Origin of the sequence: Pseudoalteromonas sp. MMG006, from assembly GCF_018101025.1 — a bacterium.
GTDB lineage: Bacteria > Pseudomonadota > Gammaproteobacteria > Enterobacterales > Alteromonadaceae > Pseudoalteromonas.
Window position 1 is genome coordinate 1 of record NZ_JAGJEJ010000015.1, and the last position, 105,996, is coordinate 105,996.

Here is a 105,996-nt window from a genome sequence, read left to right on the forward strand (position 1 = left end):
CGCATCAAGTCTGACGTCACACATTGTCCGATTTTTTGCTCAAAAGAAAAGGGCGCAAAAAAGTGTCCAACATGCTCCGCAGCTTATGCGGGCGCTATAAGCCAAGGAGAGATCATTGAAGCCTTCTATTTTTTTATTTTTTGTAAGTATTTTTCTGACTCATTTCACTGTCCTTGCCGAGTCAAAGGTTAGTTTTGCTACGATTGAAAATATGCAGCTTGAATATATTGATATAGGTACTGGAGATATTAATATCATTATTGAGTCAGGCGTAGGAATGGGGGTTAATTATTGGAAGCCACTATTAGCTAAATTAAAAATGCTTAAACAGCGAGTTATTATTTATTCTCGTGCTGGCAATGGCAGCTCAACAGCAACTGTTGATGTTTCTATTCAGAAATCTAATAAGCGCCTACATGCTCTACTAAAGCTATTAAATGTTGATAAAAATATTATATTAGTTGGGCACTCATATGGGGGTATTCATGTACGTGAATATGCTGCTTCTTATCGGGATCAAGTGATAGGTTTAGTGCTACTAGATCCAAGTCACGAGCAATTTTCGAAAAAGTTAATTCAGTTAAATAAAGCTTGGGCGGAAAGAGATGATAAAAAGCTAAATTCACTTTTGGCTCAAAGCCTAGAGTGGAAAGTTTTGCAAAAAATATATCAAAATGAGCAATTAAAAGATAAAGGCTCTATTACTAAAATACCCACTGTTATTGTTACCTCAAGTAAATTAGGAGAAAGCGATTGGTGGATTGGTCACAGTGAGCAAGGGAAAGAAATATGGAGAGAGCTCCACTCTTCATTAATACGGCACAACCCTAATTCAATTCATATTGTTTCAAATTCAACTGGTCACAATATACCTATTGATTCGCCTAGATTAGTTAATATAGCTATTGAGCAGACAGTTGATTTGGTTAATGGCTTATAACAAGCACTTGAAATCGAATTCAAAATTATGTCGCACTTTTTGCAAAGACCCGCAGAAAAAATTGCCATTAATTTTTCACCGTTTAAGTGGGCGTTCTATTTACAATGAGGTTTGATGCAGTTTTTCAATATTAGTCGCATAAATACAGATTTTGGTATATTTCGTGTGTCAGGTGATAGGTGTTTAAATAAACCCGAAATTGAAAGTTTAACTATCAAATCAATCGAAGTTATGGGAACTGATGGTTGGGTTGTATTAAATACAACTAGCGAAAGCAATTCTCAACTAATTAATAATTTACAAACATTATTATTGGCACATTTAAAGTTAAAAAACAGTATGGTGTAAACGTAAATATAACAAGAGTCTAAGGTTACGAGAGTCCGCTTATAGCACTCTCCAGCCACTTCGATAACATAAGACATTGATTATAATTGGCAAGGTATTTTACTGTGTCGGATGGCGCTTCGCTTATCCGACCTACACAAGCTAATAACTAGTTCTTCTCAAACCTTGGCACTTTTCGCTTATCGGCTTTGCTCATAGCCAACTCTTGTATCTCTTCTTGCTTAAGCTCGTCTGATTTATCTTCTAATGAATGCTGCTTAGCATTTTCAAACACCAGCTCGGTAAGCAGTGCAAAGTGGTCTGAGCCATATTTTGCAAGGCGCTTAATACGTTTTACTTTAAATCCTTGGCTGTGAAATAAATGATCGAGCGGCCAGCGCATAAAAAAGTAACTCGCATGAAAAGTATTATAAAAGCCGCGACCTTTTCGAGGGTCTAAAAAGCCACTTATTTGCATAAATAAACGCGTGCTACGCGACCATGCCACGTCGTTTAAATCACCGGCTACAATTGTTGGGCGAGTTGGGTTTTTAAGTGCTTTTGCCACCATTATTAGCTCTGAGTCGCGTGGGCGCGATGAGTCTTCTTCTGTTGGGCTTGGTGGTGCAGGGTGAATAAAGTGCCCTTGCATTTGCAGGCCTTCATCGTTTTCAAACAATATATGAATTGAAGGTATATCATCTTCAATTAACTCACATATTTGTGCATCAAGAATTTTAAATTTACTGTATAAGTGCATACCGTAGCGGTTGTCTTTTGGGCACTCTATAAAATACGGGTAGTGCTTTTTAAGTACCGATAACTTATTTTCCCACCAGCTATCGCTTTCAAGTGTTATTAATAAATCAGGCTGGTGCTTATTAACCAGTGAAATAAGTTGCTCGCTATTGTGGTTTGACATAAGCACATTAGCAGACATTATTCTTACACTGTGATCTTCGCTTACTGATGCCGTTTTAACTTCTTTTTTGGCAAGCCAAGTGTAAGGAAAAATCCATTTACCTTGCAGTGCCATAATGACGATTGACGTTAAAGCCGTCAGCAAATATCCAGTGTAGCTACTTTGCCATAATAAAAAGAACGATACTAAAGCAACAAAGCTAGCGATATAAAAAACTTGTAAACGAACAAAGTCACAGCTACGAACTAAATAATGCTGACTGTATGACATAGGCAACAAAGTCACGAGTAAAAAAAAGCCAATAATTAAAGTCAGCGCTACAAACATAATAATATCCTTTTAAAGTTAACTTAACGGCTTAAAATAGAGAGTATTTCTCGAGTATCTCGCACCATATGAATAATGGTATGGTCAACTTCTATACGCACTGTACCATTATCTTTAGAGCGTTCAATCACTCTTCCTCGCTTGTATATATCACGATCTAAATAATCGCCACGATAATAACGTTTACTTAAGCCCGGTGGAGTCCAGCCTGCACGTATTAACTTTTTTTCCTCTTTTTTAGAAAGGTGATTATCGTCATAGTGCTTATTTGAATAATGCTTATTATGGCCGTGTTTATAACCATGCTTTTCTTTATGTGGTTTTGCATCAGCATTGATTGAAAATAAAGCAAATGCGATCAAAGCGGTATAAATAGGTGCTTTCATACAAAATCTCTCGTGTAGTTAATAACTAAAGATTAGCAAACACGGCTGAACATTGTATGAAACAACGATTTTAAAACTAGCGATGCTTATATTGCGTTTTACAATGGCTGCGCATTATTGACGGATCGCGAAGTTTTAAATGCTTTGTTGTGCGCCCTGCATGGCGTTTACGCCATACTTTAAAACTTCCCTTTGAAATGTTTTCGCGCATAAATACCACCAGCTGCGGGTATTTAAGCCCATACAACTGCTCTATTGCCTCGTATGGTGTTCTATCTTCCCACGCCATTTCAATAATGCGCGATTGCTGCTCTGCGTTAAACATGTGGCTCTCACAAATTTATTTTATACGCGATATAAAAATACATAGATCAACACAATTAAAGGCAATTAATCTGTATAATAAGCGTTCAGGTTCTATACTTATAAAAAATTTTGGATTTGTGTTTATGCGCGCTGTATTGATGTTTTTAGCTTTAACTTTTTCTCAGCTATTATTGGCAGCGCCTAATAAAACGCTTCGCTGTGCAACCACGCACTACCCTCCTTTTACAATATACGATGAGCAAACCAATACCTTTTCTGGCCTTGATATAGAGTACTTAAGGTTTATTGAGCGTAAATTAAATTTAAACATTGATGTGGTGCATTTACCGTGGGCACGCATTAAAAAAGAAATGACACTCGGGTATTACGATTGCTACTTTTCGTTGGCAAATAACAAAGAGCGCTCTCAATATTTAGACTTTACCAGTGAGCCAGTGCATATCACTCAATTTGGTTTATTTGGTAAAACCAAGGAGCAGTTAAACACAACGGATTTATCAGATGCCCGTATAGCTATGTTAAGAGGGGTTGCTTTGCCAAACGTGCTTGCTGCACATTACAACATTGATGATAGTAATTTAATGCGCTCGATCTCAACTAAAGCTACTTTTGAACTACTTGAAAAAAACCGTGTTGATTACGCCATAACTAATTATCAAGCGGGGTTATGGTATTCAAAAAGCCATAAAAACATAACAGCAAGGCAATTAAATGAGTTTACGCTTCCTGTTTATATAGCCTTTAAACACGGCGTAATAGATACCAAGTTGGTTGATGAACAAATAACACGTTTTAAAAATCAAAAATAATAACCACGATTATATTTACGAGATATTCAATGTTTACGAAACTACCAGAATGGGTTGAATATGGCGCGTTTGCGCTCGCTTTTATTGCTGGCGTTGTAAATGCGGTAGGATTGTTAGGATTTGAGCATCAGGCCATTTCTCACCTTTCAGGCAGTGTTACTTTACTTGGTATAAAACTAATGAGCAGTACCTCTGCTGCGTTACTACTTATAAGTATAATTGTAAGCTTTATGCTGGGCTCGGCGCTTTCTGGCTTTTTACTCACTGGTGGCTCGTTAAAGCTTGGACGCCATTACGACACCTTATTATTTATTGAAGGCCTTTTACTGCTCTTAAGTGCTTATTTGCTCGACCAGTCTTATGTTTATGGCATTACACTTGCCAGCGCCGCGTGTGGTTTACAAAATGCATTAGCCACTAATTATAGCGGCGCCGTAGTGCGTACTACTCACTTAACCGGAATTTTTACCGACCTTGGCCTAATGATAGGTAAAGCACTTAAAGGCGAAACCTTTGATACCCGAAAAGGTGTAATGTTTTTACTTATTATTATTGGTTTTTTACTTGGCGGTATTACTGGGTTTATTTTATTTGAGTATTACTCACTACGCGCTTTGGTAGTGCCTGCACTGGCGTGCTTTGTATTATCGATAACGTATAGGGTTTACAGAGTTCGCACACTTTAACGCAATCGGTTTAAAAATTGTTTAAAACACCTTACCATGGCGTTAATAAAGCGTTACTTACCTTAAAGGAATGTATGAAACCTTATTTTTTGCCACTGCTATTGCCACTAAGCCATATTGCAATTGCTGATACTCAAAACAATGATGCTATAGAAACCATAACAACCACCGCATCGCGTACAGAAGCATTTGCCACCCCTCTTCCTCTTACTATTAGCACCTTATCTGAGGCGCAATTAAACAGTATTGCGCTAACTCATGTTGAAGAATCATTACAGCGTATTGCTGGCGCAAATGTTCAACGTGGTAACGGGCAAGAGTATTTACCTGCACTTCGCTCGCCTGTACTCTCGGGCGCGGCAGCCTGTGGTGGCATACTCACCCTTGAAGATGGCATACCACTTCGCGCTGCGGGCTTTTGTAATATAAACGAGCTATTTGAAGCACATAGCGAAATGGCAAAGCGTATTGAAGTATTAAAAGGTCCGGGCTCTGCCCTTTATGGCTCTAACGCCGTGCATGGTGTTATTAATGTAATAACGCCAGACACCACCCAAGGCGGCGGACTTGTTGGGCTTGATTATGGCTCATACGGTTATGCTCGTTATAAATTACGCGCAGGGAAAAACTATGGCAACAGTGGGATTGGCATTAACGCAAGTGTGACTGACGACACAGGTTACCGTGATGATGAAAGCGTTAAACAGCAAAAGGTAAATATTCGCCACCGCTTTGAAAACGATAACCTGTTACTTACCTCCGGCCTTACATACACAAATTTAGATCAGCAAACAGCGGGCTTTATTACAGGTTTTGAAAGCTATAAAAACGAAGATATAGCGCAGCAAAACTTTGACCCCGATGCATTTAGAAAAGCCCGCTCATTTAGAGCATGGAGCAATGCCCAGTGGCAATTAAAAAACGGCAATGTGCTTTCTATTACGCCTTATGTGCGCGACCAAAGCATGGACTTTTTTAAGCATTTTTTACCCGGCACCCCACTTGAAACCAACAGCCAAACAGGCTTTGGTGTGCAATCTCTTTATCAGCACAATTTGCAAAGTAATATAAAAGTAAACCTAGGGCTTGATGGCGAATATACCCGCAGCGATTTTACACAAAGCCAAAACGAGCCAACTCAGGGCTCTGCATTTTTAGTTGCCACAGTACCGCAAGGCAAACACTACGATTACGACGTAAACGCAACGCTTTATGCGCCATTTGCATCTATTGATTGGCAATTAAACAAGTGGTTTATTAGCGCAGGCCTAAGATATGAGCATATGCAGTACGATTACACTAATAATATGCTTACTGGCCGTACAAAAGACGACGGCAGTGAATGTAGTTTTGGCGGTTGCCGCTATAGCCGCCCAGCAAGTGGTAAAAATAGTTTTAGCAATACATCGCCTAAGCTAGGTGTAAGCTATAAGGTCAATAACAACAATACCGTATATGCTAATTTTTCGCGTGGCTATAGAGCGCCCCAAGCGGCTGAGCTATATCAATTACAACGCGAACAAACCACCGCTAATTTAAACCCAGAAATAGCTAATAATGCCGAGCTTGGTTTAAAGGGATATTACAGCGATGTGAGTTATGCATTGGCTGTGTATGCCATGAGCAAGCACAACACTATTTATCGCGATAGCGACTTTTTTAACGTTAATAATGGCAGCTCTCGCCATCGTGGTATTGAGCTTGAATTAGATTACGCATTAAGTAAAACACTTAACTTACAATTTGCAGGTACACATGCAAAGCATACCTATACTAATAACCAGTTAGTGAGTGGCTTAAATATTAACGGCAACGAGGTAGATACTGCGCCGCGCAACATTGCTAATCTTGATTTAAATTGGCAAGCCTTTAATAACCTAGCGCTTGCACTGCAATGGCATAGCGTAAGTAGTTACTATACCGACCCAGAAAACCTTCATAGCTACGACGGACATGACATTTTAAGCTTACGTGCAAAGTGGCAAGTTACCAATAAGCTAGAAGTGCTTGCACGTATAATTAACCTTACCGACGAAGCTTACGCAGAGCGTGCTGATTACACTAGTTTTACTGGCGACAGGTACTTTCCTGGCAAGCCACGTAGCGCTATGCTTTCAGCCACGTATACTTGGTAAAACACATTTAGCTTAATTTAAATCGCCCATGTATTTAGTGGGCGATTTTCCCATTACCTTTTTAAACATAGTTATAAACGCACTCACCGATTCATACCCTAATAACTCCGATACTTGCTGTACGCTTTGCCCATCTGATAGTGCCTGCAATGCTGTAATTATATGTAGCTGCGTTCGCCACTTACCAAAGGTCATGCCGGTTTGCTTTTTTATAAGTCGTGCCAACGTACGTTCGGTTAATGCAAATTGCACTGCCCATTGCGCAAGGGTTTTGCGGTTATTAGGTTGCTCTATTAACTCCCGGCTCATGGTTTGTATTACCACATGCTTAGAAAGCGCAAAATCAAGCGGCTGGGTTGGCATTTCTATTAATAAATCAAACAATACTTGGGCTAAACGCGCGGTTTTATCACCTTCGCTATAAGCTTGGCTTTCGCTTGCAAGCTTAAGCATTAAACTTTTAACAAGGGGAGTTATAGCCAAAGTACAGGTGTGCGTGGGCATGCCTTTTTGGTTGGCATTAATAAATACAAAGCATAAATTGGCGTTATCTGATGCGCGATTACTGTGGCTCGTATTAGCTGGCACCCAAATAGCGCTGTGGGTTGGCACCATCCACATTTTATTTGCCGCTTCACAGGTTACATAGCCATCAAGCGCTAATATTAATTGCCCCTTTGGGTGAGTATGTAAAGGGTATTCTTTACTGCCTTGTGCGGTATCAACTTTGGCAATTATGGGCTGTACCATGTGCTCGTAGTTTTGTAGGTATCCCCACCCTTTAGGTTCAAACATAGTTTTGTCTGTTTTTAGCAATTTAATGTCAGTATAGCTAAATTATAATAGTGCTGATTTATTTATACTAGCGCCCATAATTAGCTAACTTATTTTAATAATGACACACACACCTCAAAGCAATACCGGCACGTCGCGCTTTTCGAGCATACTACTGGTAATAGGTATTTTACTTATTGCCGCCAATTTACGTGCACCTTTTACAGGTGTTGCGCCAGTGCTTGATCAAATAATTGCGCACTTTAGCTTAACCGCTTCGCAAGCAGGCTTTATCACCACGTTACCGCTAATTGCCTTTGCGATTATATCGCCCATGGCAGCAAGCCTAGCTAAACGCCAAGGGCTTGAGCGCACTTTGTTTTTTGCTGTATTTTTAATACTAATGGGTATTGCTGGGCGGGTGTTTAATTCGTCAATAATGTTGTTTGTTGGCACAGCCATTATTGGTGCGGGTATTGCTATAGCTAACGTTTTATTACCGAGTTTAATAAAACGCGACTTTGCCGCAAAAGTCGCCGTTATGACCTCTGCTTATGTACTTACTATGGGCGTTACATCGGGTGGGTTTTCAGCGTTAGTTTACCCGCTTAGCCAATATGAAGGGTTGGGCTGGCAGTTTGCTTTAGGCGCAAGTGCCCTTATTACAATCACCACTTTAATTGTATGGATGGCGCAATTAAATAAACACACAAAACCTACGCAAACAGCGCATACATCAACACTGACTAAAAGCATTTGGCGTTATGCACTTGCATGGCAAATTACACTATTGTTAGGTTTAAATTCTTTTTTAAACTACATCATCATTACGTGGTTGCCGGGCATTTTAACCGAAGCAGGGCAAAGCGCCACACAAGCAGGCGCCTATCATGGGGCCTTTCAAATTGCGACCGCCATACCTGGGCTTGTGCTTATACCGTTACTTGCCAAACTCAAAGATCAAAGCGCGCTTAGCTTTATACTTGCATCACTTAGTGCAACATGTGCGCTTGGTTTGTTGTATATGCCAGGTTTTGCATTGATATGGACACTACTACTTGGTTTTAGCTCGGGGGCGTGTTTTATTTTAGGGCTGTCGTTTATTAGCCTACGTACTGATAACTCCACGCAAGCGGCATCACTTTCGGGTATGTCACAAAGTATTGGTTATTTGCTAGCAGCTGTTGGCCCTATGGTTGCGGGAGCATTGCATACAGCAACGGGGAGCTGGAGTGCGCCACTATGGCTGTGCGCTATTGCGGGCGTGTTATGTGCTATATGTGGATGGTTTAGCGGTAAAAATACTACGCTTAATAACAGTTAACTTATTAACGGCTATAACTAACTTACTAGCTGCTGTAACCATGAAAACAAGCCCGTTGCTGGCTTTTTTGCAGGAGTATGTTTTTTCTTATAGCGCTTATTAGTTGCTTCGCGCTGTTCACGGCGCTCTTGTGCTAAATTAGCTTTTGCAGCAAAACGCAAGCGCTGCTCTTGAGTAAGCTCATCATTAAAACTAATGGCTGTTTTTTTAACTGCACGGCTGCTTTTAGGTGAACTACACATATTATTCTCCAAATGACTGACTTATAAGTAGACAGTCATTTGGTTAAATAAATTTCAAATCACTTACTAAAAAAGTAATACTGATAACCCCAACTAACTAGTTTTGTGGGGTTGTATCAAACGCAGGTACTTCGTGTAAGTCGCTCAACCAGCTCAATGTTGATTTAGCCCAAATTTGTGCTGAAGGTTTAAAAGCATCTCTTTGATCTACCGCACCAATACGTAATCCGTATACACGGTCTTCTTTTGCTTCATTTGTAGCATAAAGTGTTGTACCGCACGTTCCACAAAAACCTTGCGCACGCTTATTACCACTTTGCGCTGTTTTCACAAACTCTTTAGGCTCACCTTGGGTGAATACTACAGAATTTGGCTCTGCAATTATAACGGCTCTGAATGGGCCGCTCGACATACGTTGGCAATCGCTACAATGGCAAACAAGTGCGTTGTTATTTTGAGATTTTGCTTGGTATTTAATTTCACCACAGTAACAGCTTCCCGTAATTTCCATTATTTAAATCCTTAATGCTTATGAAGATTGAATCGAGATATAAGACCGGCAATATCGATTCATTATTTTTAATAATATAAAAAAACTGCTCACCGGTTCATTTGTATATTTGGTTAGGTTTTTTAATTTTTGAGAGTGATTTTCAATGTTGAACAAGTGCTACAAACATGATCCGATGTTTTAAATAAAACAGCAATACCACGTTAAGCTAATGGCGTAACGTGGTGCGTTTAAGCTATCTTTTATGTGCGTTTAAATAATCAACGGCTAATAAGCTGAGTGCTTTAGTGCCTACTTTAAACGATGATTCGTCGGCATAAAAATAAGGTGAATGATTGCTAGCCACTGTATTTAAGTCTTGCTCACTTGGTGTGCCGCCTAAAAATACGAATACACTCGGCACTTCTAAAGCGTAAAACGAAAAGTCTTCTGCGCCAGTTATTTTTCCCATTTCAACTACGTTACTGTTACCTGCTGCTTTTTTAAGGCTAGGTAACATTTGCGCAGTAAGCTGTGGGTTATTAATCGTTACAGGGTAACCCTCGTGAATATGTACCTCTGCTGTAGCACCTGACGATTTGGCAATGTGTGTGGCTGTGGTTTTTATTTTTTCAAATATTTGTGCACGATTATCCATATCAAAATTACGAATCGTGCCTACCATTTCAACTTCTTCAGGAATAATATTATTACGTACCCCACCCGCTATCTTACCAAACGAAACAATAGCAGGCTCTTTGGTAATATTGATTTGGCGGCTCACAATATGATTAACGCCTGTTACTATTTGTGCAGCTGCTGCAATTGGGTCAACGCCAGTCCACGGTGCAGAGCCGTGTGCCTGCTTGCCATGCACAGTTATTTCAAATCGATCCGCACTGGCCATTGCAGGGCCACTTCTATAACCAATTTTACCGCTGTGCAAACTAGATGTTATGTGTAATCCAAAAGCAGCCTCTGGTTTGTATTGTTTAAATATGCCTTCTTTAAGCATTAGCTCAGCGCCACCTTCTTCCCCCACTGGTGCGCCTTCTTCTGCAGGCTGAAATACAAACATAATATTACCGTGTAGCTCATCTTTCATGTTTGCAAGCACTTGTGCAGCGCCCATAAGCATGGCCACGTGCGTGTCGTGCCCACAAGCATGCATTATGCCTACATCTACACCACGGTAATTAGTGGTTTTAGTTGATTTAAATGGCACGTCGGCTTTTTCAGTAACGGGCAGCGCGTCCATATCTGCGCGTAGCATTACTGTTGGACCTGACTTTGCACCTTTTAATAACCCCACAACACCTGTATAAGCAATCCCCGTTTGTACTTCCATACCCAGCGACTTTAAGTGCTTAGCCACAATACCTGCTGTGCGGGTTTCGCGATTTCCAAGCTCAGGGTTTTGATGAAAATCACGTCGCCAATCAATAACCTGTTGCTCTACCTTTTTCACTTGCTGATCAATGTTTGCATTGGCATTAAACGCACTAAGGGCAGCAAAGCCCAGCGCTACTGAAATTAGTGATTTTTTCATCCTGTTTGTCCTTATTATATTTATTGGTTTTATAATATTGATGAGCACGAGCTCTTATGTATTATTGAAAACACAATTAGTTCGCTCTATAACCACTATTACTGAAGGCTCTACAATAATCAATCCCATTTAAGCTAGATGCCCAACTATGGAGGGCAACTTCACTTTTCACTGGTTTTACTATTTTTAGTTTGAATATTTATCGCTAATTAAATCTACCATTTTTGTTTTTATTGATTTAAAAATGACATTGAATAGTCAACCAACGCACGTAAAGTGAGTTTTAATAAGCACGGTGGTGAATAGAAGAAGTTAACAAGTAATAGGCTTGGTACATAATTGCTATTCAAACTATAAAATAAAAATAGCAATGTAGAACCTCCCCTTATGTTGGGGGTAATTATTTAAATGCGTTAGCATTTTTTATGCTGTCAAAATCATTAAAGCGCACGTTGTGTTGTGCCATTACTTTAAGTATTTTCTCACTTAACATTTGACGTAAATAAAACGGCTGATTTGGCACAAAGTGATGAATGGTATGCGTTTTACCAAAATTAAAACAAAACAAGTGAAACGGCATAAATAAACGACTCGTTAGTACATGTGTTTGCTCTAGCATATTATTAACGCCGCCATAGTAATGCATGCTTGAGGTAACAAAATTAAGCGAGCTTGAGCGAATAATATTAGGCGCAATAAGTACGACCATTAAAAATTCAAACACATTCATTATACTTAATAACCAGGAAGGTGAATTTAGCGAAAGAGGTATAAATAAATCAACAATATGAAACACAATAACGCTGTATAAAATAGCAAAATACGCAGTCGCTATCGGAAACCCCGCATTAAAAACACGCAAAAAACTAAAGCCATTAATTTCTTTTCTAAAACGTTTAGTAGAAATAACTAACCCTAATAACCCATCTACAATAACTAGCGCACGTAAAAATGGATTTTTAATACCGTTCCCCACCAAGCGTTCTTCTAGGTCTTGTTGTGTGCCTGAGGTTTTGTGATGGTGTAAATGCATTTTACGTCGGTACCATGGGCTAATAGTATTTGGCCGCATTAACCATACTGTTAGCATCATAATATTATGCATAAACGGCTGGTTACTAAAGTATTGTTTATGTATAAGGTCGTGTTCTAACTCATGGGAAATAGACGCAGCTATAGCCGCAAGCACTATACACACCCAAGCAGGTATTATAGCCAAATAATATAAAACCCCAACGCCAATTAATGCACTAAGCGACAGCAATAAAATGATCAACCCTAAGGTATTTTGATGGGCAAGTAATGGATACTTTTGACGAAGTGATGCTTCCTCTGCCTTGATAGCTTTTACAATCGCTTGAATATTTTGCTTGGCAGTTAATTGGGTCATATATAATGTCTTAAAAAACCTAGTTGCGCAAATAATACCTGAATTAAGCGCAACATCGGAATAAAGTGGGAATAAAACTATGATGTATTGATCTATTACCAATAGCTCAATTATTTATTAGCATCCCAGTTCTTTGGGTTTTAGTTTGTAAGTGCAGCTATATTGCAGCAGCAACCACACCTAGAAACTAAATATTAGGGCTTGCTACCAATTTAAAAGCCATGCTGTACAAAAGTTTTAGCTTTCGCTTTGTATGCCTGAAATTGCTGGGCGCTTTAATTGTGTATTTAGAGGTAAGTAACATGCTATTGCCCCAAGAGTTACTACAAATATTAAGGTAGTAAGGAATAATACTAACTGAGTTAACGTAGGAACTGTATTAGCTATATTTTGTAATTGCTGTTGCAGTAAAAATAAAATACCAACACTTAATAAAACCCCTATTAAAATACCAGCGCCACTTTGCTTAAATACTAACAAAAATAAATCTAACGGTTTAGCGCCTATACACAAACGAATGCCAATTTCTGCACGTCGTAACTGCACTGAGTAACGCATAATACTCACCAAGCCAATGCTAGTTAATACTATTGTCGCAACAATTAACGCTATAGTCGTAGCTGATACAACGTATTGTCGAAATAATGCGGTATCACGCTGAGAATTTAGCGACTCAAGTTTATGCACCGAAATGCCCGCATCTATTTTTTGCAATAACGTATTAAGCGTTTGTTTTTTTAATTGTTGATTATTTTTAAGCTCTATAATAAATGAGCGATACCCTTCACGTGTCAAAAAGGCTTTAGGCTCTTTTAGTGCTTTACCAGGAATTGGCATCGCCTTAACAATACCTATAATTGTTAAATCGTTTTCACGACCAGATGTAATATCGAAACTTAAGCGCATTCCTAACGCATTACCATTACTTGATAACTGCTTGGCAAGTACATCATTGATAACTATTACATTAGCGTCACTTTTAACATCTTCAGCTGTAAAACTACGCCCTTGCAGAATAGGTTGTTTAAGTACTGAAAAATAATGCTCATCAACGGCTTTACCAAACGGTAGCACTTGTTTATTGTGCGTAACTTCAATGAGTGACCAAGTAATTAAATTATCATTGATCGGTGAGGATGAGCGGCTAATCTGAGCGACTTCTGGCAATAAAGCTATTTCATTAGCTGCTTGATTTAGTACTTGGTTTGCTTTTTCTCTGTTTGCTGATAAATAATTAGCTAAGTTAATTTCAACACTGGTTAGTTGCTTAATAGGCAGTGTGAAAGCTTCTTTTATATTGGCATTATTAACGTTAAAGATTAAAAGGTTAATAAATAATAAAGTACATGTAATTGCAACCTGAAATGCCACCAAACTTTGCCAAACACGCTTACTTACCTGTACAGTTTTGCCTTTTCCTGCTGACTTTAAGCCACCGATTAGTTCACGATAATTAATAATACGCGTACACAAATAGGCAAATAGAGTGCTCAGTATTAAACAGCTCAATACCGCAATAAGTACTGAGGCCATATTAACCGACAACTCGCTTGCTCGAGGTAATATGGCCTGCGCTAAATGACTCAACTCAGCCAAAATAACAGCTGATAGAGTAAGACCTATAAAGCTTGCACTTCCTATTAATAATACAATTTCAAGCCAAAATTGTTTAAACAAAATAAACCGTGTTGCGCCTACGGCAGCACTTAGTGCTAAGGTATGCTTACGCGCAGCTGTACGAACTATAAATACATTGCTAATGTTTACACACGCAATAATAACCAAACCTAGCACAGCTAAAATAAGCCAATAAATATTTTTCGGCGTTTCTTTTAATATTACATTTTGCAGTGGATTAAGCTCAAGCTGAATATGCCAACCGGCAAAAAATGCCTCTGTTATAATATGTTGCTGCCACACGTTATCAACATACTGAGATAGCTTTTTACTTGCTTGAACTCGATTTATATTACTTGGTAATTTAGCAACAAAATGGCTGTTTGAATAACGGTTCCACCAAAAAGGTTTGGCTTCTTCAGATGTTAGATTGTAATCCCAAGGCAGCCATATAGCCGTTTCTTGGCCTGTTTTGATAAGGGCTGGAGCTTTAAAATTGGCAGCAGCTACACCAATAATTTTAAATTGTTTCCCCCCTACACCCAGCTTTTGGCCAATAATATCTTCTTTAGCAGCAAAATCATTTATCCATGTTTGATAGCTGATCACTGCCACAGGATTAAAACTATCTAGCTTCTCTGTTTGGCTAAAACCACGCCCTAAATGTAACTTAATAGCAAATAAATCAAACCACTGCGGTGTTACAAATGATGTATTTACGATGGGCAAGCCAGCCACATCATCGAGGCGTTGTTGTGCGTAATACACCAAAGCGACTTGTTCAAATACGTTATGGTTTTTATATAAATCAATTAGCGCAGGGTAATTAAATGCACGTGTATTAAGCGACCCTGTTGAGTCTATTTGCGCATACTCAGCTTTAACTAACCGTGCTTGTTCAGGATAAGGCAGTGGCTTTATCAGCATAATATACGCAAGCGTAAGTACAGTAATTAACGCAGCCAAAACAATGCTCAAGGTTGCGACAACACTTACACTATAAATTTTATGTTGTTTAATATTGAGTAATGCATTTTTAAAATTGTAAGTCATTACTTCACTCCTTTGAGTAACTGATTAATCACGGTTTTTGTTTTAAATATTTTCATCTTATTCTCGCTGATAAAGAGCTACTTAAGCATTTAATGGCTCTTTTACCGCTATTTCACCAAGTAATTCACCATCAAGGAGTTTTAGCTGACGACTTGCCATATCGGCATAGCGAGGATCATGAGTTACCATGCAAATAGTTGTTCCCGCATTATTTAAATCAGTCAATATTTGCATTACTTGGTCACCCGATTTTGAGTCAAGATTACCTGTTGGCTCATCCACCAGCAAAATTGTAGGCTCTGCTACCAAAGCACGTGCTATGGCAACACGTTGTTGCTGACCACCTGAAAGTTGGCTTGGTTTATGGCTCATTCGATGTCCAAGCCCTACCTTTTCAAGACACGCTTTTACTTTTTCAGCAATCTCATGCTTGTTTGGTTTAGAGTGATGATAGCGAAGTGGCAATGCCACATTATCAAATACACTTAGTTCATCAATTAGGTTAAATGACTGAAAAATAAAACCTATTTTAGCGTTTCTAATGTCAGCAGCTTGATTTAGTTTAAGCTTAGAAACATTCACACCATCAATAAAATATTCACCACTCGTTGGCATATCAAGTAAACCTAGGATTGATAATAATGTTGATTTACCGCACCCTGATGGCCCAGATATAGACAAATATTCACCACTGTAAACTTTTAATTCAATACTGCGAAGCGCATAAGTTTGCAGCTCATCAGTTTCAAAAACTTTACTAAGTGCTTTCATTTCTAGCACGACACTTTTAAGAGCTTTATTTATTTGCTCTGCCATTGCATTCATCCTTAATTTATGTGAATTGTTTGGTTGGTTTGAGTAAGGTTGGCTAAATCTGAAATTATTAACTGCTGATCAGCAGCTACACCACCTAACACTTCAATATAACGTCCAGCTAAACGACCAAATTTCACTTTAACTAAACTAGCATCACCTGATATTGGGTTAAGCTGATATAGCGCAACTTCGGTATAGGGTTTAACGTTTGCCGGGCGCTCTATGAAGGTAACATTAGTGAGCTTTGCCACAATAATATTTGCATCAACACTTAGTTGCGGCCTCACGTTTTCGGGTAATATTTTAGGCAAAGCAAGCTCTACTTCTACCGTATTATTAACTATTACAGGGCTTATACGCGTAACACGCGCATCAACTATACCTCGGCGTGTATCTACTCGTGCAACTTGGCCTAAACGAATATCATCAACCTGATTTTGTGGAACTTGGATCAAAGCAATTAAGTTATCAACCGAGCCTATTAATGCAATTTCTTGCCCTGCGTTCACACTTTGCCCAAGCTCCACAGGTAAGCGCTGTAACACACCATTTATCCCCGCTTTTATCGACAAATTAGTAAGCTTTGTTTGTGACATAACAACAATCCCTTGCTGCTGTTTTATTTGCTCCAACTGAATACTTTGCGCCTCTTTATGCACTTCTTTTAATTGCTCTGCACGCTGCTTTGCAATAGCTAATTGCTGGCTAAGTTGTTGCTCATCAAGCACACTACGCTGGTAATTTAAGGTTGATACAATCCCTTGCTTAACAAGGGCTTCTTCTGCTTTTAATTTTAGTTTGGCATTTTCATACGCAGCATAACTTTGTGCCACATGGGAGCGCTCATTTAACAGCTCTCGCGTATTATTAAGCTTTGTTTGGCGCAAGTTCGCATTCAATTTATTAAGCTCTTGCTCAGCACTTTGTAACTGTTGATCGAGTTCAGGGTTTGCAAGTTGCACAATTACAGAGTCGCTACTGACAATAGCGCCAGGCTTTAATAAAATAGCTTTAACTGTCGCTGCTGTTTTAGCGGTAAGTAACTGCTGCTGTGCCGATTTTAATTCTCCATAACCCGTCACTGTAATGTCTAGCGCGCCTTGCTTTAGCGTTGCAACAATAATATTACTACGCGAAACGGATACTCCAGCTTGGTTACTTTGTTGATAAATAACCCCAATTATTACAATAACAGCTGCGGCTAAAATTAATTTTTGCCAAACAGCTAAAGCTTTTGTATTTGTTGTTTTTGCTATATCCATATTTCACTGCTTAATGCTTTGTATATGTAAGGTATAGCGAAACACGTGCCAACATTAAAAACTAAATAAATACATGAGATTAACGACAATATTACTTACTTTACTTAGCAAATAGCAGCAATAACGGACTCCTCAGTACCAATTTGAAACTCATAGCCCTAATTTTCAAAGTTATACTTTTATTAACCTCTTTGGCAGTGCCGAAATCGAACCAACACAGTCCGATTTCGGACTAATGCATGAGTATTTAGCCCTATTTAGTTATTAACATCTTGAAATTCAACAGATAAAATCACTGGCATAGAAATCGCTTTACGCTACAATAATTTAGCTTATCCCTTTTACTTGGAAGTTTATGCCTGCCACTATTTTGATCATCGAAGATAGCCCCGAAATTCGTCTAAGCGCGCGATTTATTTTAGAAGATAGTGGTTATCTGGTGCTTGAATGCAGCGATCCTTTTGAGGCACAAGCATTGCTTGAAACAGACCAGGCTGTGAATCTAATTTTGCTCGATATGAATTTCTCGCGCGATACAACGTCTGGTAATGAAGGAATGGCTTTTTTGCAGTATGTACAAAAAAAACAATTAGCGATTCCTGTTATAGCAATGACTGCCTGGTCAAGCGTTGACTTAGCTGTACGTGCAATGCAACAAGGGGCATGCGACTTTATTGAAAAACCTTGGCAAAATCAGCGGCTATTAAAGTTACTTCAGCAACAGCTAACACTTAATGATCTCACTAAGAAAAATAAAAAGTTACAGCAGCAATTAAACGATCATCCCTCGCAGCCTTTTATTTATAACTCAACAGCAATGCAACAACTGATTGAGCAACTAGAAAAAGTAGCCAAAACTGATGCTAATATATTACTAACCGGAGAAAATGGCACAGGTAAAAGTCAGTTAGCCCAATGGATACATCAACAATCAGCTCGTAAAACTCAGCCTTTTATTGCAGTAAATATGGGCGCAATTGTAGAGTCGTTATTTGAAAGTGAAATGTTTGGGCATAAAAAAGGGGCGTTTACAGATGCTAAAAGTGAACGTATTGGTCGCTTTGAACTAGCTGAGAATGGTAGTTTATTTCTAGATGAAATTGCAAATATTCCGCTCCCTCAACAAGCTAAATTACTGCGAGTGCTTGAAAATCAAGAATATGAAATGGTGGGTGCAAGTTACACTAAAAAAGCTAATGTTAGGCTGATAAGTGCTACCAATGGGGATTTTAGTAAACTCATCGCTAGTAGCGCATTTAGAGAAGATTTATATTATCGATTAAATACGCTTGAATTTGTTATTCCGCCATTGCGAGAACGTGTAGAGGATATAATCCCGCTATGTGAGCACTTTATAAGTCATCACGCCAAAAAGTATAACCATAATTTAATAAAGCTTACTGATTGTGCCAAACTTGCATTATTACACTACTCTTGGCCAGGCAACGTACGCGAGTTAAGCCACGTTATTGAACGCGCAGTTTTATTAGCAACAACAGATACCTTAAGTGCAAGTCACCTTAACCTAAATAATAACCAAGCTAATAATACGCTACCATTAATGACCCTAGAAAGTGCTGAACGACAGCTCATTGATTTAGCACTAAAACAAACTCAAGACCACATTCCTAACGCTGCGAAGTTATTAGGTCTGGGTAAATCATCTATGTACCGTCGTCTTGAAAAGTACGGCATTACGGTATGAAAGCACGCTGGCTTTTTAGCTCTTCATTAGAGCGTAGTTTAATAAGCTTTGCTGCACTAAGCGGTTGTTTATCTGCAATTGGTTGCTATTTTATTAGCCAATACTTTACCTTGTCGACAGCAAGTTCAGTCACAATTGCAGTGCTATTTTTAGTTATTTATTTTAAGTTGTTTATGAGTACTTATAACAAAGTTATAAGTAGCTTTAATCGTAACCATGCCCACCTAGATGCTATTTTGAATGAGGACTACAGCCAACTCGTTAAACCGAGCTACCAAGGCGGAAGCATCAACCGATTGCAGCAAAGCTTAATTACTTTAAGTGAAGAATTATTTAAAAAGAAATCACGTTATGATCAGCATGTATTTTTGGTATATCAGCTAATTGAGCACTTTAATGTACCAATAATGGTGCTCGATCAAAGCAATAAGCTGAGCTATGCCAACAACGCATATAGCGAATTTAAAAATACACCATGGCAAACTCTGCGCTACTCAAGCGCAGAGGCATTAGGGCTTATAAAGCATGATGCTCATTGGCAACTCAGCGATGCGATTACTGCGCAGCAATGGCAGATACGCCACAGTGAATTTATAGAGCAAGGCAGTTGCCATCAACTTATTGTAATGATTAATATCACCTCTGCTCTTCGCGAAAACCAACTACAAGCATGGCAGCAAATAATTCGCGTACTCGGCCACGAAATTCGTAATTCGCTTACTCCGGTAATTGGTATGGCCGAAAACCTCGCGGTAAAACTTACCGAGCCACGTCAGGCACAAGCGTTAAACGTAATAAGTGAGCGTTGTAATCACCTAAATGAGTTTGTAACCCGCTACGGTGATATAAATAAAGCCCTTTCACTCAACATTGTTACGATAGACAGTCAGGCTTTTTTTAATCAAGTATGCGCTATTTACCCTGATGTTGAGTTTACTCGTAGCATTAACTGCCCAACTTTTAATGCCGATCGTACATTTTTACATCAAGTAATTATTAACCTGATAAAAAATGCCATAGAAGCCAGTTCCTGCCCAGTTAAAATAGCATTGAAAATTGACACTCAAAACACGGTGAACTGCATTACTATTTCTGACAACGGACATGGCCTTGCAAACCCGGATAATATATTTGTGCCGTTTTACACCACTAAACAACAAGGCCAGGGCATTGGTCTCAGCTTTTGTCGTAACGTAATTGAGCAACACAATGGCAGTTTGAGTTTAGTAAATAGAGGTGACATCAAAGGCGCTGTAGCTACAATTTTACTGCCAATATAGTAGGTTTAAGCAACTATGATATTTCGTTTCGGTTCACTCTCACCCAGCAGGTAAACTATAGCTAATATTAGCGCCACTTCAGTGGTGCTCGAGTCCGCCCCACAAATTTTATTACGAATACTTAATTCATCCCTGAAGCAGTATCCATCGTTCATCCATGAACTCACTTCGAGTAACTGCGAAACTTCGTTTCGGTTCACTCTCACCCAGCAGGTGGGCTGTAACTGATATTAGCGCCACTTCAGTGGGCTCGAGTAAGCCTTCATAAATTTTATTACGAATACTTAATTCATCCCTGAAGCAGTATCCATCGTTCATCCATGAACTCACTTCGAGTAACTGCGAAACTTCGTTTCGGTTCACTCTCACCCAGCAGGCGGACTATAACTGATATTAGCGCCACTTGAGTGGCGCTCGAGTCCACCCCACTCAAATTTTAGGCATAAAAAAACCCCAACCAATCTGGTTAGGGTTATAAAAAGTGGTACCAGCGGGCGGACTCGAACCGCCACTCCTTTCGGAAGGGGATTTTGAATCCCCCATGTCTACCAATTTCATCACGCTGGCATCATTTTTCTTTAACCTTCTAAACAAGAGAAGATAAAGAAAAACCACTTTAGAGCTAAGGATTATTTATGTGCCTTCGTCTCTATGCAAAGCATTATACAAACAATAGGGGTAGCAGCAAGCACTTTATGACATTAGCATGATCAACCGCTTAACATTTAGCCACCTATTAACATTTTCAAAAGTGATTGTTAGGTTAAATAGTATCGCTAAACTATAGCGCTTAGTATTTGTAAGCTTTTTTGCTAAACTAGCGCGCACATTAACAGTGAGAGTATATTTATGTCTGGTGAGTTTCCACGCGCTGGTTTTTGGCGCCGTTTTGCGTCTTTAGTTTATGATACGTTAGCCATAATTGCGTTTGCCATGTTAACCGTTGTACTTTATTTATTTGCTGTACAAGGGCTTATTAGCCTTGATGTTATTAGTTTAAATGGCGCTGAGGATGTATCGGCACTTATTCAGGACTCGCTGTTGCTATCAAGTATACGAAGCGCCCTTTTGGTTATTGTTGCATTAGTATTTTTTGGCTACTTTTGGACTAAAAGCGGTCAAACCATTGGTATGCGCGCATGGCGCTTGAAGGTGCAAACCTTAGAGGGCAATTTAATTAGTTGGCCGCAATCTTTTATTCGCAGCGTTAGTGCATTGCTTGGTTTAGGCAATTTTCTGGTATTAGTTGATTTTAAAAACAAAAAAGCACTGCAAGATTATGTATCTAAAACTGAAGTGATTGCACTTACAAAAGAAGAAAATAAACGCATTTATCGCGAGCTTGATTAATACTAACTTAGTCAATGTAGTAAAGGCTTAAAAACAAAAAGGGTGACCATTTCAATTGGTCACCCTTTTTTAATGCCTAGCAATAATACTACACCCGCTTATTCATAAGATATGTAGCAAAACTTATAAATATAACACTCGGTAGCACTGCGCCAATAATTGCTGGTATTTGGTAAACCATAACCACAGGGCCAAATATTTCATTCGTTAGATGAAATACAATACCTGTCACCACACCCATAATAATACGTGCGCCCATTGTTACCGTGCGCAGCGGGCCAAATATAAACGACAGCGCCACCAGCAGCATAACTGCCACAGATACTGGCTGCATTATTTTTCGCCATAACGCTAACTCGTAAGTACTTGTGTCTTGCTCGTTCTGCTTTAAGTAGCCAAGATATGACCAGAGGCCTGTGAACGAAAGCGACTCAGGTTTTACCGAAACCACGCCTAACTTTTCAGCAGTTAATTGCGACGGATAAAACTCTTCTTCTATTTGTTCACTGCTGATTTTCTCATCCGTAATATGTACTTTATTTACATCACGTAAAAGCCAACCCTCATTACGGCTTACGGCCTCTCGAGCTTTTGTTATTTGCGTTAAATCTAATGATTTATCAAAGTGGTACATATGCAAACCGTTTAACTTTCCGTTTTGGTCTACATCTTCAATATTAATAAAGTTGTTACCATCTTTTGCCCATACACCTTTTTGAGCATTAAATACATCGCCCCCGTGTATTGCCTGGTTACGCATTTCTTTGGCATGCAACTGCGCCTCTGGCGCGCCCCACTCGCCTAAAGCCATCATGCATACAGCCATAAATACTGCAGTTTTCATTACTGAGCCAATAATTTGTAAGCGCGACATACCCGCTGCTTGCATAACTACCAGCTCACTATTTGAGGCTAGTGCGCCTAACCCAGTCAAGCCGCCTATCAGCGCAGCCATAGGGAAAAATATAACCAAATCACCGGGGATAGTGTACAACGTGTAAAGCAGTGCAGTCATCAAGTCGTAACTACCGCGTCCTACCGATTTTAGCTGATCGATAAACTTAATTAACGTACTAATACCTACCAGCACGAGCAATGCAAAACCTGTAGTTTGTAATATGCTTCGCCCTAAATACCAATCAAGAGTTTTCATCATGCGCTTAACTCCCTTTTAGTAATAACAGCTTTAAGCCAAACACCTAACGGGCGTCCTTTAATAATTAGTAAACTACCAATAAAGAGTGCACTTAAATGTATCCACCAAAGACCTATAGAAGGTGGGATTTTACCATCTTCTACGGCAAATTTAGCAGCATTAAGTAAAATGAAATACCCTAAATATAAGCTAATTGCAGGTACTAATTTTGCAAATTTACCTTGGCGAGGATTAACCACACTCAATGGCACAGCCAGTAAAGTAAGTAATGGAATAGAAAGCGGTATAGCAATACGCCATTGCCACTGAGCAATAGACTCAGAGGTGTTTAAAGCCAGTAATTGATTAGTGGGTACGGCTTCTAATTTACGGCGTTGGTGCTCTATTTCTTGTTCACGAATTTGCACACTGTAGCCGTCAAATTCGGTTAAATTAAGTGCAGGTGTTTTACCATCGGTTTCGTAGCGTTTACCATCTGTAAGCACAAGTTGTTGCTCGCCACTAATTGACTCTATAACGACACCTTGCTCGGCGTATACTAAGCGCGCTAGGTTGTCTTTTTCGCTGTCAGGCAGTTGTGCTACAAATACTTTATTTAACTCTTTGCCGCCCTTTTCAATATTATGAATAAACACAACGGCTTTTTCGTTACCGGTTTCTTGAAAACGCCCAGCTCTAAGCGCCGATAACCCGGCGTCGGCTTTAGCTTGTTCTTTTAATTGGTACTCTTGCTCGCTCGCCCACGGTGCAACATACATTGTTAATGCCGCGGCAAGTAAGGCTAAACCAACACTTGAAATTAGGGTTACTCGTACAACGTACCATTCACTCACACCACACGCTTTAAGAACGGTCATTTCGCTATCGGCGTAAATTCGGCTGTAGGCTAAAATAATGCCCAAAAATATACTTAGCGGTAAAATAAGCGAAGCTAATTGTGGAAGTTTGAGTGCAATCATAGAGAGCACTAGCTTAGCCGGAATGCTTCCCTCAGATGCGTCACCTAAAATGCCAACAAACTTTTGCGACACAAAAATGGTCATCAAAGTTAAGAATACGGCGACCTGCGATTTTAAAACCTCAGCGGTCAAATAACGGAAAATAAGCAATGCTCGCCCCTGTTAAACATGGAATTTCACTACAAAAGTGAGTGTTGAATAGTTAAATAGCTATTTTACCCAGTTAAAACTGGCAAATAGGCTATTATTATAAGCCATCAAAATTAATTATCCTACCTAAGTACAGGATATAATGTTGCATTAGTGGCCCTTAAGCATATAAAGTTCAATTACACAGTAAGAGTCTAGTAAAGTCAGTTAAAATTAAAACTATCTCTACACAAGTTACGTAATTAAGACTAGAAAATAATTTTTTAGCCCCAATTTATAACTTAAATGACTCAAAATCAGGAGTAACAATGGAATTTAACGTAAAAAGTGGTAGCCCAGAAAAACAACGCAGTGCATGTATTGTAGTTGGCGTTTACGAGCCACGTAGGTTATCCCCCATTGGTGAACAACTCGATAAAATCAGTGATGGTTACATCTCAAATTTACTTCGCCGTGGTGACCTAGAAGGCAAACCAGGGCAAGTTTTATTATTACATCATGTACCTAATGTATTAAGCGAGCGCGTACTGCTTGTTGGTTGTGGCAAAGAGCGTGAGCTTGACGATAAGCAATATAAGCAAATTATTTCTAAAACAATTAACACCTTAAACGAAACAGGCTCGATGGAAGCGGTTTGCTTTTTAACAGAGCAACACGTTAAAGGTCGCGATACCTACTGGAAAGTACGTCAAGCAGTAGAAACAACACAAGATTGTTTATATACGTTTAACCAACTAAAAAGTAAAAAAGTAGACCCGCGTCGCCCACTTCGTAAAATGGTATTCAATGTGCCTACTCGTCGCGAACTTACTATTGGCGAAAGCGCTATTGAGCACGGTTTAGCTATTGCAGCAGGCAGTAAGCTATGTAAAGACGTAGCAAACATGCCACCTAATATTTGTAACCCTGCGTATTTAGGCGAACAGGCCCAAGAGCTGGCAACCAACTTTGATAATATTACTGTTGATATTGTTGGTGAAGAAAAAATGGCAGAGCTTGGTATGAACTCATACTTAGCAGTTGGCCGTGGTAGTGATAACGAATCTGTTATGTCTATTATTAACTACAAAGGCGCAAGCGATGACCAAGCGCCAATTGTGTTAGTAGGTAAAGGTTTAACGTTTGACTCAGGCGGTATTTCAATTAAACCTGGCGAAGCCATGGATGAAATGAAATACGACATGGGCGGTGCTGCAGGTGTTATTGGCGCAATGCGCGCATTAGCACAAATGCAATTACCGATTAACGTAATTGGGGTTTTAGCAGGCTGTGAAAACATGCCTAGCTCTAATGCATATCGCCCGGGTGATATATTAACAACGATGTCGGGGCAAACTGTTGAAGTACTTAATACCGATGCTGAAGGCCGCTTAGTATTATGTGATGCACTTACATACGTTGAGCGCTTTGACCCTGATACAGTAATTGACGTAGCTACGCTAACAGGTGCGTGTATCGTAGCCCTTGGCGCACATGCTACAGGGTTACTATCAAATCATAACCCGCTGGCGCATGACTTATTAAAAGCTTCTGAGCAAAGTGGCGACCGTGCATGGCAGTTACCACTGTGGGATGACTATCAAGATCAACTAGATAGCCCATTTGCCGATTTTACAAACTTAGGCGGGCGCTCTGCAGGAACAATTACCGCTGCGTGTTTCTTATCTAAGTTTACTAAAAAGTATAATTGGGCGCATTTAGATGTAGCCGGTACTGCGTGGCGCAGTGGCGCTAAAAAAGGCGCAACTGGCCGCCCTGTTCCTATGCTTACTCAGTATTTATTAAACAGAGCCGGTATAAGTGAAGCCGCTCAAGATTAAACATACTCTTTAAAAAGCTACTTATAAGGCGCCATTTGGCGCCTTATTTATTTGTGTATTAATTGAAGCAAACCCGGTTATATGGCAAAATCTGCCTCTTAATTTATGTGTATCAAATTGGTATGCATTCAATGTCATGGGAAACCCCGATACAATGAACATGAACGCTAAATTTTTCGTTCTAAAGCAACAAGATGAGTCTAAAGCGAAGGCTGACGATCATTTTGCTTTGGCTGCACAAGTTGCGGCCGATCAGTATCGAAATGGACAGCGTGTATTTATTTGTGTAAACGATAACGAAACTGCCTGTGCCATTGATGAAATAATTTGGGCATTCGACCCAGATAGTTTTGTGCCACATAACCTACAAGGTGAAGGCCCAAAAGGCGGCGCACCTGTAGAAATTGGCATTACGCCACCTGTTGGCAACCGTAAAGTTTTAATTAACTTGGCTACCCAGTTACCGGATTATATTCGTCGATTTAACCAAGTTTTTGATTTTGTCCCCGTAGAGCCCGCTGCTAAACAAGCAGCCCGTGAGCGTTTTAAAAAGCTACGCCAACTCGGTGCCAATCTCACCACGCAAGATATAAATAGTTAGCCACTCAGGCAAACTAACCAACTAATTTAAGTACTTATTTAAGGTTCTGTGTAATGGATAAAACCTACAATCCGCAAGATATCGAACAGTCGTTATATCAAGACTGGGAACAAAAAGGCTACTTTAAGCCATCTGGCCAAGGTGTACCGTATTCAATTATGATCCCGCCGCCAAATGTTACTGGTAGCTTGCACATGGGCCACGCCTTCCAAGATACAATAATGGATACCCTAACGCGTTTTAAGCGTATGCAGGGTAACAACACATTATGGCAAGTAGGTACTGACCACGCGGGTATTGCAACGCAAATGTTGGTTGAGCGTAAACTACACGCTGAAGAAGGTAAAACTCGCCATGATTTAGGCCGTGAAGATTTTATTAATAAAATTTGGGAATGGAAAAACGAATCTGGCGGTACTATCACTAAACAGCTTCGCCGTCTTGGCGCATCGGTTGATTGGGACCGTGAACGTTTTACTATGGACGATGGCCTATCTGAAGCGGTTAAAGAAGTATTCGTACGCCTTCATAAAGAAAACCTAATTTACCGTGGTAAACGCCTAGTAAACTGGGATCCAAAATTACACACCGCTATTTCAGACCTTGAAGTTGAAAACAAAGACAAACAAGGTCACATGTGGAACTTACGTTACCCATTAGCCGATGGCGTTAAAACACAAGACGGTAAAGACTATATTATTGTTGCTACAACTCGCCCAGAAACCATGTTGGGTGACTCTGGTGTTGCTGTAAACCCTGATGATGAGCGCTACACAGACTTAATCGGTAAAGACATTTTACTACCTATCGTTAATCGTCGTATTACTATTGTTGCAGATGAGCATGCCGATAAAGATAAAGGCACAGGTTGCGTAAAAATCACCCCTGCACACGACTTTAACGATAACGAAGTTGGCAAACGTCACAAGATGCCAATGATTAATATTTTCGACAAAGACGCTGCTATTTTAACGCAAGGTGAAACATACACCTTTGATGGTAAAGAACTTGAGTTTGATGCGCCAATTCCTGAGCGCTTACACGGCCTTGACCGTTTTGCAGCGCGTAAAGCGATTGTGGCTGAATTTGAAGAACTTGGTTTACTTGAAAAAATTGAAGATCACGACCTAACTGTTCCTTACGGCGACCGTTCTGGTGTGGTCATTGAGCCACTACTTACCGACCAATGGTATGTACGTGTTGCACCACTTGCTGAACCTGCAAAAGATGCAGTTAAAAACGGCGACATTCAATTTGTACCTAAGCAATACGAAAACATGTACTTCTCGTGGATGAACGATGTACAAGATTGGTGTATTTCACGCCAGCTTTGGTGGGGTCACCGTATTCCTGCTTGGTACGACAGCGAAGGCAACGTATTTGTTGGCCGCGACGAAGCAGAAGTTCGCCGTGAAAACAACATCGCAGATAGCGTAACACTTAGCCAAGACGAAGACGTACTTGATACGTGGTTCTCATCAGCGCTTTGGACGTTCTCAACGCAAGGCTGGCCTGAAAATACCGATGATTTAAAAACCTTCCATCCGTCTGATGTATTGGTAACGGGTTTTGATATTATCTTTTTCTGGGTTGCGCGCATGATTATGATGACGCTGCACTTTATAAAAGACGAAAATGGCAAACCACAAGTGCCATTTAAAACCGTGTATGTAACGGGCTTAATACGTGACGACAACGGCGATAAAATGTCGAAATCTAAAGGTAACGTACTTGACCCACTAGACATGATTGACGGCATTGAGCTTGAAGATTTAGTACAAAAGCGTACTGGTAACATGATGCAGCCAAAACTTGCTGCAAAAATAGAAAAAGATACCCGCAAAGTATTTGCAAATGGTATTGAAGCTCACGGTACCGATGCGCTTCGCTTTACCCTTGCAGCAATGGCCTCTACCGGCCGTGATATTAACTGGGACATGAACCGCCTTGAAGGTTACCGTAACTTCTGTAACAAACTATGGAACGCGAGCCGTTACGTATTAATGAACACAGAAGAGCAAGACTGTGGTTTTAACAATAACGATAAAGAGCTCTCACTAGCTGATCGTTGGATTTTAGGTCAATATGAATCAACCGTTAAAACCTACACTGAGCACCTTGATAACTACCGTTTTGATTTAGCTGCAAACACGCTTTACGAATTCACTTGGAACCAGTTTTGTGATTGGTACTTAGAGCTAACTAAACCAGTATTATTTAAAGGGACTGACGCGCAGCAACGTGGTACACGTAATACATTAATTACTGTGCTTGAGAGCTTACTGCGTTTAATGCACCCGATGATGCCATATATCACAGAAACTATTTGGCAACGTGTTGCACCACTTGCAGGCCTTGAAACAGCAGGTACTAGCATTATGGTCCAAGGCTTCCCTGAATACTGTGAGGCAAACGTTGATGCAAAAGCAATGGACGATTTAGAGTGGGTTAAACAATTCATTTTAGCTATTCGTGTCATTCGTGGTGAAATGGATATTAGCCCAAGTAAACCGCTTAGCGTATTACTTGCTAATGCATCGAGCGACGACGTGCGCCGCATTGAAGAAAACAAATCATTTTTAGCATCACTTGCAAAAATTGAAGCGTTTACCATGCTTGAAAACAAAGACGAGGCACCTGCGTGTGCAACATCTTATGTTGGCAACCTGGAAATTATGATCCCAATGGCGGGCTTAATTGACGTTGAAGCCGAGCTTGCACGTATTAATAAGCAGCTAGAAAAAGCTGAAAAGGGCTTAGCGCAAGTACAAAACAAACTCGCTAATGAAAAGTTTGTTAACAACGCACCAGAGGCTGTACTTGCTAAAGAAAACGCTAAATTAGCTGAGTTCACTGATGCTAAAACTAAGCTACTTGAGCAAAAGACTAAAATAGAAAGTTTATAAGCTCTCATAAAATGCCTATTAATACTATTTAATAGGCATTAAAAAAGCCGCTCACTTTAATTAAAGTCAGCGGCTTTTTTGTGCCCTGTGATTAACCACAAGGCATGTCTACATTAAAACTTGTAGTTGTACTGAGCGCCAAGTAATACTGCGTGGCCTTTAGACTCGAAGCCCCATTCGCTACCTGAGTCATCAGTTTCTTTAAAGTTTTGTGTTTTACCACGGATAATACTTACACCAAGATCAACGTTAGAATTTTTATCTATTGTGTAGTTACCACCAAAAGAGAACCAAAAACGGTCAGTATCTGGAATAGAGATTGATAAATGGTTTTTTGAAACTGGCGATTCATCAAATGCAACACCAGCACGAAGCAGTAAACTTTCATTTAGCTGGTAGTCTGTTCCGATTGAATAACGAAAAGAGTCAGAAAAATCTTCTGTTTTTTCAAAACTTTGCTCTGGCGGCAAACCTACTTCTGCTTCTAATTTGTCAAAACTACTCCAGCCTGTCCACAATACGCTGTAGTGTAAACCTAATTTTTCATCTAACTGGTGTGAACCAGAAAACTCGGCAATAGCTGGTAATGTAACATCAACAGACCCAGAACGCTCAGCAATACCGCGGGCAGTACTTGAATAAGTCCCCTCGAATGTAATATCAGTTTCTGTACGGTAATTAAAACCAAAGCGACTATTTTCATCTAATTGATACATCAAGCCAACGTTTAAGCCGTAGCCAGTATCATCACCTTCTAAGTCAACCACATTTGTTGAGAATGGGATCCCAGGATTAGCACCTACATTTCGTATTATCGTTGCATCCGCGTAAATGTAGTTTAAACCAATACCAAAACTAAATTGCTCTGATACTTTGTATGCAACGCTTGCATTTAGGTTAACGGTAAAAATTTCTGTTTCGCCAGCAATTTGACCTGCCGCGTAATCATCGTTGAACTCTGTAGATAAACCAAAGTTAGAAAACGCACCAAAACCAAGTGATACTTTATCGTTGTAAGGCATAGTAAAGTAAGCAGCTGGTACCACTGCACTTGGTGCAATGCTGTCGTCATCTAATGATGACTCATCAATACCGGTTGGCGCACTTTCACCTTCTAGGCTTACATCTGGAATTACGCCAATAGCAGCAACACTTAGCTGCTTGTCTTTAAATAAAGTCATTAATGCTGGGTTACGTGAAACTACAGACGCGTCGTCTGCGATAGATGCTTCACCAGCATATGCACGGCCTAAACCCGATGCATTTTGCTCTGATAATTGAAACGCGGCTGCAAAAGTGTCAGCCGATACAAATGCAAGCGAGGCTGCGATAAGCGTTTTAGTAAATTTCATTGTTGAGTCCTTAACCAAACTTACTGTTTGGGTAGCTATGTGTGTTGTTATTAGGATTTTAAACTTGGCTACACTACCTTAATTTTTTGTAAAAAACTCTATGAATGCATCAAAAAATAGCAAAAAACACGTTTTTTAACGACATTTTAACAACTATTTAAAACTCATCGGACGAGAAATGTGCTATTAGAGCTAAAGCTCTAATTGTAATTAATTATCATTTAGATTGACTTGAAATATAGAGCAAATTACACTCTTTATAAAATCACTAAGGAAGTAACGCTGTGATCATTTCATTTATTATTGCAGGACTAATATTTTGTGGGGCAAGTGTATTTTGTTTCTATAAAGCAAACTATTGCGCATGCACACAAGCCGGACAATGTGATAACCCGGTAAATCATTATTGGCTAGGAGCGATGTTAAATGCATTGGTTTCTTTGGCTCTGTGTTGCATTGCGCTTCATGTAGAGCTAGGTACTTTAATATGGCTAACTTTAATGGGGAGTTGCTTCTTAGGAGCATTTATTTCGGCTAAGCAAAGTAAAAAAAGGCAATGCAGTAAAGCTAAGTTATCAAATGCTCTTTTAACAAGCGAGACAAATTAATCTGGTAGTCGAGTGGTTTTACACTCGCCAGTATTTTTATGTCATGAGTGTGATCACTTAAATCAATGTTTTTGGGCGTTATATGATGACTATGCTTAGCATTATAAAATAGCTTAACTTTAGGCTTTATAGGATTAAGCTTATTACCTTCAAGTACTAGCGCTAAACGATCGTTAGTTAACTTTACTATCGTCCCTACGGGGTGCACTCCTAAACACTTAATAAAGTGCTGCACCAGCTCTGCATCAAACATATGTTTATTAGCTAACAAGTAACGTAGCGCATTAATTGGCTCATCACCATCTTGATGCGGCCTATCAGCGGTCATTGCATCATATACATCTACAATAGCCATAATACGCGCTGGACGGCTTATTTTATCACCTTGTATAGCCCGTGGGTAACCTGAGCCATCTAAACGCTCATGGTGATTTACTATCATATCTAGCATAAGCGGCGTTATGCCCTTTTCACCTTTAACTAAGCCAAGGCCCTGTGCTACATGTTTTTTAATAGCAATAAGCTCATTATTAGTCACTTTACTTGGTTTTGAAAAAATACCTTGAGGAAGCTTAGCTTGGCCTAAATCGTGAAGTAACGCGCCCATAGCCAACTCTTGCACTAAAGGCTCTTCATAACCAAGATACTTAGCAAAAACGGCGGTAAAAATGGCGCAATTGATCATGTGTCGCCAGTTATAACTGTGTTTATCTTTGATGCGAGTCAGGATAGACATTGCGTTTGCATTACGAAATACAGAGCTCACTATCTCACTAGCTATCTCATCAAGCACCTTAACATTCAAGCTAAGCCCAGAGGTTAAATCTCCATAGAGCGATTGTAGCTTGCGCCCTTGTTGATCGTAATTAACACTCGCTTTGGCAAATTCTTGTTCAAGTGTTATTGCTGTAGGTGTTTTATCGGCTTTTTGTTGACTGTTAAACGTTTTAGATTTGTTTTGCGGCTTATATTTGGCAGGAATAGCCGCATCGCCTTTAGTAAAATCAATAAGCAGCTCTAGTACACCTTCAGAGACTAAGCGCTGAATAATTGATTTGTTTCGCACCAAACCACTGGTCTTAATTTTAATGCTATTAATACCTTCGTGCTGTTTAGTTACGCTATCAACGTACATACCAGGGGTAAGTTCAGTTATTGGCAAAGTAATTAGCATAAAGGCAGGATTTTTTACAATTAGAGAATATGCACCTTAAATAGCATTAATTAAGCTTAAAAGTCTAGTCTTTTAGTAGCATGTAGTAATAAATAACTACAAAGGATTACTTATCAAAACGCTATCGGCAAGTAACGAAAATATCGCAGAGAAGAAAGATCAAATGGCGCTCTCGGTAGGGATCGAACCTACAACTCAGCCTCCGGAGGGCCACGTGATATCCATTTCACCACGAGAGCACATTTGTGCCGCCACACCAACTCGCGATATCAGTGCTTTAGCATTCGCAATGATAAAGAGATCTTCAAATAAATACCAGTAACATCAGCTTATATGCTTATTAATTATGCTGTTTTAAATAAAACACTTCACAATTCCCTAAAAACACGCTATTTATTCATATTAGATAAAAATAAGTAACGCTTTAGCAACATTATACTATGGTTGTAGTGATACGAATTGATATATACGAAGGAAATAATTATGAGTCTAATGTCTACAGAGCAAACAGCCGAGTTTTTAGGTGTAAAAGTTGAGCGTGTAAAACGCCTTGCTCGAGAAAGTTTATTAATTGCTAAATCAGAAGATGAAGATGGTGAGCCACAATTTGATTCTGCAGAAGTTGCAAAATATAAAGAGCTAGCTGCACGCTTTGGTGGTCTTTAATGACACCTTAAACGCTCTAAAAGTTTAATTAGTTGCGCGCGTAACCCTGCAGATTTTGTATTTATGTCGCGCTGCTCATACCAACCAATGCATAGCACTAAAAAAAGTAAAATGTAGTAATCTAGTTTTTTGGTTGAAAAGTAAAACCCATCTTTTTTTTCTAAGCAGGCTTTATAACTGTTTAATAATGCCTCCCTACTTTGCGCGTTTAAGTTAAAACTTACAGCCAGTGCCGCTAAATCAAAGTAAACATCGTTGGTTTGAGCGTATTCAAAATCAATTAAATACATACCCGATGCATTCACAATAATATTGTCTTTTACTAAATCATTGTGACAAAAGCCTTCACTGTAAGGCATATGAGCAATGCTTTTTAAGGCCTGCTCTATTTGTAATTGGTGATGTTTATATATATCGCTTTGCTGATAGTAAAGCAGCTCTTGCGCGATATTCATAGCGGGCGTTTTTACAGGATAAGCATGCACTTTAGCAAGCTTGCTAATGAGGTTTTGCTGGGTATTATTTTGAGCAATATCGCCTTCTATATAATTAAAAGCCGCGTAGTTATTTTTTTTATCTGTCCATATTGGTTTTGGACAAATAAATTGCTTACTGAGTGCTTGCTGCGCTTGTAAGCCAATTGTTGGCCACTGCGTTTTATAACATTTTAATAAATAGGCACTTTGCTGAGTGCGAATTAAAAAATTATCGTTACTAAAGCCATTAAGTAGTTGCTCGGTTGAAACAATGCTTAAAGGCTCTATAAACGCACTACACACTTTTACTAACTTAGTATGCTCAATCATTAATTAAAGCTGTGCTAATGGCTTAGCTTGGCTCTGCTCGTATTCTTCGTACCAGGTTTTAAAACCCCACGCAGCCATAATGGTATAAAAAATAAAGAGCGCTAGCGTTGGGTAATAACCTTTTTCGTAATATAAATACATAGACGCAGCATCTATGACTATCCAATACAACCAGTTTTCGAGTACCTTTTTAGCAACTAAGTAAGTGGTCACTATAGCAAAACACGTTGTGAAACTGTCTAAATAGGCAAAATCAGCGTGGGTATAATTTTGCATTACGTAACCAATAATAATGGCTGAAGCACTTGTAGCGGCTATAATCACAGCGTGACGCTCCATCGACCACGATGCAATACTTAAACTATTTTTTTTGCCTTTACGCCATACAGTCCAGCCAAATACAGCCATATACATGTAATAAAAATTAAGCAAGGATTCCATAAGTAGTGCGCCGTTCCAGTACATTATGGTGTAAATGAGTGTACTAAAAAAAGCGGCAGGCCAGCACCATAAGCTCTCTTTTATTGCGAGTAATAAATAAGCAATAGACAACGCTACCGCAATATATTCCCAATGCGACATTGCTGTAAAACCACTTAAGGTTTGCGTTAAAAAGTCCATGTGTGCGGTTACCGTTTTTAATACAAATTAAATAGGAGCGATTACTCTGGAGATAAATCGCCAGATAAAAACTTACATACAAAAATAGCCTTACCAAACTCTTCGTACGAGCGTTTAATTTCGGTATTAAGCACTTGCATGACTAAATCGTAGTCACCAAAAATTTGTGTAGAAAGCGTATTAGTGATTACTTTTAAATTGTCGTATTCATTTAAGCGGTCAATAAAGCCTTTAATAAACGGGATATAATCTTGATGAAGCGGGTATTTACTGATCTCTACTGATAATTTCATTTTAAACTCTACTTTTAATTATTTGATTTCAACAAATCATTCAATGCCAATTCAAATCAGTGTAAAATTACACTAACACTCAATTTAGCTGAGCTTATTATGGCACGCAGAATAACCTATACATTTAAAAACCAACCGCGCGAAATTAACTTCGCAAAAGACAAATATCACGATATGTATCAAGCTATTGCGGCTGCCGAAGGTATCGATTTAACAAACTACTTAAATATGGTGCGCCAAATAGAAATGACCTCTAAAGGGTCATCAGCAGTACGTAATTTTCGCGACCAAGAATTTGCCCGTATGGGTTTTAGCGATATTTACTTTATAAAAGAGTAATTATACCAACTGGTATACGCTAAAAACTAACTATGGCTGATACTCATAACTTACGCGCGGTGTGATATTACACAATAACTCGTAAGGGATAGTATCGGCGCATTGTGCTATTTCTTCAACAGGAAGCTCTGGCCCCCACATTGTAACGCTGTCGCCTACTTTTACATTGTGCTCATTTAAGCCAATATCGATACTGATCATATCCATAGACACACTACCCACTATACCGTAGCGCTGCCCTGCAATCATTACTGGCGTGCCTTCTTTGGCGTGGCGCGGATAACCATCGCCATACCCCATTGCTACAACAGCAAGTTTGGTTGGCTTGTCACTCTGCCAGCGACCACCATACCCAACAGCCTCGTGCGCAGCTACATTACGCACTGCGATGACTTTAGTTGTTAAGTGCATAACGGGTTTAAGCTGATGCTGCTGCCCCACTTTATTAGCCATTGGCGATACACCATAAAGCATAAGTCCAGGGCGCACCCAATCACCATGCCCTTCAGGCCAAGCAATAATTCCCGCCGAATTTGATAAGCAATGCGCTTGATTAATACCATTTACTAAATTATCAAATAACGTAATTTGTTGAACCGTTTTTGTATTATCAACATCATCAGCACACGAAAAATGAGTCATTAAATTAATCGTATTTTTTGCATTCGCTGTTTTTTGCAAGCGACTATAAAACTCTTCAAACTGCTCAGGCGCTATTCCTAAACGGTGCATACCGGTATTGACTTTTAGCCAGCATGTTATTGGTGCATCAAGCTTAGCATTTTCAAGTGCCGCCAATTGGTTTTCATCATGAATAATGGTTTGAAAATTATTCGCGAGCAAAATAGGCAAATCGGCTTTATTAAAAAAGCCTTCCAGCAGCACTATAGGCTTGGTTAATCCGCCTGCACGAAGCGCTAAGGCTTCATCAATGCGGGCTACAGCAAATGCATCAGCGCCATTTAGGTGCTGGGCAATAGTTACTAAACCATGCCCATATGCATTAGCTTTTAATACCGCCATAATTTTACTATTAGGTGCAAAACGCTTCACTTGCGCTAAGTTATGCGCAAGTGCCGCTAAATTTATTTCAGCTGTGGCTAGTCGCATTAATATTCGTCATCTACTGCTGGCCCCGCGTAATTATCAAAGCGAGAAAATTGACCTTGGAATGTTAAGCGTACTTTACCAATTGGACCGTTACGCTGTTTACCTATGATGATTTCGGCGATGCCTTTTTCAGTGCTGTCTTCGTTGTACACCTCATCACGGTATATAAACATGATTAAATCGGCATCTTGCTCTATTGAACCCGATTCACGTAAATCTGAGTTAATTGGGCGTTTATCAGCACGTTGCTCAAGCGTACGGTTTAGCTGCGAAAGCGCAACAACCGGGCATTTAAGTTCTTTTGCAAGTGACTTAAGAGAGCGCGAGATTTCTGCAATTTCAAGTGTTCGGTTATCCGACAAGCTAGGTACACGCATTAATTGTAAGTAATCGACCATGATCATACTAATACCACCATGATCTCGCGCTATACGCCTTGCACGTGAGCGTACATCAGTAGGTGTTAACCCTGATGCATCATCAACATACATTTTGCCCTTTTCCATCAACAAGCCCATAGTTGATGAAAGACGTGCCCAGTCGTCATCATCTAGCTGGCCGGTACGTACCTTAGTTTGGTTAATACGACCAAGTGATGCGAGCATCCTCATCATAATTTGTTCTGAGGGCATCTCTAATGAGTAAATAAGTACTGGCTTGTCTTGAGTCATAGCCGCGTGCTCTGCAAGGTTCATCGCAAACGTGGTTTTACCCATCGACGGACGTGCTGCAACAATAATTAAATCTGAAGGTTGTAAGCCTGTGGTCATTTTATCAAGGTCAGCATAACCGGTACTCACGCCGGTAACACCATCTTGTGGTGACTGATAAAGCTCTTCTATTTTATCAACGGTTTTTTCGAGTATGTTATGTATGCTTTGCGGACCTTCAGTGCTTTTTGAGCGCTGCTCGGCAATTTTAAATACTTTACTCTCGGCAAAATCTAATAAGTCGTGGCTGGTGCGCCCTTCGGTATTAAAGCCTGCTTCGGCTATCTCGTTTGCAACACCTATCATTTCACGGACAACAGCACGTTCGCGTACTATGTTTGCGTAAGCATCGATATTGGCAGCACTTGGGGTGTTTTTAGCTATTTCAGCTAAGTAAGCAAAACCACCAATACCAGCAAGTTGATTATTTTTTTCTAGGCTTTCAGAAATTGTGATTAAATCTATCGGATCGCCAATTTCAGCAAGCGCCGTCATCGCCTCAAAAATTAACTTGTGCGTGCGGGTATAAAAGTCCTGCGATACAACAAGCTCAGCTACGCGGTCAAAAGCTTGATTATCAAGCATTAAGCCACCTAAAACAGATTGTTCAGCTTCTATTGAATGGGGAGGAACTTTAAGGGTATCGACTTGCTTATCTGGTTTGGCCATAACTTCACAGTACTAAAATTGAATGGCTCTATTCTATCGACTTGGCGGGGCTGTGCAAATAGCAAAGCAGGAAATCTTTTCCTGCTTTTTGTAATCATACACGCTAAATAGGCTATTTAGTGCGAAGCGCTATACGCCCGCTTATCGTATCCATTTCAACGTTTGCATTGCCACCATTTGCAGTAAACTCTAAATCGCTTGAAGGGCCGTATTTAGCTTTGTTTACTTTATCGCGGGTTACTTTATTAATAATTTTACCATTAGCATGGGCTTTAATTTCAAATTTAGCTGATACACTTTGCGGGAAATAAAACTCACCATCGCCACTAACCGACTCAAAACGCACATCGCCACCTTTTAGCAGCTCTTTAATGTGTACTTCGGCTTCACCATTTACGGTATTAATACGTAAATTTTTAATACTCGATAATGTAAAATCAATATCGCCGTTGACGTTTTCTAATCGTATATCACTTGCTGTTGAGCTTGATTTGATATCACCATTTACGGCACTAAAACGCAGCTCGCCACTTGATTGACTATCGTTAATTTCACCGTTTACGGTTTCAAATTGAATATTACCGTTTAAATTTTCTGCGTTTACATCACCATTTACCGTGGAGAGCTTAATATTTCCAGTAATATCATCAACGGTAATTTCACCGTTAACTACATCGACTTCAGCACCATTTTTAAGAGCTTTAGCTACCACCGACACATTAACACCCGCAAATTCTAAACCACTGTTTTTTGGCATAAATACAGTTAAGTTAGAGCCATCACCATTGTTTCCCCAGCCCAAATTGCTTGGCATTTTTACTATAAACTCGGTTTTATCACCTGTTGTTTTTAGCTCAAAGCCTTGTGCTTTATCATCAAGCTCACCAGATACTTTAAACTCATTTTTATCCCAACCAGTTATCTGTACATCGCCACGCTGGTTTTCAATAAAAATAGTGCCACCGCTTGGTACGTCTATTTGCTTATCTATTTTATCACCCGCTAATACACTTAGTGGTAATAGGCTTAATCCGAGTAAAATTGCTTTCATATTATTCCCCTATATTTGCTGCCAACGCGGTGCATGCACCTTGTTTATTAAATCGAGTTGCTGCTGATAAACTTGTGCCAGCATAGTCAGTAACGCTTGGTTTTGAGGCTCGTTTTCAAGCGCTTGTTTAATTGCTTGCTCCGCTTCTTCCAGTTCTTGTAGTTGTGCCTGCCAGTTATTGGTAAGTGCATCTTGGTTTTTATACTGCACTAATAAACTTTGCTTTTGCGCTTTAAAATAATCGCTCATAACCATTACTTGGCTTGGCTCGTTATTGTTTATAAGCATATTTACAGCAAGCAATGCGGCCACACTACAAGCAGCAATAGCCGTTAATTTTGGCCACAATGATTTATTATTTGCACTTGGCTTTGCCGTCACTATGGCGTGCTCAACTCCCGCCCAAAGCGGTTTATTAGGTGCTATGTCTTTATTTAAATTATTTAAAGACTCATTTAAGTAGTCATCAAAATTTTGCTTACTCATACTCGTACCACTCTTGTAATAACTGCCTTGCACGATGATATTGCGATTTACTAGACCCTACAGCCATGCCTAATTGCTTAGCTATTTCTTCGTGGCGGTAGCCTTCAATAGCATATAAAACAAAAACCATGCGGGCACGCTCTGGTAAGCGAACAATTAATTTATCTAACCCGTTTAAACCTTTACAACTTTGTGCGCTTTGCTCATCCATGCCGCTTTGTTCAATACTTACTACTTTGTTTAACCAGCTTTTGTGCTTGCGTACATAACTAATCGCCACGTTACTTGCCACACTGTATAACCAAGTAGAAAACTGAGAACGCCCGTCAAACTGCGCTATTTTGTGCCACACCAGCACAAACACCTCTTGGGCAGCATCTTCAGCGTGCGCTTCATCGGCCAATAAGCGCAAACATAAACCGTAAACACGTTTTATGTGCAGCTCATATAACGCTTTGTATGCGCCCTGGTCACCCGATTTAACTCGCTCAATTAATGCAGCTTCGCACATGGGCGCGTTTTCGGGTTTAACGTGTAACATCCGTGATATCGCCTTTTAGTTATTTTTATGTTTTTAGTTTATTGATTAGTAAGACGCAAAGACAGACAAAAAAGGTTTAAACAAATAATAAAAATATTTATTTGGGGTGATTTAGAAAGCGTTTAGAGGAATTTTAGACACAAAAAAGCCGCGCTAAAAGCACGGCTTTTTGGGCTTAATTAAAAATTAAGCTTCAGCAATAACGATTACTTTAATAGTAGCTGTTACGTCTGAATGTACTGCGATTGCAACGTCAAATTCGCCAGTCTCACGGATAGTACCTAGAGGTAAACGAACTTCTGATTTAGCAACTTCAACACCAACAGCTGAGATAGCGTCAGCGATGTCACGAGTACCGATTGAACCGAATAACTTACCTTCGTCACCAGCTTTAGATACTAAAGTAACTTCAGCTAATGCTTCTAGTTTGTCAGCGCGTGCTTGTGCAGCAACTAACTGTTCAGCGATTTTCGCTTCAAGTTCTGCGCGACGTGCGTCAAAAGTTTCAATGTTAGCTTTAGTCGCAGGAACTGCCTTACCTTGCGGGAAAAGGAAGTTACGTGCGAAACCAGATTTAACTACAACCTGTTCACCTAGGCTACCTAGGTTAGCGATCTTATCTAGTAGAATAACTTGCATGTTTCTACACCTTTTAAAAACTGTTAATCCGCTGCTTACTTATGTAAGTCAGTGTATGGAAGAAGGGCTAAGTAGCGAGCACGCTTAATAGCAGTTGCTAGCTGGCGCTGGTATTTAGCGCTAGTACCTGTAATACGGCTAGGTACGATTTTGCCACTTTCTGTAACATAGTTTCTAAGAGTAGCTAGATCTTTGTAATCGATTTGTTGTACGCCTTCCGCTTTAAAGCGGCAGAACTTACGACGTCTGAAATAACGTGCCATGAGATTAATTCCTCAAATAATTCTTTCTATATGCTGAGCATGCAAAACCAATTGGCTAAGGCCGTTACGACCTTCGTGGCGATTTAAAAAACCACTCACTTGCAATGCCTGCCCAACGTGCAAATGTTGAGTCTGTTGTTGCATTTGCTTACCACTGGCAACAACCTGAAGCCTAACGTAACTATTACGGTTAAGATCTGCCTCGGTTTGCATCGATTTATGTTCTACAACAAAAATACAATGCTGTATGCCTGCAGGGCTTTGGCTAAACTTGGGTGTTTTACAAACAACCCCCGATATAACCAGCTGATTCATATATGGGCTAACCATTACACTAACTGCTGACTACGTGCCATGCTAGGACTCAAAACAATTAAGCAGCTGGTGCTTCTTTCTTCTCTTCTCTTGCAAGAGGAGACGCTTCAGTTACAGCGTTTTTAGTACGCATAACTAAGTTACGAAGCACTGCATCGTTGTAGCGGAAAGTAGTTTCTAGCTCGCTGATTACTTCAGTAGGTGCTTCAACGTTCATAAGAACATAATGAGCTTTATGAAGCTTGTTGATTGGGTAAGCCAGTTGACGACGGCCCCAGTCTTCAAGACGGTGAATAGTACCACCAGCTTCAGTGATAGAACCAGTATAACGTTCGATCATACCAGATACTTGCTCACTCTGATCAGGGTGAACCATGAATACGATTTCGTAATGACGCATGGATATTCCTTACGGTTAATAGAGCCTTCTACCGTTTCGGCCGGTCGGTTTAAGGCAAGGAATTAATAGTTTAAAAGCCGAAATGAGCGCGCATTTTACGCTTAGATTGATAATTAAGCAAGCAGGTTTTTTAAGCTTTAATAGATAAGTTTATAGAGGAAAATATTACCAGCTGCGCTAGTCGCGCCTAAAAGCGGTGCACCCACCGAAAAAGTCAGTGCAAAGTGCAATAGCCTTTAAAAATACCAAATCTTTTCGCATAAAAACGTAGGGTTTTATTAAGTAAGCCTTAAACCTGCCCCTAAAATATAAACATTTACTCAAACCTAAAGGCGTGCAATTATTAAGCAACACATTATTAAATAAGGATATTTATGAAGCTCTTACTCTCGCTTGTATTAGCACTTACTTTTAGTACACCTTTTTTAAGCCACGCAGACACCTCTACAACCGACATAACCGTTGGTAAAAAAGTTATTCTACAATCAAAAATACTTAACGAAGACAGGCCAATAAGAATTTTCATACCTGAAACCGTAAAAGACGATCAGCCGCTTTATGTTATTTATTTACTTGATGGTGTTGAGCACTTTCATACAGCCTCTGGTGTAGTTAAATCCCTTGTTGATTACGAGCAAATACCTAATGCAATGCTTGTTGGTGTTGATACAACCTACCGCGTGCGTGACTACTTACCTAAAGTAGAAGGTGAGCCAAAAACTGAATTTCAAACCTTTGTAAAAAATAAATGGCCCGATGCTGGGCAAACCGACAATTTTTTAAAGTTTGTGTCTAACGAACTCATGCCCTACATAAATAGCAATTACTCAACTAACGGCTACAACACCTTAATTGGTCACTCTAATGCAGGTACATTAGCGCTTTATACTTTAGTTAATCAGCCGGAATTATTTAACAACTACATAGCTATTAGCCCAAATAGTTGGTGGAGTGATGAAGAGTTAAAAAATAATATTATTAAATACGCTAAAAATCCTAAAGGCGCTCAATCGTTATTTATTAGTGTAGCAAGTGAAGGATCACGCTTTTATACTGGTGTATTAAATACGTTAGTCAATTTAGAACAACAAATGCCTACGCAGCTAAAATGGGAGTATAAGCATTACCCTACTTTTTCTCATATGGGCACCATACTACCAGCACTTAGCGATAGCCTAATTACCTTATTTAGTGACCTAATATTCAAAGTGACTGACGAGCACGGAAAGTTTGCTGATGTATCCCTTATTACTGGTTACTACCAAGCATTGAGTGATAAGTACGGTTTTGAGCTTAAAATTCCACAAGACGTTTATGTAGAATTTGCCCATAGCCAGCAAAAATTTGGTAACACTAAAAAAGCGATAACTACGCTAAAACAATTTACGCGTGATTACCCTAATGCCGCTTACTCCCACATGCGATTGTCACAAGGCTACACTGCTGACAAACAATTTAAAGAGGCCGTCACTAGTATGAAATACGCACTAAAGCTTGCTAAACAAAACTCGCGAGATCCCATGTTAATTGATGCACTCAAAGATATGGTGAATGAAGCACAAGAGAATTTGTAGCTGATTTAACGCAAAGCGCTTTTTAGCTAACGATAGTAATTACGAGCTCCGCTCGTCGCGTCAGCAAGCTGTACGCCTACAGGTAAAATTAAGCGCAGTGTTAAACTTTACACGTAGACGCTGAGCTTGCTCGCGTGAAAAGCGAAGCTTTTAAATCTAACAGGTAATCAAAGTTTTCATTTTGCGCATTAAAAACAGTTAATTACTGCTAGGACGGCCTTTATTAATTAATCCTATTAGATAAAAATCCGGCTTATATACTTCTAAAAGGTTATTGTCATAAAAGTCGCGTATGCATTCTTTCAAAAATTCACTTTCTGTAACCTTTGACAAAGTTTTGTATCTAGATTGATAGAAAATGAAAAGCCCCTTTAAAGCTAGGTTTCCACCTAGCGACTTAACTAACTCTTTATATAGGAGTAATCGAAGTTTTTTGTCTGTAACGGAGGAGATAAACTCAAAAATATTTATAAAGTCTCTATCAAAACTTTTCAGGAAGGTATTATCCGATAAATAGATAAGCGCTATCATTTTATTATAGATGGTTTTAATCAAATCCCTCCCATCATTAGATAAAATAACAAATTGAAATGCTTGAAACTCTTTACAATGATTTCGACTACCACAAGCCAATAGATGTTCGAAAACGTCCACACCATATTGAGCCTCAAGATCATCTTGATTAATCAGTTTAGGGTCTTTTATGAGGTAACTAAAATCAGATAGCTTAGATCTAAAAATACACTGATTCACATCTTTGTTCTTTGATGGAATATCTTTTACGTTATTGTTTTGCAATGACTCTATAAACATAGGCAGGGTTTCTTTTACCTTATCAAAAAGTAAAACGTCAGTTTGAGTTTTCATAAGTGTTCTGGTTTCTGATAATTCTTTTTTACTCGTCTGCCACGTTTTATATACAAGAAAAATACTCGTAATTAAGAGTGTAGGCTGAAGCATATTATTCAGATAAGTGGCAGTATCAACCCAATTAGAAAAGTTTTTATTATTTATTAAATCAATTCCAAAAGTTGCGATATAGAGCCCGATAATAGCTATACAAGAGACTACCAACAGACAGAAAAGTAGGAAATTTGAGGTGTTATATTTAAATTTTTTTTTCATTAATCTTCCTGATTACCTTATTACTATCCATAAAAATACTAATAGCTGAAAGCTGACAGCTAAAAACTGACCACTTTACTTTCTCGTTGGGTTTCGCTTCGCTCTATCCAACCTACGTTACTTGCCTATCGCTTCTTTGGCGAACAAGTGCTTGATTGGGCCTAGGTTATCAACGAGTGACAGCCCGACTCCACGAATCAGCTTTTTAACCGGATTTGTACCTTCAAATAGCTCTTTGAGTCCTTGCATCATGGCTATGTGCTTTTGCGCGTCGAGCTTGCGGGTGCGCTCGTAATCGCGAAGTGTACGGGTACTTGCAAATTCTTTACTATCCCGTGTTAAAAGCTCAATTAAATAAGCGGCATCTTTTAGGCCTAAGTTCATACCCAGTCCTGCTAGCGGGTGAATGGTGTGCGCTGCATCGCCCATTAAGAGCACTTTGCCGTCAACCCATTGCTGGGCGTAGCGCATTTTAAGTGGAAATGCAGCGCGTTTACTTTGCACTTCACACAGGCCGCATTGGCCATCTATGGCAGCCATTACGGCTTTATTAAAGGCGGTGTCGTCCATTGCTAGCAACTCATCACAGTGGTTAGGGCTGGTAGACCATACAATAGAGTGGGTGTTGGCATCGCTTAGTGGTAAAAATGCCAGTGGCCCAGTTGGTAAAAACACTTGGCGCGCGGTGCTTGCATGTGGCTCTTTAGTTTTAACCGTAGCAACTAGCGCGTGGTGGTCGTAATCTTTAAAGCTGAGCGCCATATTAAATTGTTTACGAATAGCCGAATTTGCGCCATCGGCCGCCACCAGCAGCTTAGCAATAATTGGCTCGCCGCTTTTAAGGGTTATAAATACGTCGGACTCACTTTGGTGTATTTGTTGATACTCAGTATCAAACATGAGTGTGGCACTTGGTTGTTGCTCTAGCTCTTTTATAAGCGCAAAACGAATAATATCGTTCTCTACTATATGGCCTAAATTATCAAGCTCAAGTTGCTCGTTATTAAAGGCTATTTTGCCAAAGCTGTCGGCGTCGCGTACATCCATATGCGTATAGGCACACGCTCGCTCTGCTATTATGTGTGGCCACACGTTTAATTGCTCAAACAAGGCTTGGCTTGCTATGCTCAACGCACTTACGCGCAAGGCGTATTCATCAGTTGGGGGCGCTTGATTTGGCGCGGCATCTAACACCACAACACTTACATTGGCTTTTGCCAGCCCTAAAGCGAGAGTTAAGCCTACGCAGCCACCACCCACTATACAAACCTGTGCTTGCTTCATAAATGCCTACCTTGTTTAACTTGCCCCATTAGCTGCTTTGCCAAGGGTGCTTTTAATGCGGGAAATAAATCCATTGAGAAAAGCCCAATGCTGCGCCCAAGCGCCAATACCCGTGACGAGTTTGAAAAAAGCCTAACCAGTGCATCGGTTAAACTCATTACGGTGTTTATATCGCTACTGCGCTTTTGTGAATACTCACGGGTAAACGCATAGCTGCCTAATTCGTTTTTACTCGTTGCAATTAAATCACTCAGTACTTGTACATCACGTAGGCCTAAATTAAAGCCCTGCCCTGCAATAGGGTGAATAGCATGTGCGGCATTACCAATTACTACTGTACGATGCGCCGTTAATGATTCTGCTTGCCCATAAACCAGCGGGTAGCTTGTGCGTGTGCCCACTTTTGTAAATTGCCCTGCTCGGTAACCAAATGCACGTTGTAGCGCATTTAAAAAGTCGCTTTCATTTAAGGCGGTATGCTGCTCAACTTGCTGCTTTGTCATACACCACACTAATGAGTAACGGTTATTGCTCATTGGTAAAAGCGCCATAGGCCCGTACTTGGTAAACCGCTCGTAGGCATGGTTGTTATGCCCGTCTGCTACTTCAACATTAGCTATAATAGCGCCTTGCTCATAGGGCTGAGTATTAAAGTGTAAACCAAGTAATTTGCGGGTTGGAGAGTGTGCACCATCGGCAATAACAAGTAGCTTAGTATTTAATTGCTCGCCGCTTTGTAGAGTAATTTCGTTATTGTTTAGGTTTTGCTTAATAGTGCTTACGCTATCGGGGCAATAAAGTGAAATGCTCGCCTGTGTTAATCGCTGATAGAGTGCTCGACCAAACGGGTTTACTTCAACTACATAACCTAATGAGGGCTTAGCAAATTCGTCGCAATTAATATGTGCTTTACCAAAGTGACCACGATCCGACACGCTTACTTTTTTTATTGCAGCAGTATACGATGCGGTTTTATCGAACAAATTTAAGCGCTGTAAATACTCAACCGATTGCTGAGCAAGCGCTATGCTTCTGTCATCAAAGCTTGGGTGGTAATCGCCCGTTACTTGATTTGCTTCTACTACCGCAATAGTGAGTGAAGGGTTTGTTTTAGCAATACTTAGCGCGCAACTAGCTCCTGCAAGCCCACCCCCAATAACTACAACATCAAACTGCTTAGCCACTTTACTCTCCAAGCTTATGCGCTTTTAGCGCTTTGCATAAGTGCTTCAATATCGTTTATGGTTTTAGGTACGCTTTGAGTTAAGTTTTCGTGCCCCGACTCGGTGACAAGTAAGTTATCTTCAATACGAATACCTATACCTTTGTATTGCTGCGGTGCGTTTGAATCTTCACTTATATAAAGCCCTGGCTCTATAGTGAGTACCATACCCGGCTCAAATGCACGCTCAACGTTATTTACTTTGTAATCGCCAACATCGTGAACGTCTAAACCAAGCCAATGCCCAAGCCCGTGCATGTAATATTCTTTGCATGCCCCTGTTACCATTAGCTCGTCAAAGTCGCCGGTTAAAATACCGAGTTCGATTAAACCTTGAGTCATTACTTCCATTGCACGTTTATTAGCGTGCGACATAAACCCGCCGGGTTTAACCTCTTCAAAAGCCACTGCTTGCGCCTTAAGTACAATGTTATAAAGCGCGGCTTGCGGCTCGCTAAATTGCCCATTTACAGGGAAGGTACGCGTAATATCTGCAGCGTAGCCTTGTAGCTCACAGCCAGAGTCAATTAATACTAGGTCGCCCGCTTTTAACACATCGCTATTTTGCGTGTAGTGCAAAATATTAGCGTTATCGCCACTGCCAACAATGGTGCCATAAGCTGGGTGCGGCGCACCGTTCATTGCATAATGATGATGCAGCTCTGCTTCTAGCTGAAACTCAGTAGCACCGGGGTGCGAATAGCGCATAGCGCGCATGTGCCCACGAGCACTTATTTCACAGCCTTCACGCATAATGTTTACTTCGCTTGGCGATTTAAACAAACGCATCTCATGAATAAGACCACGTATTTCTTTTAAAGTACCTGGTGCTTTAAGGCCTTTTCGCGCACCACTTCTAAGCGTACCTAATAAAGAAAACACTTTGGTATCAAATGAAGGATAAGCGCCTTGTGCAAAATAAATTGCATCTTTTTCATTGAGCATAGTTACTAGCTTATCGTTTAACTCACTTAGTGGGTAAGCTTCATCAAACAAGTAGTCGCTTTTAGCTTTATCAAAACCTATTCTGCGGCCATGCCAAATTTCGGCTAGTTTATCTTTATCAAGGCAAAAGAGCGTACTAGGTATATCGCTATTATTACTAAGCACTAAAACAGCATCGGGTTCATTAAAACCGGTTAAGTAAAAAAAGTCACTATCTTGTCTAAAAGCATATTCAGTGTCGCGGCTGCGGGTTACTTCACGGGCGGCAGGAATAATTGCCACACTGTTTGCATCCATTTGTGCAAGTAAGCGCTCGCGACGTGCTTTAAATTCTGACTTATCTATTTCAACCATTATTTACCAACCCGTTTTGCTGTTTTAAAAGTGAATGTTTAATGCAGAGTTTTTTTAGTTGTTTGTGCTTTTTGCTCTTTACCTAGCTCTGCAAAGCAAAGCAGTGCCGACACACGCACGTACTCAATCACTTCATGAAGCGCATTACTGTCTTCTTCGGTTTCTTCAAAGGTGGTATCTAGACGAGTGATCTCGCTAAAATCACTAATAACCTCTTTAACATCTGCCGATAGCTTACCGTAATCTTTTTGCTTTAAACCAAAGCCAAGCATAAAGCCTGCAACCCATGATACGAGGCCATTTGCCTGATCGATGAGTGTTTCGTCGTCACTTGGTAAAAATAAATCAAACGCAAAGGCTTCATCGTTAAAGCTTGCAACTACTTGTTTATAAATAGTGCCAAAAAATTGCTTTAAATCGTTACTAAACGATTCACCATCGTTAAATACGTCGCTTAATAAGCCTAAGTATTCTTTGTCATCAATACTCAACCCACATGCTAATAAGCCACTAATAACGCCGTGGGCTTCTGCAGGTGATACAAAAATTTCATTTTTTTCTAAAAGCAGCTGGGCTTTTTCGTAATCTGGTAAATCGCTCATGTTTATATCTTCACTTTGCTAGTTAAACCAATGCTACCACTCGATAAAAAGCAACTCCAATTAATTGTATGATCAAGCTCAAAAACCATGCGATAAAGTAAATGATGAGTTAAAGCTGTGGGAAAACTAAGCGAACGGTTTAATTTTTTACGTTTAGGGTTTAAGGATTGGATTATGTCTTATATACTTAAATTGTTCCCTGGGGTACCGGAGCTTGGTTAAGTCCCTGAGCCGATAAATTTTATACCAGGATTTTTGTTCGTCTACTATTGTGCAAGCTCGGCATGTACCGAGAAGCCTACGGTAGACCGCAGATTTCCGCCCTGAAACCTTCTGGTTTCAGGACTGAAACCGGGTACCGTATCTTGGGGAACACCTTCTTATTTTTATACTCCCTCTTATTACTTATTCATTTTTTTTGCTACACCTTCGTACATTATTTTTATAATTTTTGGCAAAAAAAAGCTGCAAGCAATTTCTTACTTACAGCTAAATTTTAAATGCTTACGCTTATTTACTTAAACCAACCCTGAAACCGCTCCATCAGCATATAGTTTATTGGTACTAGTAATAACGTAATAAAGGTCGCAAAAATAATCCCAAACCCAAGACTTACCGCCATTGGAATTAAAAATTGTGCTTGCGTTGCCTTTTCAAATAACAGCGGCATTAAGCCTATAAATGTAGTTAAACTGGTTAGCATTACTGGGCGAAAGCGTGATGCACCAGCAGCCTTAACCGCATCAATTATAGCACCACCTTCACTGCGTTTTTTATTAATAAAATCAACTAAAACCAGCGAGTCATTTACCACCACACCAATGAGTGCAAGCATACCTAGCAAACTCATGATGGTTAAATCCATGCCCATGATCCAATGCCCAACCACGGCACCAATCATTCCAAATGGTATAACGCTCATTACAATAATTGGCTGCATGTACGATTTAAGCGGTATAGCTAGTAATGCATAAATTATAAAGAACACGAAGATGAGCGCCCAGCCAAGTGAGCCAAACGACTCTCTTTGCTCTTTAGCTTCGCCTTCGAGCTTGTAATCAACACCAGGGTATTGCTGCATTAAACCATCTAAATACTCAGTTAAATCTGCCTGAAGTACCGTCATGTTGGTATTATCTTTTTCAATATCAGCGGTAATATTTAAAGTACGGTAGCGGTCTATACGGTTTATTGTTGAAGGGCTTTGCCCTGCACTTAGCGTCGCTACATGTGATAACGGTACTGAGCCACCTGAGGGGGTATCTATTAGTATGTTTTTCAAATCAGCAACTGAGCGACGTTCATCAATAGGTAAGCGCACCATTACACGTACATCATCGCGACCACGTTGAATACGCTGTACCTGCGAGCCATAAAACGAGCTGCGTACCTGCCCTGCTACATCGGATCTATTTAATCCAAGCGCTAAACCTTGATCGGTAAGCTCTATGCGTAACTCTTCTTTACCATCAGACATACTATCTGCAATATCAAATACCGTTGGGTAAGTCGCCAAGCGTGTTTTAATATGATCAGCTACATCTTGCAAAATAGTTAACGAGGTACCGCTTAGCTGCACATCTATTGGATCTGAACTTCGTCCTATTTCAGCTCTGAACGTGAGACTTTCTGCCCCTGGTATAATCCCAATTAAGTCACGCCACTCACTTGCAAGCTCACTTGAACCTATGTCTGATTCGCGCTCTTCAGCAGGTGTAATTTCAAAGCGCACAGAGCCTGAATTAGAAACGCCTCCACGCCCGCCAGTTGTTGCTAATATATTTAAAATAACGCTCTCGCCGGTATCTGGGTCGCGGTATTTTTCTTGTAATTGCTGCGCTTTTTGCGACATATCAATCACGTATTTATTAGTCACTTCAAACGGAGTACCGGTAGGTAGCGTCAGCTCTACTTTTATCGTTTCGCTTGGAATACGCGGGAAAAACACAAACTTTGTCCAACCGCTGGTGATCATCGTTAATATGATACAAAACACGCCGATAAATAAGCTAACTGATGCCAACTTATGACGTAGCGCTAAATTTAATATTGGTTGGTAATACTTCAAGATAGCGTTTTCAAATCCATCTGCAAAACGCTGTTGAAGAACATCAAATTTTGAAGGCTTGCTTTGTTCATGACGCAGTTTTATATATTTTAAATGCGCCGGTAATACAAATTTAGATTCAATCAGTGAGAATAGTAATACCGGAATAACCACTACTGGAATTTGAGCAAATAAGGCACCTCGCGCCCCTTCAATAAAAGCTAAAGGTAGGAATGCGGCAACGGTTGTTAATACACCAAAAGTAACGGGGGTTGCGACCTCTTGAGTACCCATAATGGCAGCTTGTTCGCCAGACTTGGCTGTTTTTAAGTGGGTATAGACGTTTTCGCCGGTGACTATGGCGTCGTCCACCACGATGCCCAGTACCAATATAAAGCCAAATAAGCTCATAATATTAAGTGTTACGCCAAATATCGGCATAGCAATAAATGCCCCCATAAACGATACGGGAATACCAATAAACACCCAAAATGCAATGGCCGGGCGCAAAAATAAAGTAAGTAAAGCAAGAACTAAAATACCGCCTTGTAGCGCATTAGTCGTTAAGGTTGAAATACGGCTTTTAACAAGCTCTGAGTCGTCATCCCAATAGCTTAGCTCAAAGCCTTGAGGGAGTGAACTTTGCTCCTCTTTAATATAATTTTTTACATCATCCGCAACTGCAATCGCGCTTTGTGGACCAATTCGATACACATCAATAAAGGCCGCTTGCTTACCATTAAAGCGAGTACGCACTGGGGTTTCTTCAAAGTCATCTTTGATTAATGCAATATCCCCTAGACGAATAATGGTGCCATCTGCTTGGTTTTTTACCACAATGCTGGCAAATTCATCTTTACGATAAGCTTGCCCTTTAGAGCTAATAAGTACATCTCCCCCTTGCGTTTTTAAGTTACCGGCAGAAATATCTTTGCTCGAATTAGCGACAGCGCTAGATATTTCTGCAAGGCTTAAATCGTACTGACGAAGGGTATCTTGGCTTACTTCTATAGCAATTTCGTAATCACGAACACCACTTAGCTCTACTTGCGTTACGTTGGGCAGACGCAAAATATCATCGCGAACTTTTTCGGCGTATTCAAGGGTTTCTTTTTCGCCATAAACACTTGATACAGTAACAGCAATTACATCTCTAATTCGCTCAGCAAGAGCCACTACAGGCTTTTCAGCATCAGCGGGAAAGGTATTAATGGCATCTACGCGACTTTTTATATCAGCGAGTAATTCACGAGGGTCGTAGCCGCTTTCTACTTCGATAGTAACAGAACCAGACCCTTCTGATGAGCGACTAAATATTTGTTTAATGCCCTCTAAGTCTTGTACTGCTTCTTCTATACGTATAGTCACCCCTTGCTCTACATCTTCTGGTGTTGAGCCCAATAAGCTTACATTTACGCTTATCATATCAGTTTCAAAAGACGGAAAAACTTCAAGCGGTATCTTATTTGATAAACTAAAAAGCCCCGACAATAATAATGTTACTAATAATAAATTGGCAGCAACATGGTTTTTAGTAAACCAAGCTATCATGGTCTGCCTCCTTGTTTTTCAGCGCGGCGTTTTTTCATTAACTCTTCAACGCTAATACCCAACTCTTTTGCTTTTTCCTCAAGCTGCTCTGGTGACATGCGTTTTCCTCTGCCTTGCCCCTGCGCACTTTTTCCTTTGGTTTGCTCTGCATTTTGCTCACCTAAAATACTCACTTGAGTACCTGAACTCACTTGTCCAAGTGGTGTTAGCACCAATTTATCGCCCGCAGTTAGGCCTGTGTTGATCATTGCCTGTGTTGCGTTTTGCCAAGCAAGCGTGATGTCTTTGCGTTTAAGTACACCCTCTTGCACTATGTAAACGTAAGTGCCTTGGTAAATGGTGCTATTAGGAATTATAAGTGCATTAGACACTGTTTTACCTGTAATTTGCGCCTTTATGTATTGTCCTATTTTTATAGGATATTGATTATTAGCTGTCGCTTTGTATGGGTCATCAATTTTAGCAACAACATAAAGTTGCTGTGCATTTTCATCTATAGCCCCTTCAGTGCGTGTAAGCTGCCCTTGCCATTGCTGCTCCCCTACTAAATCAGAGGTAAACTCAACGAAAGAACCGGCTTGGTTTTTAGCGCCATCACGGTACTGCTCTGGTAAATTAACAAATGACAAATCTTTATTTTTAATAGGTAGGCGGATCTCAACACTGTCGATTGCATAAATTGTGGCAAGTTGCGTGTTATTACTCACCACTTGCCCTAAGTCAACACTGCGACTAAGTATACGTCCAGCGTAAGGCGCTGTTACTTTTGTACGCTCTAAATCAAGCTGTGCTTTTTCAAGTGCAGCCTGCGCTGACAAAACTTCTGCCTCAGCGGCTGCTAATTGTGGTTCACGTAGCACTAAGCTACTTGCTTTTTCAGAGCCACCTAAACGCTGCCAATCAGTTATGGCTTGCTGTCCTCGGGCTTTTTCTTCAAGTAAGCTTTGCTCTGCACTTAATAAATTAGCTTGCGCCGACTTTACTTCAGCTTGGTGATCTCTATCATCTAACTTTAAAAGTACATCGCCTTTTTCAAAAAAACCGCCTTCTCTAAAGTCATCGCTTACGTCAATTATTTGCCCCGAAGCCTGGGCTACCAATAAGCTTTGCGTACGCGGTTTTACCGTGCCATAGCTGTCTATCATAATTTGATAGTTTTGCGGTTTTAGCTCAAGTGCTGAAACACTTATTATTGCTTTAGGTGGCTTACCTGAACGTTTAGCTTGTGGTGGATTACCTTTAATAAACATAACAATTAATAAAGTCGCCACGATAACTACGGCAGGGATTAAGATTTTTGCAGTTTTAGTTTTCATCGTTATTGCTCTTTAGTTCACTTGAGGGTTTTGCAAAATCACCACCAAGGGCAATGTGTAAGTTAATTCTGTTAGCTATTAATTGATTTTTAATTTCAATTAAAGAACTTTGCGCGTCAAAAGAACGGTCTTGAGCATCAAGTACCGTTGTATAAGTCACCAAGCCACTTTGATATTGCTCAAACGAAAGCTGCTCTGCTGCGAGGGCGTTTTCTTGTGCCTCTAGTGTGCTTGTATATTGAGCTTTGAGGGACTGCTGCTGCGAAATTGCATTTTCAACATCGCCAAAAGCGTCATAAAGCGTTTGTAAATAAAGCTGCTCTTGCTTTTGTGTATTAAGACGCGCTATTTCTTCATTTGCTTCTAAGCGCCCACCTTCAAAAAGTGGCGCTGAAATACTGCCGAGTAAAGACCAAGCAAGGCTTGAAGGAGAAAATAAATCGCTCACTCTGTCAGTGCTATCACTCAAAGAAGCTGCTAAATTTAAACTAGGAAAACGCAGTTTGTGTGCATAAGCTAAAGCTGCGTCGGTAGCTAAAAGCTCATACCAGCTAGCACGTAATGTGGGTTTGCGCGTTATAAGTTCTGATGGTAAACCTAAAGGTATATCGGTATTAATAACGGGTAAGTCACTATTAGTGCTAATAGCACCTTTTGGATATTCACCTAGCAGGCGTTCTAGAATACGCGATGAAGCCGCTAAATTGGCTTGCTGCGTCGCTATGCGAGTGCGCTCAGTGTTAAGCTCGTTTCGAGCAAGGTACACATCAAGTGCCTCATTAATACCCTGACGATAGCCTGATTCGATTATTTCTAGGCTTTGTTGGGCGTTTTCTTCTCTGCGTTTAAATAGATCTAGCAACTGCTGCGCTGAAACGACATCAAACCAACTGGTAACAACATCTGCGACCAGTTGCTGCTTAGCTTGCTCAAAGCGTGCTTGTTGAGCTAAATAGTTAAGATTAGCCTCACGCTTAGAATCAGACAGTTTACCCCATAAATCAACTTCATAAGTTAAATCTAAACTGACTGAGCTTGCGTTATCGTAACTAACAGGACGATTATCTTTACTTCGACTTGTGCGAGCAGATAAATCTAGGCTTGGCCAAAGTGCTGCGCCAGATACTATTAGCTGCTGCTTTTGAATTTCAACATCATAACTTGTTTGTAAAAGTTGCTGGTTGTTTGTAAGCGCTTGTTTTACAAACTTATCAAGCGTAGGGTTTTGTAACTGTGTAAGCCAATCGTTTTTCACTGCTAATACTGAATTTGATGCTTTTTGTTGCCACTGTTTTGGCACATCATCGGGCTGTTCTAAACGCTGAGACGAGTTTAAACTACTCGCACAGCCGCTGAGCAGCATCACGCTAATTGCCAATAAAGTTGGCTTGTATTGCCAAATCATATTTAAACCTAAATTACTGCCATTTATGAATGTAATTCAAGCACTTTGGCAAATTTTGCTCAACTTACTTTACATAACATTACATACGTTGCGACGAACTAACATAATAGCCAGTTATACGGTAAAAGTGAGGGGGGGTCAGGTTTATTTACTAAAAGTTGAACTACAGATACAAAAAAGCCCCGCAATAAGCGAGGCTTTAAATGAATAGTATCGACTAACCGAGTCGACAGATAACTTAAACAGACTACTGATTACAGTATGCTCTTCAAATTACTAAATTAAATGGTGCCGACTAACCGAGTCGAACGGTTGACCTACTGATTACAAGTCAGTTGCTCTACCAGCTGAGCTAAGTCGGCACACTAAACTGTGTGCTAAGGCACGATCAATTTTAAAGATTGAGAACTTTTTGTAGCACTATTTAAAAAAAAACCTTGCTAATAAGCAAGGTTTTCAATAAATGGTGCCTCGACCCGGAATCGAACCAGGGACACGAGGATTTTCAATCCTCTGCTCTACCAACTGAGCTATCGAGGCACATAAACTGTGCTAGTTAACTATTAAAAATAACAATTAACTTAAATAAATGGTGCCGACTAACCGAGTCGAACGGTTGACCTACTGATTACAAGTCAGTTGCTCTACCAGCTGAGCTAAGTCGGCACACTAAACTGTGTGCTAAGGCACGTTCAATTTTGAAGATTGATAACTTAAAGTAAATGGTGCCTCGACGCGGAATCGAACCACGGACACGAGGATTTTCAATCCTCTGCTCTACCGACTGAGCTATCGAGGCACATAAACTGTGCGACTAAAAGTAAAATAACTTTTAATTTTATAAATGGTGCCGACTAACCGAGTCGAACGGTTGACCTACTGATTACAAGTCAGTTGCTCTACCAGCTGAGCTAAGTCGGCACACTAAACTGTGTGCTAAGGCACGCGTAATAATGTTTAGGTTATTGATTAAACACTACTACTTTAAATAAATGGTGCCTCGACCCGGAATCGAACCAGGGACACGAGGATTTTCAATCCTCTGCTCTACCAACTGAGCTATCGAGGCACTTAAACAGTGCATATTAAAAACATCAAAACATTTTTAATACAACTCCCACCAAGCTCTATCGACTGAGCTATCTGGGCGTGCGGCGTATTAAACGAGTTTTGCCCTTACAAGTCAACTTTTTTTTTACTCTTTATAGTTGTTTGAACGGTTTTCAAGCAACCAAAGGCTTTTTTATAAATTTATGTTTATTAATCCATCAAATAAAGTGAGAAATCTCTCATATAATCAATTAAACCAGACTAAAAACGTAGTGAATTATTTTTTGTAAATGTTACGATTACACAGATGATACGGTAAAGGGCTTACCGTAGTTAAATATTCAAACTGGGAACATTCCATGCAGAGTAAATTCTCTTCACCGGTAAAAGGTTTATTACCTCTTTTTTTAATCATTAATATGGCCGTAACAACGCTCGCCATTATTGCTCACTCATTTTACACGCAAACTAAAGTTTCCCCTTATCAAGCAGAGCCATCTATAAATATTGCGACACTTGCAAACAGGCTCAACCTACCAATGGTTGATGCGCTTACCATGTATGGACAAGGCAAAGTAAAACAGTTACTTGATTTAACATCCCTATTAGGTGATGATTTTGAATACACTTTATATCGCTTTAATACCAACTCAGAAACCCAGCTTGTATATAGCAGCAGTAAGCCCGCCATCGATTTTATTAAATCCGACCAACACTTGGTTGAGCAAGGCACCATACACCATTTGTTAATGCTAAACAATCAAGCGATTGGTGAACTTATCATTAAACAAAAATTAGTCGCGGCGCCGCTAAGCGCTCAAGACTCCCAAGTTGTTGCTTATATTATTGCTATAACAGCTGTAGCCGCGTTATTTATACTTGCTTTAGTTTTTAATATGTACGTAAATAATCGATTGCGAAAAAGTAGTGAATCACTTAATCAAGAATTACAAGCAATTACTGAAAATGGCAATTACGACAGCAGTATTAATGAGCAATTAGATATTGGCTTGGGTGTAGTTGCAAAGCACGTTAATTTACTACTGCAAAAAGTTCAAACTGCAATGAATGAAAATGATGCTGCACAGAAAGAGCTTTATAAACTACAAAATGGACTGGAAGCGGAGGTTCAAAACCGCACTTTAGCACTCGAGCAAGCAACCTTAAAGGCTGAGCGAGCTAGCGAAACTAAAACAACCTTTCTAGCCACAATGAGTCACGAAATAAGGACACCGATGAATGGTGTTATAGGGACTATTGATTTATTGCGCCAGACTGAGCTTGATGGTGCGCAGCATCGCTTAAGTACTATTATTCGTGAATCAGCATTTTCGCTATTAAGCATTTTGGACGACATTTTAGATTTTTCTAAAATCGAGGCTGGTAAACTAAATATAGACACTACCCCATTCTCAGTGACTGACACTATTGAAGAAGTAGCTAAAGTGCTCTCTTCAATTGCTAAAAAACGAAAGCTTGATTTAGAACTATCAATAGCGCCAGATATTCCGACAAACCTTACCGGAGATAGCGTACGCGTGCGTCAGGTACTTTATAATCTCTGTAGTAATGCAATTAAATTTACAAGTACCGACGAGAATACTCAAGGCCATGTAAAAATATCAGCTGAGGTTGCTCATAATACTGCCGAGCACTTTACCTTACGCTTTTGCGTAACTGACAATGGAAAAGGCATGTCTCAATCGCAGCTACGCGAAATATTTAACCCATTTATACAAGCCGAAAACTCAATTACCAGAGAATATGGCGGCACAGGTTTAGGCCTCTCGATTTGTAAAAGTTTAACTGAGCTTATGCTTGGTACAATCCATGTAACAAGCCACGAAGGTATTGGTAGTGAGTTTACCGTCGAGTTGCCATTTAGTATATCGGGCAAAATAATGTACGCACACAAAGGTACACTCACCGACAAGCGAATTATTGTTGTGAGCAACCACCTTGAACGTGAAAAAGTAATGTATCGCTACTTATCGTTTATGGGAGCTAAAATTAGCTATGTCCACAGCGAAGCTGAAATTGAAGAACACCAGCACTCCCAAGATATTATTTGGGTAGCTGACGGAATAGACAATATGGATAAAATAAACGCATTGCTTAGGCGTTTACTTTATTCACTAGAGGATTATAACCAACAAGTGGTGGTGTTGAGTAAGCTTGATGAAGCGGCCATAAACCATAAAAGTATTTTTTACATTAATGCTTCGCCGCTGTGTAAGTCTAACTTTATGCTTTCTATTTTGGTGGCAGCTGGCCTGCATACGCCAAAACAAATTAAAAAAACCAAAACACTCAATAACTACTTAAACATCGAGCAAGCCCGTAAATCTAATAAATTGATTTTGCTAGTTGAAGATAATCTCTTAAATCAACAAGTATTAACCGACCAACTACATATCCTCGGTTTTGGCGTTGAGATAGCTAACAACGGTGAAGAAGGTTTAGATATGTGGAGAAAGGGTGACTACTCCCTAATTTTAACCGACCTACATATGCCAAAAATGTCGGGCTACGATATGGTTGAAAAAATTCGTAACGAGGCCGAGTTATTAGAATCTATAGATGCACAACCTTATATTATTGCCGTTACCGCAAACGCGCTTAAAGGCGAAAAAGAGCGCTGTTTAGCCGTTGGTATTAATGATTTTATAACTAAACCCATTGAACTTAACGCCCTAGAAGATACTTTAAAGCGCTGGAGTGATAAGCAACACCACGATGTAGTTATTCACCAAACAACAGCGCTGCCTATCGATATGGAAGCCGTTAATAAATATGTCAATGGTGATAAGGCTAAGCAAATACGTTTTTTCAAAATGTATCTAGAGCAAAGTCAGGGGTTAATTAAAAATATAAACTCAGGTGTCATGGTTAATGACTTAAGTGAGATCATTGATAGCTGTCATCAATTAAAATCGATTTCTAAGACAATTGGTGCGCAAATGGTGGCAGAGCTTTCAAGCGCATTTGAAGATAAGTGTGAAGAAGGTGAGCTAAGCACTGATGAGTTAATCGACCTACGTGATAAGCTTGAAATTGAATACTCCAAAGCAGCTCAATTTTTAAAAGAGCAAGTAAGAACCGCTGAAGATGAACAAGAGAACGAGCTGACTTATTAACGCTAGTAAGCTAAGTTGATAATAAAAAAGGGCTAAGCAGCCCTTTTTTTAATGTACTTAAAAATCACTTTTCAGGCGGTCTATAGCCTTCAATTTCAACATCTTTGTCTTCAAACAAGAAACCTACCATTTGCTCTTCTAAAAATGTGCGGTGCTCAGGGTCCATCATGTTTAGATGTTTTTCATTGATAAGCATTGTTTGCTTATGTTGCCACTGGCCCCATGCTTCTTTAGAGATATTGTTAAAGATTTTCTCGCCAAGCTCACCTGGGTATAACTGAAAACCAAGCCCTTCGGCCTCTTTTTGTAACTTCTGACAAAATACTGTACGTGCCATAATTGAATCCTTAAGCGCTAAATGCTAATAGTTTAACCTATCGGGCTAATTTGTTTAACCAACTTTTTAGTGGGGGCTGCTAAGCCCACCTCCACAGATTGATCAAGTGGATACCATACTAATTGTTTATCGTTTACTACATCTGGGATTTGTTTAACATTAAGCACATACGGATTAATCGTTAACTCAAAGTGTGAAAAAACATGCGTAAAAGGCTCAAGAGCATCAAGGTCAGCATTAATGCCTTGCTCAGCTACAAACTGCTCAAGATCGCTGAATTCGTTAAATTCAAAAAAGCCAAACAAACCTCCCCAAATGCCACTACTAGGGCGTTTTTCCATTAAGACTTTTTCATCGCACTTAATAATCAGTTGATGGCAGCTTTTTTTAGGGATTACTTTTTTTGGTTTAGAATGCGGAAACTCTTTTACTTTACCTGCATTAAAAGCACTACAACCAGAGTTTAGCGGGCAAGCTTGGCAATCAAAACGACTACGCGAGCAAAGACTTGATCCTAAGTCCATCATGGCTTGGTTAAATTCAGTTACGCTATTTTTAGGTGTAAGCTGATTAGATAAATGCCACAACTGATTTTCTACTTTTTTAACGCCATACCAACCTTCAACCATAAAATAACGTGCCAAAACACGCTTAACATTACCATCTAAAATGGGGTGATGTTGCCCAAGCGAAAGCGATAGCACAGCACCTGCTGTAGAGCGCCCTATTCCTGGTAAGTCCATTACCTCATCAAGCGTTTGCGGAAACTCACCATGGTATTTATCTCGTACTATTTTTGCAGTTTTATGTAAGTTACGTGCACGGGCGTAATAGCCCAAGCCTGTCCAATGATGTAGTACTAAATCTTCGTCAGCATCAGCTAAAGCAACAATATCAGGAAAGCTTGCCATAAACTTTTCAAAATATGGGATTACAGTAACAACTTGAGTTTGCTGAAGCATCACCTCAGACACCCAAACTTTATAAGGGGTTTTACCTAATTGCCATGGTAATGTTTTACGCCCATGGAGGTGATACCAATCAACTACTTGGCTAGCAAACCAATCAGACTGCTTTTTATCTAAATCTAACATATTACGCTTTTACTCATGCTCAATGGCGGCTCAGTCTATTGTAGTTAATAAAAAGATCAAGCTATGTGGGCTGTATAATACGCTAATACTTGTGATTGACGCCTTGGTCAGGGATAATACGCAACCATTTTTAAACACATTGTTTTTGTCAGGCCAATAATATGAGTGAATCAAGTAACAACAACCTTGAGCAAGCTAAGCAAGAAGGTAAGTATATCCGCACTATTCGTAGTTTTGTTAAACGCGAAGGCCGATTAACCAAGGGCCAAGCTGCCGCTATAGAAAAGTGTTGGCCAACTATGGGCCTTGAGCACAAAAATGGCTTACTTGATTTAACCCAAGTGTTTGGCAACAGCAACGATGTGGTACTAGAAATTGGTTTTGGTATGGGCAAATCACTTGTTGAAATGGCAAAAAATGCACCACACCTTAACTTTATTGGCATAGAAGTACACCGCCCGGGCGTTGGCGCATGTTTAATGGATGCCGATGAAGCTGGCGTAACTAATTTACGCGTGTTTGAACACGACGCAGTAGAGGTGCTTGCTGATTGCTTAAGCGATGAGAGCCTAACTACATTGCAATTATTCTTCCCAGATCCATGGCATAAAAAGCGTCATCATAAGCGCCGTATTGTACAAACTGAATTTGCTGAAAAACTACGTTCTAAATTAAAAATAGGCGGTGTTTTTCATATGGCTACTGATTGGGAAAACTACGCTGAGCATATGCTAGAAGTAATGCAAGCAGCGCCTGGTTATAAAAACCAATCAGAGACTAACGATTACGTGCCACGTCCTGATTTACGCCCACTTACCAAATTTGAGCAACGCGGTCACAGATTAGGCCACGGCGTTTGGGATTTAATGTTTGAGCGTACTAAGTAACTAATTTATTAATCAACAACTAAAAAGGCTAAGCCATTTATGAGCGTATTAACCAACCCAAGTTTGCTGCTGCTTCGAAATAGTGAAGAGTTAACGGGTAAATCAATCTTGGTGGTCAACTTTGTTCAAGATGGCTTTTTAAGTGAACTTAAAGCACTTAATCCGCAAAGCACTATTACCGCCTTTAGCTACAACCATGCTAATGGTGATTTTGCTAAAAACATTAGCGGCATTGATGTACTTATTAACCATACTATTAGCAACAAAGATTATGATTTAGTTATTCTTTATTACCCTAAATCTAAACCAGAATTATTAATGGCGTTAGATAATATTCGTGCAGTAATAGCTAAAGACGCTGAGTTACTCGTCGTTGGCGAGAACAAAAGTGGTGTAAAATCAATTGAAAAACAATTAGCAGGTAAAGCCGCCTTTAGTAATAAGATAGACTCTGCTAAACACTGTGTACTTTATTCTTTTAGCGATATTGAGCTAAATGCACGTTTTGATATAAGCACTTACCACAAGCAGTTTACTATTGATGTTGCCAACACTTCTTTTACCGCTATTAGCGTACCGGGGGTATTTAATCACGGCGGATTAGATGCCGGTACAAAAATGCTACTTGAAAACGCTCCAATAACTAAACAGGGGAAAGTGCTTGATTTTGGTTGTGGCGCTGGCTTAATTGCCACCTATTTAGGCCTACAAAACCCAGCGCTTGAATTTGTGTGTTCAGACGTAAGTGCTTTAGCCACTTATGCCACAGAGCAAACACTTAAGCTCAATAATATTAAAGGTGAGGCTATATTAAGTGACGGCCTTAAAAATATTACTGGCAAGTTTGATTTAATAGTAAGTAACCCACCGTTTCATACTGGGATTGCAACAGATTACACAATAGCAGAAACTTTTTTAGCAAATGCAAAACAGCATTTAACTAAATCAGGAAAACTGAATATAGTAGCCAATAGCTTTTTAAAATACCCACCAATTTTAGAAACTCAGTTTGAAAATTATCAAACGGTGTTTAAAAACAATAAATTTGCGGTTTATAGCAGCTAATTTGGTTTCGTGGATTACTTGGGCACTAAAAGTGCTCAAGTTAACTTTCGAATAAACATAAGAATTAATTTAGTTTTTTTCCTTCCTTTTTTGCTGTCTTTGCTAAACTAAAACTCTAAATAATTAATTTTGATTCAGGCCGTATTGAAATAATGCCTAAAAAAGTTCACCAAAGTAGCATCCGCAAAGCACTAATAAATTTAATTATGCTTATAACAGCTATTTGTTTGTCGTTATCTATATCTATATCGACATACTTAAGCGTTAAGGAGCAGAAACAGTTAATTATTAACAAACTGGTGATTCTTTCAGAAATAGTCGCTTTTGATGCTGGTGACTCAGTAGCAAGAGATGATCGTAACACTGAAGAAAAACGCCTTAAATCATTCGACAATATCCCTTTAGTCAAAAACATTCATATTTATTCGATTGAAAAAACCTCTCAAAAACCCATTTTTTTTATAAGCTTTAATGCCAAAAAAACGCCCCCGGTACCATTAAGAATAGACAGTGTAAATGAGCTATCTACGCCAAAAGTAACCAGCAAACACATAGAAATTACACGGCCTATTTATAATAACGAAGAACTAATTGGCTATGTATATATGCGAGGTAGTTTAGAAAGCTTAGAAGTATACATTGAGCAAAAGATACTCATTGATATATTACTCACGCTATTAATACTGGTCGTTGTGTACTTTATAGCAGCAAAAATTCAGCGAAAAATTGCAAGCCCGATAGAGCAATTAAGCATGCTATTGCAAGATGTATCAAAAAATCATAACTATGATGCTCGCGCCCCTATCACTGATGTAAAAGAAATTACAACGCTTTCTAATAGTTTAAATATCATGCTGACACGCACTAAAAAACAACTAGAGCGACATGAAAAAGACAAACAAGAAATAAAACAATTAAACCAAAGCCTTGAAGAAAAAGTAAGCCAACGTACTATTGCCCTTAGAGAGGCAAATCAAGAACTGCTTTCAACTCTTGAGCGAATGCATCAATATCAAACACAAATTGTTGAAAACGAAAAAATGGCATCCCTAGGGCAAATGGTTGCAGGTGTAGCTCACGAAGTTAACACTCCTATAGGACTCGGCATTACGGGCTCAACTCTATTACGCGATAAATTAGCTGATATACAACAAAGCTTTAATGACAAAAAGCTCACTTCAAATCATTTAAAACGCTTTATAGATGAGGGTATCGAAAACCTAGATTTAATCTATCGAAACCTAAACCGCGCAGCGGATCTAATTTCAAACTTTAAAAAAGTAGCAGTTATTCAAGATGACGGCGTTAATACTCACATCAATGTACATAAGTTAATAAGTGATGTTTTAACGTCGATTCAATCAGAATTACTTCCTAAAAAACCTGTCGTTATTATCAACTGCCCTACTGATTTGGCCATTCAAAGTAAATCTGAGCCATTACAACAGATATTTCAGCAGCTACTTATAAACTCTGTAATTCATGGGTTTGTAGGGAAAGAAAACAATGAAATTCGTTTTGATGTAGAGCTAGTAGGAAAAAAATTAACTATTGTTTACTCTGACAATGGGCAAGGCGTTGATAAAAATATTAAAAACAGAATATTCGATCCATTTGTTACTTCCAAACGCGGACAGGGTGCTAGCGGCCTAGGTATGCACTTAGTCTATAACCTAGTAACACAAGCACTTGGTGGCAGAATTATGTTTGATATTGAAGAAAAGCACGGTACTCGATTTATAATTACAATTCCTTAAATAAAGATCGGTTAAATCTGCATTTATTTAAAAATGATCCTTGAATTAGTATTTTATGACCTCATCTAGAATGCATGTGGTAACCGAGTAGCATTATTTAATTACATTAAATAAATATTACCAAGCAAATTATGAACTTTATTGGCTTTGGTGTATCACATACATTGATGAAAGGTTAGAAAATGATATAATTTCGCTTTGAATTAGTCTGATTATTTTAAGTACCTTGTTTGATTGGTGGATGTATCAATTATCAAAGGAAAATGGCTTCGACTTTATGATTCAAATGACTACATCCATGAATATATCAATTAAACAGTAGTTCTTGCTCAGCCCTTTTTTGTAGACTTTGGATACCCTACTGTTTTATTTTTACTCAATTTGTTCTTTCTTGTTAACAAATGGGTATAATCCTAATCTCTAGTAATCGGTTATAAATTCGTCACCGATTTTTTGTAAATAAAATATTCCAAAAGGTTAATTAATAATGCAAACGCCAGTCATTCTAATCGTAGAGGATGAAGACGTAACTCGACTCAACCTCGTTAGTTTATTTGAAGCTGAAGGTTATAAAGTTATTGAAGCCATTGATGGCGATGATATGCATGACAAGCTTACAAATAACGATGATGTTAATCTTGTAGTTATGGATATCAATCTTCCTGGTAAAAACGGTCTTATATTAGCCCGTGAATTACGCCAAAAGCGCAAAGTAGGCCTTATTTTCTTAACAGGTCGTGATAATGATGTTGATCGTATTTTAGGTCTTGAAATTGGCGCTGATGATTATATCACTAAGCCATTCAACCCACGAGAATTGACTATTAGAGCGCGTAACCTTATTACTCGTACAGCTTTAGGCGGTGAAGAGTCGACACTAGAAACAAATGGTGTGCTTACTTTTAACGGTTGGGAGCTTGACGAAAATAGCCGTTGCCTCACTTCTCCAAGCGGCGATGCTAAACGTTTGCCTAAAGGTGAATACAGAGCACTTCGTTTAATGCTTGACTCTCCTGGTCGTATTTTTAGCCGAGAGCAATTAATCAAACACATGACAGGACGTGAGCTTCGTGCAAATGACCGTACTGTAGATGTAACAATTCGTCGTATTCGTAAGCACTTTGAAAGCGATAACTCTACGTCAGAGCTTATCAGCACCATTCACGGTGAAGGTTACCGCTTTATTGGTAAAATCGACGCTTAATTAGAGTAAAACTCGTTTACTCTAATTGTTGTAAAAATAAATGAAGGGCTTGTTGTCCTTCATTTATTTTATCTGCTAGCACATCCAACCACTCTTTTAATACCTCATCAGACTCTTCAATCGCACCATATTCCATTACTTTTGCATGTAGCTGTACGTCATTTAAACCTACTGAGCCTGCAGCCCCTTTAAGCTTATGCGCAACCGACTTATATTCTTCCCTGTCGTTTGAGTTAAGTGAAGTTAGCATTTCTTGTTGGTACTGAGGGTTTAACTTCTCAAATAACTGACTACTGCGCTTAAACACATCTAAGCCCATTGAGTTAACAAAATCTTCTATTGTTTCAACATCGAGTAAATGTGCATTAATTTCTTTAAGTGCTTCTTCGCTCACTTTTAATTGCGGCTCAGTAGACTTAGCCTGCTTAATATCAAATAAGTCGGCAAGCATTTTATCAAGCTTCACGGTATTAATTGGCTTAGCTAAAGCACCTTGTATCGAAATCCCTTCAAGCTCTTCTTCAGCGCTGCGCACGTTAGCTGTAAGTGCAACTATAGGAAGATTATCAAAATGGCTATCTGATCGTATGTGCTTAGCAACCACATCCCCGTTTATATCCGGTAACTGCATGTCTAGCAGTACTAAATCTAAATCGTCTTCGGTTTCAACAAACGACAGTGCATCTTCGCCCGTTTCAGCCCAAAGCACTTCATGGCCTCGTTGCTCTAATAAGTTAGTTGCTATTTCGGCATTTAATGGTACATCTTCAACAAGTAATATATATAAACCTCGTCCCACATAGCTTTGTTCTGTAGGTGCTACACATAAACTAAGTGGAATTTGTACTGTAAAGCAGCTGCCTTCCCCTTCGGTACTATTGACTGTAATTGTGCCTTTCATAGCACTAACAAGCGCTTTGGTTACAGCAAGCCCAATGCCAGAGCCTATGGCATTTGTCCCTTTTAAATCTGGCGCTTTGTAATACATATCAAATATACGAGCAAGTTGTTCTTGCGGAATACCTTGCCCAGTGTCTGATATTTTAATAACAAGCCAAGGCCCTTCTTCGCGGTTTTCGCGGCTACACTCAAGGGTCACTTTACCTTGTTGGGTAAACTTAACGGCATTATTAATAAGATTCCAAACAACTTGGCGCAAACGAGTAGGATCAAGCAACGCATACACGTCTAGCTTGCCATTGCGCTCAATATTAAACTCTAACTCTTTTTGCTCAGCAATAAGTCCTGCAAAATTAACCACATCATTTATAAAGTCAGATACATTAATTGAGTCGGTTGCAATATCAAGCTGATCTCTATCTATTTTATCTAAATCTATAATATCGTTAAATATATTACCGAGTGTCTCTGCACTTGAAAACACCGTATTACACCAGCTACGCTGTTGTTTGTTCATTTCTGTATCAAGTAACATACGCGTTAAACCAACAATACCATTAAGTGGTGTGCGCAACTCGTGACTCAGTGTGGCTATAAACTTACCTTTGTCTTTGTAAGCAGTTTCAAGGGCTTGGGCAGCTTCTTTACGGCTGGTAATATCACGCCCAAAACCAAGTAAACCAATGTAGTCACCCTCATCATTAATAAACGGTAATTTACGTAATTCAAACCAGCGTTTTTCACCCTCAACCTCATAGCCTACATCTATAGTTAACGGCTTATGAGTTTGCTCAACTTGTTCATCGGTGGTTAGTACCTGAGATAAAAAGTGTGTAGGGAAAATTTGTTCAGCACTTTTACCAATAATTTCGCTACTTGATTTCCCCATAACTTCTTCAAACATTTTATTACAACCGGCAAACACGCCATTGTTATCGCGGTAGTAAAATAAATCAGGGGATGAATCAACAATAGAGCGAAGTAGCATGCCCTGCTGGGCTAACTCTTGCTGCGTTTTTTTACGCTCTGCGATTTCTCGACGTAGCTCTTCAATTGCACGGTGCTTGGCATGAAATGCCATTTTACGTTCATCAATCTCAATGTTTAAACGATTAATATTGTCTTTTAAAGTTTGGTTTAGAAGTTTTTCTTGTTTTGTAGCACTATCTAAATAAGCGTATGAAGCATCTAATTGGCGAACAGAATTAAGTAATACAGTAATAATAAGAGGCGAGACAACCGCTGCAAAAAATACTACAGCTAAAATATCAACAATATGCAGTTCACCAATTGCTACATAATAAAACATGCTCGATAAAATAAGTGATGCAGATAACAATAAAGCATAACAAAAAGCTGCCGTTTTAAACTCACCAAATCGCTTTATTGAGCTAGAAAGAGCCCTAACCCAAGGGCTCAAAGAATAATCAGTCATACGTAATTTTATCTCTTAGCTGTATGCTTAAATATAAAGAAGGCAATGTGTATGTATAAACATGCTATTTTGCCAGATTTTAGCATTTTTATGTTACCTCTACTCATGTTGTGCGATAAAAAAGAAAATTTTCATGTTTGAATTCGCCCACTTCTTAAACTCATCATTTCAGCAATAAATTATTTAGTGTAAAATACAGCGCTTTATTATGATCAATAACGAGTAGCGTACATGCAAACCAACATGCCCGATATAGCTGATACGGCTCCCGCCTTACAAACAGGTAAGTTAGACTGGGTTGGTATGGGCGAAATAGAACTGCCATTTATTTTTGAATCAAAAGATTTAGCACCCGTTACCGTTAACGCAAAAGCGCGTGCATTTGTTAACTTGCATAAAGAAGATGCTAAAGGCATCCATATGTCGCGCTTATTTTTAGCGCTCGACCTACTTTCTACCGAGCAACAAGTAAATCCGCATACTATTGCACAGGCACTCGATACATTTATAACAAGCCACGAAGGCTTGAGTGATAAAGCGCAAATAGAGTTTAAGTTTGAATTACCGCTACGTCGTAAATCACTTTTAAGCGGTAAGGCTGGTTGGAAAAGCTATCCTATAACGCTTACCAGCACTATCGAAAATAACGTTATTAGCTATGAGTTAACCGTAGATGTAACTTACTCGTCTACTTGCCCGTGCTCTGCAGCACTTGCAAGGCAGCTTATTCAAAATGCATTTAATCAAAAGTTCAACCAAGAGACTTTAAGTCGAAATGATGTGCACGAGTGGCTAGGCACTACGCAAGGCATTGTAGCTACGCCACATTCACAGCGCTCAATTGCCAATGTAAAAGTTAAACTTGATAACTCATGTGATGAATTTGACGTTGTTAATTTAATTGATACGTTAGAAGCTGAACTGAAAACCCCCGTTCAGGCGGCAGTAAAACGCGAAGATGAGCAAGAATTTGCCCGTCTCAATGGACAAAACTTAATGTTTTGTGAAGACGCTGCTCGTAAAATTAAAGCGGTTCTTGAAAACGATAACTTTAGTGATTATTGGCTACAAATTAATCATTACGAATCATTACATGCGCACGACGCTGTGGCTATTGCAGTTAAAGGCGTTAGCGGCGGTTACAAAGCTTAACAGGCTTACAATGATGGTTTATAAATCCATACAGTAATTAACGTATAACACAAAGTTTTTAGGCACGTAAATTGCTTTAGTTAAGCAGTGTCAATTTGTTGCTATGGAGTTACCGTATGGAATTCGCTTTATTATCAATTTTAGTATTAGTGGTTGGGGCCTCAATTGTTGCGTCAAAATTTAATGATGATGGCGGAAACCCGTATCCTTTTACCCGTAAACAAACTGTGTTTACGCAGGTTGAGGGCGCATTTTTAAACCTATTAGAACGTGCAGTTGGCGACCAATTTAAAATAGTCAGCCGCGTTAAATTAATCGACGTTATTGATTGTAAACAAGGCCTTTCGGCTAAATCTAAGCGTGCTGCTTTAGCAAAAGCTAAAAATAAGCAACTCGACTTTGTATTAATCGATAAAGAAAAGCTGACCATTGTTGCCGCTGTTGACTTAGTTAACAACGCCAATAAAGATGGCCACAAAGCCCAGCGCGATTGGTTTGTAAATGGCGCCTTAGAATCTGCTGGCATTCCACATATTCGTATGAAGGTTAAATCGGGCTACCGTCCTTCAGAAGTTCGCGATGCAATAATGTTTAAACTCGGTAAACCTGCAGCTGCACAAACTCAGCGCCCAGTTCGCAACCGCGTACACAAACCTGCGGTGTTATCTCCTTCTCAAGCTAAAGTGCAAACAACTGCCCTAGCCGAAATATAAAATATAATTAAATACACTTTCAAAAGTATTTGAAGCGAGCTCATAAACAAGCTCGCTTTTTTGTTTTTTATAGCTAACTTCACGTATAATCAAATTATTCAAACTCAGGAATTTAACACTATGAATGTTGGTATTATCGGCGCAATGGAGCCAGAAGTTAAAATTTTACGTGAAGCAATGCAAAACCCACAAATTTTAACTAAAGCAGGTTTCACTTTTTATACTGGCGAGTTAGCTGGAAACACAGTAACGCTTGTTCAATCTGGTATTGGTAAAGTTGCTTCAACTATTGCGACCACGTTACTCATTGATAACTTTAAACCTGATTGTGTTATTAACACGGGCTCTGCCGGTGGGTTTGATCCATCATTGAGTGTTGGCGATGTAGTCATCTCGTCAGAAGTGCGTCATCACGATGTAGACGTGACCGCATTTGGCTACGAAATCGGCCAAGTTCCACAAATGCCTGCAAGCTTTACAGCGCACCCAAAATTAGTAGAAACTGCAGAGCAAACTATTGCACAAATTAGCGATGTTAAGACGTTAGTTGGCTTAATTTGCACTGGCGATACCTTTATGTGTGATCCAGTACGAATTGATAAAGCTCGCAGCGATTTCCCATCAATGCTTGCTGTTGAAATGGAAGGCGCATCAATTGCTCAAACGTGTTTTACACTTAATACACCGTTTGTTGTTATTCGCTCTATGTCTGACATTGCCGGAAAAGAGTCGCCGCAATCATTTGAAGAGTACTTAGAAACAGCTTCAATCAACTCATCTAAAATGGTTGTCGCACTTTTAGAAAAACTAACGGCTGTAAGCCTTTAAATGCTTAGCAATATTGTTCAAAATCATTTGGACTTTATTGCCTTTATAATAGCGCTCCTCGCTGAGCGCTTTTTTCCTTTAGTAAGCTGGTATCACCCAAATACAGTATTAACCGCTGTTTTTAATGCTATTGGAAAGCGAGTTTATAAACCAAGTGAACCTAAAAGCTACCTTTATTTAGCCTCCATCCTAGCCTTTACGCTAGTTTTAAGCGTTATTCTTATTATTCTTGTGTTACTGCTCGAATTTGCCTTTTATCCTGATCTTCTCGCAGGCCTCATTTTATATTTGTGCCTTGAAAGCAAAGCGATTGATAAAAAAGCCCTGCGTATTGCAAAGTTAGTAAAACAAAACCAAAAATCTACCGCGCGTGAACTATTAAAGCCATTACTTGCCAGAGAGGTTAATAAACTATCAGCACCAGGTATAATTAAAGCCTTAATTGAAAGCTTAATCTTACGAACTGCTCGTAATTACTTTGTGGTTATATTCATATTTTTATTGTTTGGCCCGATTGCCGCTTTAGCATATCGACTGCTCACTTTAATGCAGCAGGCTTGGCGCACCGATATATCACCCAATAGCCACTTTTTAAAACCGCTTAAAATACTTTTGTATATAATCGAATTTATTCCAATACGGCTGCTTGCATTAACAATTGCTGCAAGCAAAGCAAGTAAACAAAGCATGCATTACATAAAGCACTATGGCAGACATTTTTATCAAAAAAATACAGGGTGGATTTTAAGCGCATGTTCGGCATCACTTGGTGTGCAACTTGGCGGACCTGCGGTTTACTTTGGTGAGCGCTTTAATAAAATGCGAATTAGCAACGAGAGACTACCAAAAGCCGAAGACGTCCCTGTAATAATTAATAGATTAAACCAAGCTCGCGCATTTTGGCTGTTAGTAATTATTAGCATTGAAATATTAAAATTGATTTAAAAAGCTCAAAATAAGAGCACAAAAAAACCAGCCTAAGCTGGTTTTTTAGTTTCAACTGCTGCGATTACGCTACAGTAATGTTCGCAAACTTACGTTTACCTACTTGGTAAATAGCCGTCGTGCCTTTTGCTACTTCAAGTTTAGTATCAGTGATTTTATCTTCACCGTTAAGTTTTACCGCACCTTGCTTAATCATTCGCATTGCTTCAGATGTACTAGCCACTAAGTTTGCTTCTTTAAGCAAGTTAGCGATTAAAATGCTCTCTTCTGCAATCGTAATTGTAAGCTCAGGGATTTCATCAGGAAGCGCTTTTTTCTGAAAACGTTTGATAAAATCGTCATGTGCCGCTTGCGCATCTTCTTCACTATGAAAACGAGCAATTAGCTCTTTAGCCAGCTCAATTTTAATATCACGCGGGTTAGTGCCTTGTTCAACACGTTCTTTTTGCGCTGCAATTTGCTCAATTGAAAGACCACTGAGTAAGTCGTAGTAGCGCCACATTAATACATCGCTAATCGACATTACTTTACCAAACATATCGTTTGGCGCATCAGTAATTCCAATGTAGTTACCTAGCGACTTAGACATTTTTTGAACGCCGTCGGTGCCTTCAAGCAATGGCATCATTAATACAGTTTGTGGTTTTTGACCTTCTACTTTTTGCAGCTCACGACCCATAAGTAGGTTAAAACGCTGATCAGTACCACCAAGCTCTACATCTGACTCAAGTGCAACCGAATCCCAACCTTGTACCAGCGGGTATAAAAACTCATGAATCGCAATAGGCTGACCGCTACCGTAACGCTTTTTAAAGTCGTCACGTTCTAGCATGCGGGCTACTGTTTGATTTGCAGCAAGCTTGATCATACCTGCAGCACCTAATTTTTCCATCCACGTAGAATTAAATGCTACCGTTGTTTTAGCTGGATCTAATATTTTAAACACTTGCTCTTTATATGTTTCAGCATTAGCTAGTACATCTTCACGAGTAAGTGGCTTACGTGTTACGTTTTTACCTGTTGGGTCACCAATCATGCCCGTAAAGTCACCAATCAAGAAAATGACCTCATGACCTAAGTCCTGAAAGGTTTTCATTTTGTTAATTAGTACAGTGTGACCTAAGTGTAAATCTGGCGCTGTAGGATCGAAGCCTGCTTTTATTTTTAGCTTTTTGCCCGACTTTAGTTTTTCAACTAGTTCGTCTTCAATTAATATTTCTTCTGCACCGCGTTTTATCTCTGCTAGAGCGGTTTGTAAATCCACTTTGTGTTACTCCAAAATTCTGCCGACGAAGGGGCGACTAGTTACTTGCGTAGTCACGGTTTAATAAAGGTTTAAACCGAATATATAGATGTAGCTAACATAACAAATTTCTACCTAATTAAAACAACTTTTTAAGTGATTCATGCAACTAAACAAAATCAATTGAGTCTTAGTTAGATAGAGCGTTAAAAAAGGCTTTCTAAGCTCGATTTTAGCGTAATTTAAGGTCAGTTTAAATCTACAAAACACTAGTATTCATACATTATTAGGTATATCCTGCAATATTATGTATTTATTATCTTAATAGCAGAAAAAGGCACGTTATGGTTCACGTGGTTCGCACGCTCCCCAAAAAACACAAATTGCTTATATTAGGTTTGGTTTCTGTTATTGTTGGCTTAGCCTTCCTTCCTTCTGAAAAAGCCACTGCATCCAAAGACAATAGTGTAAATGCACTAGAGATTGGTAAACGCTACGAACTACAAGTAAAAGTTGATGGCAACGAAAAATTAACTGAGCTAAATTCAGAACAAGCAGCAGAAAAGTTACCAGAGTACGACTTTATCGATCACACAGTTAAAAATGGCGACAATTTAGCAATTATCTTCAAGCGAGCTGGCTTCTCAGCGCAAACGCTTCACAAACTAATTAATACAAACGCAGAAACACGTAAGCTAACAAAAATTCATCCAGGTGAAGTACTTAGCTTTGCAACTGCTGAAGATGGCTCTTTAGCACAACTGCGTTATGTAATTTCAAAAACAGATACGCTGTTTGTTACTTTAAATGATGAAGGTAATTACGATACAGCTATCGACAGTAAAGAAATTGAAACGATAACCAAAACCGCTGGCGGTGAAATATCTAACAACTTTTGGACGTCTGCAATTGCTGCAGGATTAAGTGAACGTCAAATAATGAACTTTGCGGATATTTTTGGTTGGGATGTCGACTTTGCAAATGACATTCGTAAAAACGATCAGTTTGGTTTAATTTACGAGTCTCACTACGTTGATGGTGAGTTTATTGGTACTGGTAAAATTATTGCTGCAGAATTTATAAACCAAGGCCAACGCTTTGCAGCTATTCGCCACACCGACGGCAATTTTTATACGCCGGAAGGTCGCAGTATGAAAAAAGCATTTTTACGCGCCCCCGTTAACTTCAAATATATTAGTTCAAGCTTCAACCCTAAGCGTTTACACCCAGTTACAGGTCAAGTAAGAGCTCATCGAGGTATTGACTACGCAGCACGAACAGGCACACCTGTGGTTGCTTCAGGTAACGGCAAAGTAATCAAAGCAGGCTATAGCAAATATAACGGTAACTATATATTTATTAGCCATGGCACTCAGTACGTTACTAAGTACTTACACCTTAACAAAAAGCTTGTTAAAACAGGTCAAAGAGTTAAGCAAGGCGACAAAATTGGTACGGTTGGTTCAACAGGTCGTGTGACTGGTGCCCATTTACATTATGAGTTTTTAGTAAATGGTGTTCACCGTAACCCTAAAACCGTTAAGCTCCCTAAGTCACAGCCATTACCACGCTCTGAGCTTGCTAAGTTTAAACCGATTGCTGATAACTTTATTGCACAGTTAGAGCGCAATCGCGAACTACAATTAGCACTTAAGTAACGCTTAGTTATAGATAACAAAAAAGCCTTTGCAGGATAACCTTGCAAAGGCTTTTTTATGTTTTTAATTTAACGTGTCAGTTCATTAATACGTAAATAAGTTGCACCACCAGAGACACCATAACAAGCGGCCAAATATATTTGCTGTATTTGGTTGCTCCATCAAGCCCCATTTTACTTTGGTACTTTTCAAGTAACGGAATAAGCACTGCCAGGGCTACAAACAAGCAAATTAAAATAACAAATATGTTCATAGCGATTCCTACGGTAACTCATGACCTTTAGCACTTACATAAAGTGCATACCAATGTTCGCGGCTTAGCTCTACATTTACAGCATCACAAGATGCAGCAATTCGCTTTGCATTCGTTGTGCCTATAATTGGCTGTATCGATGCAGGATGGCGAAGCAACCATGCAAGTACAATAGCTTCTGGCGAGGTATCGTATAGTGCAGCAAGTTTATTAACGAGTATGCTGGTATTTATATCTTCTTGCGATGCATTTGATAAATCGCTACCCGTATATAAACCTTGGCATAAGCTCCCCCAGCTTTGAATTTGAATATCAAAATGTCGGCAATATTCAATACTACCAGGGGTAAAGTTAAGATTTTTACCATCAGCATTGCCCGCATAAACACCTTCATCAACAAACTGGTGTTTTTGCAAGCTTGCCTCGATTTGATTAGCCACTATTGGCATATCGAGAGCATGCTGTAAAAAGTTCATTTGATGTTGCTGCATATTCGATACAGCAAAATTACGCACTTTACCGCTTTCTTGTAAGCAACTAAATATTTGCGCTACTTCATCTACTTCCATAAGCGGATCTGGACGGTGTAGCATAAGTACATCTAGGTAGTCTGTGTTTAAACGCTTTAGCGACCCTTCCACCGACTCCTCTATCCATTTTGCAGAGAAGTCATAACGCTTCGGCCCCTTATTGTCCTCAAAGCGAATACCGCACTTAGACTGAATATACATTTTTTCTCTAAGCTCAGGGCGCTCACTTAATGCTTTGCCAAAAACCTGCTCTGCTTTACCAAATGTATAAATATCAGCATGGTCAAAAAAGTTAATTCCGCCTTCAAGGGCATTATCTATACACTCATGAGTTTGTTTTAAATGCGCACTCGTTATAGCGTCTTTATTCCACCCACCGCCTAAACCCATACAACCAAATACAAGCTTACTAACATGAGGTAAGTGTTTTGCTAGAGGTGTGTGATGCATGATAATTGTCCTTAAAGTTTGGAAGAGCTCTCACTGTAAACAAAAATACTTTATCTATCTACAAATTAGGCGCAAAAAAAAGCGCAGTAAACTGCGCTTAATGGTTAGTTGTATTACCAAAGTAAGGTTTAGCCAACAAGAGCTAACAATATACCAGCCGCAACTGCGCTACCTAAAACACCCGCTACGTTTGGCCCCATTGCATGCATAAGTAAAAAGTTATGTGGGTTATTCTCAAGCCCTACTTTATTTACTACTCGTGCAGCCATTGGTACAGCCGATACTCCAGCTGCGCCAATTAATGGATTAATAGGCGTTTTAGAAATTTTATTTAAGCCTTTTGCCATAAATACGCCTGAAGCGGTACCTATTGCAAAAGCCAATGCTCCAAGTACTAAAATACCAATAGTCTCAACTGTTAAAAACTTATCTGCAGCTAGTTTTGAGCCAACAGCTAAGCCTAAAAATATAGTCGTTATATTGATGATTTCGTTTTGAGCGCTATTACTTAACCTATCAACAACACCCGACTCACGCATTAAGTTACCTAAACAAAACATACCAACAAGCGGTATAGCTGCAGGTAAAAACATTGCAGTTAAGCTAAGCACCATGAGAGGAAATACAATTTTCTCTTTTTTAGATACCTTGCGTAGCTCAGGCATTTTAATTTGGCGCTCTTCAGGCGTAGTGAGTGCACGCATAATTGGTGGTTGAATAATTGGCACAAGTGCCATGTAAGAGTAAGCTGCTACAGCGATTGCTCCCAGTAAATCAGGGGCAAGCTTTGAGGCTAAAAATATTGCTGTAGGGCCATCGGCACCACCAATAATGGCAATAGCTGAGGCATCTTGTAAGGTAAACTCAAAACCAGGCACATAGTTTAATAGTATTGCGCCAAACAAGGTGGCAAAGATACCAAACTGTGCAGCAGCACCCAGTAATAACATACGCGGGTTTGCAATTAGCGCACTAAAATCTGTTAATGCGCCCACACCCATAAAAATTAATAACGGGAATATACCCGTATCAATACCTACGTAATATACGTAGTAAAGTAATCCACCGGGATCCGACAAACCAGCAACAGGAATGTTAGTAAGTATTGCACCAAAGCCGATAGGAAGCAGTAACAGTGGCTCAAAGTTTTTAGCAATTGCTAAAAACAATAATAAACACCCTACTGCAATCATTATCAAACCAGGAAATGTAAAGTTAGCAATACCTGTCGCATGCCAAAGGTTTAAAAGAGCTTCCATTTATACTCTCCTTTAAGCCAACGCTATAATTGCGTCACCCGTTGTCACCGAGTCACCCTCAGAAACAAGCACTTCAGCTATAGTGCCTGGGTGCATTGCACGTACTTCTGTTTCCATTTTCATGGCTTCCATAATGACAACGACATCACCTTCGTTAACAACTTGACCCGCTTTTACTTTTACTTTAAAAATATTACCAGCCAACGGCGCATTTAATGTCTCGCCAGATGCAACCGATGCAGACTGAGGGATATGCTCAGAATCTTTAAGGCTTACTTCTTTAAGTTCGCCGCCTTGTGCTACCACAACATCGTAAACCTTACCGTCTACTTTCACGCTATACTGCTCGGCAGTTACGCCCTTATTACCTGCAGGTTTTGCTGTTGGTTTACTCGCTTCATCGTCAGCACTTGGTACTGCTTCAAATGCATCAGGATTATTACGGTTTTTAATAAATTTAAGGCCAACTTGTGGGAATAATGCATAGGTTAGTACATCGTCTATTTGATCATCACAAAGCGCTAAACCTTGCTCTTTTGCCTCTTTAAGTAACTCAGCTTCAAGTGTTGCAAGTTCTGGCTGTATCTTATCAGCAGGACGACACGTAATAACCTCTGCACCATCAAGCACTCGCTCTTGTAGCTCTTTATTCATTGGTGCTGGCGTTACCCCATATTCACCTTTTAGAACACCCGCAGTCTCTTTGGTAATTGTTTTATAACGCTCGCCAGTAAGCACATTAAGTACTGCCTGTGTGCCCACAATTTGCGATGTTGGTGTTACAAGTGGAATAAAGCCTAGGTCTTCACGTACACGTGGGATCTCAAGTAACACCTCATTTAGCTTATCGGCAGCGCCTTGCTCTTTAAGCTGGTTTTCCATGTTAGTTAACATGCCACCAGGTACTTGAGCTAGCAAAATACGCCCATCGACCCCTTTAAGGCTTCCTTCAAACGCAGCGTATTTTTTACGTACGTCTCTAAAGTAGGCTGCAATCTCTTCAAGCTGATTTAAATCAAGTTCGGTATCGCGAGCAGTGCCTTCAACAATCGCTACAATAGTTTCTGTTGCAGAGTGACCGTAAGTCATACTCATAGAAGAAATAGCGGTATCAAGCATATCAATACCTGCATCAATTGCTTTTTGATACGTTGCAGTACTTAATCCCGTAGTAGCATGACACTGCATAGCAATAGGAACCGAGACAGTTTCTTTAAGTGCTTTTATAAGCTCTTCTGCATCATATGGCTTTAATAAACCCGCCATATCTTTAATACAAATTGAGTGACACCCCATATCTTCAAGCTGTTTTGCAAGGGTGAGCCACATATCAAGCGTATGAACAGGACTTACTGTATACGAAATAGTCCCTTGCGCATGTGCGCCAACTTTAACGGCCGCCTTAATTGCAGTTTCTAGATTACGTACGTCATTCATTGCATCAAAAATACGAAATACATCAACACCGTTTTTGTGTGCTCGCTCTACAAACTTTTCAACTACGTCATCAGCATAATGGCGGTAACCTAATAAGTTTTGGCCGCGTAATAGCATTTGCTGTTTAGTATTTGGCATTGCCTTTTTAAGTGCACGAATACGCTCCCAAGGATCTTCACCTAAATAACGAATACACGAATCAAATGTTGCGCCGCCCCACGACTCAATCGACCAATAACCTGCATCGTCTAATTTGCTTGCAATAGGAAGCATGTCGTCTAAACGCATACGTGTTGCTAATAATGACTGGTGAGCGTCGCGTAATACTAATTCTGTTAATTTTAATTTAGCCATGTGTGTGCCCCTTAGTTATTATTTGATTTGTACTGAGCAATGGCAGCACTAATAGCAGCGATGTGCTCTTTTGGCACACCTTGAGATTTAAAAGACGGTGATTTAACCGGTGTTGCCACTTCTGGCTCGCTAAAACGCGCAACCAAGTGAGACATAAGCGTTACAGCACCAATTAATATTGAAAGAAATACAAACACGCCCACCATACCCGTAAGCATTAAACTGCCCGCAGTAGTGAGTACAGCTCCTATATCCATTTTTCTCCCCTTAAAACATACCGAAATAAAAAGTCGGTTTATTTAAATAATTATTCACTGGATGATAACAAAACAATTAACTTTGTCTACACCCTGTAAATTGGTAAAACCAATTAAAATAAAAATAACATATCGCCACTACGGTTAACATAACTAAAACCGCTATAAACGCTATTGCGTATAGATTGCAAAAATAACGGCTATAGACAAAGCTTATACCCATCCTCGTAACAACGTATAAATACTATTAAATCTAGTATGTTATGGAGCTGTTCGCTTATAAGGCCAAAGAATAAATGTAAATTGGTCTTACCAAGTGGCGTTAAATTTCAATAGCTACACCTAACGTTTACTAAATTTACATAACTGTGAATAAGTTACATAACAAAGCGTAAAAATTACTATAGGGATGATATTTAAAACCTCACCCAAACAACATAACCAACTGATAATTAACATTAAAATAATTTGGCATATAACTGGCATTAGTTACTTCGAACGATTTGATAAACCAAGGAGAAGACAATGTTACGCTGGACAATCACATTTTTAGTTATTGCTTTAATCGCTGCAGTGTTAGGTTTTGGTGGCATCGCAGGTGCCGCAGCTGGTATAGCAAAAATTATATTTTTTATCTTTTTAGTACTTTTAGTGATTTCATTAGTTTCAGGTGCGCTACGTGGTAAATCACCCAGGTAGATAAGGCATACGACTAACCAACACTAAATTAATTAATACTTACAAGGAATTACACTATGAACTCTACAACTTTAAAAGCAGCTTTAGTCGCAGTATTTGCGGGTTTTTTCATGATGGGTTGTGAAGACAACCACGCAGAAGACGCAGGCGAGCGTATTGATGAAGCAGTAACTGACGTGCAAAACTCTGTTGAAGATGCATGTGAAAATGTAAAAGAAGGCGTTAACGCAGAAGAAACTAACTGTTAATTCTTCGCCTTTAAAAAAGCGGCTTACGAGCCGTTTTTTTTGTGCGCGCAATAAAATCCTCACTTTAAAGCTGCTCATTTAAGAGCTTACTGTTAAAATGTCAAAAATTACGCTTTAAGTATATACAATATGGCATTCACAACTACCTACACGCTTGATAAATCTTATTTTTACGAGTGCTTTGACGAATCGCTTCCTTATAGTAAACGCGCCAAACCCAAGTATTTTTTACTCGTGCTACTTATTGCCCTTGGTTTATTTGGTATTTATGGATTGGACGATCATTACCTAGGTACATTTATGATCATGCTAGCAGTGCTAGAGTGCGTGGCATTTTACTATCGCCGCCCATGGTGGGTTACTCGGCAAATGTTTAGCAGAGCATCTGGCTCTGAGGTTACGCTCACTTTTGACGATGTAGGCATTAAATCGTCTAATCATTACAAAAGCTACCAACTAGCATGGCAAGACATTACTGAAGTGATAAACACTCCAAACGGTTTGTTAATAAAAAATAAAAGCGGTATGCAATACATATCAAAACAAATACTAAGCCCTGAAACACTCGATTTTATAAACAAAAAAGCCACTCAGTGAGTGGCTTTTTAACTAGCTGAGTAAATTACTCAACTACGTATACGTGTTGATTAAGCATTGCCCGGATTAGGGTTCGACTTTTCAGCTTGTATGCGCATGTAAATCTCTTCACGGTGCACAGATACGTCTTTAGGTGCATTAACACCAATTCGAACTTGATTTCCTTTAACACCTAGAACGGTAACTGTTACTTCGTCACCAATCATTAGGGTTTCACCTACTCTACGAGTTAGTATTAGCATTCTCTTGCTCCCATGTTCCAATAAAAATTATAAGATTCCGCTTAAACATATTAATGAAAAATCGATTGAAAAGTAAGTAAAAACTCCCTAACTACTCATTTTCCGTTAAAAATGTTTTATGTAATGCACGAACTGCCAACTCTAGGTACTTTTCATCTATTAAAACCGAAATTTTAATCTCTGACGTTGAGACTAAAACTACGTTAATATTTTCCTGCGCTAATGCATCAAAAAATAAACTAGCTACACCAGAATGCGATTTCATACCCATTCCAACAGCAGATACTTTGGCCACTGTTGTTAACCCGCTAATATTATCAGCGCTTAATTGAGCTTGTTGCTCGGTAATTAATTCAAGCGCTTGCAGATAGTCATTCGAGTGCACAGTAAAAGCATAGTCTATTTTTTCAAAGTTATGATTATCTTGATTAATCATATCTATTTCGACGCCATTATCGGCAAAAAGTTTCAAAATTTTTGAAAGGTATTGCGTGCCGCTTGGCATACCTTGTACCTTAATTAAACATTCGTCGCGATTAAACGCAATGCCCGAAACAACCTTACTTGGCATATCGCTTTCCTCAAAGCTAATTAATGTTCCTTCATCAGGGTTAAAGCTTGAAAGCACCCTAAGCGGAACATTGTGTTTACCTGCCGCCTCTACAGAGCGAATGTGCAATACTTTAGCGCCTAAACTGGCCATCTCTAGCATTTCAGCAAAGGTTACTTGGCTCATTCGCCGCGCATTAGGTTCAACACGAGGATCTGTAGTATATACGCCATCAACGTCTGTATAGATCTGGCATTCATCAGCTTTTATAGCCGCAGCTATTTCTACAGCCGAGGTATCGGTGCCACCACGGCCAAGCGTTGTAATATTGCCCTCAACGTCACGCCCCTGAAAACCCGCAATAATAGCAATGCGGTTATGTTCAAGCTCATGCTTTAAGCGCGTAGCAGCAATGTCCTCTATTCGGGCTTTGCCAAACATGTTATCGGTTTGAATATTAACTTGATCGGCAAGTAAGCTTACGGCCGAATGGCCACGCTTTATAATAGCCATAGCTAGAAGCGATACAGACACCTGCTCTCCGGTGCTAATAAGTACGTCTAGTTCACGGCTACTCGGGCGAGTATCAATTTGTTTGGCGAGATTAATTAAGCGGTTGGTTTCTCCCGACATAGCCGAGAGCACCACAACCACTTGATGACCTTGTTGCCTAGTTTTAACAACAAGGTCGGCGACCGCTTCTATTCGCTCTATTGAGCCAACTGAAGTGCCGCCATACTTTTGGACAATAAGTGCCACGTAATCTTAAACTTTCTCGGTTACCCAAGCTGTTACGCTTTCAAGCGCTGCGTTTAAGTTTTCAGGCTGAGAGCCACCGGCTTGAGCCATATCAGGACGACCGCCACCTTTACCGCCTACTTGGCCGGCCATATGGTTTACAAGCTCACCGGCTTTAACTTTGCCTGTTAGGTCTTTAGTTACACCGGCAATTAGGCTTACTTTGTCGCCACTGGCAACACCTAGGGCAATAACACCTGAGCCAATCTTGTTTTTAAGGTCATCAACCATACCGCGAAGCGCTTTAGACTCAGTGCCTTCAACGTTTGCAACTAATAGCTTAACGCCATTAATTTCTACAATCGAATCAAGTAAAGACGCACCTGCAGCACTTGCTAGTTTGTCGTTAAGCTGAGCAATTTGCTTTTCAAGGCCTTTAGACTTCTCAAGTAAGGCCGTCACTTTTTCAAGTACTGATGCACTATCGCCTTTAACAAGCGCTGCAACATCGTTAAGCTGTTTTTCTTGCTCATTTACATAAGCAACCGCATCTGCGCCTGTTACCGCTTCTATACGGCGAACGCCTGCAGCAATACCGCTTTCAGATACAATTTTGAATAAACCAATATCACCAGCTCGCTCAACGTGTGTACCACCACAAAGCTCAATTGAGTAATCCCCAATAGTTACTACGCGTACTTCGTCGTCGTACTTTTCACCAAATAGCGCCATAGCACCTTTCGCTTTAGCATCATCAATTGCCATAAGCTCAGTGTTAAGTGCAAAGTTACGACGAATTTCGTCATTAACTACACGCTCAATTTCACGTAACTCATCTTTTGTAACCGCTTCAAAGTGAGAAAAGTCAAAACGTAAACGATCCGCTTGAACAAGCGAGCCTTTTTGACTTACATGCTCGCCTAATAACTGGCGAAGTGCTTCATGTAAAATATGCGTAGCTGTGTGGTTTTTCTTGATGTTCTCACGACGAGCATCATCAATAGTGGCATCCACTTTATCGTTGACACCAATACGGCCTTTTACTGTACCGTGGTGCGCAAATGCATTACCTAGCTTAGTGGTGTTAGTAACAACAAACTCGCCACCAGCAACTGTAATAGTTCCCGTGTCACCCGTTTGGCCGCCAGATTCTGCGTAAAACGGTGTGCGGTCTAGTATTACAATGCCTTCTTGGCCATCTTCTAGTAACTGTACGGCTTCGCCACCAGCAAAAATTTCTACCACTGTCGCGCTGTAATGCGTGCTGTCATAGCCTTTAAATTCAGTTAGTTTTTCTGATTTTAATTGCTCGTTGTAATCTGCACCAAATTTACCTGCTTGCTGCGCAGTTTTACGCTGTACAGCCATGCATTCTTCAAAGCCTTTATGATCGATCGTCATTTGGCGTTCACGCGCAACATCGGCGGTTAAATCGGCAGGGAATCCATATGTATCATAAAGTTTAAATACTAAATCGCCCGGGATCACATCGCCTTTAATGTCGCTTAAGCTTTCTTCTAAAATAGCTAAGCCACGCTCAAGTGTTTTGCCAAACTGCTCTTCTTCAATGCGAAGTACTTTTTCAATAATTTCTTGTTGCTTAGCAAGCTCTGGGTACGCTTGACCCATTTGCTCAATAAGTGCAGCAACTAATTTAAAGAAAAACGCGCCTTGTGCACCTAACTTATTACCGTGGCGCACAGCACGACGAATAATACGGCGTAGTACGTAACCACGACCTTCGTTAGATGGCATAACACCGTCTGAGATTAAAAACGCACATGAGCGAATATGATCCGCTACTACGCGAAGTGACTTATCGTCCATATCTTGTGCGTTAGTGACGCTTGCAGCTGCTGCAATTAAGCCTTGGAATAAATCGATTTCGTAGTTTGAATGCACGCCCTGCAAAATAGCAGAAATACGCTCAAGGCCCATGCCTGTATCAACAGATTGCTTAGGTAATGGCAGCATAGTACCGTTGCTTTGACGGTTGTACTGCATAAATACGAGGTTCCAAATTTCAATAAAGCGGTCGCCGTCCTCCTCTGGAGTGCCTGGAGGTCCACCCCAAATGTGCTCACCGTGGTCGTAAAATATTTCAGAACACGGACCACACGGGCCTGTATCACCCATAGACCAAAAGTTGTCTGAGGTAGCAATACGAATAATGCGATCTTCACTTAAGCCAATATCTTTTGACCAGTACTCAAATGCTTCTTCATCGTCATGATAAATAGTAACAAGCAGTTTTTCTTGAGGTAATTTAACAACCTCAGTTAAAAACTCCCACGCAAACTTAATTGCTTCTTGCTTAAAGTAATCACCAAAGCTGAAGTTACCTAACATTTCAAAAAATGTGTGGTGGCGCGCCGTGTAACCAACGTTTTCTAAATCGTTATGTTTACCACCGGCACGTACACAACGCTGCGAGCTTGTCGCACGTGTATATGGGCGTGATTCCGCGCCTAAAAATACATCTTTAAACTGCACCATACCGGCGTTGTTAAATAACAACGTGGCATCGTTACCCGGAATAAGCGAGCTTGAAGGTACAACTTGGTGTTGTTTGCTGGCAAAAAAGTCTAAAAACTGTTGCCTAATTTGTGCGGTAGTCATGTGCTGCATTTGAAAGTCTCACCTGTATTTACTGTGCTTGCATTGCAAAATTAATTTCATCGTAGCTAAACCCTCGATACATTAAGTAGCGCACGCGCTTAGCTTTGTCTTTGTAATCGAGATTTGGCGGTGTATCCGAATATTTTTTGTTGTACGCATCCTGCGCCAGCTCAAACCAATCTATTTCAAGCTCTTCAACTACTCTCTCAAGTAGCGAACGGTCAATCCCTTTGCCCATGGCTTCGCTTTGAATACGCTTAAGCCCGTGGCATTTAAATATGTGTTTTCTTACAAAACCTTCACAGTATCGCTGCTCATTAATAAAATTGTGCTCTTCGCACCAATTAAGCAGGTTTTCGATAAACTCGTCTGTGGCTTCTTTTTGCTGTAGCTTTTGCGTTAACTCACGGCGCGAATACTCTTGGCGCCCTAGTAACCAAAGTACATAATTTTTTAGCTTTTGCTTTAACTTATCATCCATTAAGCGTCAAAACGCCCGCTTGTTTCACTGCTAAGTGGCTTAACGTTGCTATCGTCACTTGGTGGCACAATAGGCATAAAAACAGCCTGATAAGATACAAAAAAGCTAATGTAGCAAATTGGCATTAAAATCAATAGTGGTAAGAACGATAAGAACATAGAAAGCGCCATAAATAATGCGCAAATAACACCAAAAACGCCCAGCGGAAATAAATTATGGTAAAACACCATTAACGACTTTTTAAGTGCCGTTAAAATGCGTGCTTCTTTACTAAAATAAACAAGCGGTACAGCGTACGCAAATGCCGTTAGGTAAATAAGCATTGCCATAAAAAATAAAATAACGTTAGCGCCAGATATACTCTCAAGCATTTGCTCAAGTGCTACATTTGGATCAAGCCCTGGTTGGCTCATAACAGCCACCGCATCGGCAAATAAGCCATTAGCAAGTAACGCCATTAAAATACCCGCGCCCATTTGGTAAAGTGCCAAACGCAATAACCCTAAACGATTTCCCTTTGCTGAAAATGGTTTGAGTATATCGGCCAGCATAATTTTACCGCCTTGCTGTTTTGTAAGTACCGCCTGATAAAATCCAGCGGTTAGAAACGGCGTAGCTAATGCTGCAACAACTTGCAGTACAGGTAAAAATAAAGACAGTAGCCCTACAATGCCAATAAACAAATGCATAAATATAAAGGTTGCTGGCTGGGTTTTAAAAATAAGCCATCCGACTTTAAACCACTTTAGGCCTGCATCAGCTTTAAAAATTCGTAATTCTGTAGACATACTTGCTCTTAATTTAAAACGAAACACGCCAAGTATAACTTGGCGTGAGGGGGGATTAATAGACAGAACGCAATTAAATGCTTAAGGTTTTTTAATTTTCTTAATGTCTAGCATGTGCGCGCCGTGCTTAATTTTGGTTTCTAGGTACGACTTATTACCTGCAACACCCGCTTTAATGTGTGCGTGAGTACCAATAACTGAGTCAACCTCAATACCTGCATCTCTGAGTGCATTAAGCTTTTTAGGGTTATTAGTCATTAACTTAACATGGCTTAAGTTAAGTGCATTAAGCATTAACACCGCATCCGAAAAATCACGTAAATCGTCGGCAAAGCCTAAGTGGTTATTAGCCTCGTAGGTATTCATACCTTGCGATTGAAGTACATAAGCATCAATTTTATTGTATAAACCAATACCACGCCCTTCTTGGCGTAAATATAGTAAAACACCGCCTTTTTCGTGCATCATTTCAATACATTCATTTAATTGCTCACCGCAATCACAACGTGACGAATGAAATACATCCCCTGTTAAACACTCAGAGTGCATACGAATAAGCGGCACAGCTTGCTCGGTATCGGCGTTATTAAACACCATAGCAATATGCTCTTGGCCATCTTTTAAGTCAGTAAATGACACTATTTCTGCAGGGATATCACTGTTTTTGCCAACATTAAGCTGGACTCTTGCTCTTACATGCGCCACGACAAATCCAAATATTTAAATAACTACGACACGATGAAGTGATAATATCACAAACGTTTAAATTTAGGTCGTAGTACAACATTGTTTATCGCAATTATATGGCGACGACAGCGCCTATTTTCAATGTTTAACTGCAATTTAAAACCCCTTAACAAATGAGTTAAGCATTTACATTCATTTACCCACTTTAATGACAACTACTCTTACATGGTGTACGTTATTATAAAGTATGGATATTAATAGGGATTATTATGAAGCCACAGCAACTCGCCTTATTTGTTGGTTTAAGTTTATCAGCGCTAAGTGCAACTACTTTAAGCATTCAAGCACTAGCCAGCCAAGCAAGCGATCCTCAGCTTGTTTTTAGCCAAGCATATCAAAGCTATTTAGCAGCCGTTAAAGCAAATAAAAACGTACAGCAAGCTGCTGAGTTTGCTTACACCTCTGGAAAAGCTGTTTACGGCGAAAGCTCAGATAACACCGCTAACTTAGCTATTAACTACGCTAAAGCTATTAAAGGCTACGGCAATGAGCTAAACGAGCAGCGTTATACCCTTTATAGTAAAGCCCATACTATTTTAGCTACAAACCACGGCAAACAATCAATAGAAACAGTTGATGCATTGCTTGGCCAAGCTAACTACACAACATCAGCATATCAAGCAGATAACTATTTAGAACAAATAATTGAAATAGCCGAAACACAAAACAACCCTAAGTTTGTAGCCGACATGAAGCTCGAGGCTGCAACGCTACTGGCTAAAAAGCATAGCCACAAAAAATACCGTGAAGCTAAAAACTACCTAGAAGAAGCCGACGAGTATTATCAAGAAAACTTACCCGAAAACTCACTAGAGCGCATAAAAGCTGATTTTTTAATGGCCTCATTCGCAGAAGGTCGTAAAAAATACAATCAAGCGATTGAAAGGCTAAACCGTATAGTCAATGTATTCGATAGTAACTTAAACTTTGATCACAGTGCAGAGCTAAGCGCTCACTCTAAACTTATTGGCCTGTACGAAAAACAAGGTAAAAGCGAAGAAGCAACTAAACACTGTCTAGCAATTGCTAAAATGGTGCCATGGAAAGAATCGCAAGAGCAAACGCCGCTTTACCGCGTTAACCCTAAATACCCAGTTAACAAAGTCAGATTTAGTACCGATGGTAGTGTTGTTATGGAGTTTGAGGTAAATGCAGCTGGCTTTGTAAAAAACCCAAAAGTACTTAGCTCTGAAGGCGGCAGCGCATTTGAAAAATCAGCCAAAGCAGCGCTTGAGCAATGGCGTTACGCGCCAAAGTTTGAAAATGGCAAACCCGTTAGCGCTGTAACTCAGGTGCAACTCGACTTTAAAATTAACCGATAAGCTAAAATATAAAAAAGCGCCATTTGGCGCTTTTTAAATTTATAAATGACTCCTAAATTTTAGCGAGTATTTTATCGCTAGCCGCTTCTATTAAATCAAGCACATTTTCAAAACCATCATCGCCGCCGTAATATGGGTCGGGTATAGCGCTTTGGCTTTGCTCCCCATATTCTAAAAACAGTGCCAGCTTGTAATGTAAATGCGGTGGGCACTGCGCTTTCAAATCAGCTAAATTTTGTGTGTCGGCCGCTAAAATTAAATCAAACTCAGTAAAATCGCTGGTGCGCACTTTGCGCGAAAAAAGTCCTTTAAAGCTATAACCGCGCTTTTCCCCCGCAGCCATTGAGCGGCTATCTGGCGTTTTACCTTCGTGATAACCAATAGTCCCTGCGGAGTCTACTTTTACCTCAACACCTAATTTTTTAGCACGGGCTTTTAACACCGCCTCTGCTGTTGGCGAGCGGCAAATATTACCTAAACACACTATAAGTACTTTTTTCATCAGGGCTAGCTCCTTTAAACTAACTTTAAAACTGCTTTAAAATATTCGCATCATACTCATCAGCGTTAAGTGTAACGTTATACTTTGCAGCCACACTATCAAGCTCTGTTTGCTTTATAGCTAATTCGTCCATGGTAATAGTGTTATCGTCTAGCTGCCATAAAAGTCGTGAGCCTGCATAACTATAATGAATCGCTAAAAGTGCATCGGCATCGCCCTCACGTCCTGCTGCTTTTAGTTTAGGCATTTTACGGGTTATTTTATTAAGCGCTTGTTTTAGCTCCCACACATATACCACTTCGGTCATAAAACTATGTGTACGGTATTTATTTAACAGCCAGCCAATTGCCAAACTGGTTATAACAACACCGGTTAAATTCCAATGAAAATGGCTCCCGCTCTCATCTGGAAATAGCGCAATTAATGTTTGCGATATAGCCAAGCTGCCAACAGCCAAACCCGCTGCACAACCTGCAATTACCCGATTTAAATGCTTGCGGTAACGTGCTTTATCTATTTGTATGAGTTGCATAACAGCCTAAAATTTTATAAGTAAAAGAATACAAAACGCTATTGTAACTAAACCCCGCAATTTTTATAAAATTATTTAACCCCTTTTTGATTTGCTTTTAATAAGCTTATTGTAAATATTCAAATAGCCTCACCATAGCGGTTATTAAGTAGGAGCAATTTATTTATTAACCAGAGAACATTTTTTAATTCCACTCATTTTAATTTTTTTCACTCTTTGTATTTAAAAAGCAAAATTAACACACCACTACCCCCTTAAATTAGAATCGTTCTATTATTTGCAATTGATAATGATATGGGTTTGCATTAACATTTGTGACCTACTGATATCTCTAAATCGAAGTGACCGAATCGCTACTTTGCTCTAATCAAAAATTTAAGGTAAAAAATGTACAATAATAGCTGTAGCGTTCCTCAAACCGATACTCTTACCAAGCCAAAAAATAAAAAGCGTCAACTTTACGATTTACATATTTGGCTAGGTTTCAACCTCGCCTTTTTAATGACGTTATTATTGGCAACTGGCACTATTGCGACTTTATCAAACGAAATAGATTGGCTCATACAAGACGACATGCGAGTAACACCTACGGAGGTTAAAGTACCTTGGGGTGAGCTAGAAAATACCGTAAAAAAAACGGCTCCAGCACAAGATATGCTAACAACATTTAGCCAAGGCGAAAGTGATTATTTTGCATACCGAGCCACCTTTTTACGAGCCGATGGAACTCGTTACTTTATTCATATTAATCAATGGACTGGTGAAGTCACTGGTACAACTCCATTTTTAACTGTTCAGCGATTTTTTAGAGACCTACACCGCTACTTCTTTATGCCAAATTTTATTGGCTTACCAATCACGAGCTCTCTAGCTATTGTGCTTATTATTTCTTTGTATACAGGATTAAAAACAACTGGAAGATTAAAAAAATCAGCATTTCGCTTACGGAAAAACAAAGGCACTCGCGTTATGCTAAGCGATTTACATAAGGTTTTTGGTATATGGGCAATATGGTTTATTGCTCTTATTGTAATAACAGCAATGTGGTATCTCATTGAATTTGGTTTTGCTGTTGCAAAGCATAGCTTCGAGCCTCCTCGACCGGGCCCCAGTGTTGAGCGAATTCAAGAATTTGGGGATGCAATGAATATAATCCCAGCCGATATAATAATAAAAAATTCAAAATTAGCTTTCCCTAACTGGGAACCAACTCAAATTCAATACCCTAGGTCTGCATCACAAGCAATAACAGTCCTTGGTTACACAAATGATATATTAGTGCGTTCTAGAGCCAACAGGGTATTTATCGATCCCGTTGACGGCTCAATTATTAAAGTTCAAAAATCCAAAAATATAGGCACGGTAGCTTACTTAAACGAAACAGCAGATCCGATTCATTTTGGAACGCTCGGAAATCTCACTACAAAAATTATATGGTTTATTTTTGGCATTATTCTTACCGGAATGTCAGTAACAGGTGTGTTAATGACCTATCGCAGGCTAAAAACCTCACGCTTATCGCCGGCTCAAATTAAAACATTTCCAGTTATAGTAGCCGTAATGATCGCTGGATTCTTTTATGTTAAACAACAAAATGGCGACTCCGAACCGGTTAAAAAAATATCGCAAAGCGTTGAATCATATAAAAATTACACTTTTAAAAATACATTATATAAAAAAGTAAATAGCGGTAAATACAATCTACAAGTAAATATTACTCACCCAAATGGATACTCAATAATAGACTCTATAAGCGTGGCAGATACGCTAAATAATACGTACAAATTAAAGGCTAAAACGTTCTCATCAACAACTATTTTCGCCGCCACATTACCGAGTAAAAATACAGAGCAATACAAAAAGCTTACTTTAAAAGTAACGCTTTTAACGGGTGAGACAAAACAGTTTATTTTACACGAAAATAAAATCCTTAATTTAACTAACAATACTGCAAAAACGACTAAACAATAATCTCTGGGAAGATTTATGAAAACCATTCAAAAAACATTCGCACTAACTGCACTTGTGTGTAGCTGCCAATTAGCTTACGCACAAAATGAAATAAATAGTAAAACAAAAGAAGACTCAATAGAAAGAATCAGTGTGACAGGAACAGCTCAATCTCGTTACGTCATTAAAGAGTCATCATCGTTAACTGGGTTTCCTTTAGATTTTTTAGAATTGCCACGTGTCGTTAATATAATTCCAGAGCAGTTAATACTTGATCAAAAAATTACCGATTTATCAGAAGCACTGCGCAACACCCCTGGAGTATCGCTAGGCGATGGTTTTGGTGGTACTAACGACGACTTTTTAATACGTGGATTTAGACGCAATACCGTTTACCGAGATGGCTTTCGCCGTGCTACTAACTTTAAAACTAATCTATCAAATGTAGAATATACTCAAGTTGTTAAAGGCCCTGCGTCAATAACTTATGGTCAAGTTGAGCCTGGTGGGCTTGTAGATATAGCCACTAAAAAACCGCTAGCTGAAAAACGATTTGCTGGTGAAGCACGTGTTGGATCATTTAATGATCAATTTGCACTACTCGATTGGTCAACGCCTATTAACGATAGTGCCGCTATTCGTGTTGTGGGTTCAATACAAGATGCCGAATCGTTTCGTGACTTTAGCGATATTGATAGAGACACACTTTCAATCTCTGGTACATTTGATCTCGCCCCTTCTACACGTTTAAATTTATCGTACGAATACCGAGATGAATCAAGACCGCTTGACCGAGGAACTATCACAGTACCTACTCCAGATGGTCGTGCTGTGCTTAACGAAGTACTTGATATACCTTTATCAACTCGTTTTGGCGAGCAATACGAAGTATTTGAAAGTAACTTTAACTTCTTCGATGCAACGTTAGAGCAAGAACTAGGAGATAATTGGAACCTACGCTTTAGCACCGCTTACGAAGTAAGTTCAGCAAATGACCTTCAAGCTAGACCGCTTGCCGTTGCCATTTTTGATGCCGATGGGCCAATTAGCGAAGACGGATTTATAGAGTTTCAAAGCCCTGCCGACATTTCAGCAAATATAAATGAAGGTTTAACCGGTGTATTTGACGATCCAACAGATCAAGTATTTCTTATTCGCAGAACAGACGGTAACCAAAATGCCGATGTTGATGTTTTATATTTAAATGCAATTGTCACAGGTGAAGTACAAACCGGAAATATCACACATAAAATAGCTATTGGAGGCAGTTATCGCGATTTTGAACGAAAAGACAATTTTGTTAACTCAGCAAACTCTGATGGTTTACCAGCCGCATTTGGTTTTAGTGGTATCCCTTTATTTGATGTTAGTAATCCTGTTTACGGAAACTTACCAACTGACTTAAATACAGGCGACTTTGCAAGACGTACATTTAGCTCTGAAGATTACGGTTTTTTCATTAATGATTATATTGTTTTAACCGATGACCTTGGTGTATTAATTGGTGGACGCTTAGATTCTGTTAAAAGTGGCTTTAATGACGGTGTAACCGCATTCACTAACGGTGAGACTACAGGAACAGATCTTAAGTTAGATTCTATTTCAGAGTTTTCGCCTCAAGTAGCTGTTAACTATAAAATGACGTCAAACTCATCGTTATTTGCAAGTTATTCAGAGTCTTTTGCGCCTAATACTGATACAGCCAATACCGAAGTGAGCAATAGCAAACAATTTGACCCTGAAGATTCAGAACAAATAGAGCTAGGTGTTAAAGCTGAATTTTTTGGCGGCCGTTTACAGTCAAGCGTATCAATTTATAATATTGAAAAAACGAATGTATTAAGCACCGAAGACGGTATAACAACGTTAAGAGACGGGCAAACATCTGAAGGTATTGAATTTTCAATTTCAGGGCAACCAACCGAAGGCATGAACATTATTGCTGGATATGCTTATACCGATGCAGAAATAGAAGTTGATGGAGTAACAGGTAATAAACCTCGTAATGTTGCAGACAACACATTTAACCTTTGGGCTTCATATGAATTTCAAAAAGGTAGCTTAGAAGGCTTAGGTATAGGTGGCGGTTATTTTTTTGTTGATGATCGATTTGGTAATGACGCCAATAGCTATACGCTAGATAGCTATGGCTTAGTTGATTTATCGCTTTGGTACACGCTGGCTACTCCAGGTTTAGGAGAGGATGGCACTATGAGATTTCAATTAGCCGTTAAAAACTTATTAGATGAAGAGTACTATTCAGCAAGTGGTGGCGACTTAAGAATTAATATAGGCACACCTAGATCTGTATTTGCTTCGGTATCATTCGCTTTTTAAACCAATAACAAGCGAGAGGCTTATTTATTTAGCCTCTCGCACTATAAAATTATTTAACCCCTTTTTGATTTTCCCCCCGTTATAGCTTTTAAATAACCCAAATAAGTTTACTCGGAGCGGCTTATGCACACACTTGAAGTACCTAACAACCCAGTATTTATTAAAACATCGACAGCCGTTATTGGCGGTGCTGTAATGACCTTTGCGGCTTTTGCGTTTATGCAATATTTAATATCTGGCGAGCAACGTGCGCCTATAAAGCTCGGCGGCGATATTATTGTAGAAATTTTTCAGGCACCAGAGGATAAACAAACAACCACCATAAAAAGAATACCACCACCGCCTATGCCTAAAGTGCCGCCAAAAGCACCACCGCGAGTTTCACCCAGTGCCGATCCAATTATGGCAATAAACACTGCCCCACCATTAATAATGGACAGCTTTGGTGATGATATAAATAGCACCATTAACCGCCCTACGGGGGATGCAACGCCCATAGTGCGCATAAACCCTAAATACCCAACGTCTGCTGCCCGCGATGGCATAGAAGGCTGGGTTCAACTTAGCTTTAGCATTTCGCCCACCGGCGAAGTAATAAATCCAGTAGTGATTAACGCAGAGCCAAAACGCACCTTTGACCGCGAAGCAATAAGAGCCATTAAACGCTGGAAATATCGCCCCAAAGTAATAGAAGGTGTGGCACAATTACAAACAGATCAAACCGTACAGCTCGATTTTAAATTAGATAACTCTATTTAACGGACTAAACGCCTATGCTACTAAGTATTAAGTCATGGTTATTTGAAACGCCAAGCAAGGACTGCATGGCAAGTTACGCAAAAAGTGGCAACAATCGTTACTTAGAGCAGCTTATTGCCTTATACAGTAATGATTTGTACCATTATCTGGTAACTCAATCTAATATTCACTTAGCATACGATGTAAGCCAACAAACATGGCTAAAGGTAATCGAAAAACGCCACCTTTACCAAGCGCAAACCACGCCCAAAGCGTGGTTGTTTAAACTTGCCCGCAACACATTAATAGACGAATACCGCAAACAGCAACGCTTTGTAGAACTTGACGAAAACACTCACCTACCCGCACAGCAAAATGAGCAAAGCAATATAAGTTATCAAGCATTCGATAATGCACTTAAACAGCTAAGCTTTGTACAGCGCGAAGCCATTACCTTACAACAAGAAGGCTTTAGCCTTGCCGACATAGTGCTTATAACCCAAAGCAACCATGAGAGCGTAAAAACACGGTTGCGTTACGCCAAACAAAACCTTAAACGTTTATTAGGAGCAAACAATGAACAGACCTGATGAGCAGTTTGACCAAAAGCTCACACAACACTATAAAGAGCGAAAAGCATGCACTACGCTCACTGCTTCGCAGCAAAAAGCGTTACTTAATAAAGCCACGCACACAAAGCCTAAAAAGTTCGGCTTTACACTACAACTTGCCAGCCTCGCCTGTGCACTGGGCGTGTTCGCATTTATTGTGTTTGATAGCAGCAATGGCATTAACCACGTGCCAAAAACCGTGCTTAACAGCTCATTTAAGACTATAGACATTCACGACTACCCAATTATAAAAACTCACGAAATAAACCCATCAGGTAGTTACACAAGCGCCATTACCGAACAAAAACATATGCTCGATACGCAACATGCCAATAGCTTACGCTTACATCAACAGCGCCGCATAGAATACGGCACGCTAGTAAAGGTAGATAACGACTGGTACATAGCCAGCTGCAATGACGAGGTACTGGTACAAATTAAGCATTCACTGCTCAGTGATTTAAAAGGTAAACACGCGGTTGAAAGTAATATTAATGCGGGTGATATGCTCGCTATGGCGCATAACGGCAAAGGGCAAATTATTGCGCTTAAACATGCAGGAGCTGGGGTAAGGCGATGTGGGGCTTAGGTGGTTTAGCTCAGTTAAGGCTGGTAATAATTTAGATAAATATTACCACCGAGAACACAGAGGCGCTTCGCGCTGCACAGAGATAGTTAACTATCGCCCATGTAATCTAATGGTGAGGAAAGCTCTATAAAATCACGATATTGCTCTTTAGTAATTTTGTTGTATTCATCTTTGATATAGATATATTCAAGCCATAATAAAGTAACGTCTGGAGAAATTCGCATTGAATGCTGAGCTAGGTTCTTTTCTGCGTTTTGCAACTCAGTTAAACCGTCATCGCTATCAGAAATCCAAACATCATAAGCACTTGATTCTAAGACAAAAATACTGCAAAAAATATTCTCAATAAATTTAGATAGTGAAATAGGATAATCGTCTTCATAGTAATCACTTACTTTTGTACCCAAATTGTCATGGTAAAATTGATTCGTATATGAGTCAGGGTCAATAAAATAGGTTAACTCGGCCGAAAAATGTTTTTCCAAAATATTTTTTTGTAAAAAGCTGCTTAAACTAATATTTTGCATATTACCCTTACTATTTGGTTCTTTCCGCTGAAATAGTCCACTAATTATTTCTTCATAAAGTGGGTGGTCTTGTTCATGGATACAAAACAAAATAGCGAGCACAATTACATCAACTTTTTTACCACTTGGTAAATTTACAATAATGGCAGTAATGCGTTCAGTGATTTGAATGGCTGTTCTAGGCAGCACTTGGAACGCATCTAAAACAACTGAGATATTAGCTAAAGCGCTTTCCGGTGTTTCTGTGCGGGGGAGTAGCTCAATATCTTTACTTTCTAAGTACGCTGTTTCAAATTTAGTTGTATCACTATGTACTGCTAAAAAATCCTTTAAAACAGGTCGCTTTAAGCTATAGCGGCTATTAAAAAAACGGCCTAAATAAACCTTTGCATCAAACCCTTCTCCATAAATTGATTTAATTGTATGTTGGAGTTGTCCTGTATCTGTTGCCACAACAAACACAATACCTTTAACATCAAAAATATGTTTAATCGTCTCTAACATTTCTACTGCATAACTTGGGCGACAACGATCTAACTCATCAATAAAAATAAATATGGGTAACGACTTATCTTCCTGCTTCTCAAACTTACTGACCCAATCAGCTAACTTAGACTTTATTACTTCAATACTCTTATTTTTAGCTTCATGATCTTTAATTAAGTTTTGTGCAAGCGCCTTTACTGCGGGTGAAAAGTCACTGCTCGTCGGCTTATTAGAGTTTTGATTTTGGTCACTATCAATTTCTTCATCAGAAAATAGTAATGTGTGTAACTCATCTAAATCGATGCCTGATATTTTTTTAGTTAGACCTTGTGCAATAGCAGGTGCAACAGCCTTAAACATCGAAACGGCACTTTTAGGTATTCTTATATTAAACTTAGCCTGAAGTTGAAGCTGCTTTATAATACCTGCAATTACAGTTAAAAATGGGTCGTCTGAATAGTCTTGCTGCCATGCATCAATATAAACAACTGGGTAATGTACAATTAATTCCTGTGACCAACGCTTAAGAAAGTAGGTTTTACCTGCCCCCCATTCAGCATTGAGATTTAATACATAATTTTTCTTTTGCTCTTCATCAGGCTTACTTTTGTCATAACCTTCTTGAGCTAATAATCTTGATAAGAACGTAGCGTAGCGAGCTCGATCTAATTTATCAGCAGGAAAATATTCTTCTAATGGAGGCTTAGTTGCTTTACTCCAATTGAATTCTTTAATCTCTTTCATTTAATTCCCTTTAAATAATCTTTGTTACATAGTGTAATATTGAATTATCACAGTTGCATTTATTTCGGGCTAACGCCCGACGCGCCAGCAAGCTGTACGCCTACAATAAACACTACACATACTTAGCTTTGGGTGTGCTCATTGCATTGGAGAAATGTTGGGTTTCGTGTCACTCAACCCAACCTACGTCCGCTATAAATGTGCTGTCACCATTTAATAAATCACTGTTAATGATTACTGCTTTAAAAGTCGCTTTTCAGGATTACTCAAGTACTTTAAGCCAATGGTCACTATACGTGTATTTACCATGGTTATAACGCGTAGTTGAACATTACCAATAACAACCACTGAGCCTTTAGTCACCTCTTCGGCGAGCTTTTGGTTAATTACCTCTTCTAGGCTTATATCCTCGGGCGCGTCTATGTGCATGTGGTAAGAGTAAAATATGTCTCCTACTAAGGTAACCCCTTTAACTTTAAGTTCGTTATGCGCTAAGTGACTATCTTGATGGTTTGTTTTATCGGTTGCTGTAAAAACTAAGTCCACAAACGGTCTGTTATTTGGTTTTAAAACAACAAATAAGTGATCGTTTGCTTTTAACTTAGTTGAGCCGCGTGGCGGTATGATTGACGGCCCTCGAGTGATCATAGCAACAACCACACTTTCAGGCAGTGCCGCGTGTGACAAGCTACGCCCAGAAACACGCGAAACCTCACTTAGCGTGTACTCTACAATTTCTATATCAATATCGTTTAGTGCGGTAATTTCGAGCGTTGCAGCTGCTAAATCGGGTGGTGGCTCGACTAAGTTTAATTTTTTAGCTATCCAAGGCATTGTTGAGCCCTGTAACGTGGCTGAAATTAACACCACGAAAAAAACCACATTAAAAATTAGCTCAGCCCCAGAAAGACCAAATAACAATGGAAATATAGCTAAAATAATGGGTACTGAGCCTCTAAGGCCAACCCAAGATACAAACAAGGTTTCGCGATTATTAAAACCAAATAATTTTAAAATTGGTGCTACCGCTAATGGGCGAGCAACAAAAATAAGTGCCAGTGCAATTAACAACCCTTCTAACCATACATCAACCAACGACGACGGGTTAATAAGCAGCCCCAGTACAACAAACATAGTTATTTGCCCAAGCCACGCTAAGCCATCATGAAACAGAAAAATACCGCGTTTATATACAAACTTGCTGTTACCTAAAATAACACCCGTTATAAATACAGCTAAAAAGCCACTGCCGCCAAGCGTTGCAGAAAGGCCAAATGAAAGTAGTCCAAATGCCGTTACCATGACTAAATACAAACCCGATGCATTTAATTTTATTCGATTAATAAACCAAACCGACACTTTACCAATTAAAAAGCCACACACAGCGCCTACACCCATTTGCTGGGCAAATAGCTGTAGCAAACCAAGCCCTATTGGCATGTCGTTAACAAGCATTTCCAGCAGACCAACCGTTAAGAAAATAGCCATTGGATCGTTCGAGGCACTTTCTATTTCAAGAGTTGATTTAAGCTTTTTATTTAAATGAATACCGGCACTTCGTAACAGTGCAAACACGGCTGCGGCATCTGTAGAGCCAACAATGGCCCCCAATAAAACGCCTTGTAATATGGGCAAATTTAGAATGTAGGTAGCTACAAGGCCTGTTATAACTGCAGTAAATAACACACCGATGGTTGCTAAAGCCGATGCGGGTTTCCACACTTGTTTAATTGAACTGGTAGGTGTTTGTAAGCCACCATCAAATAGAATAATAGCAAGCGCGAGAGTACCCAAAGCATGAGCCGCCTCTGCGTTATCAAACGATATACCTGCAATCCCATCCTCACCTGCGAGCATACCTACCAGTAAAAATAGCACGAGCACTGGTAAGCCAACGCGAGCAGAGAGCTTGCTCGAAATTACCCCAAGTAGGATTAAAATGGCACTAACGAGAATGATATTATCTATTACAAACATAGTGTGAGTTTACTGCCTTGTATGAGTTAAAAAGTAAGAATTGCCTATTATTAAAAAGCTTAAAGCGTATGCTATACAATAACCTAAAAAATATAAATACGGGTACTTAAGTCTATATTTAAATAGTTTATTTAATATCTAGAGCGTCGTTAAGCTTGGTATTACTCCGCTCGGTCTTAATTTAAAAACAAAAAAGCCTGCAATAAGCAGGCTTTTGACTCATCATAAGCAATGAAAAGATATACGAAATATTTAAAACTATAATTAATAATCCTAATTTTTATGAAAATCCGTGCTCAATATCTCGGAACGTCCATTGTCCGTTTGGATCTGCTATATCAATTAGTTCACAGGCTTTTTTATTCCAAGCAGCTAACCATGAAATATAATTTGTTAGTTGGTGATAAGCGCGGTCTGGGGCATCAGAACGAATTCTTGACATTGAGAAGCCTGAATAAGTAGCACCACTTCCTACCCAACTAACAATTGATGATACGGCTCCACCGGCAGGAACTACAAAACCAACAGTCGTTGTTACTAACCCTAATATAGTCGCCGTTTTTTCAACAGCATTACCCGTTTTCATTATGTCGCTGCTTATAACAGGATGTAACAAAGCTAATAAGCTAACTGCTTGTGGCTGATTAGAAGCAACAGCAACATCATTTGAAGTTTTTGAAGTGTTTGTGGGTGCAGCTTTTCCTCGCATTGCAGGAAGTAAGCTATTAAAAGATTTTTGGCTACTATTACTTGTTGAAAAAGTAACTGATTGTGTACTTAAGCCTCCAGCTTTAACTCTTTTTTCATCTCGTGGCGTTACAGTTGATTTGTAAGTGCGCTGTCACCTTCTATAAACGGCTGCACTGCATTGAGTCATTTGTATAGCTAATGCTGCTTGCTCTTTGAAGTCTCGACCGATTGCTCGCTCTGATAACTGAGTTAGCTGATTTTTCTTTTTAAGAGCTTGCTGGCCAATCATAATATCCATAAAAATGTCCTTATTTATTATTTAATTGGTGAAATCATATCATTTAAAGTTACGTAGAGAAATCCTAACAAGTTATTATCACAATGATTTAAGGTACATAAAAAGCTGCTTCAGAGTATTCCATTTAAGCTTTGTTAACAGAGAGTACCTTAAGTATGAACCATAACTATATGTAAAACATAAGCCCTTTACTAAGTTTACTTAGTGAATTATTTGAGGCTTAATATTACTAAAATCACCGTGGATTGTAATCTCTACATTATCAGGTTTTATAGCAACATCGCTTAAACCCGTATTAGTGAAATACTCTTCGAAGCTCTGCTGATATTCAGGAAGAACCTGCTTATATGCAGTAATAAATAAGCTCAGCTTTTTAGCTATAGTTGGATACTTAGCTGCAAGGTCTCGTAGCTTTTCAGGCTCAGAAAAAGCAAATTCGGCGTAAATATTAAAGTCGTTCTCAGCATTAGTTTTACCATATCTAGATAAAAATCCATTTTCATAATCAGGCCCTATACTTCTATCTTGCGTTAAAGCCTCATAATTCGAGGAAGCAGGACTCCAACTTTCAGGCAACAGACCTTGCCATGCAAGATTAACAAAAGGGGAGCGTAAATAAATTAAAGAACTAAGCTCGTGATGAACTCCCCGTAACGAATTTTCATAATTGAAGTTAGTACCGTTCTTATCTGAGATATTTGATAATATTATAGAATTTCTTGAATATGTTCCCCCCGCTTCAGCCCCCTCCATGAGCATAGGTCCTGAAATATAAATAGCATTAATAAATTTGGAAACAAAGCCTTCAGGATAAACCTCCAGCGCGGTTTCAATGCCATCAAGTGACTCTGAAGAATCCTCCAAAGAAGTGCTTTGCATTTCAAGTGTAGGCGGCTTGCCTTCAATTCCTAAAAATTGTTCAGGGAAAAATAAACGAGTATCGCCAGCTCGGATATCTAATTGGTATGTTTTTGCTAACCTATTAGATTGCTCTGTTTCACTTTCTTGGTAAAAGCATGAGTTCAAAAACAATAAAAAAATAAAAAGGACAAAAGCTTTATTTTTCATTTTAACAATCCTTGTTTTATGCCTTAAAAGCCTGCATATTTGCAGGCTTTTAAGGCATTTTATAATTAATTAAAACTCAGTATTTACAATACGTTTTTATAACACAATTATGCTTGTTACTAAGTACGCTATAAACGTGAGTGCGCCGCCGAATAATGCATACGGTAGCTGCGTTTTAACGTGGGTGAGCAAATCACACCCCGAGGCGAGTGCCGATACGGCGCTGGTGTCGGATATAGGCGAGCAGTGATCGCCAAATATACCACCGCCTAAAATAGCGCCTACTACAAGCGAAGGCGGTAAGCCAAGCTCTTGAATAAGTGGCACGCCAATAGGGATGAGTATGGCAAATGTGCCCCACGATGTACCCGTAGTAAACGACATAACCGCGCCCGTTAAAAACAGCACAGGTACAATTAGGTAAATTGGTAAGTAGTCGCCTACTAGCGATGCGACAAATACGCCGGTACCTAGCTCTTTTAAGCTTGCGCCTAATGTAAGTGAAAGCAATACAATGCTCACCAGCGGTAATAGCTCGCCCATGCCTTTAAAGCCGGTATCAACTAACTGATGGTGAGTAAATTGGCGAGAGCTGATCATTAAAGCGTAAGCCACCACAATGGCTAATACCGTTGCGTATAGCACCGATTTTGAGCCGCTACCTTCTGCTAATACACCGTTGCCGGTGTAAAACATAAAGCCTACCATGCTTACAATAAGCGTGACTAAAGGCACTAACATGTAACGCGCTTTAGAGCCTTTTACTTCTTCTTTTAGGTCGGTTTTTTGCAGCTCTAGCTTTTGCTCGGCCTCTTTCATTGGGCCGTGCACTTTATCAAACGCGATGGTGTAAAACACAATGACTAAGGTGATAATGGCGTAAAAGTTATATCCTACGCTACCCCATAATATAGACACTGCCGATTCGCTTAGCTCGTAATTACCAAGCAAACCCAGCACAAATGCGCCCCAGCCATTAAGCAATATTAAAATACATACCGGCGCACTGGTGCTATCAATAATGTAAGCAAGACGCGCTCGGCTCATTTTAAATTTGTCGAACAGACCGCGCGATACAATACCTGAGGTTAATACACTTAAGTTTGATTCTATAAATACCGCAATGCCGGTAAACATGGTTAAAAAGCCAACTTGGCGCTTACTTTTTGCAATGCCTTTGTTCATAAGTAGGTTAACTGTGGCTGCCACACCGCCAGATTCGCGAATGTAGGCAAGCAAAGCACCAATCATAATACTAAATATTAAAATGCGAGTATTACCTGGCGAGCTGGCCACCGATATTAAACGCTCAATGGTATTTAAAAATGTAGCAAATAGAGTATTACCCTCGCCTTGTATTGCGAGTAAAAACTCTGATGAAGCCACAGCCACCAAAAGCGCCATTATTACTTCCTTTCGCCAAAACACGATGGCGATAGCAATCAGCGGCGGTAATATAGAATACCAAGACATAAGTTAACCTTTATTAATAGCGAAGTGCGTTCGCTTATTCACGTTTAAACGCTTATTTTGCAGGCCGTTTTAAAAATGCGGCCTGAATTTGTAAACCGCTTAGCTTAATGGATTGGCTTAGGTAAGTCACCTGCAAATAAATCACTTAAGGCTAAGCACTTAGGCCGTTTTAGCCTAAGCGATAATTTATTGATTTAGTAGTGCTTCGTAAATAAGCGATACCACTGAACCATATTGTGCGGTCTCGTATTGTTTACCCAAAAACTGGTAATGTTTTTGGCTTCCTTTTATTTTTGTGTGGCGCGCATTGGTCAATAAAATAATAGCTAAATCGTACGTTGGGTCAATTACGGTAACCGTACCCGTCCAACCGGTGTGTCCATATGCTTGTGCACTTGCGTAGGGGCCAAAATGCCAGCGTCTTGCTTGGTTGTTACCTGCAAGCCTAAAACCGAGGCCGTAGGTTTCGTTGTTTAATTGTGGTGTTAAAAACTGCGCTAAGGTTGATGCGCTAAATAACTGGTTATTGCCAAAACCACCTTTGTTTAATAGCACTTGGCTAAGTACGGCTAAATCGGGCGCGTTGCTAAATAAACCCGCGTGCCCTGCTACGCCATCAAACGAATAAAATGCCCGCTCGTCGTGTACTTCGCCTTGCAAAACATTAGTGCGAATATTATCAAACTCAATTCGCCCATCACGGGTGTTACCGCTAAGCTCGGTAGCTGCAAACTCTTCGCGTTTAAAACCCTTTTTAAGTGGGTTAAATACCGTATTGATTAGTTTAAGTGGGGCATAAATGTGTTGCTCGAGGTAGTCATCGAGTGATTGCCCGGTTATGCGCTCAACCAGTACGCCTAAAATCATGTAATCAATATCTGAGTAAACGGCTTGTGCGGGGTATTTATCACTCAGCGGCACTTGCGTAAGTAATAGCTGCTTAGTGGTTTGGCTATTTTGTGAAAAATACGCATCGCCATTTTTAGTGCTTTTACGATGAAAATCAAACACGGGCGGGTAACCCGCTGTATGCGTGAGTAAGTCTTTTACTGTTCGCAGCTCGCGGCCATCGCCTTTGTATTCAGGTAAGTAGCTTTGCACTGGCTTGTTTATATTTAAAAGCCCTTCGCTTACCAGTTTCATAAGCGCAAAGTTAGTGGCAAATATTTTAGTGTTAGACGCTAAATCAAACAAAGTGTGTGTTTGCACTGGCTCTGGGCGTAGTAGCATTAAGTCATTTTGTTGGTACTGCTTGGCATCGCCATAGGCGCTAAGCTTTATGAGCTCGCCACTTTTAACAACGGCTAATACCGCCCCCGGAAAACCTGCTTTTACATCTTTTTCTATCAAGGCATCTACTTGGCTAAAGTCTATATTACTTTGCACTGCGGTATTTAATGTGGGGAACTCAAAGCGTAAGGTAAGGCTTGCGCCTTCAGGCTTAATATTTTCAACTTTAAACGTATTTACCCCGTTATGAGTGCGCCTTGCGAGCGAATACTCATATAAAGTATTCGCGGCGAGTTGGCTGGTAATATTAAGTTTTTGGTTATTTATAAAAATATCGGCGCTTATCGCGTTATTATTTTGAATTAATAACTGCCCTCGCCCTTTGTACGCTTTAAAAGTGCCTCGATTATTTACGTATTCACGGCTACTTGGGTTAGCCTCAGGAAAGGTAACCACCACTTGCGCATTTGGAAGCGTTACCAAATTACTTTGTTTAAGCTCACTTTCTTTAAAATTATTAGCCTTGTTGCTGCTACACGCTGCAAGTAAAACACCCGTAATTGCTAATAAGGTGGCTTTAAAATAGCTGCTTATTTTTATGTTTATTACTAACGCCATTTATAACCCTTACTTATACAGTAAATACGGTGCGCGTTGCTTTTTAAAAGCCTTAAGCCCTTCCTGCCAACTTTGCTTTATTTGTACTTCTGATTGCCCTGCTTCAATAGCTAAGCGTAGCTTGCTAGTGCCGGCTAATTTATCCATAAAATCAGCGCGTTCAAAAAAGGTAATATTATTTTTAGATAATTGATTATAAGCCGTTATTAAGTAACTTAAATTAAGCCCGTTCGTATTTTCCGTGCGTAAATCGAGCCCTTTTACGGGTGTATTTTTAAATTTAGGGTTAGCCGCTGCGCCTTTAATAGAGCGTGGCGTAAAACTAAATTCTCCAAGCGCAACGGGCGAGTAGCCAATTACCTGAAACGCAAAATCGGTGCCTCTGCCAATACTTATAGGTGTTGCCTCAAAAAAACACAGCGACGGGTAAAGCGCGATTGATTGATCATTCGGTAAATTAGGGCTGGGTTTTACAGGTAAACTGTAGGGTGTTGAGCGCGTGTAATGATCAACCGGGATCACAGTAAGCTTTAAATCAGCCGCTTTATTGATCCAGTTTTCGCCTTTGATCATTTTTGCAAGCTCGCCTACCGTCATGCCGTGCAGCACAGGTATTGGGTGCATGCCTACAAACGATTTAAAGTCGCGCTCAAGAATTGGTCCATCAACGTAGGCAATATTGGGGTTTGGCCTATCAAGCACAATAAACTCAGTACCTTGCTCCGCTGCGGCTTCCATCATGTAATGCATAGAGCTTATGTAGGTATAAAAGCGCACCCCCACATCTTGTATATCAAAAATAATAACATCTACATTGCTAAGGGCTTCTGCGCTTGGCTTTTTGTTTTTGCCATAAATAGAAATAAGCGGGATACCGGTTTTGCTATCAACTGCATTTTTAACATGGGCACCGGCATCGTGATCGCCTCTAAAGCCATGCTCAGGTGCAAAAATTTTGGTTATGTTTATATTTTTAGTGAGTAACGCATCTACTAAATGCGTGTTAGCAACAAGTGATGTTTGATTTACTACAAGCCCAACACGTTTATTTTGTAGCTGCGGCAAATAATGTTTGTATTGAGCTGCGCCAACAACGGGGGAATTTTGCGCTTCGCTTTGCTTAGCGCTTACATTAAATAAACTGCTAAATAGTAATACAAAGGTGATAAATACGGCTTTAAACATACAGCAAGATCCTTTTAAACAAGGTGTTTAAAATACCACAGCTTAAGTTAAAGAGCAGTGAATGGTTTTAAGTAGATACGTAAGTAATTAGAAGCTGCGCTTCCACGTGAGCAAGCCCTACGTCTACAACGATTTAGCTCAGAGTGTAAGGTACATATGCAGGCGCTCAGCTTGCTGGCGCAACGAGCATCGCTCGTAAATGGTTTTGGATGGGTACTAAGTAATTAGAAGCTGCGCTTCTCACGTGAGCAAGCTCTACGTCTACGAATATTTAAGTCAGAGTGTGAGTTACATCTGTAGGCGCTCAGCTTGCTTGCGCGACGAGCATCGCTCGTAAATGGTTTTGAGTAGGGTACTAAGTAATTAGAAGCTGCGCTTCTCACGTGAGCAAGCTCTGCGTCTTCAATAATTTACTTCACAGTTTAAGGTACATCTGTAGGCGCTCAGCTTGCTGGCGCGACGAGCATCGCTCGTAAATAGTTTTGAGTAGATACGTAAGTAATTAGAAGCTGCGCTTCTCACGTGAGCAAGCTCTACGTCTACGGTAATTTAGCTCAGAGTTAAAAGTTCACCCGTAGGCGCTCAGACTGCTGGCGCGACGAGCTACGCTCGTAAATAGTTTTGAGTAGTTACATAAGTAATTAGAAGCTGCGCTTCTCACGTGAGCAAGCTCTGCGTCTTCAGGAGAGTAATA

At 39.7% G+C, this 105,996-nt stretch carries 95 protein-coding genes, 8 tRNA genes and 1 other RNA gene; 36 read left to right on the top strand and 68 right to left on the bottom strand.

From position 1 onward, the window contains the following. The first annotated feature begins 115 nt into the window (after nucleotides 1–115). Nucleotides 116–940 (top strand): alpha/beta hydrolase, encoded by an 825-nt coding sequence (locus J8L73_RS13830; RefSeq protein WP_211017940.1) that lies wholly within the window; start codon nucleotides 116–118, stop codon nucleotides 938–940. Nucleotides 941–1,054: 114 nt separating this feature from the next. Next, nucleotides 1,055–1,288: a hypothetical protein gene (locus J8L73_RS13835; protein WP_211017942.1), complete on the top strand. Its 234-nt coding sequence runs from the start codon at nucleotides 1,055–1,057 to the stop codon at nucleotides 1,286–1,288. A 148-nt stretch (nucleotides 1,289–1,436) separates the two neighbouring features. On the opposite strand, the gene J8L73_RS13840 is transcribed toward J8L73_RS13835, so the two are convergent. From J8L73_RS13840 to J8L73_RS13850, 3 genes are all read right to left on the bottom strand, one after another. After that, a complete protein-coding gene (locus J8L73_RS13840) occupies nucleotides 1,437–2,516 on the bottom strand; it encodes an endonuclease/exonuclease/phosphatase family protein (protein WP_211017944.1) in 1,080 nt (359 codons plus the stop codon). Nucleotides 2,517–2,539: 23 nt separating this feature from the next. Next, nucleotides 2,540–2,902 (bottom strand): hypothetical protein, encoded by a 363-nt coding sequence (locus J8L73_RS13845; RefSeq protein ID WP_211017946.1) that lies wholly within the window; start codon nucleotides 2,900–2,902, stop codon nucleotides 2,540–2,542. 76 nt (nucleotides 2,903–2,978) lie between these two features. Beyond that, entirely contained in the window at nucleotides 2,979–3,227 is a 249-nt protein-coding gene (locus J8L73_RS13850; RefSeq protein WP_211000743.1) for a TIGR03643 family protein, read from the bottom strand. Between the two features lie 124 nt (nucleotides 3,228–3,351). Between J8L73_RS13850 and J8L73_RS13855 the strand changes: the two genes are divergently transcribed. From J8L73_RS13855 to J8L73_RS13865, 3 genes are all read left to right on the top strand, one after another. Then, complete coding sequence (locus J8L73_RS13855; protein ID WP_211017948.1) at nucleotides 3,352–4,038, top strand: transporter substrate-binding domain-containing protein; 687 nt, start codon at nucleotides 3,352–3,354, stop codon at nucleotides 4,036–4,038. Between the two features lie 29 nt (nucleotides 4,039–4,067). Beyond that, nucleotides 4,068–4,724: a YoaK family protein gene (locus J8L73_RS13860; RefSeq protein WP_211017949.1), complete on the top strand. Its 657-nt coding sequence runs from the start codon at nucleotides 4,068–4,070 to the stop codon at nucleotides 4,722–4,724. Nucleotides 4,725–4,798: 74 nt separating this feature from the next. Further along, the gene (locus tag J8L73_RS13865; protein WP_211017951.1) at nucleotides 4,799–6,859 is read left to right on the top strand and encodes a TonB-dependent receptor; all 2,061 of its coding nucleotides are present in this window, start codon (nucleotides 4,799–4,801) and stop codon (nucleotides 6,857–6,859) included. A 12-nt stretch (nucleotides 6,860–6,871) separates the two neighbouring features. Here J8L73_RS13865 and J8L73_RS13870 read toward each other — a convergent pair whose 3' ends face one another. Then, a complete protein-coding gene (locus J8L73_RS13870) occupies nucleotides 6,872–7,654 on the bottom strand; it encodes a helix-turn-helix transcriptional regulator (protein WP_211017953.1) in 783 nt (260 codons plus the stop codon). Between the two features lie 100 nt (nucleotides 7,655–7,754). Between J8L73_RS13870 and J8L73_RS13875 the strand changes: the two genes are divergently transcribed. Further along, nucleotides 7,755–8,957 carry an MFS transporter gene (locus J8L73_RS13875; RefSeq protein WP_211017955.1) on the top strand — a complete coding sequence of 401 codons (1,203 nt, stop codon included), beginning with the start codon at nucleotides 7,755–7,757 and terminating at the stop codon, nucleotides 8,955–8,957. Between the two features lie 17 nt (nucleotides 8,958–8,974). Here J8L73_RS13875 and J8L73_RS13880 read toward each other — a convergent pair whose 3' ends face one another. From J8L73_RS13880 to J8L73_RS13910, 7 genes are all read right to left on the bottom strand, one after another. Beyond that, nucleotides 8,975–9,199, bottom strand: coding sequence for a hypothetical protein (locus J8L73_RS13880; protein ID WP_211017957.1), 225 nt, complete (start codon nucleotides 9,197–9,199; stop codon nucleotides 8,975–8,977). A 97-nt stretch (nucleotides 9,200–9,296) separates the two neighbouring features. Beyond that, nucleotides 9,297–9,710: a GFA family protein gene (locus tag J8L73_RS13885; protein ID WP_211000736.1), complete on the bottom strand. Its 414-nt coding sequence runs from the start codon at nucleotides 9,708–9,710 to the stop codon at nucleotides 9,297–9,299. A gap of 235 nt (nucleotides 9,711–9,945) precedes the next feature. Beyond that, entirely contained in the window at nucleotides 9,946–11,238 is a 1,293-nt protein-coding gene (locus J8L73_RS13890; protein WP_211000735.1) for a M20 family metallopeptidase, read from the bottom strand. Between the two features lie 400 nt (nucleotides 11,239–11,638). Then, the gene (locus J8L73_RS13895; protein ID WP_211017959.1) at nucleotides 11,639–12,628 is read right to left on the bottom strand and encodes a fatty acid desaturase; all 990 of its coding nucleotides are present in this window, start codon (nucleotides 12,626–12,628) and stop codon (nucleotides 11,639–11,641) included. A gap of 237 nt (nucleotides 12,629–12,865) precedes the next feature. Continuing rightward, nucleotides 12,866–15,298, bottom strand: a complete 2,433-nt coding sequence (locus J8L73_RS13900; RefSeq protein ID WP_211000733.1) for an ABC transporter permease — start codon at nucleotides 15,296–15,298, stop codon at nucleotides 12,866–12,868. A gap of 81 nt (nucleotides 15,299–15,379) precedes the next feature. Continuing rightward, entirely contained in the window at nucleotides 15,380–16,114 is a 735-nt protein-coding gene (locus tag J8L73_RS13905) for an ABC transporter ATP-binding protein (RefSeq protein WP_282098398.1), read from the bottom strand. Nucleotides 16,115–16,125: 11 nt separating this feature from the next. Next, a complete protein-coding gene (locus tag J8L73_RS13910; protein WP_211000732.1) occupies nucleotides 16,126–17,376 on the bottom strand; it encodes an HlyD family efflux transporter periplasmic adaptor subunit in 1,251 nt (416 codons plus the stop codon). Between the two features lie 355 nt (nucleotides 17,377–17,731). Here J8L73_RS13910 and J8L73_RS13915 point away from each other — a divergent pair, with 355 nt between their 5' ends. Together J8L73_RS13915 and J8L73_RS13920 are read left to right on the top strand one after the other, a co-directional pair. Further along, nucleotides 17,732–19,081 (top strand): sigma-54 dependent transcriptional regulator, encoded by a 1,350-nt coding sequence (locus tag J8L73_RS13915; RefSeq protein WP_211017961.1) that lies wholly within the window; start codon nucleotides 17,732–17,734, stop codon nucleotides 19,079–19,081. Then, nucleotides 19,078–20,361, top strand: coding sequence for an ATP-binding protein (locus tag J8L73_RS13920; RefSeq protein ID WP_211000730.1), 1,284 nt, complete (start codon nucleotides 19,078–19,080; stop codon nucleotides 20,359–20,361). The genes J8L73_RS13915 and J8L73_RS13920 overlap by 4 nt, the downstream gene beginning before the upstream one ends. Before the next feature lie 482 nt (nucleotides 20,362–20,843). On the opposite strand, the gene J8L73_RS13925 is transcribed toward J8L73_RS13920, so the two are convergent. Next, nucleotides 20,844–20,928: transfer RNA gene (locus tag J8L73_RS13925), tRNA-Leu, on the bottom strand. A 282-nt stretch (nucleotides 20,929–21,210) separates the two neighbouring features. Here J8L73_RS13925 and J8L73_RS13930 point away from each other — a divergent pair. Beyond that, nucleotides 21,211–21,711, top strand: coding sequence for an RDD family protein (locus tag J8L73_RS13930; RefSeq protein WP_211000729.1), 501 nt, complete (start codon nucleotides 21,211–21,213; stop codon nucleotides 21,709–21,711). 88 nt (nucleotides 21,712–21,799) lie between these two features. Here the strand turns inward: J8L73_RS13930 and lptG are convergent, their stop codons facing one another. Together lptG and lptF are read right to left on the bottom strand one after the other, a co-directional pair. After that, entirely contained in the window at nucleotides 21,800–22,867 is a 1,068-nt protein-coding gene (gene lptG, locus J8L73_RS13935; protein WP_211000728.1) for an LPS export ABC transporter permease LptG, read from the bottom strand. Then, nucleotides 22,864–23,976, bottom strand: coding sequence for an LPS export ABC transporter permease LptF (gene lptF, locus J8L73_RS13940; protein WP_211000727.1), 1,113 nt, complete (start codon nucleotides 23,974–23,976; stop codon nucleotides 22,864–22,866). Before lptF ends, lptG begins: the two co-directional genes overlap by 4 nt. A 308-nt stretch (nucleotides 23,977–24,284) precedes the next feature. Between lptF and pepA the strand changes: the two genes are divergently transcribed. The 3 genes from pepA to J8L73_RS13955 all read left to right on the top strand — a co-directional run bounded on the left by pepA (nucleotide 24,285) and on the right by J8L73_RS13955 (nucleotide 29,303). Beyond that, on the top strand, nucleotides 24,285–25,796 hold the full coding sequence (pepA, locus tag J8L73_RS13945; protein ID WP_211000726.1) for a leucyl aminopeptidase: 1,512 nt from the start codon (nucleotides 24,285–24,287) through the stop codon (nucleotides 25,794–25,796). Nucleotides 25,797–25,950: 154 nt separating this feature from the next. After that, nucleotides 25,951–26,397 (top strand): DNA polymerase III subunit chi, encoded by a 447-nt coding sequence (locus J8L73_RS13950; RefSeq protein ID WP_104643670.1) that lies wholly within the window; start codon nucleotides 25,951–25,953, stop codon nucleotides 26,395–26,397. Nucleotides 26,398–26,450: 53 nt separating this feature from the next. Continuing rightward, nucleotides 26,451–29,303 carry a valine--tRNA ligase gene (locus J8L73_RS13955; protein WP_211017970.1) on the top strand — a complete coding sequence of 951 codons (2,853 nt, stop codon included), beginning with the start codon at nucleotides 26,451–26,453 and terminating at the stop codon, nucleotides 29,301–29,303. A gap of 113 nt (nucleotides 29,304–29,416) precedes the next feature. Here the strand turns inward: J8L73_RS13955 and J8L73_RS13960 are convergent, their stop codons facing one another. Then, the gene (locus J8L73_RS13960) at nucleotides 29,417–30,655 is read right to left on the bottom strand and encodes an outer membrane protein transport protein (protein WP_211017972.1); all 1,239 of its coding nucleotides are present in this window, start codon (nucleotides 30,653–30,655) and stop codon (nucleotides 29,417–29,419) included. Between the two features lie 284 nt (nucleotides 30,656–30,939). Between J8L73_RS13960 and J8L73_RS19395 the strand changes: the two genes are divergently transcribed. Continuing rightward, nucleotides 30,940–31,263 carry a hypothetical protein gene (locus tag J8L73_RS19395; protein WP_348771797.1) on the top strand — a complete coding sequence of 108 codons (324 nt, stop codon included), beginning with the start codon at nucleotides 30,940–30,942 and terminating at the stop codon, nucleotides 31,261–31,263. Here J8L73_RS19395 and J8L73_RS13965 read toward each other — a convergent pair. Together J8L73_RS13965 and J8L73_RS13970 are read right to left on the bottom strand one after the other, a co-directional pair. Continuing rightward, nucleotides 31,223–32,437, bottom strand: coding sequence for an HD-GYP domain-containing protein (locus J8L73_RS13965; RefSeq protein ID WP_211017974.1), 1,215 nt, complete (start codon nucleotides 32,435–32,437; stop codon nucleotides 31,223–31,225). The genes J8L73_RS19395 and J8L73_RS13965 overlap by 41 nt on opposite strands. A 164-nt stretch (nucleotides 32,438–32,601) precedes the next feature. After that, a tRNA-Arg gene (locus tag J8L73_RS13970) sits at nucleotides 32,602–32,676 on the bottom strand. Nucleotides 32,677–32,920: 244 nt separating this feature from the next. Here J8L73_RS13970 and J8L73_RS13975 point away from each other — a divergent pair. Then, nucleotides 32,921–33,103 carry a helix-turn-helix domain-containing protein gene (locus J8L73_RS13975; protein WP_211000722.1) on the top strand — a complete coding sequence of 61 codons (183 nt, stop codon included), beginning with the start codon at nucleotides 32,921–32,923 and terminating at the stop codon, nucleotides 33,101–33,103. On the opposite strand, the gene J8L73_RS13980 is transcribed toward J8L73_RS13975, so the two are convergent. Genes J8L73_RS13980 through J8L73_RS13990 form a run of 3 tightly spaced genes read right to left on the bottom strand, consistent with a single transcriptional unit; the run spans nucleotide 33,100 to nucleotide 34,823 of the window. Continuing rightward, nucleotides 33,100–33,909 carry a phosphotransferase gene (locus J8L73_RS13980; RefSeq protein ID WP_211017976.1) on the bottom strand — a complete coding sequence of 270 codons (810 nt, stop codon included), beginning with the start codon at nucleotides 33,907–33,909 and terminating at the stop codon, nucleotides 33,100–33,102. The genes J8L73_RS13975 and J8L73_RS13980 overlap by 4 nt on opposite strands. Nucleotides 33,910–33,912: 3 nt before the next feature. Next, on the bottom strand, nucleotides 33,913–34,530 hold the full coding sequence (pnuC, locus tag J8L73_RS13985; RefSeq protein WP_211017978.1) for a nicotinamide riboside transporter PnuC: 618 nt from the start codon (nucleotides 34,528–34,530) through the stop codon (nucleotides 33,913–33,915). Between the two features lie 41 nt (nucleotides 34,531–34,571). After that, on the bottom strand, nucleotides 34,572–34,823 hold the full coding sequence (locus J8L73_RS13990) for a hypothetical protein (protein ID WP_004588464.1): 252 nt from the start codon (nucleotides 34,821–34,823) through the stop codon (nucleotides 34,572–34,574). A gap of 99 nt (nucleotides 34,824–34,922) precedes the next feature. Between J8L73_RS13990 and J8L73_RS13995 the strand changes: the two genes are divergently transcribed. Continuing rightward, nucleotides 34,923–35,162 (top strand): DUF2960 domain-containing protein, encoded by a 240-nt coding sequence (locus J8L73_RS13995; protein WP_004588463.1) that lies wholly within the window; start codon nucleotides 34,923–34,925, stop codon nucleotides 35,160–35,162. 30 nt (nucleotides 35,163–35,192) lie between these two features. Here the strand turns inward: J8L73_RS13995 and alr are convergent, their stop codons facing one another. From alr to rpsF, 9 genes are all read right to left on the bottom strand, one after another. Beyond that, nucleotides 35,193–36,272 (bottom strand): alanine racemase, encoded by a 1,080-nt coding sequence (alr, locus tag J8L73_RS14000; RefSeq protein ID WP_211017980.1) that lies wholly within the window; start codon nucleotides 36,270–36,272, stop codon nucleotides 35,193–35,195. Then, nucleotides 36,272–37,651 carry a replicative DNA helicase gene (gene dnaB, locus J8L73_RS14005; protein WP_058548071.1) on the bottom strand — a complete coding sequence of 460 codons (1,380 nt, stop codon included), beginning with the start codon at nucleotides 37,649–37,651 and terminating at the stop codon, nucleotides 36,272–36,274. The genes alr and dnaB overlap by 1 nt, the downstream gene beginning before the upstream one ends. Before the next feature lie 112 nt (nucleotides 37,652–37,763). Then, a complete protein-coding gene (locus tag J8L73_RS14010) occupies nucleotides 37,764–38,702 on the bottom strand; it encodes a DUF4097 family beta strand repeat-containing protein (RefSeq protein WP_211017981.1) in 939 nt (312 codons plus the stop codon). Nucleotides 38,703–38,711: 9 nt separating this feature from the next. After that, nucleotides 38,712–39,188 (bottom strand): hypothetical protein, encoded by a 477-nt coding sequence (locus J8L73_RS14015; protein ID WP_211000717.1) that lies wholly within the window; start codon nucleotides 39,186–39,188, stop codon nucleotides 38,712–38,714. After that, nucleotides 39,181–39,729: an RNA polymerase sigma factor gene (locus J8L73_RS14020; RefSeq protein WP_211017983.1), complete on the bottom strand. Its 549-nt coding sequence runs from the start codon at nucleotides 39,727–39,729 to the stop codon at nucleotides 39,181–39,183. Before J8L73_RS14020 ends, J8L73_RS14015 begins: the two co-directional genes overlap by 8 nt. A 186-nt stretch (nucleotides 39,730–39,915) precedes the next feature. Further along, nucleotides 39,916–40,368, bottom strand: a complete 453-nt coding sequence (gene rplI, locus J8L73_RS14025; protein WP_058548074.1) for a 50S ribosomal protein L9 — start codon at nucleotides 40,366–40,368, stop codon at nucleotides 39,916–39,918. A 35-nt stretch (nucleotides 40,369–40,403) separates the two neighbouring features. Continuing rightward, nucleotides 40,404–40,631, bottom strand: coding sequence for a 30S ribosomal protein S18 (gene rpsR / locus J8L73_RS14030; protein ID WP_002962753.1), 228 nt, complete (start codon nucleotides 40,629–40,631; stop codon nucleotides 40,404–40,406). Nucleotides 40,632–40,643: 12 nt separating this feature from the next. Then, nucleotides 40,644–40,961, bottom strand: coding sequence for a primosomal replication protein N (priB, locus tag J8L73_RS14035; RefSeq protein WP_211017985.1), 318 nt, complete (start codon nucleotides 40,959–40,961; stop codon nucleotides 40,644–40,646). 43 nt (nucleotides 40,962–41,004) lie between these two features. Beyond that, entirely contained in the window at nucleotides 41,005–41,346 is a 342-nt protein-coding gene (gene rpsF / locus J8L73_RS14040) for a 30S ribosomal protein S6 (RefSeq protein ID WP_004588455.1), read from the bottom strand. A gap of 374 nt (nucleotides 41,347–41,720) precedes the next feature. Between rpsF and J8L73_RS14045 the strand changes: the two genes are divergently transcribed. Continuing rightward, nucleotides 41,721–42,920, top strand: coding sequence for an alpha/beta hydrolase-fold protein (locus J8L73_RS14045; RefSeq protein WP_211017987.1), 1,200 nt, complete (start codon nucleotides 41,721–41,723; stop codon nucleotides 42,918–42,920). Between the two features lie 198 nt (nucleotides 42,921–43,118). Here the strand turns inward: J8L73_RS14045 and J8L73_RS14050 are convergent, their stop codons facing one another. The 5 genes from J8L73_RS14050 to J8L73_RS14070 all read right to left on the bottom strand — a co-directional run bounded on the left by J8L73_RS14050 (nucleotide 43,119) and on the right by J8L73_RS14070 (nucleotide 48,452). Then, complete coding sequence (locus J8L73_RS14050) at nucleotides 43,119–44,045, bottom strand: hypothetical protein (protein ID WP_211017989.1); 927 nt, start codon at nucleotides 44,043–44,045, stop codon at nucleotides 43,119–43,121. 117 nt (nucleotides 44,046–44,162) lie between these two features. After that, nucleotides 44,163–45,329, bottom strand: a complete 1,167-nt coding sequence (locus J8L73_RS14055) for an FAD-dependent monooxygenase (protein ID WP_211017991.1) — start codon at nucleotides 45,327–45,329, stop codon at nucleotides 44,163–44,165. Continuing rightward, on the bottom strand, nucleotides 45,326–46,513 hold the full coding sequence (gene ubiH, locus J8L73_RS14060) for a 2-octaprenyl-6-methoxyphenyl hydroxylase (RefSeq protein WP_211017992.1): 1,188 nt from the start codon (nucleotides 46,511–46,513) through the stop codon (nucleotides 45,326–45,328). The genes J8L73_RS14055 and ubiH overlap by 4 nt, the downstream gene beginning before the upstream one ends. A 14-nt stretch (nucleotides 46,514–46,527) precedes the next feature. Beyond that, nucleotides 46,528–47,850, bottom strand: a complete 1,323-nt coding sequence (pepP, locus tag J8L73_RS14065; protein WP_211017994.1) for a Xaa-Pro aminopeptidase — start codon at nucleotides 47,848–47,850, stop codon at nucleotides 46,528–46,530. Nucleotides 47,851–47,888: 38 nt separating this feature from the next. After that, complete coding sequence (locus J8L73_RS14070) at nucleotides 47,889–48,452, bottom strand: UPF0149 family protein (RefSeq protein ID WP_149593990.1); 564 nt, start codon at nucleotides 48,450–48,452, stop codon at nucleotides 47,889–47,891. A 193-nt stretch (nucleotides 48,453–48,645) separates the two neighbouring features. On the opposite strand from J8L73_RS14070, the gene ssrS reads away from it, so the two are divergent. Then, nucleotides 48,646–48,828, top strand: a non-coding RNA gene (gene ssrS, locus J8L73_RS14075) — 6S RNA. Between the two features lie 138 nt (nucleotides 48,829–48,966). Here ssrS and J8L73_RS14080 read toward each other — a convergent pair. From J8L73_RS14080 to J8L73_RS14120, 9 genes are all read right to left on the bottom strand, one after another. Next, complete coding sequence (locus J8L73_RS14080) at nucleotides 48,967–52,050, bottom strand: efflux RND transporter permease subunit (protein ID WP_211017996.1); 3,084 nt, start codon at nucleotides 52,048–52,050, stop codon at nucleotides 48,967–48,969. After that, a complete protein-coding gene (locus J8L73_RS14085; RefSeq protein WP_211017998.1) occupies nucleotides 52,047–53,366 on the bottom strand; it encodes an efflux RND transporter periplasmic adaptor subunit in 1,320 nt (439 codons plus the stop codon). Before J8L73_RS14085 ends, J8L73_RS14080 begins: the two co-directional genes overlap by 4 nt. Further along, nucleotides 53,356–54,771 (bottom strand): TolC family protein, encoded by a 1,416-nt coding sequence (locus J8L73_RS14090; RefSeq protein WP_211018000.1) that lies wholly within the window; start codon nucleotides 54,769–54,771, stop codon nucleotides 53,356–53,358. Before J8L73_RS14090 ends, J8L73_RS14085 begins: the two co-directional genes overlap by 11 nt. A gap of 286 nt (nucleotides 54,772–55,057) precedes the next feature. Then, a tRNA-Thr gene (locus J8L73_RS14095) sits at nucleotides 55,058–55,133 on the bottom strand. 102 nt (nucleotides 55,134–55,235) lie between these two features. Further along, nucleotides 55,236–55,311 (bottom strand) — tRNA-Phe (locus J8L73_RS14100). A 50-nt stretch (nucleotides 55,312–55,361) separates the two neighbouring features. Next, nucleotides 55,362–55,437, bottom strand: a tRNA-Thr gene (locus J8L73_RS14105). A 57-nt stretch (nucleotides 55,438–55,494) separates the two neighbouring features. Continuing rightward, nucleotides 55,495–55,570, bottom strand: a tRNA-Phe gene (locus tag J8L73_RS14110). A gap of 46 nt (nucleotides 55,571–55,616) precedes the next feature. Beyond that, nucleotides 55,617–55,692: transfer RNA gene (locus tag J8L73_RS14115), tRNA-Thr, on the bottom strand. A 72-nt stretch (nucleotides 55,693–55,764) separates the two neighbouring features. Then, nucleotides 55,765–55,840 (bottom strand) — tRNA-Phe (locus J8L73_RS14120). Nucleotides 55,841–56,180: 340 nt separating this feature from the next. Here J8L73_RS14120 and J8L73_RS14125 point away from each other — a divergent pair. After that, a complete protein-coding gene (locus J8L73_RS14125; protein ID WP_211018002.1) occupies nucleotides 56,181–58,958 on the top strand; it encodes an ATP-binding protein in 2,778 nt (925 codons plus the stop codon). 64 nt (nucleotides 58,959–59,022) lie between these two features. Here J8L73_RS14125 and J8L73_RS14130 read toward each other — a convergent pair whose 3' ends face one another. Both J8L73_RS14130 and mutY read right to left on the bottom strand, forming a co-directional pair. Then, nucleotides 59,023–59,295 (bottom strand): oxidative damage protection protein, encoded by a 273-nt coding sequence (locus J8L73_RS14130; RefSeq protein WP_004587535.1) that lies wholly within the window; start codon nucleotides 59,293–59,295, stop codon nucleotides 59,023–59,025. A 32-nt stretch (nucleotides 59,296–59,327) separates the two neighbouring features. Further along, nucleotides 59,328–60,389 (bottom strand): A/G-specific adenine glycosylase, encoded by a 1,062-nt coding sequence (gene mutY, locus J8L73_RS14135; protein WP_211018004.1) that lies wholly within the window; start codon nucleotides 60,387–60,389, stop codon nucleotides 59,328–59,330. 161 nt (nucleotides 60,390–60,550) lie between these two features. On the opposite strand from mutY, the gene trmB reads away from it, so the two are divergent. The 4 genes from trmB (at nucleotide 60,551) to arcA (ending at nucleotide 65,302) form a co-directional block, all read left to right on the top strand. Then, nucleotides 60,551–61,276, top strand: coding sequence for a tRNA (guanosine(46)-N7)-methyltransferase TrmB (gene trmB / locus J8L73_RS14140; RefSeq protein WP_211000784.1), 726 nt, complete (start codon nucleotides 60,551–60,553; stop codon nucleotides 61,274–61,276). 39 nt (nucleotides 61,277–61,315) lie between these two features. Next, the gene (locus J8L73_RS14145; protein WP_211018006.1) at nucleotides 61,316–62,341 is read left to right on the top strand and encodes a methyltransferase; all 1,026 of its coding nucleotides are present in this window, start codon (nucleotides 61,316–61,318) and stop codon (nucleotides 62,339–62,341) included. 152 nt (nucleotides 62,342–62,493) lie between these two features. Then, nucleotides 62,494–64,098: a HAMP domain-containing sensor histidine kinase gene (locus J8L73_RS14150; protein WP_211018008.1), complete on the top strand. Its 1,605-nt coding sequence runs from the start codon at nucleotides 62,494–62,496 to the stop codon at nucleotides 64,096–64,098. Nucleotides 64,099–64,585: 487 nt separating this feature from the next. Then, complete coding sequence (arcA, locus tag J8L73_RS14155) at nucleotides 64,586–65,302, top strand: two-component system response regulator ArcA (RefSeq protein WP_211000704.1); 717 nt, start codon at nucleotides 64,586–64,588, stop codon at nucleotides 65,300–65,302. A gap of 16 nt (nucleotides 65,303–65,318) precedes the next feature. Here the strand turns inward: arcA and arcB are convergent, their stop codons facing one another. After that, nucleotides 65,319–67,637 carry an aerobic respiration two-component sensor histidine kinase ArcB gene (gene arcB / locus J8L73_RS14160; RefSeq protein WP_211000703.1) on the bottom strand — a complete coding sequence of 773 codons (2,319 nt, stop codon included), beginning with the start codon at nucleotides 67,635–67,637 and terminating at the stop codon, nucleotides 65,319–65,321. A 231-nt stretch (nucleotides 67,638–67,868) separates the two neighbouring features. Between arcB and folE2 the strand changes: the two genes are divergently transcribed. The 4 genes from folE2 (at nucleotide 67,869) to ampE (ending at nucleotide 71,275) form a co-directional block, all read left to right on the top strand. Next, nucleotides 67,869–68,789, top strand: coding sequence for a GTP cyclohydrolase FolE2 (folE2, locus tag J8L73_RS14165; protein WP_211018010.1), 921 nt, complete (start codon nucleotides 67,869–67,871; stop codon nucleotides 68,787–68,789). Nucleotides 68,790–68,905: 116 nt separating this feature from the next. Then, the gene (locus J8L73_RS14170) at nucleotides 68,906–69,502 is read left to right on the top strand and encodes a DUF2726 domain-containing protein (protein ID WP_211000701.1); all 597 of its coding nucleotides are present in this window, start codon (nucleotides 68,906–68,908) and stop codon (nucleotides 69,500–69,502) included. 120 nt (nucleotides 69,503–69,622) lie between these two features. Next, nucleotides 69,623–70,330, top strand: a complete 708-nt coding sequence (gene mtnN / locus J8L73_RS14175; protein ID WP_211018012.1) for a 5'-methylthioadenosine/S-adenosylhomocysteine nucleosidase — start codon at nucleotides 69,623–69,625, stop codon at nucleotides 70,328–70,330. After that, nucleotides 70,331–71,275: a regulatory signaling modulator protein AmpE gene (gene ampE / locus J8L73_RS14180; protein ID WP_211018014.1), complete on the top strand. Its 945-nt coding sequence runs from the start codon at nucleotides 70,331–70,333 to the stop codon at nucleotides 71,273–71,275. It begins immediately after the preceding gene. Nucleotides 71,276–71,339: 64 nt separating this feature from the next. Here ampE and tyrS read toward each other — a convergent pair whose 3' ends face one another. Continuing rightward, nucleotides 71,340–72,539 (bottom strand): tyrosine--tRNA ligase, encoded by a 1,200-nt coding sequence (tyrS, locus tag J8L73_RS14185; protein ID WP_211018016.1) that lies wholly within the window; start codon nucleotides 72,537–72,539, stop codon nucleotides 71,340–71,342. Nucleotides 72,540–72,862: 323 nt separating this feature from the next. Between tyrS and J8L73_RS14190 the strand changes: the two genes are divergently transcribed. Then, nucleotides 72,863–74,176: a peptidoglycan DD-metalloendopeptidase family protein gene (locus tag J8L73_RS14190; protein WP_211018018.1), complete on the top strand. Its 1,314-nt coding sequence runs from the start codon at nucleotides 72,863–72,865 to the stop codon at nucleotides 74,174–74,176. 76 nt (nucleotides 74,177–74,252) lie between these two features. Here J8L73_RS14190 and J8L73_RS14195 read toward each other — a convergent pair whose 3' ends face one another. The 5 genes from J8L73_RS14195 to J8L73_RS14215 all read right to left on the bottom strand — a co-directional run bounded on the left by J8L73_RS14195 (nucleotide 74,253) and on the right by J8L73_RS14215 (nucleotide 78,716). Then, entirely contained in the window at nucleotides 74,253–74,429 is a 177-nt protein-coding gene (locus J8L73_RS14195) for a hypothetical protein (RefSeq protein WP_211000696.1), read from the bottom strand. Nucleotides 74,430–74,437: 8 nt separating this feature from the next. Then, complete coding sequence (locus J8L73_RS14200) at nucleotides 74,438–75,409, bottom strand: aldo/keto reductase (RefSeq protein ID WP_211018020.1); 972 nt, start codon at nucleotides 75,407–75,409, stop codon at nucleotides 74,438–74,440. Nucleotides 75,410–75,537: 128 nt separating this feature from the next. Then, on the bottom strand, nucleotides 75,538–76,668 hold the full coding sequence (locus J8L73_RS14205) for a sodium ion-translocating decarboxylase subunit beta (RefSeq protein ID WP_211018022.1): 1,131 nt from the start codon (nucleotides 76,666–76,668) through the stop codon (nucleotides 75,538–75,540). Between the two features lie 12 nt (nucleotides 76,669–76,680). Continuing rightward, complete coding sequence (gene oadA, locus J8L73_RS14210) at nucleotides 76,681–78,459, bottom strand: sodium-extruding oxaloacetate decarboxylase subunit alpha (protein ID WP_211018024.1); 1,779 nt, start codon at nucleotides 78,457–78,459, stop codon at nucleotides 76,681–76,683. Nucleotides 78,460–78,470: 11 nt separating this feature from the next. After that, nucleotides 78,471–78,716 (bottom strand): OadG family transporter subunit, encoded by a 246-nt coding sequence (locus J8L73_RS14215; protein WP_211000692.1) that lies wholly within the window; start codon nucleotides 78,714–78,716, stop codon nucleotides 78,471–78,473. Between the two features lie 525 nt (nucleotides 78,717–79,241). On the opposite strand from J8L73_RS14215, the gene J8L73_RS14220 reads away from it, so the two are divergent. The 3 genes from J8L73_RS14220 to J8L73_RS14230 all read left to right on the top strand — a co-directional run bounded on the left by J8L73_RS14220 (nucleotide 79,242) and on the right by J8L73_RS14230 (nucleotide 80,260). Continuing rightward, the gene (locus J8L73_RS14220) at nucleotides 79,242–79,415 is read left to right on the top strand and encodes a DUF1328 family protein (RefSeq protein ID WP_002961939.1); all 174 of its coding nucleotides are present in this window, start codon (nucleotides 79,242–79,244) and stop codon (nucleotides 79,413–79,415) included. Nucleotides 79,416–79,471: 56 nt separating this feature from the next. After that, nucleotides 79,472–79,663 carry a hypothetical protein gene (locus J8L73_RS14225; RefSeq protein ID WP_211000691.1) on the top strand — a complete coding sequence of 64 codons (192 nt, stop codon included), beginning with the start codon at nucleotides 79,472–79,474 and terminating at the stop codon, nucleotides 79,661–79,663. Nucleotides 79,664–79,792: 129 nt separating this feature from the next. Continuing rightward, the gene (locus J8L73_RS14230) at nucleotides 79,793–80,260 is read left to right on the top strand and encodes a YcxB family protein (protein WP_211018027.1); all 468 of its coding nucleotides are present in this window, start codon (nucleotides 79,793–79,795) and stop codon (nucleotides 80,258–80,260) included. Between the two features lie 50 nt (nucleotides 80,261–80,310). Here the strand turns inward: J8L73_RS14230 and csrA are convergent, their stop codons facing one another. From csrA to ribA, 6 genes are all read right to left on the bottom strand, one after another. Beyond that, nucleotides 80,311–80,502, bottom strand: a complete 192-nt coding sequence (gene csrA, locus J8L73_RS14235) for a carbon storage regulator CsrA (protein WP_004587515.1) — start codon at nucleotides 80,500–80,502, stop codon at nucleotides 80,311–80,313. A 91-nt stretch (nucleotides 80,503–80,593) separates the two neighbouring features. After that, on the bottom strand, nucleotides 80,594–81,811 hold the full coding sequence (locus J8L73_RS14240; protein ID WP_211018028.1) for an aspartate kinase: 1,218 nt from the start codon (nucleotides 81,809–81,811) through the stop codon (nucleotides 80,594–80,596). Between the two features lie 6 nt (nucleotides 81,812–81,817). Then, nucleotides 81,818–84,418: an alanine--tRNA ligase gene (gene alaS, locus J8L73_RS14245; protein WP_211018030.1), complete on the bottom strand. Its 2,601-nt coding sequence runs from the start codon at nucleotides 84,416–84,418 to the stop codon at nucleotides 81,818–81,820. A gap of 19 nt (nucleotides 84,419–84,437) precedes the next feature. Continuing rightward, nucleotides 84,438–84,890, bottom strand: coding sequence for a regulatory protein RecX (locus J8L73_RS14250; protein WP_058549530.1), 453 nt, complete (start codon nucleotides 84,888–84,890; stop codon nucleotides 84,438–84,440). Continuing rightward, nucleotides 84,890–85,678, bottom strand: coding sequence for a BPSS1780 family membrane protein (locus J8L73_RS14255; protein WP_211018032.1), 789 nt, complete (start codon nucleotides 85,676–85,678; stop codon nucleotides 84,890–84,892). Before J8L73_RS14255 ends, J8L73_RS14250 begins: the two co-directional genes overlap by 1 nt. A gap of 81 nt (nucleotides 85,679–85,759) precedes the next feature. Next, the gene (ribA, locus tag J8L73_RS14260; RefSeq protein ID WP_211000686.1) at nucleotides 85,760–86,383 is read right to left on the bottom strand and encodes a GTP cyclohydrolase II; all 624 of its coding nucleotides are present in this window, start codon (nucleotides 86,381–86,383) and stop codon (nucleotides 85,760–85,762) included. A 251-nt stretch (nucleotides 86,384–86,634) separates the two neighbouring features. On the opposite strand from ribA, the gene J8L73_RS14265 reads away from it, so the two are divergent. After that, a complete protein-coding gene (locus J8L73_RS14265; protein ID WP_211000685.1) occupies nucleotides 86,635–87,747 on the top strand; it encodes an energy transducer TonB in 1,113 nt (370 codons plus the stop codon). Nucleotides 87,748–87,799: 52 nt separating this feature from the next. On the opposite strand, the gene J8L73_RS14270 is transcribed toward J8L73_RS14265, so the two are convergent. Both J8L73_RS14270 and J8L73_RS14275 read right to left on the bottom strand, forming a co-directional pair. Next, complete coding sequence (locus tag J8L73_RS14270) at nucleotides 87,800–88,249, bottom strand: low molecular weight protein-tyrosine-phosphatase (protein WP_211018040.1); 450 nt, start codon at nucleotides 88,247–88,249, stop codon at nucleotides 87,800–87,802. Between the two features lie 25 nt (nucleotides 88,250–88,274). After that, nucleotides 88,275–88,781, bottom strand: a complete 507-nt coding sequence (locus tag J8L73_RS14275; protein WP_211018042.1) for a DUF3087 domain-containing protein — start codon at nucleotides 88,779–88,781, stop codon at nucleotides 88,275–88,277. Between the two features lie 387 nt (nucleotides 88,782–89,168). Here J8L73_RS14275 and J8L73_RS14280 point away from each other — a divergent pair, with 387 nt between their 5' ends. The 5 genes from J8L73_RS14280 (at nucleotide 89,169) to J8L73_RS14300 (ending at nucleotide 95,006) form a co-directional block, all read left to right on the top strand. Beyond that, on the top strand, nucleotides 89,169–90,752 hold the full coding sequence (locus J8L73_RS14280) for a PepSY-associated TM helix domain-containing protein (protein ID WP_211018044.1): 1,584 nt from the start codon (nucleotides 89,169–89,171) through the stop codon (nucleotides 90,750–90,752). 15 nt (nucleotides 90,753–90,767) lie between these two features. Then, a complete protein-coding gene (locus tag J8L73_RS14285) occupies nucleotides 90,768–93,068 on the top strand; it encodes a TonB-dependent siderophore receptor (protein WP_211018046.1) in 2,301 nt (766 codons plus the stop codon). Between the two features lie 123 nt (nucleotides 93,069–93,191). Next, nucleotides 93,192–93,827: an energy transducer TonB gene (locus J8L73_RS14290; RefSeq protein ID WP_211018048.1), complete on the top strand. Its 636-nt coding sequence runs from the start codon at nucleotides 93,192–93,194 to the stop codon at nucleotides 93,825–93,827. A gap of 14 nt (nucleotides 93,828–93,841) precedes the next feature. Beyond that, the gene (locus J8L73_RS14295; protein ID WP_247659666.1) at nucleotides 93,842–94,396 is read left to right on the top strand and encodes a sigma-70 family RNA polymerase sigma factor; all 555 of its coding nucleotides are present in this window, start codon (nucleotides 93,842–93,844) and stop codon (nucleotides 94,394–94,396) included. After that, entirely contained in the window at nucleotides 94,383–95,006 is a 624-nt protein-coding gene (locus J8L73_RS14300; protein WP_211018050.1) for a hypothetical protein, read from the top strand. Before J8L73_RS14295 ends, J8L73_RS14300 begins: the two co-directional genes overlap by 14 nt. Nucleotides 95,007–95,092: 86 nt before the next feature. Here J8L73_RS14300 and J8L73_RS14305 read toward each other — a convergent pair whose 3' ends face one another. From J8L73_RS14305 to J8L73_RS14335, 8 genes are all read right to left on the bottom strand, one after another. After that, on the bottom strand, nucleotides 95,093–96,763 hold the full coding sequence (locus J8L73_RS14305; RefSeq protein ID WP_211018052.1) for a P-loop NTPase fold protein: 1,671 nt from the start codon (nucleotides 96,761–96,763) through the stop codon (nucleotides 95,093–95,095). Nucleotides 96,764–96,997: 234 nt separating this feature from the next. Continuing rightward, a complete protein-coding gene (locus J8L73_RS14310) occupies nucleotides 96,998–98,740 on the bottom strand; it encodes a potassium/proton antiporter (protein WP_211018054.1) in 1,743 nt (580 codons plus the stop codon). 280 nt (nucleotides 98,741–99,020) lie between these two features. After that, the gene (locus J8L73_RS19400; protein ID WP_247659667.1) at nucleotides 99,021–99,449 is read right to left on the bottom strand and encodes a hypothetical protein; all 429 of its coding nucleotides are present in this window, start codon (nucleotides 99,447–99,449) and stop codon (nucleotides 99,021–99,023) included. A gap of 132 nt (nucleotides 99,450–99,581) precedes the next feature. Next, complete coding sequence (locus J8L73_RS19405; RefSeq protein WP_247659668.1) at nucleotides 99,582–99,728, bottom strand: hypothetical protein; 147 nt, start codon at nucleotides 99,726–99,728, stop codon at nucleotides 99,582–99,584. A 201-nt stretch (nucleotides 99,729–99,929) separates the two neighbouring features. Then, complete coding sequence (locus J8L73_RS14320; protein WP_211018056.1) at nucleotides 99,930–100,796, bottom strand: hypothetical protein; 867 nt, start codon at nucleotides 100,794–100,796, stop codon at nucleotides 99,930–99,932. 96 nt (nucleotides 100,797–100,892) lie between these two features. Beyond that, nucleotides 100,893–102,269 (bottom strand): Na+/H+ antiporter NhaC family protein, encoded by a 1,377-nt coding sequence (locus tag J8L73_RS14325; RefSeq protein WP_211018058.1) that lies wholly within the window; start codon nucleotides 102,267–102,269, stop codon nucleotides 100,893–100,895. 186 nt (nucleotides 102,270–102,455) lie between these two features. Then, entirely contained in the window at nucleotides 102,456–104,117 is a 1,662-nt protein-coding gene (gene pbp4b / locus J8L73_RS14330; RefSeq protein ID WP_211018060.1) for a penicillin binding protein PBP4B, read from the bottom strand. Nucleotides 104,118–104,126: 9 nt separating this feature from the next. Beyond that, nucleotides 104,127–105,302: a DUF1343 domain-containing protein gene (locus J8L73_RS14335; RefSeq protein ID WP_211018062.1), complete on the bottom strand. Its 1,176-nt coding sequence runs from the start codon at nucleotides 105,300–105,302 to the stop codon at nucleotides 104,127–104,129. Nucleotides 105,303–105,996: the final 694 nt, after the last annotated feature.

Bases quoted from the DNA above. Each gene is read 5' to 3' on its own strand.
- J8L73_RS13835 (WP_211017942.1), top strand. From the start codon at position 1,055: ATGCAGTTTTTCAATATTAGTCGCATAAATACAGATTTTGGTATATTT.
- J8L73_RS13840 (WP_211017944.1), bottom strand. From the start codon at position 2,516: ATGTTTGTAGCGCTGACTTTAATTATTGGCTTTTTTTTACTCGTGACT.
- J8L73_RS13845 (WP_211017946.1), bottom strand. From the start codon at position 2,902: ATGAAAGCACCTATTTATACCGCTTTGATCGCATTTGCTTTATTTTCA.
- J8L73_RS13850 (WP_211000743.1), bottom strand. From the start codon at position 3,227: ATGTTTAACGCAGAGCAGCAATCGCGCATTATTGAAATGGCGTGGGAA.
- J8L73_RS13855 (WP_211017948.1), top strand. From the start codon at position 3,352: ATGCGCGCTGTATTGATGTTTTTAGCTTTAACTTTTTCTCAGCTATTA.
- J8L73_RS13860 (WP_211017949.1), top strand. From the start codon at position 4,068: ATGTTTACGAAACTACCAGAATGGGTTGAATATGGCGCGTTTGCGCTC.
- J8L73_RS13865 (WP_211017951.1), top strand. From the start codon at position 4,799: ATGAAACCTTATTTTTTGCCACTGCTATTGCCACTAAGCCATATTGCA.
- J8L73_RS13870 (WP_211017953.1), bottom strand. From the start codon at position 7,654: ATGTTTGAACCTAAAGGGTGGGGATACCTACAAAACTACGAGCACATG.
- J8L73_RS13875 (WP_211017955.1), top strand. From the start codon at position 7,755: ATGACACACACACCTCAAAGCAATACCGGCACGTCGCGCTTTTCGAGC.
- J8L73_RS13880 (WP_211017957.1), bottom strand. From the start codon at position 9,199: ATGTGTAGTTCACCTAAAAGCAGCCGTGCAGTTAAAAAAACAGCCATT.
- J8L73_RS13885 (WP_211000736.1), bottom strand. From the start codon at position 9,710: ATGGAAATTACGGGAAGCTGTTACTGTGGTGAAATTAAATACCAAGCA.
- J8L73_RS13890 (WP_211000735.1), bottom strand. From the start codon at position 11,238: ATGAAAAAATCACTAATTTCAGTAGCGCTGGGCTTTGCTGCCCTTAGT.
- J8L73_RS13895 (WP_211017959.1), bottom strand. From the start codon at position 12,628: ATGACCCAATTAACTGCCAAGCAAAATATTCAAGCGATTGTAAAAGCT.
- J8L73_RS13900 (WP_211000733.1), bottom strand. From the start codon at position 15,298: ATGACTTACAATTTTAAAAATGCATTACTCAATATTAAACAACATAAA.
- J8L73_RS13905 (WP_282098398.1), bottom strand. From the start codon at position 16,114: ATGGCAGAGCAAATAAATAAAGCTCTTAAAAGTGTCGTGCTAGAAATG.
- J8L73_RS13910 (WP_211000732.1), bottom strand. From the start codon at position 17,376: ATGGATATAGCAAAAACAACAAATACAAAAGCTTTAGCTGTTTGGCAA.
- J8L73_RS13915 (WP_211017961.1), top strand. From the start codon at position 17,732: ATGCCTGCCACTATTTTGATCATCGAAGATAGCCCCGAAATTCGTCTA.
- J8L73_RS13920 (WP_211000730.1), top strand. From the start codon at position 19,078: ATGAAAGCACGCTGGCTTTTTAGCTCTTCATTAGAGCGTAGTTTAATA.
- J8L73_RS13930 (WP_211000729.1), top strand. From the start codon at position 21,211: ATGTCTGGTGAGTTTCCACGCGCTGGTTTTTGGCGCCGTTTTGCGTCT.
- lptG (WP_211000728.1), bottom strand. From the start codon at position 22,867: ATGATGAAAACTCTTGATTGGTATTTAGGGCGAAGCATATTACAAACT.
- pepA (WP_211000726.1), top strand. From the start codon at position 24,285: ATGGAATTTAACGTAAAAAGTGGTAGCCCAGAAAAACAACGCAGTGCA.
- J8L73_RS13950 (WP_104643670.1), top strand. From the start codon at position 25,951: ATGAACATGAACGCTAAATTTTTCGTTCTAAAGCAACAAGATGAGTCT.
- J8L73_RS13955 (WP_211017970.1), top strand. From the start codon at position 26,451: ATGGATAAAACCTACAATCCGCAAGATATCGAACAGTCGTTATATCAA.
- J8L73_RS13960 (WP_211017972.1), bottom strand. From the start codon at position 30,655: ATGAAATTTACTAAAACGCTTATCGCAGCCTCGCTTGCATTTGTATCG.
- J8L73_RS13965 (WP_211017974.1), bottom strand. From the start codon at position 32,437: ATGCTAATTACTTTGCCAATAACTGAACTTACCCCTGGTATGTACGTT.
- J8L73_RS13975 (WP_211000722.1), top strand. From the start codon at position 32,921: ATGAGTCTAATGTCTACAGAGCAAACAGCCGAGTTTTTAGGTGTAAAA.
- J8L73_RS13980 (WP_211017976.1), bottom strand. From the start codon at position 33,909: ATGATTGAGCATACTAAGTTAGTAAAAGTGTGTAGTGCGTTTATAGAG.
- pnuC (WP_211017978.1), bottom strand. From the start codon at position 34,530: ATGGACTTTTTAACGCAAACCTTAAGTGGTTTTACAGCAATGTCGCAT.
- J8L73_RS13990 (WP_004588464.1), bottom strand. From the start codon at position 34,823: ATGAAATTATCAGTAGAGATCAGTAAATACCCGCTTCATCAAGATTAT.
- J8L73_RS13995 (WP_004588463.1), top strand. From the start codon at position 34,923: ATGGCACGCAGAATAACCTATACATTTAAAAACCAACCGCGCGAAATT.
- alr (WP_211017980.1), bottom strand. From the start codon at position 36,272: ATGCGACTAGCCACAGCTGAAATAAATTTAGCGGCACTTGCGCATAAC.
- dnaB (WP_058548071.1), bottom strand. From the start codon at position 37,651: ATGGCCAAACCAGATAAGCAAGTCGATACCCTTAAAGTTCCTCCCCAT.
- J8L73_RS14010 (WP_211017981.1), bottom strand. From the start codon at position 38,702: ATGAAAGCAATTTTACTCGGATTAAGCCTATTACCACTAAGTGTATTA.
- J8L73_RS14015 (WP_211000717.1), bottom strand. From the start codon at position 39,188: ATGAGTAAGCAAAATTTTGATGACTACTTAAATGAGTCTTTAAATAAT.
- J8L73_RS14020 (WP_211017983.1), bottom strand. From the start codon at position 39,729: ATGTTACACGTTAAACCCGAAAACGCGCCCATGTGCGAAGCTGCATTA.
- rplI (WP_058548074.1), bottom strand. From the start codon at position 40,368: ATGCAAGTTATTCTACTAGATAAGATCGCTAACCTAGGTAGCCTAGGT.
- rpsR (WP_002962753.1), bottom strand. From the start codon at position 40,631: ATGGCACGTTATTTCAGACGTCGTAAGTTCTGCCGCTTTAAAGCGGAA.
- priB (WP_211017985.1), bottom strand. From the start codon at position 40,961: ATGGTTAGCCCATATATGAATCAGCTGGTTATATCGGGGGTTGTTTGT.
- rpsF (WP_004588455.1), bottom strand. From the start codon at position 41,346: ATGCGTCATTACGAAATCGTATTCATGGTTCACCCTGATCAGAGTGAG.
- J8L73_RS14045 (WP_211017987.1), top strand. From the start codon at position 41,721: ATGAAGCTCTTACTCTCGCTTGTATTAGCACTTACTTTTAGTACACCT.
- J8L73_RS14050 (WP_211017989.1), bottom strand. From the start codon at position 44,045: ATGAAAAAAAAATTTAAATATAACACCTCAAATTTCCTACTTTTCTGT.
- J8L73_RS14055 (WP_211017991.1), bottom strand. From the start codon at position 45,329: ATGAAGCAAGCACAGGTTTGTATAGTGGGTGGTGGCTGCGTAGGCTTA.
- pepP (WP_211017994.1), bottom strand. From the start codon at position 47,850: ATGGTTGAAATAGATAAGTCAGAATTTAAAGCACGTCGCGAGCGCTTA.
- J8L73_RS14070 (WP_149593990.1), bottom strand. From the start codon at position 48,452: ATGAGCGATTTACCAGATTACGAAAAAGCCCAGCTGCTTTTAGAAAAA.
- J8L73_RS14080 (WP_211017996.1), bottom strand. From the start codon at position 52,050: ATGATAGCTTGGTTTACTAAAAACCATGTTGCTGCCAATTTATTATTA.
- J8L73_RS14085 (WP_211017998.1), bottom strand. From the start codon at position 53,366: ATGAAAACTAAAACTGCAAAAATCTTAATCCCTGCCGTAGTTATCGTG.
- J8L73_RS14090 (WP_211018000.1), bottom strand. From the start codon at position 54,771: ATGATTTGGCAATACAAGCCAACTTTATTGGCAATTAGCGTGATGCTG.
- J8L73_RS14125 (WP_211018002.1), top strand. From the start codon at position 56,181: ATGCAGAGTAAATTCTCTTCACCGGTAAAAGGTTTATTACCTCTTTTT.
- J8L73_RS14130 (WP_004587535.1), bottom strand. From the start codon at position 59,295: ATGGCACGTACAGTATTTTGTCAGAAGTTACAAAAAGAGGCCGAAGGG.
- mutY (WP_211018004.1), bottom strand. From the start codon at position 60,389: ATGTTAGATTTAGATAAAAAGCAGTCTGATTGGTTTGCTAGCCAAGTA.
- trmB (WP_211000784.1), top strand. From the start codon at position 60,551: ATGAGTGAATCAAGTAACAACAACCTTGAGCAAGCTAAGCAAGAAGGT.
- J8L73_RS14145 (WP_211018006.1), top strand. From the start codon at position 61,316: ATGAGCGTATTAACCAACCCAAGTTTGCTGCTGCTTCGAAATAGTGAA.
- J8L73_RS14150 (WP_211018008.1), top strand. From the start codon at position 62,494: ATGCCTAAAAAAGTTCACCAAAGTAGCATCCGCAAAGCACTAATAAAT.
- arcA (WP_211000704.1), top strand. From the start codon at position 64,586: ATGCAAACGCCAGTCATTCTAATCGTAGAGGATGAAGACGTAACTCGA.
- arcB (WP_211000703.1), bottom strand. From the start codon at position 67,637: ATGACTGATTATTCTTTGAGCCCTTGGGTTAGGGCTCTTTCTAGCTCA.
- folE2 (WP_211018010.1), top strand. From the start codon at position 67,869: ATGCAAACCAACATGCCCGATATAGCTGATACGGCTCCCGCCTTACAA.
- J8L73_RS14170 (WP_211000701.1), top strand. From the start codon at position 68,906: ATGGAATTCGCTTTATTATCAATTTTAGTATTAGTGGTTGGGGCCTCA.
- mtnN (WP_211018012.1), top strand. From the start codon at position 69,623: ATGAATGTTGGTATTATCGGCGCAATGGAGCCAGAAGTTAAAATTTTA.
- ampE (WP_211018014.1), top strand. From the start codon at position 70,331: ATGCTTAGCAATATTGTTCAAAATCATTTGGACTTTATTGCCTTTATA.
- J8L73_RS14190 (WP_211018018.1), top strand. From the start codon at position 72,863: ATGGTTCACGTGGTTCGCACGCTCCCCAAAAAACACAAATTGCTTATA.
- J8L73_RS14195 (WP_211000696.1), bottom strand. From the start codon at position 74,429: ATGAACATATTTGTTATTTTAATTTGCTTGTTTGTAGCCCTGGCAGTG.
- J8L73_RS14200 (WP_211018020.1), bottom strand. From the start codon at position 75,409: ATGCATCACACACCTCTAGCAAAACACTTACCTCATGTTAGTAAGCTT.
- J8L73_RS14205 (WP_211018022.1), bottom strand. From the start codon at position 76,668: ATGGAAGCTCTTTTAAACCTTTGGCATGCGACAGGTATTGCTAACTTT.
- oadA (WP_211018024.1), bottom strand. From the start codon at position 78,459: ATGGCTAAATTAAAATTAACAGAATTAGTATTACGCGACGCTCACCAG.
- J8L73_RS14215 (WP_211000692.1), bottom strand. From the start codon at position 78,716: ATGGATATAGGAGCTGTACTCACTACTGCGGGCAGTTTAATGCTTACG.
- J8L73_RS14220 (WP_002961939.1), top strand. From the start codon at position 79,242: ATGTTACGCTGGACAATCACATTTTTAGTTATTGCTTTAATCGCTGCA.
- J8L73_RS14225 (WP_211000691.1), top strand. From the start codon at position 79,472: ATGAACTCTACAACTTTAAAAGCAGCTTTAGTCGCAGTATTTGCGGGT.
- J8L73_RS14230 (WP_211018027.1), top strand. From the start codon at position 79,793: ATGGCATTCACAACTACCTACACGCTTGATAAATCTTATTTTTACGAG.
- csrA (WP_004587515.1), bottom strand. From the start codon at position 80,502: ATGCTAATACTAACTCGTAGAGTAGGTGAAACCCTAATGATTGGTGAC.
- alaS (WP_211018030.1), bottom strand. From the start codon at position 84,418: ATGCAGCACATGACTACCGCACAAATTAGGCAACAGTTTTTAGACTTT.
- J8L73_RS14250 (WP_058549530.1), bottom strand. From the start codon at position 84,890: ATGGATGATAAGTTAAAGCAAAAGCTAAAAAATTATGTACTTTGGTTA.
- J8L73_RS14255 (WP_211018032.1), bottom strand. From the start codon at position 85,678: ATGTCTACAGAATTACGAATTTTTAAAGCTGATGCAGGCCTAAAGTGG.
- J8L73_RS14265 (WP_211000685.1), top strand. From the start codon at position 86,635: ATGAAGCCACAGCAACTCGCCTTATTTGTTGGTTTAAGTTTATCAGCG.
- J8L73_RS14270 (WP_211018040.1), bottom strand. From the start codon at position 88,249: ATGAAAAAAGTACTTATAGTGTGTTTAGGTAATATTTGCCGCTCGCCA.
- J8L73_RS14275 (WP_211018042.1), bottom strand. From the start codon at position 88,781: ATGCAACTCATACAAATAGATAAAGCACGTTACCGCAAGCATTTAAAT.
- J8L73_RS14280 (WP_211018044.1), top strand. From the start codon at position 89,169: ATGTACAATAATAGCTGTAGCGTTCCTCAAACCGATACTCTTACCAAG.
- J8L73_RS14285 (WP_211018046.1), top strand. From the start codon at position 90,768: ATGAAAACCATTCAAAAAACATTCGCACTAACTGCACTTGTGTGTAGC.
- J8L73_RS14290 (WP_211018048.1), top strand. From the start codon at position 93,192: ATGCACACACTTGAAGTACCTAACAACCCAGTATTTATTAAAACATCG.
- J8L73_RS14295 (WP_247659666.1), top strand. From the start codon at position 93,842: ATGCTACTAAGTATTAAGTCATGGTTATTTGAAACGCCAAGCAAGGAC.
- J8L73_RS14300 (WP_211018050.1), top strand. From the start codon at position 94,383: ATGAACAGACCTGATGAGCAGTTTGACCAAAAGCTCACACAACACTAT.
- J8L73_RS14305 (WP_211018052.1), bottom strand. From the start codon at position 96,763: ATGAAAGAGATTAAAGAATTCAATTGGAGTAAAGCAACTAAGCCTCCA.
- J8L73_RS14310 (WP_211018054.1), bottom strand. From the start codon at position 98,740: ATGTTTGTAATAGATAATATCATTCTCGTTAGTGCCATTTTAATCCTA.
- J8L73_RS19400 (WP_247659667.1), bottom strand. From the start codon at position 99,449: ATGCGAGGAAAAGCTGCACCCACAAACACTTCAAAAACTTCAAATGAT.
- J8L73_RS19405 (WP_247659668.1), bottom strand. From the start codon at position 99,728: ATGGATATTATGATTGGCCAGCAAGCTCTTAAAAAGAAAAATCAGCTA.
- J8L73_RS14320 (WP_211018056.1), bottom strand. From the start codon at position 100,796: ATGAAAAATAAAGCTTTTGTCCTTTTTATTTTTTTATTGTTTTTGAAC.
- J8L73_RS14325 (WP_211018058.1), bottom strand. From the start codon at position 102,269: ATGTCTTGGTATTCTATATTACCGCCGCTGATTGCTATCGCCATCGTG.
- pbp4b (WP_211018060.1), bottom strand. From the start codon at position 104,117: ATGGCGTTAGTAATAAACATAAAAATAAGCAGCTATTTTAAAGCCACC.
- J8L73_RS14335 (WP_211018062.1), bottom strand. From the start codon at position 105,302: ATGTTTAAAGCCGTATTTATCACCTTTGTATTACTATTTAGCAGTTTA.